Annotated in this window: 108 protein-coding genes (1 of these 108 only partly in view); 57 read left to right on the forward strand and 51 right to left on the reverse strand. The window is 70.4% G+C overall.

All coding sequences use genetic code 11. The features are described 5' to 3' along the window. The first annotated feature begins 713 nt into the window (after positions 1-713). The gene (locus tag ISU10_RS04905; RefSeq protein ID WP_194695261.1) at positions 714-1,859 is read left to right on the forward strand and encodes a hypothetical protein; all 1,146 of its coding nucleotides are present in this window, start codon (positions 714-716) and stop codon (positions 1,857-1,859) included. 125 nt (positions 1,860-1,984) lie between these two features. Here the strand turns inward: ISU10_RS04905 and ISU10_RS04910 are convergent, their stop codons facing one another. Continuing rightward, positions 1,985-2,122, reverse strand: a complete 138-nt coding sequence (locus ISU10_RS04910; protein WP_194695262.1) for a hypothetical protein — start codon at positions 2,120-2,122, stop codon at positions 1,985-1,987. 371 nt (positions 2,123-2,493) lie between these two features. Between ISU10_RS04910 and ISU10_RS04915 the strand changes: the two genes are divergently transcribed. The 6 genes from ISU10_RS04915 (at position 2,494) to ISU10_RS24035 (ending at position 6,223) form a co-directional block, all read left to right on the forward strand. Further along, the gene (locus tag ISU10_RS04915) at positions 2,494-2,769 is read left to right on the forward strand and encodes a hypothetical protein (RefSeq protein ID WP_228499613.1); all 276 of its coding nucleotides are present in this window, start codon (positions 2,494-2,496) and stop codon (positions 2,767-2,769) included. Beyond that, positions 2,763-3,470 carry a ZIP family metal transporter gene (locus ISU10_RS04920; RefSeq protein WP_194695263.1) on the forward strand — a complete coding sequence of 236 codons (708 nt, stop codon included), beginning with the start codon at positions 2,763-2,765 and terminating at the stop codon, positions 3,468-3,470. The genes ISU10_RS04915 and ISU10_RS04920 overlap by 7 nt, the downstream gene beginning before the upstream one ends. Positions 3,471-3,739: 269 nt before the next feature. Then, entirely contained in the window at positions 3,740-3,862 is a 123-nt protein-coding gene (locus ISU10_RS23470) for a hypothetical protein (RefSeq protein ID WP_267239115.1), read from the forward strand. A gap of 183 nt (positions 3,863-4,045) precedes the next feature. Beyond that, positions 4,046-4,267, forward strand: coding sequence for a hypothetical protein (locus tag ISU10_RS04925; protein ID WP_194695264.1), 222 nt, complete (start codon positions 4,046-4,048; stop codon positions 4,265-4,267). A 43-nt stretch (positions 4,268-4,310) separates the two neighbouring features. Next, on the forward strand, positions 4,311-5,546 hold the full coding sequence (locus tag ISU10_RS04930; protein WP_194695265.1) for a sensor histidine kinase: 1,236 nt from the start codon (positions 4,311-4,313) through the stop codon (positions 5,544-5,546). Then, positions 5,543-6,223, forward strand: coding sequence for a response regulator (locus ISU10_RS24035; RefSeq protein WP_194695266.1), 681 nt, complete (start codon positions 5,543-5,545; stop codon positions 6,221-6,223). The genes ISU10_RS04930 and ISU10_RS24035 overlap by 4 nt, the downstream gene beginning before the upstream one ends. 354 nt (positions 6,224-6,577) lie before the next feature. On the opposite strand, the gene ISU10_RS04940 is transcribed toward ISU10_RS24035, so the two are convergent. Both ISU10_RS04940 and ISU10_RS04945 read right to left on the reverse strand, forming a co-directional pair. Further along, positions 6,578-7,237 carry a response regulator gene (locus ISU10_RS04940; RefSeq protein ID WP_194695267.1) on the reverse strand — a complete coding sequence of 220 codons (660 nt, stop codon included), beginning with the start codon at positions 7,235-7,237 and terminating at the stop codon, positions 6,578-6,580. Continuing rightward, positions 7,234-9,093 (reverse strand): sensor histidine kinase, encoded by a 1,860-nt coding sequence (locus tag ISU10_RS04945; protein WP_194695268.1) that lies wholly within the window; start codon positions 9,091-9,093, stop codon positions 7,234-7,236. The genes ISU10_RS04940 and ISU10_RS04945 overlap by 4 nt, the downstream gene beginning before the upstream one ends. Before the next feature lie 146 nt (positions 9,094-9,239). Here ISU10_RS04945 and ISU10_RS04950 point away from each other — a divergent pair, with 146 nt between their 5' ends. The 8 genes from ISU10_RS04950 to ISU10_RS04985 all read left to right on the forward strand — a co-directional run bounded on the left by ISU10_RS04950 (position 9,240) and on the right by ISU10_RS04985 (position 17,905). Further along, positions 9,240-9,998 carry a hypothetical protein gene (locus tag ISU10_RS04950; protein ID WP_194695269.1) on the forward strand — a complete coding sequence of 253 codons (759 nt, stop codon included), beginning with the start codon at positions 9,240-9,242 and terminating at the stop codon, positions 9,996-9,998. 923 nt (positions 9,999-10,921) lie between these two features. Continuing rightward, the gene (locus tag ISU10_RS04955) at positions 10,922-12,139 is read left to right on the forward strand and encodes a cation:proton antiporter (protein ID WP_370864764.1); all 1,218 of its coding nucleotides are present in this window, start codon (positions 10,922-10,924) and stop codon (positions 12,137-12,139) included. A gap of 109 nt (positions 12,140-12,248) precedes the next feature. Further along, the gene (locus ISU10_RS04960) at positions 12,249-13,598 is read left to right on the forward strand and encodes a DUF2254 domain-containing protein (protein WP_194695270.1); all 1,350 of its coding nucleotides are present in this window, start codon (positions 12,249-12,251) and stop codon (positions 13,596-13,598) included. 269 nt (positions 13,599-13,867) lie between these two features. After that, a complete protein-coding gene (locus ISU10_RS04965; RefSeq protein WP_306442087.1) occupies positions 13,868-14,053 on the forward strand; it encodes a hypothetical protein in 186 nt (61 codons plus the stop codon). 76 nt (positions 14,054-14,129) lie between these two features. Continuing rightward, positions 14,130-14,522, forward strand: coding sequence for a CBS domain-containing protein (locus ISU10_RS04970; protein WP_194695272.1), 393 nt, complete (start codon positions 14,130-14,132; stop codon positions 14,520-14,522). 187 nt (positions 14,523-14,709) lie between these two features. Continuing rightward, entirely contained in the window at positions 14,710-15,354 is a 645-nt protein-coding gene (locus ISU10_RS23765) for a TetR/AcrR family transcriptional regulator (protein ID WP_194695273.1), read from the forward strand. A gap of 17 nt (positions 15,355-15,371) precedes the next feature. After that, positions 15,372-16,334 carry an ABC transporter ATP-binding protein gene (locus ISU10_RS04980; protein WP_228499616.1) on the forward strand — a complete coding sequence of 321 codons (963 nt, stop codon included), beginning with the start codon at positions 15,372-15,374 and terminating at the stop codon, positions 16,332-16,334. Beyond that, positions 16,331-17,905 (forward strand): ABC transporter permease, encoded by a 1,575-nt coding sequence (locus tag ISU10_RS04985; protein ID WP_194695274.1) that lies wholly within the window; start codon positions 16,331-16,333, stop codon positions 17,903-17,905. The genes ISU10_RS04980 and ISU10_RS04985 overlap by 4 nt, the downstream gene beginning before the upstream one ends. Before the next feature lie 236 nt (positions 17,906-18,141). Here the strand turns inward: ISU10_RS04985 and ISU10_RS04990 are convergent, their stop codons facing one another. From ISU10_RS04990 to ISU10_RS05050, 13 genes are all read right to left on the reverse strand, one after another. Then, the gene (locus ISU10_RS04990) at positions 18,142-18,486 is read right to left on the reverse strand and encodes a hypothetical protein (protein ID WP_194695275.1); all 345 of its coding nucleotides are present in this window, start codon (positions 18,484-18,486) and stop codon (positions 18,142-18,144) included. A gap of 48 nt (positions 18,487-18,534) precedes the next feature. Next, complete coding sequence (locus ISU10_RS04995; protein WP_194695276.1) at positions 18,535-18,756, reverse strand: hypothetical protein; 222 nt, start codon at positions 18,754-18,756, stop codon at positions 18,535-18,537. Positions 18,757-18,904: 148 nt separating this feature from the next. Further along, on the reverse strand, positions 18,905-20,437 hold the full coding sequence (locus tag ISU10_RS05000) for an HD domain-containing phosphohydrolase (protein ID WP_194695277.1): 1,533 nt from the start codon (positions 20,435-20,437) through the stop codon (positions 18,905-18,907). 145 nt (positions 20,438-20,582) lie between these two features. After that, positions 20,583-20,999 carry an ester cyclase gene (locus ISU10_RS05005; protein ID WP_194695278.1) on the reverse strand — a complete coding sequence of 139 codons (417 nt, stop codon included), beginning with the start codon at positions 20,997-20,999 and terminating at the stop codon, positions 20,583-20,585. Positions 21,000-21,310: 311 nt separating this feature from the next. Beyond that, positions 21,311-22,075, reverse strand: coding sequence for an ABC transporter permease (locus ISU10_RS05010; protein WP_194695279.1), 765 nt, complete (start codon positions 22,073-22,075; stop codon positions 21,311-21,313). Then, a complete protein-coding gene (locus ISU10_RS05015) occupies positions 22,072-22,809 on the reverse strand; it encodes an ABC transporter ATP-binding protein (protein WP_194695280.1) in 738 nt (245 codons plus the stop codon). The genes ISU10_RS05010 and ISU10_RS05015 overlap by 4 nt, the downstream gene beginning before the upstream one ends. Next, entirely contained in the window at positions 22,806-23,378 is a 573-nt protein-coding gene (locus ISU10_RS05020) for a TetR/AcrR family transcriptional regulator (RefSeq protein WP_194695281.1), read from the reverse strand. Before ISU10_RS05020 ends, ISU10_RS05015 begins: the two co-directional genes overlap by 4 nt. A 680-nt stretch (positions 23,379-24,058) precedes the next feature. After that, entirely contained in the window at positions 24,059-25,135 is a 1,077-nt protein-coding gene (locus tag ISU10_RS05025) for a class I SAM-dependent methyltransferase (RefSeq protein ID WP_194695282.1), read from the reverse strand. Positions 25,136-25,485: 350 nt separating this feature from the next. Then, a complete protein-coding gene (locus ISU10_RS05030) occupies positions 25,486-28,341 on the reverse strand; it encodes an ATP-binding protein (RefSeq protein ID WP_194695283.1) in 2,856 nt (951 codons plus the stop codon). A gap of 153 nt (positions 28,342-28,494) precedes the next feature. Further along, positions 28,495-29,412: an SMP-30/gluconolactonase/LRE family protein gene (locus tag ISU10_RS05035; RefSeq protein ID WP_194695284.1), complete on the reverse strand. Its 918-nt coding sequence runs from the start codon at positions 29,410-29,412 to the stop codon at positions 28,495-28,497. Between the two features lie 566 nt (positions 29,413-29,978). Next, on the reverse strand, positions 29,979-30,404 hold the full coding sequence (locus ISU10_RS05040; protein WP_194695285.1) for an SRPBCC family protein: 426 nt from the start codon (positions 30,402-30,404) through the stop codon (positions 29,979-29,981). Between the two features lie 87 nt (positions 30,405-30,491). Beyond that, positions 30,492-31,076, reverse strand: coding sequence for a GNAT family N-acetyltransferase (locus tag ISU10_RS05045; RefSeq protein WP_194695286.1), 585 nt, complete (start codon positions 31,074-31,076; stop codon positions 30,492-30,494). Positions 31,077-31,368: 292 nt separating this feature from the next. Next, positions 31,369-32,229 carry a GNAT family N-acetyltransferase gene (locus ISU10_RS05050; RefSeq protein ID WP_228499622.1) on the reverse strand — a complete coding sequence of 287 codons (861 nt, stop codon included), beginning with the start codon at positions 32,227-32,229 and terminating at the stop codon, positions 31,369-31,371. A gap of 263 nt (positions 32,230-32,492) precedes the next feature. Here ISU10_RS05050 and ISU10_RS05055 point away from each other — a divergent pair, with 263 nt between their 5' ends. From ISU10_RS05055 to ISU10_RS22865, 3 genes are all read left to right on the forward strand, one after another. Next, positions 32,493-33,671, forward strand: a complete 1,179-nt coding sequence (locus ISU10_RS05055; RefSeq protein WP_194695288.1) for a lactonase family protein — start codon at positions 32,493-32,495, stop codon at positions 33,669-33,671. 149 nt (positions 33,672-33,820) lie between these two features. Beyond that, positions 33,821-34,354 carry an NADPH-dependent FMN reductase gene (locus tag ISU10_RS05060; protein WP_194695289.1) on the forward strand — a complete coding sequence of 178 codons (534 nt, stop codon included), beginning with the start codon at positions 33,821-33,823 and terminating at the stop codon, positions 34,352-34,354. After that, the gene (locus ISU10_RS22865; protein ID WP_228499625.1) at positions 34,351-35,301 is read left to right on the forward strand and encodes a GNAT family N-acetyltransferase; all 951 of its coding nucleotides are present in this window, start codon (positions 34,351-34,353) and stop codon (positions 35,299-35,301) included. Before ISU10_RS05060 ends, ISU10_RS22865 begins: the two co-directional genes overlap by 4 nt. Positions 35,302-35,368: 67 nt before the next feature. Here the strand turns inward: ISU10_RS22865 and ISU10_RS23770 are convergent, their stop codons facing one another. Beyond that, positions 35,369-35,656 (reverse strand): anti-sigma factor family protein, encoded by a 288-nt coding sequence (locus ISU10_RS23770; protein WP_194695290.1) that lies wholly within the window; start codon positions 35,654-35,656, stop codon positions 35,369-35,371. After that, the gene (locus ISU10_RS05080) at positions 35,653-36,306 is read right to left on the reverse strand and encodes an RNA polymerase sigma factor (RefSeq protein ID WP_370864766.1); all 654 of its coding nucleotides are present in this window, start codon (positions 36,304-36,306) and stop codon (positions 35,653-35,655) included. The genes ISU10_RS23770 and ISU10_RS05080 overlap by 4 nt, the downstream gene beginning before the upstream one ends. A 184-nt stretch (positions 36,307-36,490) precedes the next feature. On the opposite strand from ISU10_RS05080, the gene ISU10_RS05085 reads away from it, so the two are divergent. Beyond that, positions 36,491-37,045, forward strand: coding sequence for a carboxymuconolactone decarboxylase family protein (locus ISU10_RS05085; protein WP_194695292.1), 555 nt, complete (start codon positions 36,491-36,493; stop codon positions 37,043-37,045). Between the two features lie 160 nt (positions 37,046-37,205). Here ISU10_RS05085 and ISU10_RS05090 read toward each other — a convergent pair whose 3' ends face one another. The 9 genes from ISU10_RS05090 to ISU10_RS05130 all read right to left on the reverse strand — a co-directional run bounded on the left by ISU10_RS05090 (position 37,206) and on the right by ISU10_RS05130 (position 51,860). Next, positions 37,206-38,261 carry a zinc-dependent alcohol dehydrogenase family protein gene (locus ISU10_RS05090; protein ID WP_194695293.1) on the reverse strand — a complete coding sequence of 352 codons (1,056 nt, stop codon included), beginning with the start codon at positions 38,259-38,261 and terminating at the stop codon, positions 37,206-37,208. A gap of 165 nt (positions 38,262-38,426) precedes the next feature. Continuing rightward, entirely contained in the window at positions 38,427-41,732 is a 3,306-nt protein-coding gene (cydD, locus tag ISU10_RS05095) for a thiol reductant ABC exporter subunit CydD (protein ID WP_194695294.1), read from the reverse strand. After that, positions 41,729-42,754, reverse strand: coding sequence for a cytochrome d ubiquinol oxidase subunit II (cydB, locus tag ISU10_RS05100; RefSeq protein WP_194695295.1), 1,026 nt, complete (start codon positions 42,752-42,754; stop codon positions 41,729-41,731). Before cydB ends, cydD begins: the two co-directional genes overlap by 4 nt. 15 nt (positions 42,755-42,769) lie before the next feature. After that, positions 42,770-44,203, reverse strand: coding sequence for a cytochrome ubiquinol oxidase subunit I (locus tag ISU10_RS05105; protein ID WP_194695296.1), 1,434 nt, complete (start codon positions 44,201-44,203; stop codon positions 42,770-42,772). A 133-nt stretch (positions 44,204-44,336) separates the two neighbouring features. Beyond that, positions 44,337-45,707, reverse strand: a complete 1,371-nt coding sequence (locus ISU10_RS05110; RefSeq protein WP_194695297.1) for a putative nucleotidyltransferase substrate binding domain-containing protein — start codon at positions 45,705-45,707, stop codon at positions 44,337-44,339. A 38-nt stretch (positions 45,708-45,745) separates the two neighbouring features. Further along, entirely contained in the window at positions 45,746-48,181 is a 2,436-nt protein-coding gene (locus ISU10_RS05115; protein WP_194695298.1) for a phosphoketolase family protein, read from the reverse strand. Between the two features lie 86 nt (positions 48,182-48,267). Further along, complete coding sequence (locus tag ISU10_RS05120) at positions 48,268-49,695, reverse strand: DUF4389 domain-containing protein (protein ID WP_228499627.1); 1,428 nt, start codon at positions 49,693-49,695, stop codon at positions 48,268-48,270. A gap of 103 nt (positions 49,696-49,798) precedes the next feature. After that, positions 49,799-50,236 carry a pyridoxamine 5'-phosphate oxidase family protein gene (locus ISU10_RS05125; RefSeq protein WP_194695299.1) on the reverse strand — a complete coding sequence of 146 codons (438 nt, stop codon included), beginning with the start codon at positions 50,234-50,236 and terminating at the stop codon, positions 49,799-49,801. Between the two features lie 88 nt (positions 50,237-50,324). After that, complete coding sequence (locus ISU10_RS05130; protein ID WP_194695300.1) at positions 50,325-51,860, reverse strand: YfcC family protein; 1,536 nt, start codon at positions 51,858-51,860, stop codon at positions 50,325-50,327. A gap of 161 nt (positions 51,861-52,021) precedes the next feature. Here ISU10_RS05130 and ISU10_RS05135 point away from each other — a divergent pair, with 161 nt between their 5' ends. Genes ISU10_RS05135 through arcC form a run of 3 tightly spaced genes read left to right on the forward strand, consistent with a single transcriptional unit; the run spans position 52,022 to position 55,235 of the window. Further along, a complete protein-coding gene (locus tag ISU10_RS05135) occupies positions 52,022-53,263 on the forward strand; it encodes an arginine deiminase (protein ID WP_194695301.1) in 1,242 nt (413 codons plus the stop codon). Positions 53,264-53,268: 5 nt separating this feature from the next. Continuing rightward, positions 53,269-54,270 (forward strand): ornithine carbamoyltransferase, encoded by a 1,002-nt coding sequence (argF, locus tag ISU10_RS05140; protein WP_194695302.1) that lies wholly within the window; start codon positions 53,269-53,271, stop codon positions 54,268-54,270. 14 nt (positions 54,271-54,284) lie between these two features. Beyond that, entirely contained in the window at positions 54,285-55,235 is a 951-nt protein-coding gene (gene arcC / locus ISU10_RS05145) for a carbamate kinase (RefSeq protein ID WP_194695303.1), read from the forward strand. Between the two features lie 11 nt (positions 55,236-55,246). Here the strand turns inward: arcC and ISU10_RS05150 are convergent, their stop codons facing one another. The 5 genes from ISU10_RS05150 to trxA form a co-directional block, all read right to left on the reverse strand. Then, on the reverse strand, positions 55,247-56,311 hold the full coding sequence (locus ISU10_RS05150; protein ID WP_194695304.1) for a potassium channel family protein: 1,065 nt from the start codon (positions 56,309-56,311) through the stop codon (positions 55,247-55,249). Between the two features lie 111 nt (positions 56,312-56,422). Beyond that, the gene (locus tag ISU10_RS05155) at positions 56,423-56,806 is read right to left on the reverse strand and encodes a carboxymuconolactone decarboxylase family protein (protein ID WP_194695305.1); all 384 of its coding nucleotides are present in this window, start codon (positions 56,804-56,806) and stop codon (positions 56,423-56,425) included. Positions 56,807-56,849: 43 nt separating this feature from the next. After that, a complete protein-coding gene (locus ISU10_RS05160) occupies positions 56,850-57,113 on the reverse strand; it encodes a metal-sensitive transcriptional regulator (protein ID WP_194695306.1) in 264 nt (87 codons plus the stop codon). Position 57,114: 1 nt separating this feature from the next. After that, entirely contained in the window at positions 57,115-57,522 is a 408-nt protein-coding gene (locus ISU10_RS05165; protein ID WP_194695307.1) for a DUF302 domain-containing protein, read from the reverse strand. Beyond that, positions 57,519-57,872, reverse strand: a complete 354-nt coding sequence (gene trxA / locus ISU10_RS05170; protein WP_194695308.1) for a thioredoxin — start codon at positions 57,870-57,872, stop codon at positions 57,519-57,521. Before trxA ends, ISU10_RS05165 begins: the two co-directional genes overlap by 4 nt. Before the next feature lie 94 nt (positions 57,873-57,966). Here trxA and ISU10_RS24350 point away from each other — a divergent pair, with 94 nt between their 5' ends. Further along, entirely contained in the window at positions 57,967-58,128 is a 162-nt protein-coding gene (locus ISU10_RS24350) for a DUF8730 family Cys-rich protein (protein WP_503128329.1), read from the forward strand. 7 nt (positions 58,129-58,135) lie between these two features. Here the strand turns inward: ISU10_RS24350 and ISU10_RS05175 are convergent, their stop codons facing one another. The 11 genes from ISU10_RS05175 to ISU10_RS05225 form a co-directional block, all read right to left on the reverse strand. Next, positions 58,136-58,660 carry a DsrE/DsrF/DrsH-like family protein gene (locus ISU10_RS05175; RefSeq protein ID WP_194695309.1) on the reverse strand — a complete coding sequence of 175 codons (525 nt, stop codon included), beginning with the start codon at positions 58,658-58,660 and terminating at the stop codon, positions 58,136-58,138. Between the two features lie 13 nt (positions 58,661-58,673). Next, positions 58,674-58,988: a TusE/DsrC/DsvC family sulfur relay protein gene (locus ISU10_RS05180; protein ID WP_194695310.1), complete on the reverse strand. Its 315-nt coding sequence runs from the start codon at positions 58,986-58,988 to the stop codon at positions 58,674-58,676. Positions 58,989-58,992: 4 nt separating this feature from the next. Next, positions 58,993-60,237 (reverse strand): type III sulfide quinone reductase, selenoprotein subtype, encoded by a 1,245-nt coding sequence (gene sqr / locus ISU10_RS05185; RefSeq protein WP_194695311.1) that lies wholly within the window; start codon positions 60,235-60,237, stop codon positions 58,993-58,995. Positions 60,238-60,271: 34 nt separating this feature from the next. Beyond that, entirely contained in the window at positions 60,272-61,009 is a 738-nt protein-coding gene (locus ISU10_RS05190; protein ID WP_194695312.1) for an SRPBCC family protein, read from the reverse strand. After that, entirely contained in the window at positions 61,009-62,061 is a 1,053-nt protein-coding gene (locus tag ISU10_RS22870; protein WP_228499630.1) for an SRPBCC family protein, read from the reverse strand. Before ISU10_RS22870 ends, ISU10_RS05190 begins: the two co-directional genes overlap by 1 nt. Positions 62,062-62,067: 6 nt before the next feature. Beyond that, complete coding sequence (locus ISU10_RS05200; RefSeq protein WP_194695313.1) at positions 62,068-62,484, reverse strand: pyridoxamine 5'-phosphate oxidase family protein; 417 nt, start codon at positions 62,482-62,484, stop codon at positions 62,068-62,070. A 9-nt stretch (positions 62,485-62,493) separates the two neighbouring features. Next, positions 62,494-63,381 (reverse strand): hypothetical protein, encoded by an 888-nt coding sequence (locus ISU10_RS05205; RefSeq protein ID WP_194695314.1) that lies wholly within the window; start codon positions 63,379-63,381, stop codon positions 62,494-62,496. A 146-nt stretch (positions 63,382-63,527) separates the two neighbouring features. After that, on the reverse strand, positions 63,528-64,109 hold the full coding sequence (locus tag ISU10_RS05210) for a DoxX family membrane protein (RefSeq protein ID WP_194695315.1): 582 nt from the start codon (positions 64,107-64,109) through the stop codon (positions 63,528-63,530). Between the two features lie 115 nt (positions 64,110-64,224). Beyond that, the gene (locus ISU10_RS05215) at positions 64,225-65,172 is read right to left on the reverse strand and encodes a universal stress protein (RefSeq protein WP_194695316.1); all 948 of its coding nucleotides are present in this window, start codon (positions 65,170-65,172) and stop codon (positions 64,225-64,227) included. 175 nt (positions 65,173-65,347) lie between these two features. Next, positions 65,348-66,385, reverse strand: a complete 1,038-nt coding sequence (locus ISU10_RS05220; RefSeq protein ID WP_194695317.1) for an Acg family FMN-binding oxidoreductase — start codon at positions 66,383-66,385, stop codon at positions 65,348-65,350. Positions 66,386-66,498: 113 nt separating this feature from the next. Continuing rightward, positions 66,499-67,083 (reverse strand): CBS domain-containing protein, encoded by a 585-nt coding sequence (locus ISU10_RS05225; RefSeq protein ID WP_194695318.1) that lies wholly within the window; start codon positions 67,081-67,083, stop codon positions 66,499-66,501. A gap of 129 nt (positions 67,084-67,212) precedes the next feature. On the opposite strand from ISU10_RS05225, the gene ISU10_RS05230 reads away from it, so the two are divergent. Further along, positions 67,213-67,887 (forward strand): response regulator, encoded by a 675-nt coding sequence (locus ISU10_RS05230; RefSeq protein WP_370864774.1) that lies wholly within the window; start codon positions 67,213-67,215, stop codon positions 67,885-67,887. A gap of 7 nt (positions 67,888-67,894) precedes the next feature. Here ISU10_RS05230 and ISU10_RS05235 read toward each other — a convergent pair whose 3' ends face one another. After that, positions 67,895-68,446 carry a flavodoxin family protein gene (locus ISU10_RS05235; protein ID WP_194695319.1) on the reverse strand — a complete coding sequence of 184 codons (552 nt, stop codon included), beginning with the start codon at positions 68,444-68,446 and terminating at the stop codon, positions 67,895-67,897. A gap of 112 nt (positions 68,447-68,558) precedes the next feature. Then, positions 68,559-71,132 (reverse strand): cation-translocating P-type ATPase, encoded by a 2,574-nt coding sequence (locus ISU10_RS05240; protein ID WP_194695320.1) that lies wholly within the window; start codon positions 71,130-71,132, stop codon positions 68,559-68,561. A gap of 145 nt (positions 71,133-71,277) precedes the next feature. On the opposite strand from ISU10_RS05240, the gene ISU10_RS05245 reads away from it, so the two are divergent. Further along, positions 71,278-72,738 carry an MBL fold metallo-hydrolase RNA specificity domain-containing protein gene (locus tag ISU10_RS05245; protein WP_194695321.1) on the forward strand — a complete coding sequence of 487 codons (1,461 nt, stop codon included), beginning with the start codon at positions 71,278-71,280 and terminating at the stop codon, positions 72,736-72,738. 12 nt (positions 72,739-72,750) lie between these two features. Here the strand turns inward: ISU10_RS05245 and ISU10_RS05250 are convergent, their stop codons facing one another. After that, complete coding sequence (locus ISU10_RS05250) at positions 72,751-73,662, reverse strand: universal stress protein (protein WP_194695322.1); 912 nt, start codon at positions 73,660-73,662, stop codon at positions 72,751-72,753. 107 nt (positions 73,663-73,769) lie between these two features. On the opposite strand from ISU10_RS05250, the gene ISU10_RS05255 reads away from it, so the two are divergent. From ISU10_RS05255 to ISU10_RS05300, 10 genes are all read left to right on the forward strand, one after another. Next, positions 73,770-76,493 carry a bifunctional acetate--CoA ligase family protein/GNAT family N-acetyltransferase gene (locus ISU10_RS05255; RefSeq protein WP_194695323.1) on the forward strand — a complete coding sequence of 908 codons (2,724 nt, stop codon included), beginning with the start codon at positions 73,770-73,772 and terminating at the stop codon, positions 76,491-76,493. Between the two features lie 114 nt (positions 76,494-76,607). Next, the gene (locus ISU10_RS05260; protein ID WP_194695324.1) at positions 76,608-77,564 is read left to right on the forward strand and encodes a universal stress protein; all 957 of its coding nucleotides are present in this window, start codon (positions 76,608-76,610) and stop codon (positions 77,562-77,564) included. A 110-nt stretch (positions 77,565-77,674) separates the two neighbouring features. Continuing rightward, entirely contained in the window at positions 77,675-78,571 is an 897-nt protein-coding gene (locus ISU10_RS05265) for a universal stress protein (RefSeq protein WP_194695325.1), read from the forward strand. Then, positions 78,568-79,221, forward strand: a complete 654-nt coding sequence (locus ISU10_RS05270; RefSeq protein WP_194695326.1) for a response regulator — start codon at positions 78,568-78,570, stop codon at positions 79,219-79,221. Before ISU10_RS05265 ends, ISU10_RS05270 begins: the two co-directional genes overlap by 4 nt. Positions 79,222-79,294: 73 nt before the next feature. Further along, positions 79,295-81,019 (forward strand): GAF domain-containing sensor histidine kinase, encoded by a 1,725-nt coding sequence (locus tag ISU10_RS23775; RefSeq protein ID WP_194695327.1) that lies wholly within the window; start codon positions 79,295-79,297, stop codon positions 81,017-81,019. 240 nt (positions 81,020-81,259) lie between these two features. Further along, complete coding sequence (locus ISU10_RS05280) at positions 81,260-82,153, forward strand: lysylphosphatidylglycerol synthase domain-containing protein (protein WP_194695328.1); 894 nt, start codon at positions 81,260-81,262, stop codon at positions 82,151-82,153. 118 nt (positions 82,154-82,271) lie between these two features. Further along, positions 82,272-83,027, forward strand: coding sequence for a phosphatase PAP2 family protein (locus ISU10_RS05285; RefSeq protein WP_194695329.1), 756 nt, complete (start codon positions 82,272-82,274; stop codon positions 83,025-83,027). After that, complete coding sequence (locus ISU10_RS05290; RefSeq protein WP_194695330.1) at positions 83,024-83,677, forward strand: glycerophosphodiester phosphodiesterase; 654 nt, start codon at positions 83,024-83,026, stop codon at positions 83,675-83,677. Before ISU10_RS05285 ends, ISU10_RS05290 begins: the two co-directional genes overlap by 4 nt. Positions 83,678-83,772: 95 nt before the next feature. Further along, positions 83,773-84,672: an ABC transporter ATP-binding protein gene (locus tag ISU10_RS05295; RefSeq protein WP_194695331.1), complete on the forward strand. Its 900-nt coding sequence runs from the start codon at positions 83,773-83,775 to the stop codon at positions 84,670-84,672. Next, entirely contained in the window at positions 84,669-85,463 is a 795-nt protein-coding gene (locus ISU10_RS05300) for an ABC transporter permease (protein WP_194695332.1), read from the forward strand. The genes ISU10_RS05295 and ISU10_RS05300 overlap by 4 nt, the downstream gene beginning before the upstream one ends. On the opposite strand, the gene ISU10_RS05305 is transcribed toward ISU10_RS05300, so the two are convergent. Then, the gene (locus tag ISU10_RS05305; RefSeq protein WP_194695333.1) at positions 85,344-86,822 is read right to left on the reverse strand and encodes a wax ester/triacylglycerol synthase domain-containing protein; all 1,479 of its coding nucleotides are present in this window, start codon (positions 86,820-86,822) and stop codon (positions 85,344-85,346) included. The two genes, ISU10_RS05300 and ISU10_RS05305, sit on opposite strands and share 120 nt — an antisense overlap. Before the next feature lie 320 nt (positions 86,823-87,142). Here ISU10_RS05305 and ISU10_RS05310 point away from each other — a divergent pair, with 320 nt between their 5' ends. From ISU10_RS05310 to ISU10_RS05320, 3 genes are read left to right on the forward strand one after another with little or no spacing between them, the layout of a single operon-like run. After that, entirely contained in the window at positions 87,143-87,343 is a 201-nt protein-coding gene (locus ISU10_RS05310; RefSeq protein WP_228499636.1) for a hypothetical protein, read from the forward strand. Beyond that, complete coding sequence (locus ISU10_RS05315) at positions 87,340-88,104, forward strand: dienelactone hydrolase family protein (protein WP_194695334.1); 765 nt, start codon at positions 87,340-87,342, stop codon at positions 88,102-88,104. Before ISU10_RS05310 ends, ISU10_RS05315 begins: the two co-directional genes overlap by 4 nt. A gap of 36 nt (positions 88,105-88,140) precedes the next feature. Continuing rightward, positions 88,141-88,341 carry a DUF1918 domain-containing protein gene (locus ISU10_RS05320; protein WP_194695335.1) on the forward strand — a complete coding sequence of 67 codons (201 nt, stop codon included), beginning with the start codon at positions 88,141-88,143 and terminating at the stop codon, positions 88,339-88,341. A gap of 3 nt (positions 88,342-88,344) precedes the next feature. On the opposite strand, the gene ISU10_RS05325 is transcribed toward ISU10_RS05320, so the two are convergent. Beyond that, entirely contained in the window at positions 88,345-88,833 is a 489-nt protein-coding gene (locus ISU10_RS05325) for a hypothetical protein (RefSeq protein ID WP_194695336.1), read from the reverse strand. A 152-nt stretch (positions 88,834-88,985) separates the two neighbouring features. On the opposite strand from ISU10_RS05325, the gene ISU10_RS05330 reads away from it, so the two are divergent. Then, positions 88,986-89,921: a universal stress protein gene (locus ISU10_RS05330; RefSeq protein ID WP_194695337.1), complete on the forward strand. Its 936-nt coding sequence runs from the start codon at positions 88,986-88,988 to the stop codon at positions 89,919-89,921. Between the two features lie 83 nt (positions 89,922-90,004). Here the strand turns inward: ISU10_RS05330 and ISU10_RS05335 are convergent, their stop codons facing one another. Beyond that, positions 90,005-90,928, reverse strand: coding sequence for a universal stress protein (locus ISU10_RS05335; protein ID WP_194695338.1), 924 nt, complete (start codon positions 90,926-90,928; stop codon positions 90,005-90,007). Between the two features lie 199 nt (positions 90,929-91,127). Here ISU10_RS05335 and ISU10_RS05340 point away from each other — a divergent pair, with 199 nt between their 5' ends. From ISU10_RS05340 to ISU10_RS05410, 15 genes are all read left to right on the forward strand, one after another. Beyond that, positions 91,128-91,544: an Hsp20/alpha crystallin family protein gene (locus tag ISU10_RS05340; protein WP_194695339.1), complete on the forward strand. Its 417-nt coding sequence runs from the start codon at positions 91,128-91,130 to the stop codon at positions 91,542-91,544. 120 nt (positions 91,545-91,664) lie between these two features. Continuing rightward, positions 91,665-92,534 (forward strand): SPFH domain-containing protein, encoded by an 870-nt coding sequence (locus ISU10_RS05345; protein WP_194695340.1) that lies wholly within the window; start codon positions 91,665-91,667, stop codon positions 92,532-92,534. A 43-nt stretch (positions 92,535-92,577) separates the two neighbouring features. Then, positions 92,578-93,132 carry a universal stress protein gene (locus ISU10_RS05350; RefSeq protein WP_194695341.1) on the forward strand — a complete coding sequence of 185 codons (555 nt, stop codon included), beginning with the start codon at positions 92,578-92,580 and terminating at the stop codon, positions 93,130-93,132. A gap of 178 nt (positions 93,133-93,310) precedes the next feature. Continuing rightward, on the forward strand, positions 93,311-93,601 hold the full coding sequence (locus tag ISU10_RS05355; RefSeq protein ID WP_194695342.1) for a hypothetical protein: 291 nt from the start codon (positions 93,311-93,313) through the stop codon (positions 93,599-93,601). Between the two features lie 130 nt (positions 93,602-93,731). Continuing rightward, positions 93,732-94,643 carry a universal stress protein gene (locus ISU10_RS05360; RefSeq protein WP_194695343.1) on the forward strand — a complete coding sequence of 304 codons (912 nt, stop codon included), beginning with the start codon at positions 93,732-93,734 and terminating at the stop codon, positions 94,641-94,643. 120 nt (positions 94,644-94,763) lie between these two features. Then, positions 94,764-95,021: a dsRBD fold-containing protein gene (locus ISU10_RS05365; protein WP_228499639.1), complete on the forward strand. Its 258-nt coding sequence runs from the start codon at positions 94,764-94,766 to the stop codon at positions 95,019-95,021. 60 nt (positions 95,022-95,081) lie between these two features. Beyond that, on the forward strand, positions 95,082-97,601 hold the full coding sequence (locus ISU10_RS05370; protein WP_370864781.1) for a cation-translocating P-type ATPase: 2,520 nt from the start codon (positions 95,082-95,084) through the stop codon (positions 97,599-97,601). Next, positions 97,601-98,737, forward strand: a complete 1,137-nt coding sequence (locus ISU10_RS05375) for a lysylphosphatidylglycerol synthase transmembrane domain-containing protein (protein ID WP_194695344.1) — start codon at positions 97,601-97,603, stop codon at positions 98,735-98,737. Before ISU10_RS05370 ends, ISU10_RS05375 begins: the two co-directional genes overlap by 1 nt. Positions 98,738-99,054: 317 nt before the next feature. After that, on the forward strand, positions 99,055-100,074 hold the full coding sequence (gene gap / locus ISU10_RS05380; protein ID WP_194695345.1) for a type I glyceraldehyde-3-phosphate dehydrogenase: 1,020 nt from the start codon (positions 99,055-99,057) through the stop codon (positions 100,072-100,074). Further along, a complete protein-coding gene (locus ISU10_RS05385; protein ID WP_194695346.1) occupies positions 100,071-100,664 on the forward strand; it encodes a 2-oxoacid:acceptor oxidoreductase family protein in 594 nt (197 codons plus the stop codon). Before gap ends, ISU10_RS05385 begins: the two co-directional genes overlap by 4 nt. Beyond that, positions 100,658-101,872 carry a pyruvate ferredoxin oxidoreductase gene (porA, locus tag ISU10_RS05390; RefSeq protein ID WP_194695347.1) on the forward strand — a complete coding sequence of 405 codons (1,215 nt, stop codon included), beginning with the start codon at positions 100,658-100,660 and terminating at the stop codon, positions 101,870-101,872. The genes ISU10_RS05385 and porA overlap by 7 nt, the downstream gene beginning before the upstream one ends. Continuing rightward, the gene (locus ISU10_RS05395) at positions 101,869-102,870 is read left to right on the forward strand and encodes a thiamine pyrophosphate-dependent enzyme (RefSeq protein ID WP_194695348.1); all 1,002 of its coding nucleotides are present in this window, start codon (positions 101,869-101,871) and stop codon (positions 102,868-102,870) included. Before porA ends, ISU10_RS05395 begins: the two co-directional genes overlap by 4 nt. Next, positions 102,867-104,498, forward strand: coding sequence for an NAD(P)-binding protein (locus tag ISU10_RS05400; protein WP_194695349.1), 1,632 nt, complete (start codon positions 102,867-102,869; stop codon positions 104,496-104,498). The genes ISU10_RS05395 and ISU10_RS05400 overlap by 4 nt, the downstream gene beginning before the upstream one ends. Positions 104,499-104,629: 131 nt before the next feature. Beyond that, on the forward strand, positions 104,630-105,529 hold the full coding sequence (locus tag ISU10_RS05405) for a universal stress protein (RefSeq protein ID WP_194695350.1): 900 nt from the start codon (positions 104,630-104,632) through the stop codon (positions 105,527-105,529). Between the two features lie 206 nt (positions 105,530-105,735). Continuing rightward, complete coding sequence (locus ISU10_RS05410) at positions 105,736-106,110, forward strand: hypothetical protein (RefSeq protein WP_194695351.1); 375 nt, start codon at positions 105,736-105,738, stop codon at positions 106,108-106,110. Positions 106,111-106,137: 27 nt separating this feature from the next. Here ISU10_RS05410 and ISU10_RS05415 read toward each other — a convergent pair whose 3' ends face one another. Next, positions 106,138-107,166, reverse strand: a complete 1,029-nt coding sequence (locus ISU10_RS05415) for a class I fructose-bisphosphate aldolase (protein ID WP_194695352.1) — start codon at positions 107,164-107,166, stop codon at positions 106,138-106,140. Positions 107,167-107,366: 200 nt separating this feature from the next. Here ISU10_RS05415 and ISU10_RS05420 point away from each other — a divergent pair, with 200 nt between their 5' ends. Beyond that, on the forward strand, positions 107,367-108,152 hold the full coding sequence (locus ISU10_RS05420; RefSeq protein WP_194695353.1) for an ABC transporter ATP-binding protein: 786 nt from the start codon (positions 107,367-107,369) through the stop codon (positions 108,150-108,152). Between the two features lie 2 nt (positions 108,153-108,154). Further along, complete coding sequence (locus tag ISU10_RS05425; RefSeq protein WP_194695354.1) at positions 108,155-110,686, forward strand: ABC transporter permease; 2,532 nt, start codon at positions 108,155-108,157, stop codon at positions 110,684-110,686. 28 nt (positions 110,687-110,714) lie between these two features. Here ISU10_RS05425 and ISU10_RS05430 read toward each other — a convergent pair whose 3' ends face one another. Further along, positions 110,715-111,131 carry a universal stress protein gene (locus tag ISU10_RS05430; RefSeq protein ID WP_194695355.1) on the reverse strand — a complete coding sequence of 139 codons (417 nt, stop codon included), beginning with the start codon at positions 111,129-111,131 and terminating at the stop codon, positions 110,715-110,717. 177 nt (positions 111,132-111,308) lie between these two features. Here ISU10_RS05430 and ppsA point away from each other — a divergent pair, with 177 nt between their 5' ends. After that, positions 111,309-111,363 carry the start of a phosphoenolpyruvate synthase gene (ppsA, locus tag ISU10_RS05435; RefSeq protein ID WP_194695356.1) on the forward strand. Its footprint extends 2,336 nt past the window's final position, so only the first 55 of its 2,391 coding nucleotides appear in the window; the start codon lies at positions 111,309-111,311; its stop codon lies off the right edge, out of view.

The following is a 111,363-nucleotide window of genomic DNA, read 5'->3' on the forward strand; positions in this document are numbered from 1 at the left end:
TTCTCGATGGTGATGGCGGTGATGACCAGGCGTGCCTTCGACATGGCCGGAGGCTGACGGAGTGTCGCCTATGTCTTGAGACATGCCGTCCGGGATGTCGTGAGACATGTGTCCGAGATGTCCTGAACCAGCACACTGTCAGCCCGACCGCTACGAATTTCAGGCGCGGAACCTACGGGTTCCGTGCCTGAAAGCTTGTGGGACTTGATCAAGTGTCCACTTAGGGCCGGGATATCCGGGATATCCGGACTCTGCCGCCACCGCCGTCACGGCCAATCTCCGGGTTGGGCGTCATGAGGGTGACCTGCATGGCGGTCGTCACTGCGCTCATCGCGTTCGAGAGGTCATGTCGGTGCAGCGTGGTGATCTCTGGAGCGGCACTCATCCTCAGCGGCAGATGCCCGCTGGGACACCGATGGAATCCCGAGGAGGCATCTGGGGGTCGTCGAAGCGACTCACGGCCACGATGTCGGGGGAGCGCCAATGGTGCCGCCATGGCCGTCGCCGATGGTCGGTCCGGGTGGGTCTGGACTCTGCCGGGAACCGGCCCCGGCAACGCTGGTGAAGCTCGGCGCACCTGGGGTCATTCCGCCGCCTCGGCCTCGACCAGGAGCTCATGCGGGCAGACCGCCGAGAGATCGCCATCGGCGACCTCCGCCCAACACGTTGAAAGTCCCACCGTCGGTGCGGTACCGCGCCTAGAGTCTGGGCCCGTGACCCAGCAGCGCCCACGGGGGGCGCTCCTGATCGCCGTAGCGTGTGTGCTCGCCATCCTCGGGGCGTCGGCAGGAGCGTTTGCCTACTACCGCGACCTGACGACCGTGCCGACCCCATCGTCCGCACGCTGGTTCAGCGACGGTCCACACTGGACGGTCAGCACCGCGGACGGCAAGACCCAGGCGTTGACGTCGCAGGTCTCCACCACCGGGACCGAGCCCCTCGCCACGCTGGGCCTCTCGGCGAACAACGCCGTCATCGCGGAGATGGACGACCACCGGGAATCCCTGATGTGGACCACCGTCACAGCGCTGCTGTTTCCCAACGGCAACCACCTGACCCTGCCGGAGGTCTACGTGGCCTCGGACGACGGCGTGACCCAGATGGTCGGGTTCGCCGGCGTCCTGCTGCCTGCGGTGTTCGAGCCGGGCCTCCCGGTCCTGCCCGCCGAGGCCGACCGTGGCGACACCTGGTCGGAGCGCGGCATCGCGACCTGGCACAGCCAGCGGATGGCGTCCTACCGGCTCGATGCGAGCATCGAGGCCGTCGGCGCCGGTGGCTGCGTCGACGTGCGCACCCGGCTCCGGCTGACGATGACCAAGGTCGGCGCCTCGATCGGCGGCACAGACAGCGACGACACGTCCACCTCGACGTACTGCCCGGGACGGTGGCTCACCGCCGTGGACGGGGATCTCGACTCTCAGAGCGTGACTGTGCAGGTGGCCGAGCGGACCCTGGCCGGATTCACCGCACCTGTGGTCGCGGACCTCGACGCGAGCCCGGAGGTTGAGACGGTGCTGTTCCCCCGAGCCTTCGGCTCGAGCGCCAGCGCCGATCTCCTCGTCCTCCCCGAGGCCGGCGTCGTCGTCGACGCCGACGAGGACTCCAGCTCCGTCAGCGGCTACATCATGGACGCGGCGTACCCCACGCCGCAGTGGACGGTGCTCGGCCGCGGCCCGTTCCTCGCCAACCCGGTGGGTGCCGACCGGCATCATCGACGTGATGGCGGAGAAGGGGAAGATCGTGCTCGGCACGGCGCTGCTCCTGTCGCGAATGGCGGTGTGGATCCCGATCCTCTTCGGCCGCGCCCAGCGGGCGGCGCGCGAGGAGCCCACAGTTCCCGAGGAGGCGCCCTTGCGTAGCCGGGAGGCACCTGCAAAGCGGCCTTCGGTGTAGCGGGCGCGTCCATCCCCGCGGTGTGACGCACGACTACGAGCACGCGCAGCGGCGAGACGCCCACGAGTGCGCGAGTGCGCGAAGGTCCGCGTCAGCCCGGGCAGGGACCCGGGAAGATCTGCGTCTGGCCGTGGTAGCCGACGAAGCTCGTGCCGTACTCGTCGAACGGCGGATTCGGCGTTTCGGGAACCAGGTCGAGCTGGCTCTTGGCATCGGCTGGACCGATCATCGGTGCGTCCTTGAAGGAGCCCACCTGCTGACAGGAGCCGCCAGGCAGCCAGAAGTGGTCGGCATTGTGCGCTGAAGCCGGTGTGCAGCCAACGCGACGAGCCCAGCAACCACTGCTGCCAGGGCTCCCGACTCGCGGATCATCATGATCTCTCATCGTGTCGAGTATCCCGAGAAGAAACATTCGCAATACATTGAGTATTACGATGTCTCGCAAGTAAGACCCCCGGACCGGCGGTGTCAAGAGGCGGTACGACGCCCCACGCCGGCGCGCGAAGGCCGCCGAGACCAGACGGCGCGTCCTTCAGGTAGCCACCGAGTTGTTCCTCGAACGCGGGTACGCCGTGGTCACCGCAGACGAGATCGCCGTCCGTGCCTCAGTCAGTCGCCCCACCGTCTTCGTGGCCGTGGGGGGGCAAGCCCGAGCTCCTCAAACAGGCTCGGGACGTCGCGCTCGTCGGCGACGACGAGCCGGTCCCGATGCCGGAGCGACCCATGTTTCTCCAACTGTGGCAGCAGCCCGACGCGTTCCGCGCCGTTCATCTCTATGCCCGCAACATGCGGATCGTGTACGGCCGGGCTGCCGGGATCGAGATCCTGCTGCAGCAAGCCGCTGCGCGGACCGCATGTAATGTCCCGGCATGCTGAGCGCACTGGTCTGGGGCGTCATCGCTGCGTCCTCCCTGACCGCAGGCGCGCTGCTCGCGCTGCTTCGAGACTGGCGCGCCGGGCTCGTGGGCGGTGTGTTGTCCTTCGGCGCCGGGGCGCTCATCTCCAGCGTGGCGTTCGAGCTTGCCCAGCACGGCCTGAAGCTCGGCGGCCCAAGACCGGTCGCCATCGGCCTGGCGCTCGGGGCACTCGCCTTCTTCGTCGCGGACCGAGCGGTGAGCAAGATCGGCGGCCGGTCCGAGGGCGGCTCTGGGGGGCTTCCGTTGGCACTGGGGGCTCTGCTGGACGGCATACCGGAGCAGGCGGTGCTCGGCATCGGACTGGCCACTGGCAAGGGCGTCAGCGTCGCGCTGCTGGTCGCCATCTTCATCTCCAACCTCCCCGAGGCGATCGGGTCGGCCAGCGACATGCGCAAGTCGGGCAAGCCGAGCAAGGACGTCATGTCGCTGTGGGCGCTCGTGACGTTCGTCTGCGCCCTGGCCACCCTCGGTGGGTACGCCATCGCACAGGCCGTGGGCAGCCACGTGAAGGCCGGCATCGACGGTTTCGCCGCCGGGGCCCTGCTGGTGATGCTGGTCGACTCGATGATCCCGGAGGCCAAGAAGAAGGCGGGCAACGTCGCCGGGCTGGTCACGGTCCTCGGCTTCGCAGTGGCCGCCGGCCTCTCCAACCTGAACTAGGGGTTCCCAGATCCTCACTGAGCGATCGGCTTCCGGGGCGCACACCTCAAACCACCGTCGGCCAACGAAGGCCAACTCGTCGTAGTCCGCTAGTGGGTTTGAGACGCCGCCCTCAACAAGCACGAGCGTGCGATTGGCGGCGCAGCCTTCCGACGCGTAGCGGCGAGCCCCGGTCCTCCGTGTACCGGCCGCCGGGCCTAGATCCTGCGTCCGAGTTCGGGGTCCGTTTGCCGGATCCGGCGTTCCGTCGGCACGCCGAGCCTGGCGCTGTGGGCGGCGGCGGCGACCTCGACCTCGACCTCGACCTGAAGGGCTTGAGCGCGTCGTGTCTCGATGAACTGCAGGGCTCGTCCGATGGGGAGGGATTCGATGCGGGCGAGGTCGGCCCGTGAGGCGTCGGCGTACCGCTGCCAGCGTTGCGCCCGACCTTGGGCGCTGCGCTCTCCGTTGAACCTCCCCCTTTCGGGCGCACAATAGGACTTAGATGGGAGTTCCGGTCCCATGCATCCGGGACGGGCGAACCGACACGCTGATGGCAGCCGCGGCACCGGGCCGGGGCACCGAGAGGAGTCACCATGCTTCGTCAGCACCCCTTCCGCGTACTGTCCGTCGTCGCCGTATTGGCAGTGGCACTCCTGTTCCTGTCCGCGCCCGGCGCCGAGGACACCAGCGGGGCCTGGTACTACATCAGTGCCTTCGGTTGGTTCGGATTCCTGCTGAGCACCCTGCTGTTCCTCGTGCTCCTGGCGATCGTCGTCGTGCAGCGACTCCGCGGCCGGCACAGCCTGCGAGCCTAGACGGCAGCACTGTCGTGGGAGTGCCGTGAGTGTGACGCCCGACATGAGGTCCACCGCCGCGGGACCGGTGACGCGAGCGCGCCTTGGCCGGGTTCGCCGGCTGTGGGAGCGCTCGCTCCACCGGGTTCTCTACACCTTGCTCTTCGCACTGGTGGCCGTGGGCATCGCCACCCTCGTCGTGCCCCCGATGAGGCTCTATTCGGGGGCGCACGAGCAGATCATCGCGCTGACCCTGGTCATGCTGGTGGTGATCGAACTTGCCAGCGCCCGACTTCACCGCTTCGTGGACTGGCTGCTCTACGGGCAGCGGCACGACCCCGCCACGGCGTCGGCTCGGCTAGCGCGGCCACTGAGCGACACCGACGATCAACACATCCTCGAGGCGTTGCTCGGAGCACTTGCAGACACGCTGCGGCTGACGTATGTCGCGGTCACCGTTCACGACGAGCGGACCATCGATGTCGGCACCGATGCGAGCGTGCGGGCGGTCACCTTCCCGATCCGCCGGGCCGGACACTCGCTCGGTGAGCTGCGGGCCGCCCGGCGGGGCCAGCCCCTCGACGAACGCGACGAGCGGCTGTTGGAGGCGGCGGCCGCCCAGGTCGGCTTGGTGCTTTATTCGCGCGGCCTCACAGACGAGATCCGGGCCGCTCGGGAGGAGCTGGTGCTCGGGATCGAGGAGGAACGACGCCGTCTACGCCGTGAGATCCACGACGGGATCGGGCCTACGCTGGCCGGGATCGCCCTCGGCGTGGAGTCCGCCACGAGGGCCGTTGACCGCGACCCTGTCCGGGCCCGGCAGTTGCTCACCGACGTGGGCAGCGACGTGACCGAGCTCGTCTCCGAGGTCCGCCAGGTCGTCGGCGGGCTGCGGCCGGCGTTGCTCGATGAGCTCGGGATCGCCGATGCCCTGCGCAGCCTGGCACGCACCTTCGAGACGCGAAGCGGCTGCGCGGTCGACGTCGAGGCGGCGGTGCCAGAGTCGCTGCCCGCCGCGGTAGAGGTGGCGGCGTACAGGATCGGCTCGGAGGCGCTGACCAACGTCGCCCGGCACGCCGAGGCCGGTCAGGCCCGAGTCACGGTCGGGGTGGAGGGGGAGTCCCTCGTGGTGGTCGTCATCGACGACGGCCGAGGCGGGGCGGCCGACCACCCCGGCGGAACCGGGATGGGCTCGATGCGGCAGCGGGCCGTTGAGGTCGGCGGCACCCTCGAGGTGGACAGCACTGCCGCCGGCACCCGGCTCACCGCCCGGCTGCCGCTGGAGGCGAGCCGCTCGTGACCTCGCCGTCGCTCCGGGTCGTAGCAGTCGACGACCATCCGGTCTACCTCCGCGGTCTGGTGGCCTGCCTCGAGGACGCCGCCGGCGTGGAGGTAGCCGGCCTCGCCACGAGCGGCGTCGAGGCGGTCGCGCTGGTGGCTGGCGCCGACCCCGACGTGGTGCTGCTCGACCTGAACCTTCCTGACATGAGCGGCGTCGAGGTGGTGCATCGTCTGCGGTCAGCGGGCCACGGATGCCCCGTGGTGATGCTGACCATGTATGAGGACGAGCGGGCGCTCAGGGCCGCCTTCGAGGCAGGCGCTGCGGGCTACCTGGTCAAGGGCTCAGACCAGGAGGCCATCGTGGCCGCGCTTCGGACCGTCGCCGCGGGCGGTCTGGTGGTTGGTCCCGAGCTCGCCGGCCGGCTCACCACGCTGGTCGTGGGTCGTGCGACGCCGCTCCCCACGCGGGTGGCAGGGCTGAGCGAGCGCGAGACCGAGGTGTTGCGGCTGATGGCTGCGGGGCGGTCGAACACCGAGATCACTCGCGAGTTGGTAGTCAGCTCCAAAACCGTGCGCAACCACATTACCCACATCTTCACCAAGCTCGGGGTCAGTGAGCGTGAATCCGCGATCGCGAGAGCGCTCGAGCTTGGGCTGGCCGGCGTCGAGCCGGCGCAGCCGCGCTGGGACACCTGATTCGCTCAGCCGACGAAGACCGCGGCCTCCCCGAACTCATCGTGGCTGAGACACGGTTCATCGGGGCCTTGGGCGTCAACAGTTGCTCGAACTGCGATGAACTCGCAACGAAGGTGCTCGCCCAGCGCGGCGCGCTGCGTCCGGGGTCCGGATAGCGATCCGCGTACAAGCGACAAACACGCCCGGCGCGTCTCCCCGGGCGGCGGCACGGACCTGCTCGCGCAGGAGCGTCGCTGCCAGGCCTCGCTTCGGACGCCCATCGGATCAGCAGGCGGGGGTTGGTGGGGTCATACGGGTCCAGCACCGTCTCGGCGGGGCGCCGCCGCGGTCGCCGCCGATCGGTCTTTGCACCGGTTAGTCCGGTCCCGTGACCACGCCGGACTCGTGCGCGATGATCACGGCCTGGACCCGGTCGCGGACGTCGAGCTTGGTGAAGATCCTCGCCACGTGGGTCTTGACCGTGGTCTCGCCGATGTAGAGGCGCGCCGCGATCTCGTGGTTGGCGAGCCCCGTGGCCATCAGTCGGAGCACCTCGAGCTCCCGGTCCGTTAGCCGCGCGAGTCCGGGGTGGATGGTGGGCGACCTGGCGCCGGGTCGGGCGAACCTCTCCACCAGGCGACGCGTGACTGCCGGAGCGAGCAGGACATCGGCGCCCCTGGCGGCCTGCCGGACCGCCGCGCAGATCTCTTCGCCGGGCATGTCCTTGAGCAGGAATCCGGACGCGCCGGCTGTGAGCGCGTCGTACACGTACTCATCGAGGTCGAATGTCGTCAGGACCAGGATGCGGGCGCGGACGTCGTCCTGGACCAGTCGACGGGTGGCGGTGAGGCCGTCCTCGCCGGGCATCTGCACGTCCATGAGGACGACGTCGGGATCGAGTGCGGTGATCAGCTCGCGTTCGGCCCGGCCGTCGGTCGCCTCACCGACGACCTCGAGGTCCGGCTCGGACCCGATGATGAGGCGCAGCCCGTTGCGGACCAGGTCCTGGTCGTCGACGATCACCACGCTGGTCATCGCATTGCCTCCGCAGACGGGAAGCCAGCGGTGACCTCGAAGCCACCGGTGACGGGTCCCGCCTCCACCGTCCCGCCCAGCTCCTCGACGCGGGCCCGCATCCCGGACAGGCCTCGGCTGGCACTCGGGTATGCCGGTGCGACGGGGACGTGGGAGACCGGTTCGGAGTTGCGAACGGTGCAGGTGTACGCGGTCGATCCGGCCCCGCCGCCGAGCCGGATCTCGACCTGGGTGCCGGGAGCGTGTCGCAACACGTTGGTCAGCGCCTCCTGCACGACCCGGTAGACCGCCGGCGCGAGCTCGACGGGTGGAGATGGGCCCGCAACCTCCACCTCGAGGCCGGCATCCCTCGCCGTGTCGACCAGCTCGAAGATTGCGCTCGGAGCGGTCTCGAAACCGCGGCGTAGGTCCTTCAGCGCCTGGCGTGCGGTGCGGTCGATCGCGTCGCGGGCACCCGCCGCGGCCGCCGGGTCGGTCTCGCGTAGGCGGCGGGCCGCCCCGGCCTGCAGCGCCACCACGGTGAGCGCGTGGCCGATGGAGTCGTGCAGCTCGCGGCCGAGGGCCGCGCGTCGTTCCAGTGCGGCGACTCTGAGCTCGTCGCCGCGTCGCTCCACTGCGTCGGCGCGGGCGGCGCGCAGCTCGGTCAGCAGTGCGGTGCGGTCGTGCAGGATGCTCCCGGCGACGGCCGCGAGCGCGGTGAGGACGGTGGCGCCGAACGGGTCGTCCATGCCGAGGCCGGCGACGGCTCCGGCGAGCCCCGCGAGTATCGCCAGGATGCCTCGTCGGCGATCGCCCAGCCAGGTGGCGAGGAACGGCAGTGCGACCGTGAGGCCGATCCCGGAGAAGGTGCCGCCGAGGTCCACCTCGGTCCGGGAGTAGAGCGTTGCCGCCACCCACGACAGGAGCACGCCCGCGAGGGGTCGGCGGATGATCGCCACGATGCCGCCGAGCACGAGAGCGGTCAGCGCCAGGGCGGCGACAGGGTGGGGCCAGTCGGCGCTGGTCTCGGTGGTCAGCCCGGCGCCGATCGCCGCAGCCACGACCAAGGTCCAGGTCGCAGCGGGCGCCTCGGTGCCGGAGTACGTCGGTAGCCGCTTCGCGTGGCCCGTGGGCGCAGAGACTGCCTCGGGCACGTCGTCGCTGGCGTGGTCACGGGCGAGCCCGACGACGGTGTCGCGGGTGGTGGTCAGCAGCTCGCGCGCCCGGCGCTCGACGTCCTCGATGTCGTCGGCGGCGAGCAGACCCTCCAGCTCGGTCTCGAGGGTCTGGTGGAGCATCGTGGTGACGCTCAACGACTCCTCGGCGTCGACGACCCGCAGCCGTCGTCGGTGCTCCAGTGCAGCCGCCCGCTCCAGGCTCCGCAGTTCGGCGACCATCCTGCGCCGAGACCGGACCAGGCGGCCGGCCACGACCGGCAGGACCACCACGAAGAGCGTGACGAAGACGAGAGCGGCGACCACGCTGCCCTGATCCGGCTCGAGCAGGTCGACGAGGGCCACGAGAGCGATCGGCTGCGCCGCGCCGAGGCCGAGGTCACGCGGCGTGCCGTGGGCGCCGAGCGCGAAGCTGAGCACGATCAACGTGAGGATAGGAACGAACGCCGGGTCAGGGGAGTCCAGCATGCGGGCCTGCACCCAGGTTGCGCCGGCGCCGGAGACGCAGAACGCCGTCATGGCGGCGGCTGGATGGTATCGGCGCACCAGGAGCACGGCCATCGCGGCGGCGCCACCAAGGCCCACGGCGAGCGAGCCGGCGTCGCCGCTCGAACGCACTGCCGCCTCCACCGTGGCCGCGACGGCGAAACCGCCGGCAAGGAGCACGTCGGTGGTGCGGCAGGGGCCGATGGTGCGCCGCATCTGCGGACCGTAACACCGCGGACGCGACCCGCGGGTCCTCCTGCAGGAGGAGGCCCGCAGGCCGACCCGATCCGCCCTGCGGCATGACGACCGGTCCACTCGCCGACACCTAGCGTCAACGGACCGCAACCCGAGAGGAGTCAACGATGGACCACCCCGACCACACCAACCACCCCGACCACACCAGCCACATCGACCGCGCCGACACGAAGACGCCCAGACGCGTCTCGCGAGCGACAGGCGCCGCCGGCCTCGTCTTCCTGGTCTTGGTCTTCCTGAGCCAGAACCCGCCCTTCTACACCGGCGCCGGGAACGGCACGGTCCTGCACTGGGTGCAGGCACACCCCACCGCGTTGTACGTCGAGGGCGCGCGGACGGCGTACATGATGATCCTGATGGTCGGCTTCCTCGCCGCCCTGGTCTGGAGGATCGGCCTGCGTGGCCCGGTGCGCTCGGGCGTCTGGGCGCTCCTCGGCGCAAGCCTGGCGATCGACATGGTGTGGTCGGGCGTCTACTACGCCGTGGCCTACGCCGGACGCCACGACATCGGCGACAGCGGCGTGCTCGCCCTGGCCTACCTCACCGAGCAGCTGACCTTCACCGACGGCCTCCTCTGGGGGATCGCGGTGTTCGTGATCTGCGTGGCCGGCCTCCGCGGCCGCAGCCTGCCCGCGCCGATTGCCTGGCTGGGCATCGTGACCGGGGTGGTCAAGCTGGCGGGACCGGCGGTGCAGGTCGCGCTGAGCCACACCTCCGAAGGCCTCACCGGCCCCCTGGGCACGGTGCTGCTGGTGTTCTGGATGCTGGCCGCCTCGTTGACGCTGCTGATCCGACCGGGGAACCCGAGAGCAGCCGTTGAGGAGGAGCAAACGCGACAGGACGCCTCAGCCAACCCGACGCGGTGAGGTTGGGCCATGTTGCACCGCCGTCGTATCCCGCGGCATTCACGACCTCTTCGACCAACCGACTACGTGGTTGCGCACCGCGATGGCCGCGATGGCCGCGATGGCCGCGATGGCCGCGATGGCCGCGATGGCCGCGATGGAGGGCCCGACAGCATCCACGCAGCCTTCACCACGCCGCCGGAACCCCGGGTCTCCTGTTTCCGCGCCGAGGTCCTGACCGAGATCGCTGTCCAGGGCCCGCCTCGGTCGTGGAGTACGACGTGACCGAGACCGGCATCCCCTCAGAAGAAGTTCCGCGAAGGGCTCGGCGCTCTCGCGGGAATCGCCGAACGCCGTCTCCATGAGCCCGGTTCAGGAAATGGCCAAGTTGGCGCGAGGCGAGCTCGGACGTCGATGCTTCGGAGATCAGGGTCGCCACGGTCTTGCGGAACGTGTGGGGGGTCACCCATTCGTAGCCGGTGTCCTTGCGGATCTGACGCCACCGCCGCTCGACGTTGACGACCTGGTGCCAGGTGCCGTTGCGGGTGGCAAAGACAGCGTCGTTCTCATTGGGCGTCGCGAACTCCCGGCGCACGCGGAGCAGGTCGGCAGCGAACCGAGGGACTGAGAAGGCCGGCAAGACTGTCGAAGCTCGGGTCCACCATCACGGCTCCTGGTTGTCAGCTGACTCGTCCACCTGCTCGGACAGCGCTCGTTCACCGTACGGGCCGCACGCACGGGCAGGCCCGAGGAGGGGGCGGCCGGGCGATGCGCGCAGCTGGCGGCGTCGGCCAGGCCGGTCGACCCGGCCGGTGACGTCCAGAGACGAGGCACCGCCGTAGTGTGCAGTGACGGCTGGCGACCGGGGAGGACACCGGTTGCGTCCTGGCTCGGCGGCATGCTCGTGGCGTGGCCGGCAAGCCCCACCGAGGAAGGACAATGTCGTGGACATCCCGGTGCTCCTGGTGTGCTTCTCCGCGTTGCTCGTGGCCGCGGTGCTGCTGTCCGAGCTCGCCAACCGGACGGTGCTGTCGACGGCGGTGCTGTTCCTCGTCGGAGGATTCCTGCTTGGTCCCGGGGTGTTCGACGTCCTGGAGGTGCGGTCCGGGGACCCGGCCGTGTCGGTGCTGGCCGAGCTCGCGTTGTTCTCGGTGCTCTACAGCGACGGCATGCGGGTCGGACTGAGAGACCTGCGCCAGGCCTGGCGACTTCCGGGCCGGGCGCTGGTGCTCGGACTGCCGCTCACGCTGGTCATCACCGCCGCGCTGGCGCACTGGGTGGCTGGACTGCCGTGGCTCGAGTCGCTGCTGCTGGGAGCTGTGCTGTCACCCACCGACCCGGTGTTCGCGGCCGCGATCGTCGGTCGCAAGGAGGTGCCTCCGCGGCTGCGGAGCCTCCTCAACGTCGAGTCCGGCGTCAACGACGGCCTGGCGTTGCCCATCGTCCTGGTCGTGCTTGCCTCCGCAGGCGGGACGGACGCAAGCGGGTGGGGCCTGACCTGGGAGCTCGTCCTGGGGCTGGCCATCGGCATCGTGGTGCCCTGGGTGGTGCTGCGGCTCGAACGGCTGAGCTTTCTTGCCAGCGTCCGCCACCTGCAGCCTCTGTTGCCGGCCGCTCTCGGCCTGCTGGTGTTGGGCCTGTGCTTGACGACGCACGCCAACCTCTTCCTGGCTGCATTCGCCGCGGGCGCCACCGTCGCCACCCTGTCGGAGGAGTTCCGCCATGAGTTCGAGCAGCTGGGCGAGCTCATCGCCGAGCAGCTCAAGCTGGTGGCGGTCATGGTGTTCGCCGCCCTGATGACTCCGACTTTCCTCATCGAGGAGATCTCCTGGACCGGGTGGGTCTTCGCCGCGCTGGCCCTGGTCCTGGCGCGTCCGGCCGCGCTCTGGCTGGCGTTCTTGGGCTCGGGCCTCGGCCGCCGCGAGCAGGCGGCCGCGATGTGGTTCGGGCCCAAGGGCTTCGCGTCGGTGGTCTACGGGCTGATCGTGCTGGAGTCAGGGATCGACCTCGCGGACGAGCTCTTCCACCTGACGGCGCTGACCGTCAGTCTCTCGATCTTGGCGCACTCCTCGACGGACGTGCTCGTCGCCCGCCAGTTCGTGACCGAAGACATCGTCGACCACCCACCAGACAGTGGATCGCCGAGACCTGCACCGGACTGACCTGGGGTCCGAGGGCTCACGTGGCGAAAGTCGCCATCGGAGTACGTCGTCCGCGAACGGACCGCTACGCATACGCGATGTGACGACATCGGATGAGAGGCTCGCAGCCATGAGCACGTGGTTCGTCAACCTCCGTGACGCGTTCAGAACCCGCCTATGGCCGATCCCCACCATCGCGGTGGTGTGCGCGTTGCTGCTCGGGTTGCTGGTGCCGGAGCGGGATGCGGTGATCGACCAGGACCTGTCGGGTCGGGTCAGTGGGTGGCTCTTCGGTGGAGACGCGGATGCGGCACGGTCGTTGTTGGGTGCGATCGCCTCTTCGATGATCACCGTGACTGCGTTGACCTTCTCCTTGACGGTGGTGACGTTGCAGCTTGCCAGCAGCCAGTTCTCTCCACGGTTGCTGCGAACGTTCACCCGGGACTGGTTTGTGCAGGTGACACTGGCCCTGTTCCTGGCGACCTTCACGTATGCGCTGACCGTGCTGCGCGCGGTCCGCGGCGACGGGGACGGGGGCGGTGGCCTCGTGCCCAAGGTCGCGGTGACCCTGGGATTCGCATTGGCGGTGGCCAGCGTGGTGGGGCTGGTGTTGTTCCTGGCGCACCTGACCGAGCAGATCCGCGTGGAGACCATGTTGCGCAACGTTCATCGCGACGCGGTGGCCACGATACGAACAGTGCTCACGGCGCGTGGTTCGGCGAGCGTGCCTCGAGACGCCGTTCCGAGCCCGCCTCCGGACGCCCAAACCCTGCTCGCCGACGACGACGGCTTCCTGACCGTGGTCGACGAGGAAGAGCTGCTCTCGATCGCCGTGGAGGAGGACGTGGTGCTGAGGGTCACGGTGCACGCCGGTGTCTTCCTCGTGCGAGGAACGCCCTGGGGGAGTGCGTGGCCGGCGGGCACCGGTCGCCTGTCGGACGAGGACCGGGAGCGGATCTCCGCTCGAGTCGCCGCGTGCGTGCACGTCGGTTTCGAGCGGACCTCGACCCAGGACGTCGGCTACGGACTGCGCCAGCTGACCGACGTGGCTAACAAGGCGCTTTCGCCCGGTATCAACGACCCCACGACGGCCATCCACGCCCTGGGTCACATCTCGGCGTTCCTGTGCGATCTTGCCGATCGCGATCTCGGCCCCGCGACGCAGTCTGACGACGACGAGAGGATCCGGGTCGTGATGGACCGTCCTGACTTCGCCGACTACGTGGACCTCGGCCTCTCCCAGCCGCGACGCTACGGCGCCGGGGACCCGCAGGTGCTGCAGAGGATCCTGCAGGTCCTGCTCGACCTCAGCCACCGGGTCACACCTGATCTGCGACCGGTGGTCTCGGGCGAGCTCGCGCGGTTGCGCGCCACGGCCGCTGCCGAACCGTTCGATGCCACCGAACGTGCTGCGCTCGACAGTCTCGGACGCCAGGTAGAGCTGCACCTCGCGCGCCCGTGGTCCGCCGAGAGGGCATGATGAATCCGTTGGCGGGAGCCGTGGTGGTTCCGATGGAAGGGGCCTCATTCTTCGGAGTGACCCTGGTCGGCGTGAGCAGCAACGTCGGCGTGAAGCTGCTGTTGACTCTCGCGCTGTTGGTTGTGGTCCGGGCGCTGAGGTGGGTGTCGGTCGCAGCGGCTGGGAAGCTTTTGTGAGGCGATGTCGGGGATCCGCGTCGGTTCTGGGCCCGACAAGGCATCCAGGTCGTCACCACGGTGATTCTCGTACTGGGACTAGTCTCGATCTGGGTGACTCCCGAGACCGACGTCACGACCGGAATCGGACTGATCAGCGCCGGTCTCGCCTTCGCGCTGCAGCAGGTGATCATCTCCCTGGCGGGGTACATCGTGATTCTGCGCGGCGACACCTTCACGTCGGAGACCGCATCACCCTCGGCGGCGTGCGCGGCGACGTGGTGCGGCTGCGGTTCTTGAAGACCACCATCATGGAGATGGGACCAGGCGGGCTTTCGACATGACCGAGCCTCGGCCCGCTGCGAGGGTGTCGCCGATGACCTGCGACTCGTGTCGCCTATGTCGTGAGACACCCGTCCGGGATGTCCTGAGCCAGGACACTGCCCCCGATGCCACGATCTCGTTGGCGGCCGAGCGCCTGCGGAGATCGCCGTACGGCGTGCTGCCGCTCGTGGACCACGACGGCACCTATCGCGGCGTCCTCACCGTGCAAGCCGTCAGCGATGCTCTCGCCGAGGGGACCGACGCCGCCACGACCGTGGAGTCGCTGGCAGAGGTCCCGAGCATCCTGCGCGAGGACGAACACGTAGACGACGGGATCCGGGCTCTCGACCTCAGCAGTTGCGGAGTTGTTCCCGTGCTGGCGTCCGATGGTGAGCGGGTGGTCGGCTGGTTCGACTACCGATCCGCACTGGCTACGTTCCGGTAGCCGAATCGGCGGCCCCGGCGATCCGGCTGTGGTGGCGGGCTGCACGCCGGCTTCCCCTTCGAGCACGGCGTGGTGTGCGTAGGAACGTAGCTGGCCGTAGGGAGTGTCAGTTCCAGTCCAAGGGTGGCGGACCTGCGGCCGGCCCGCGACTTGCGTCCTACCTGAACGTATGTTTAGCATGCTGAACATGCGATCAGCGGACCATGGGGACCTCACCGCGAAGGCGGGGATTCGGAATGCAGCGCTGCGGCTATTCGCCGAGCACGGCCACCAGGCGGTCAGCGTGCGGCAGATCGCCGAGGCCGCAGGGGTTTCTCCGGCGCTGGTGCTTCATCACTTCGGCAGCAAGGACGGGCTGCGGGAGGCGGTGGACCGGTACGCCGCGGCGCAGTTCGATGCGTTTCTCGAGGCACCGGAGGAGGTGGGCGACGTGCTCACCTCGGGCTCGAATGCGTCGATGGCCGAGCTGATCGCCAAGGTGCTCCCCCCGGGCTCGCCGCTGCCCGCCTACCTGCGTCGACTGCTGCTCGAGGGCGACCCGGCCGGGCGGGCGTTGTTCCGTCGCTGGTACGAGGTGTCGCGGTCCCTGGTGGAGCAGTTGATCGCAGCCGGGTTCGCGACACCGACCGAGGACCCGGACGTCATGGCGGCGTTCATGCTCACCGCCGACCTCGCGCTGCTGGTGCTGCGCGACCCCCTCACCGACGCCCTCGGGTTCGACCCGGTCTCTCCCGACGGGCTGACCCGCTGGGCGGCCGAGGTCGCCCGGATCTACCGCGACGGCGCATTCGTGGTGCCCGAGAACACAACCGACCAACCGGCAGACCGATGAACACGATGGAGGATGAGATGTCGCAGACGACCATGACCGCTGCTCGAGGGGCGGCCGCCGGGGATCCCCCGAGCGGAGAGCTCGTCGTGCGGGCATCCGGGCTGGTCAAGCGGTACGGCCGCTTCACCGCCCTCGACGGGCTAGACCTGGAGGTTCGAGCCGGCGAGGTGCACGGGTTCCTCGGGCCCAACGGCGCCGGCAAGTCCACGACGATCCGGATCCTGCTTGGGCTCGTTCGGAAGTCCGGGGGGGACGTCAGCCTGTTCGGCCACGACCCGTGGCACCACGCCGCACCGTTGCACCGCCGGCTGGCCTACGTTCCCGGCGACGTGGCGCTGTGGCCGGGGCTCAGCGGCGGCCAGTGCATCGACGTGCTCGCCCAGGTGCACGGCGGGATCCGCGCCGACCGGCGCCAGGAGCTGATCGACCGCTTCGACCTAGACCCGTCCAAGAGGGCCCGGGACTACTCCAAAGGCAACCGGCAGAAGGTGTCCCTGATCGCCGCCTTGGGCGCCGAGGTCGAGCTGCTGGTTCTCGACGAGCCAACCTCGGGGTTGGACCCGCTGATGGAGCAGGCGTTCCAGGAGACCATCCGCGAACGTGCCGCTGAGGGCGTCACAGTGCTGCTCTCCAGCCATATCCTCGGCGAGGTCGAGGCGCTGGCCAGCCGGGTCAGCATCATCCGGCAGGGCAAGCGGGTGACCACCGGCACCCTGGCCGAGCTGAGGCGGCACACCCGGACCAGCATCCACGCAAGCACCCGGACCGCCCCACAGCTCGACGGACTGTCCGGGGTGGGCAACCTCGACCTGGAGGAGTCCGACGGCACCACGCAGGTTCGCCTCAGCGTCGATCCGACCGCGTTGGAGGAGGTCGTCGGCCGGCTGCACGCCGCGGGCCTGGACACCCTGACCGTCACCCCGCCCAGCCTTGACGAGCTGTTCCTGCACGCCTACGCAGACGGCGGAGATCAGGCATGAACGGCTCGCTGCTGACGATGGTCCGGGTGCACCTACGCACCGGATGGCTCACCCTGACGATCTGGGTGATAGCCCTGGGCGGGACGATGGCGTTCACCGTCTCGGCGATCCAGGGCCTGTACAACACCCCCGCGAAGGTGGACTCCTACGCCGCCGCCGTCAAGGGCAACGCCCTGATGATGATCAACGGCAAGATCGCCGGCATCGACTCGCTCGGCGGCATCATCGCCAACGAGTTCGGGTTCATCGCCTCCTTCGCGATCCCGTTCATGGCCGTCGGCCTGATCGCCAAGATGACCAGGAAGGACGAGGAGACCGGCCGGCTCGAGCTCGTCCTCGCCGGACGCATCGCCCGCGCGGACCCGCTGCTCGCCGGGGTCCTCGTGACTGTGGTCGCCGAGGTCTTGGTCACTGCGGCGCTGTTCGCCAGCCTGGCCGGCGCTGGGGTCCCCACCGGTGACGCAACGCTCTACGCGCTCTCGCTGGGAGCACTCGGGCTGGTGTTTGCCGGCGCGGCGGCCGTCGCCGCCCAGCTGGTGGAGCACGCCCGCGGTGTCTACGCGATCGGCCTCGGCGCGATCCTTGCCGCCTACTTGCTGCGCGGGCTGGGAGACGTCCAGTTCTCCCCGCTGACGTGGCTGTCCCCGCTGGGCTGGCAGGAGCAGACCCGCGCGTTCGGCGACCAGCGGTGGTGGCCGCTTCTGGTTCCTGTCGCAGCCTTCGTACTGCTTGTTGCGGTCGCCCTGGGCGTCGTCACACGACGCGACGTGGGCAGCGCACTGCTTGGTGTCGGAGCCACCACCCCTCATGCCTCTGCGTTCCTCCGGACGCCGCTGGGGATCGCGCTGCGCTCACACCGCGGATCCCTGATCGGCTGGAGCGCCGCGACCGTGGTCGTCTCTGCGACCTTCGGGTCGGTGGCGAAACCACTCGTGGATGCGATCAACGGCAACCCGTCCCTGGCTTCGGCCATCGGCTCGTCCGGTGCGACTGGCCTGGACTCCGTCCTCGCGATGAACGCCTTGATCCTCGCCCTCCTTGCCGCCGGGTACGCCGTCCAGGCCGTCGGCGTCTTGCGCGCAGAGGAGACCGCCGGGCGTCTGGAGTCGCGCCTGTCGGGAGAGCGGAGCCGCTGGGCATGGCTGAGCGTGCAGCTCGCCCTGGTCGTCGTCGGGATCGTCGCGGTGTCCGTCCTCGGAGGAGCGGTGCTGGCCCTCAGCACCTCGTGGTCAGTGGGCCAGAACGTCGCCGGACAGGTGGTCGGGGCGGTCGTCGACTTCCTGCCGGCCGTCGCGTTCTTCGGCGGTCTGGCGGTGCTGGCCTTCGGAGTCGTGCCGCGCTGGGTGCCGGTGGTGTGGTTGGCCTACGCGGCCGGGGCCGTGATCGCCTACCTCGGCGACTCGCTGAACCTGGCCGGCGTGGTCCGGGCCCTCTCGCCGTTCCACTTCATCGGGAACCCTCCGATCGAGCCCGTCCACGCCTCGCACGCCGCGCTGCTGGTCCTGCTCACGGTGGGATGCCTGGTCTGGGGCTATGTCGGCTTCCGTCGCCGCGGCATTCCGCAAAACTGATGCCATTTGGCCGCGACGATCGAGCAGCTCCCGACGTCGATCGGACCATCGTCTCCAAGGGGCTGGAGCTGCGCACATTGGAACGACGCTCACGACCACAGTGTCGGCGAGCAGAGTCGACCACCGCGGCGCGAGCGCACGTTCGATTCCAGGGCTGCCACCGGCTCAGTTGATGGCTTCGGTCATCCGGGGGTCCGCCACGCGCTGCCGGTTTGAGATGACGATCGCGGCCGCAATCAGCCACAGGGGGAGCACGATCTGTCCAGGTCGCCCGAGAGTGCTCCGGACATCGAGCCGTCGAGGAGCGGGAGTCCCTCGGCAACGCGTCCTTGGTCTACCAGCGCCGCACCGAGCTCGCTCCGGGCGCAGACATCGAGGTCGCGGGCGCGCCCGCCTCGCCGGCCGCCTTCAGCCGCCTCGCGGGCCCACTTCTCCGCGGCGATCGGGTCGCCATCGTCGTGTTCGGTGACCGCGCGGCAGAGTTGGATCCACCCGACGAGGCGGGACAAACCGTGGTCCGCGACCAAGCGGGTGCTCTCCTCGAGCCATCCCCGAGCCGCTGCCGTGTTGCCGAACGTCATGTTCTGTCCCAGGCAGAGGTAGACGATTGCGTTGAGGGCCTGCTCCAGCTAGCCGGCGACGCGGAACGCCCGGTACGCGCGCTCCTCCAGCACCAGGGCCTCGGCTGGTTCCGTGAGCCACCAGCGCGCGATGGCCAGCCCCCTCAACGCCTCCCCAGACTCCTCATCGGCGAGCGCGGACGCGAAGAGCTGACGGGCCGTTGTCCATCGACCCGCGGCCAGCGCGGCGGCACCCTGCTCGAGAACGCTGGCACCCGCGGCGGACGACATGCGACGAGTGTCCACCTGATGCCGCGGCCACGATCCAAGACGATCCGACTGACGACGCTCTATCAGGTCGGCTCGCACACGCGACACACGGCGAACTGACTCGCTTCGATGTCGAGATCGGACGACGAGCTGCTCGGACACCGCGCCTTCACATGAGTCCGTTCTCCAGGGCGTACACGGCCGCGCCGGCTCGGGACGAGACGCCGATCTTCTGGTAGATGTGCGTGACGTGTCGCTCGACGGTCTTGCCGGAGATGCCCAGTGTTTGGGCGATGACGGGGTTCGTCTGTTCCCGAGCCACCAGGCGCAACACCTCGGCCTCGCGCTCGGTCAACGCGATGCTCGGGGCGCGCCGGGTCCAGCTCCCGCGCTGCCCGACCGAGGTGGTGACCGCCTCGACGGCGTTTCGATCCAGCAGCCCCTGGTCCGCCTGTGTCCTGAGGGCATTGCTGGCTTCCGGCTCGGTGAGTGCCTTTCGGTGAGGTCGGGTCTCGGTCAGCGAGCACCACGAGTTCGCTGCCGCGAGGAGCCGGGCGGGTGCGGCCAGTCCCGACGACCGGAGCCCGCGGTGGTAGCCGGACCCGTCGAGATGCTCGTGGTGTGCGGCGCCGAGTGCGCCGACCCGCGCCAGTACGGGGTTGTCGGCGAAGATCCGCTCGGTGAAGTAGCTGTGCAACCTGATCCGCTCGTGTTCGGCCCGGGACAGCGGGCCGGCCTTGGCCAGCAGGCTGGACTGGAGGCCGACCCGGCCGACGTCGTGGACCAACCCAGCGCGCGTGACCAGATCGACGTCGTCTGGCGTCATGCTCGCGGCCCGGGCGGCCCGCTGCGCCACGTCGGCCACGCGTCGGGAGTGGCCGACCATGTGGGGGGACTTGAGGTCGCCGAAGTCGGCGATGCAGGTCAGCGCCCGATCCACCTGTGGACCGGATAGAAGGAAGGGATCTCCTGGTTCGGCGTCCAGCAGCAGGGGCCCGAGGTCGCCCTGGTCGAGGTCCGAGAGCAGATCGCCGAGGTCGTCTGCGGCGAGGGCCGCCAGGGTGGGGTCGAGGGACCGGCCCGCCCGGAGTCGAAGACGGCGTGCGATCTCAGCCGCGTCCCGGGTGGTGCTCTCCTGACCGACGACCCAGGCCACGTGCACCACCCGCATCGGCAGGCTGATCGCCTCGGCGGCGGCGAGGCGCTGGGTGCTCATGCCGTCCCACCGCTCATAGACGTGGGCCAGCCCGTCCACCACGCGCGGTCCGAGCTCCAGGCGCTTCGCCATCAGCTCCGCCGCCTCGCAGTGGTTGCGATGGTGGGGTCCCATCTCGGGACCCGCGAACCACTGCGCCATCGACTGTGCGGCGGCGTGTGCCTCGGGTGCCGGCAAGGTCGCCGCCAACGCCCGCTCCAGCTCGGGCACCAACTCCTCGTCGGTGGCGACCAGGAGGTGCCCCAGCCCGAGCTCGTCGACAGCCTTGGACGTCTCGTGCGAGGTCGTGGTGCAGCCTACGTAGCACAGGAGCGCGAGGTAGTACGCCGCGACCACGTCCCGCTCGTCGATGCCCGCTCCGTGGCCGAGCCGTGCCGAGATCACCGCCGTCCGGTGGATCGTCTGAGCGGGCACTCCCAGGCCCAGCTCGATCGCCAGGGCCAGCGAGTCCAAGACGTGCGCCAGGCGCACCGGCGAAGCGTCCATCGGGAATCCGTTCGGTTCGGATCGCAAGTCCACCTAAGAACGCCGATCGGGTCAAGCAGTTGGCGGCACCATCGTGGTCGTGGCGGACCGACCCTGCGGTGCGCGAAGCGCGACGCGGCCCGCAACGTCGTTCGGTAGCGGGTGGTCAGGCGGGGACCGGCACGGCGCCGATCTGCACCATCAGGCCCATCAGGTCGAACTGCGCGTGGTGCTCGACGAGCCTGCCGTCCTCGATGCGGTCGAAGGCATCGCCGCAGACCCGGACCGGACGGTTGCTGGCCGGCACCCCGTTGAACTCGCCGGTGTGCAGCGCGGTCCAGGTGAGCCGGGTGGCGACCAGGTCGCCCTCGGCCACCTGGGACTCGACGATGTGTCGGCCGTTGGAGAAGCCTCCAAGGATGCCGCGTGCCATCTCCTCGAACTGGTCACGGTTCACGGAGTCACCCCCGTTGGCGCTCGCAACGAGGTCGGGCGACGCGATCGCGCGCCAGGCCTCGAAGTCGAGGTCGTCGGCGCTCTGCAGGAAGGATCGGGCGATCTGCTTGTTCGTCTCCGCGTTCATGGTGGTCTCCGTTCGTGAGTGATCGGTAGTGGACCTGTGCAGCATGTCGGCCCCCCGAGCGCACCACATCCGGCGAACCCCCCACGAACCAGAGCAGCTGCTTCGTGGGCCATCCGGCGCGACAGTCGGGAAGCCCGCCCGTCGGGAGCGCCCACAGCGGGCGGTGTGCAAGCACCCGCTCCGGGCGTTCGGGTACCTGCAATTGGCTACGCGTCCAGATGAGCGATCCCCAAGAGGTACGCCGCCTGACCGAGGTCCCAGGCGATGTGGGTGATGACAGAGAAGGGGTGCATCGTGTGGCCCGCTGCCGGTCAGACCACCTCGGCGCGCCGCCACCATGCCACCGTCGCGGCCGCACCCAGCGCGGCGACCAACGGCACCACGGTCAGCCAGACCGGAGCTACCGGTTCCATCCCCGCGTCGGTGCCCATGGCCCACACTGCCGCCACGGACCAGGGCCACCAGGTGCCAGCGCCGGCCACCATGGCGACTTGGGCGGCGACGACGAGCACCATCAGGCCACCGACGGCAGGGAGATAGCCGCGCCCGATGCTGGCAGGCAGCGCGACGGGAAGCGCGAGGAGTCCGGACAGGACCGCCAGAGCCGCGAGCCGCCCGAGGACGCCCCCGTCGGCCGTGTCGGGAAGCCCGAGGCCGGAGGCTGTCCCGATCAGCGCGGCGGCCACGGCCACGCCGATGCCCACCGCGACAGACCACGCCGCCAGGAGCACCAGCTTGGCCCGGGCGACGGAGGTGCGGGGGGTCGCGGAGGCGTAGAGCGAGACGACCGTACGGTCGGCGTACTCCCGTCCGAAGCACCAGCCGACCACGATGCCGGAGCCGACCACGCCGGCGGTGGCGTAGATCTGGAGCAAGCCGCCGAGGTAGCCGGACCAGCCGAGACCGGGCAGCAGCAGGGAGGCTTTGGCGCTCATCGGGTCGTCGCCGCCGCGTTCGGCGGCGATCAGGAAGGCCCGGGCGAGCAGTGCCGGCACCAGGAGCAGGGCCACGGTCGCCACGGCGACCACGCGGGAGCGGCGCAGCTTGAGCGCCTCGACGGCGTACGCCGCGGTCATCGGACCGGCTCCACGCGCCGGGCCGCCTCGTCGGCGGCGTGCACCATCGCGAAGAACGCCCGCTCCAGGTCGACGCCGTGCGGGTCCAGCTGGCCCACGATGGTGCCGGCATGGATGACACTGACTCTGTCCGCGATCCGAGCCACCTCGTCCAGGTGGTGACTGGAGACCAGCGCTGCAACCCCGGCGGCGGCTCGGGCCAGCAGCAGCTCGCGCAGCAGCAGCACCCCGGCCGGGTCGAGGGCGTTGGTGGGTTCGTCCAGGACGAGCAGCCGCGGCTCGTGCACGAACGCGCTGCCCAGGCCGACGCGCTGCCGGTTGCCCTGGGAGAGCGCCGAGGCACGACGGTCCGCCCACGCCCCGAGCTCGAGGTCGGCCAGCGTGCGGTCGGCCCGGGCCCGGGCCGCGTAGGCGGGCACGCCGTGCAGCCGCGCCGCCGCCCAGAGGTTCTCCCGGACCGTCAGCTCGGGGTAGACGAACGGCGTGTCGATCAGGTGTCCCACCCGGCCCCACCCAGCGCCGTTGAGGTGCGCAACCTCGACGCCGTCGATGCGGACGACACCACCCTTGGGCCGGATCATCCCCAGCGCGGCGCGCATCAGGGTCGACTTCCCGGCCCCGTTGAACCCGACCAGCGCGTGCACCTCCCCGGGAGCAACGCTGAGGTCGACGTCGTGCAGCACCGTGGTGTCGCCGTAGCGGTGCGCCAGGCGGCTGATCTGCAGCGCGCTCATCGCCTCGCCGTCCCGTCGAGCACGTCGAGTGCGGCGCCGAGCCGGCTCGACATCGGGACGTCTTGGTCGCTGAGGCACCACTCGAGCAGGGCGACGGTGAGTGCGGCCAGCGCAGCAGCCGAGGCGATCCGGGCCTCGAACGGACTGACACCGTCCGCGACCAGGACCTCAGCGATCGCCTCCTGGGTGGCCTCGGTCGCGGCGAAGGTCCCCGCGCGGAGCACCGGATGCCCTGCGGCGATCCTGACCCGGACACGGACCTCCTCCTGTCCCGGCAGGTCCACGTGCGTGAGCGCGGCGCGGAGTCCCGCGCAGACGCGCGTTAGAGGCGGAAGGCCGGTCGGTGCGGCGGCCACCGCAGCCGCGATGGCCGGATCGAAGCCGTCATCGAGCACCACGGCATCCTTAGTCGGGAAGTGCCGGAAGAACGTCATGTGACTGACGCCGGCCTCCCGCGCGATCTGCTCCACGGTCGTCGCGTCGTACCCCTGCTCGGAAAACAGCCTGAGTGCCGCCGCCTGTAGCCCGGCACGGGTGCGTTCGGTCCTACTGGTGCTCGTGACCATCATGCCCCAATGTTAGTGGCTAACATTTGGTGGAGCAACCCCTCCGAGTGGAGACCTTTCGGCCGGGCACCGCCTTCCCGTTCGCCGAAAGCATGCGGCGACCGCCGATCGGCAGGAGCGGAGTCCCGGCGAACTCCGTAAGCGGATCCGCACGCGGGACGAGAACCGCCCACGCGCCCTGAGGGTCGGTCGTACTTGCGCCAACGAGTCCGTGAACTGCCCACCGACTCGCAAGAGGAGTGGGGACCTCGAAGACCTCGGTAGACGTCCTTGACTCGCCCCGGGGTGTCCTGAGTCAGGACACTGTCAACTCGACCATGTGATGTCTCAAGACATCGTGGACGGCCGAACCCAATAGATGTGGGTTCGGCCGTCCTTTGTTTAGCTGGTGGGTCCGGGTGGGCGTCCGGTGCCTTGGAAGCGCTCGGATGTGTCGAGGACGAGTTCGCGTGAGCAGTTCGTCGGTCACGGCGTCGATGACGCCGCGCAGAAAGTTGTCCGTTGAGCGCGACGTGGCGTTTCACAGGGACGGATCGATGGGGTTCGGTCGGCGTGACGAGCCTCACGTCGGCCGGAGCCGCTGTCTCAGCATGGCGTTGTTCGGCTGGGAGGGGACAGACGGTGGTCGGCCGGGGCCGTGGCGATCAGTCGCCGCGGCTCCGGCCACCTGGACCGGCTGGCAGCTACGGCCGCGCCTCGATGATGAGGTTGAACGGTGTCTGGGTGGCCACGCGCACGGTCGAGAAGCCGGCCTCACGCAGCACTTCCGCCATTCGGCGGGGTCCGGCCTGCGCACCGAGCCCGAGCCCGACCTCCTGCGCGAGGGACGACGGGGTGCAGATCACCGTCGAGAGTCCGTAGTACATCCGCCCGACCGGGTTGAGGTTGTCCGTGAGCCCGTCTCCGGCGGCCGGCTCGACCAGGAGCAGGGTGCCGTCCGGTGCCAGGGACTGACGGAGCCGGCGCGCCACGCCCACCGGGTCGCCCATGTCGTGTAGGCAGTCGAACATCGTGACCAGGTCGTAGCCGGTGCCCGGCACGTCGGAGGCGGGCGCCACCTCGAAGCGCGTACGCCGCTCGACGCCTGCCTCCCTAGCGGCGGCGCGGGCGCCCTCGATCGACGGTGCGTGATTGTCGACCCCGAGGAACGTCGAGTGCTCGAACGCACGCGCCATGATCACCGTCGAAGCGCCGAAGCCGCAGCCGACGTCGGCCACACTGGCGCCTGAGCGCAACTTGTCGACCACGCCGTCCAGGGCGGGCAGCCACGACTGCACCAGGTAGGCCTCATATCCCGTCCGGAACAGTCGCAGGGCGCCGGTGTAGAGCCGATCGTCGTGCGCACCCCAGTCGATGCCCTCACCCGTGGTGAACGCACGAGCGAACGTCTCGTGGTCGGTGTAGCAGGACGCGACGGTCTCGAAGGCGCCGCCGAGGAACACCGGGCTCGCCTCGTTGGCCAGGACGAGCGCATGCTCGGCGCTGAGCTCGAAGGTGTCCGCCTGCGGGTCGAAGCTGACGTAGCCCCCCGCGGCCTGGTTGCTCAGCCACTCGCGGACGTACCGCTCGTGCGTCCCGGTGCGCTCGGCGAGCGCGGCGGCCGTCAGCGGCCCGGCGCCTGCCATCGCACGGTAGAGACCGAGGCGGTCGCCGAGGTGCATCATCAGCCCCGAGATGGCGGCGGCCAGGTCACCGACAGCCTGGTGTACGAACTGCTCGAGGGCGGCCTCGTCGAGCGGAGGCGAGTCGGTCATGGTCATGGTGTGTCTCTCCTTGAGGTTGGTTCACCGGGTGAGGGAGGGGATACCCGGGCCACCGAGGTCGGTGGCGTCCCCACGATCGGCGCCGGACGGGGCCGCCCACATCCGTGTGGAGCACGGAATCGGGCACGGTGCCGCCACGGATGCCGGGAATCAGTGGAGGGCACCGATGTGCGAGCCCGGCGTGCGGCGTGACGCTGGCTCAGGTCCGGCGACGTGCTGGCTCATCGACGAGCACTGGTGCAGAACGCTGACGGCCACGGCCTGGCCCCAGGCCGACTCTCTTGCCGACCGCTAGGCGAGGGGTCGCGACAACGGCAGAGACCCCCGCGGTGTCGAGACTCCGGCCTTCACACTGGTGGCCAGGTCATCTCCGCGGCTCCCATGGCGGTGAGGGTGGCGCGGCCATCCTCCGCGTCCTCACCACCGAGCATCACCAGGGTCCGCGCGTGCTGGTAGCTGGCGCCCAGGGAGTGCAGGGTGGCGGCTGCGGCGGTCAGTACTTCGTGGCCGCCGCCTGGGCCGTCGGCGCGCTCCTTCAGCAGTCCCGAGGCCCGCTGGACGACCGCCTGGGCGATGGGGTTGCCGAGCGTGGCCAGTTCTGCGCGCCGCACCCACTCGCCGGCCTCGGGGTGGTCGGCGAGGGCGGCTGCCTCCGCCCACGCCGAGGCGTACCAGGCGCGCCAGAGTCCTCCGGCGTCACCGCTGAGGCCTTCTGGCGGCTCGGCGAGCAGGTCGAGCGTCTCGTCGATGCGGCCGCGGTGCAATAGCACCAGCGCGTCGAAGAACCTGCCGAAGGGTGCGCCAGGATCCCTGCCCAGGCGCCCGGGCACCGGGCCCAGCCGTACGGGTGTCTCAAGGGCGGATACCACCGACATCCAGTCGGTCCGTCCGGCGTCATCGCCCCGAAGCCCGCAGATCGCGGCCGCGGCGTACGGCGCGGTGCGCACATTGCCCTGCAGCGGTCGCCCGGCCCGCTCCCAGCCGGTCCGGAACTGTGTCGCCTGCTGCATTGCCTCATCCCAGGTGCCGGCGACCAGTCCCACCACGATCAACCGGGACGTGGCTAGGTGGTACTCCTCGCGGTAGAAGGGAAGGGTCAGTAGTCCTTCACCGACCCGCCGCGCCCGGGGCAGGTCGCCCGCTGCGAGTGCGCACTGGGAAGCCATCTGGTAGGTGTCGAAGAACTCCAGCGCTGAGTCGGCGTTGATCGGGACCGTGCGCAGCAGCTCAGTCCTTCGCACCGCACTCTGCAGCGCCTCGCCGAGTTCGCCCGCAGCCAGCTGCGCCGCGGTCAAGAGGTCGAGTGCTGCACTCTCGGCGAGCAGGTCACCGGCGCGACGGGCCAGTTCGAGCGCACGCTGGGCGTGGCTGCGCACCTGTGGGTCCTCGACGTCACGGGCGAAGGCGTCTGCCGTAAGGATCCGGCTCTCGGCTGTGAGGTTCCCATCAGCCAGTGGCCGGGCCCGGCCGAGCAGCCGCTCGACCTCGCTGGGCGGCGGGGGTACCGCCATGATGCCCGGCCCGCGCCCGACGAGCTCGGCTGCCCGGGCCAAGTCGATGCAGGCGCCAGTCCGGTCACCCGCACGGAGCGCCGCGTCGGCAGCGAGCTCGCGCAGGCGGATCGCCTCGTTGCCGAACTGACGCGCGTCAGCGGCTCCAGCAGCCTCGCGGTAGGCCGCCGCGGACGCTGCGTCGTCGGGAGCGAGCGTGGCGGCCAGTTCGTAGCGTCGTTGCGACTCCCCGGGCCGGCCCCGGGTCAGACTCAGTCGTGCCATCAGCAACGACAGACGGTATGACGCGTCCCTCTCGTCCGCCCGGCGGCAGGCCCACGGGAGCGTGTGGCGCGCCTCGACCGACACCTCGTCGTAGGCGAGTCGCCACCACACGCCCTCGTCACCGTCCATGACCGGCTCGCCGAGCCGTTCGGCCGCCGCAACGCACCACTGCAGATGCCGCGACCGAGCGAGGTCGACCTCGTCCGCCGCCTCGAGCTGTGCGGCTCCGTATTGCCGGATGGTCTCGAGCACGCCGTAACGAGTGCCAAGAGGTGTCGTCGTCGGGACCAGGAGACTCTCGTCGGCCAGCCGCGCCAGCAGCGCGGGTACGCCGTCGGACTCGACCGGTGCCCAGTCCATGAGCATCTCTGCTGCTGCCTGCGCCGAGAAGGGACCCGCCACCACCGAGATCCGGCGCAGCAGGGCACGTTCCGGTTCGCTGAGCAGCGCGTGGCTCCAGTCCAGGGCGGAGCGCAGCGACCGGTGCCGGTCGTTGACCCGTCGACCACCCTCCAGGAGCGCCAATCGGTCGGCCAGCCCGGCCTCCAATCCATCCAGACCGACCGCCGGGAGTCGCGCGGCCGCCAACTCGATGGCGAGCGCCATCCCGTCAAGGCCCTGGCAGAGTGCTGCCACCCGGTCGAGGTCAGCGGGTGCCACGACCGCCCCCGCTCCCGCAGCACGGCTGACGAAGAGCTCGACGGCGTCCGGCAGCCGCCCTTCGGCCGCCTCGAGCGAGAGCCCGGGCACGGCGTAGGTCTGCTCGAAGGGCAGCAGCAGTCGTGACCGGCTGGTCGCCAACACCCGCACGCTGGGACAGGTCGTGAGCACCTGCTCGAGCAGCACACCCACTGCGTCCAACAGGTGCTCGCAGTTGTCGAGCACCAGCAGCATGGTGCGGTTGCTCAGCCACCCGGCGATGACCTGCTCGGCAGTCCGGTCCTGGCTCTCGCCGAGCCGCAGAGCCGACGCGACTGCCGCCGGCACCGCTGCCGACTCGGTCACGGTGACGAGGTCGACGAAGGCGACGCCGTCCTCGAAGCGCTCGCGAAGCTCATGAGCGACGCGGAGTGCCAACCGGGTCTTGCCGATGCCACCTGGGCCGACCACGGTGACCAGCCGGTGCCCGGCGACGGCCTGCGCCAGCGCGAGCGCCTCGCTGTCGCGGCCCACGAACGAGGTGAGCGGGCTCGGCAGTGCGGATACTGCCTCGCTGGCTGCCGACGCCGATGCTGGCGGGGTCGACGACGTCAGGACGGCCGGTGCGAGGGCGATCAGCTCCCGCCGGTGCTCGACCTGCAGCTTGCGCAGGAGCGAGGACACGTGGCTCTCCACCGTGCGTACGGAGATGAACAGCCGCCCGGCGATCTCCGCATTGTTGAGGTGCTCCGCGACCGCCGCCAGTACCTCGGCCTCCCGTGCGGACACCGCTGCCCCATCGGAGACACCAGCCCTCACCACAGTGCGATTGTGCAGCACCCTGCCGACCTCCGGCGACGGCGTCTCCTGGCAACCGGCCAAGCCATACTGACGTGGTCGGTTGACGTCTCTCGCAAGCGACGCGCGGTCTGGGAGCCGCGATCAGTTGCTGCCAGGTCGACTGCCGATGGTGGCGAGCATGATGGAGTAGAGCGCGTTGGTCGCGCAGATATAGAGAATGTTGCGCTTCGGACCGCCGAAGACGACATTGGCGGCGGCGTCGGGCGTACGGATGGTGCCGAGGTGCGTGCCGTCGGTCGGGTCGTAGCAGCGGACACCGTCGCTGCACCCGATCCAGATGCGGCCCTCGGCATCAGTACGCATGGAGTCGAGGCTTGGCGCGCTGCCGCTGACGAAGATGTCGCCGCCCGTGAGCTTGCGCGGACTGCCGGCGTCATCGTTGACGACCTCGAAGCGGCGAATGGTGTTGGCTCTGCTGTCGGCGACGTACAGGATGCTTCCGTCGGGTGAGAAGGTCAGCCCCGTGGGACGCCGGAAGCCGTCGGCCACGATCTGGCACAGACCGGTGCCCGGATCGCTCCGAAACAGGTAGCACTCGTCGAGCTCCGAAGCGGCTCGGGTCCCTTCGTAGTCGCTGTCGATTCCGTAGCTGGCGTCGGTGAACCAGAGGGCCCCGTCGCCGGCGACGACGACATCGTTGGGGCTGTTCAGGCGGCGACCCTGGTAGTGGTCGGCGAGGACGGTGAGGGTGCCGTCGTGCTCGGTGCGGGTGACCCGACGGTTGCCGTGCTCGCAGGTGATGAGCCGGCCAAGGGCGTCGACGGTGTTGCCGTTGGGGTAGCCGGCCGGCTGACGCAGGACGCCGACGGTACCGGTGGTCTCGTCGAGACGCAGGAGGCGGTCGTTGGGGATGTCGCTCCAGACGACGGCGCGGTGCGCCGGGAAGTAGGCGGGTCCCTCGGCCCAGCGGCAACCGGTGTAATGGGTGGTCACGATGGCGTCACCGCGGACGGCGTTGAACCGATCGTCGAGGACCTGGTAGACGTCGAGTTCGGACATCACCGGACAACCTGAACGTGTGCGCTGTGACCCCGGGACTTGGCCGGGGCCGTGACGGGTCGTGGAGCGTTGGTCATCGTGTTCCCATCCAGAGTGAGGAGTCGAGGCACTGGACTCGGCGAAGGATCTCGCCGACAGGTCGCAACGATCCGGCACGGCGAGGTCTGTGACATCCGTGCCGCACACCGATCCGAGGGTCCGTGCTCTCCACGGATGCCGGTGCACGCCGATGCCCGGCAACATCCTTCGGGAATCGGTGGGGCTCGCGTCGCGGAGCGCAAGGCAGTGAACCGGAACACGGCACTGGGTTTGTTCGCCGAGCACTGACATGAGGGGGTCAGCTACGTCGGCTTCCGCCGGGCGGGATCCCCGGGACGCCCACCGCGTGCCCTACGCGGGGTTCACGGGCCCTGCTCGTGGCCGAGTGGTCGAGCAGGCATCCGGTCCACCTTCGTGCGGGAGTAGCGCTGCATCGCGGCATCAACGCGTCGACGGTCACCGGTGAGCAGCAGGTCGTGAAAGCGCCCGGGCCAGCAGCTGGTCGCGGCCGGTCTGGGAGCCGGTTGTCACGCGACCTTGACGGCCGCAGCTGCGAGACGCGCGGCCTCGATGTCAAGGTACGCCCGCACCTTGCGGCCGTAGAACAAGCGGACAAGACCGGAGAGGGGCCCCGACGCCTCGAAGCTGAGCATCACCCGGCTCCCTCCTGAGGGCTCCGCAGCGACCGCGTGCCGTCCGACGAACCGGACGCCAGGCTTGACGTTCTCCCATGAGAAGACGCTGCCCTCATCGAACTCCGTGACGGTCCAGTCGCCTCCGGCCAGACCCTTCTGCTTGACGTGCGCGGTGTGGCCGGGCCTGAGCGGACCAGGTTGGTTCCGACGTACGGACTCGTAGGTCTCCATCCACTCCGGCCATCGTTCTACGTCGATCACGGCGGCCCAGAGCCGCTGCACCGGGGCAGAGGTGGTCGCTGTCTGTGCGTAGCGCATGTTTCCTCCTTGAGTGTGCATGGTGCCTCCACCGGCACGACCGGTGGAGGCGGGTCAGCATGGGCGGTCGTCCCATGGCTGGGGACATCACTGATGCTGGCGCATGGTCGAGAGCGCACGATGTGCGCCAGGTCGCGGCACGTCCTCGAGTGCGAGGGTGTATTCCATGGTCCAGCCATCCGAGTGGACGAGGGGGACGGGTGCTGGCGTGCGGGTCAGCATGTGACGGACGACGTCGTTGTCGGGGGAGATGACGACTCTCAGACGCCGTACGCCGACCTCGGCGGCTCGCCCGCAGAGCGTGCGCATCAGCAGCGTGCCGACGCCCTTGCGCTGCCAGGCGTCCACCACGGCTAGCGCCACCTCGGCCGTTTCGGGCTCGTGCTGGTCACGGACGAAGCGGCCGATGCCGATGGGCAGATGCTCGGGTGGTACCGAGGCAACGACAGCAACGTGGTCGCGATGGTCCACCGCCGTGAGCATGCGGAGGTCCCGGTCACTGAGCCGCGGCCTCGCCGACAAGAAGCGCAGCTCGCGTGATCGCGGGCTCATGCTGGCGAAGACGGCGAGCACGACGGCGGACTCACCCGGCTCCAGCAAGCGCAGCCGCACGCCGGGCGTGGAGGCGCCGGCAACGGTCCTCGTGGACTGAGCGGTTGCGCCGCTGCTCATCACGCTGACTCTTCTGACCGTGGGCCACGCGGCAGACGGCCCACGCCCGGCCCGGTGCCCGCGTTGATGACGACTCGCCGACGACGCGCTCGCGTTCTGAACTGCTGCTCCCACGTGGCGATGGACTTGATGGCGACATGGGCGTTGAACATGCGGGTCCTCCTCGATGCGCGGCTGGTCGCCGCTGGTAGAACGGTGGGACCCGACACGTGCCAGGCACATCGGTGCCAAGCACTGAAGGCGGGAATCCGTGGTGGCCACGGATGGGGACGCAGTTCGTACCGTGCGACCTTCAGTTCGGTGCGAGGCCCGAGGCTGGCTTGACCAGGATCGCCCTGGTGTAGAGCAAGTGGAACCCGCGGCGCTGCGCGTTCTGGTGCGACTTCGATCCGGGTTGGGTGACGATCACGGCAAGGTCGCATCCCTCGGCTGCGGCATCGGCCAGGCGCACGGCCATGAGGGCGTTCTGGATTCCGTGACGCCGATGTGCGGGCGCTGTCGCGGCACCGGCGAACTGCGCGATCCCGTCGACCAGGCGCAGTTCTGCTCCGCCGGCGAGGACGCCGCCGCGGTCGGCCCGGTAGCGCCGCACCTCCGGTCCCGCAGAGTCCCTCATGGCTTGCAGGTAGATCGCGCGGGGGAACTCCTCGTGCCAGGGGACGCCCTCGGTGTCAGGGTGGGCTGCGGCGTCCGCCATGACGCCCAGCCAGGTCTCGTGGTCATCGTCCTGGCTACGACGGATGTCGACGTCGTGGAGCGGCAAGGGCGCCTCGGACCCGTCCAGGGGGCGGCCGAGGACGTTCTCGAACGACTCGAGCCGGTAGCCGCGGGCGGTGAGCTGCGCAGCGATCGCGGGATCGGCGAGGTGGGCCAACTCGACCTGAGTCGGTTCGTCGTAGGTGGCGAAGGCGCGCTCCACCCTGTCGAGCTCCTCGCCGTTCGGGACGCCGTCGAAGCCGAGGCCGGTCACCTTGTTGTACGGCGACCCGTGGTCGGCGAAGCTCGCGACCCCACCGGCGACCGGGATCAGGAAGCCCGGAGCGTTGCGCAGCCGCGCCGCTGAGTTGGCCGAAGCGATGAGGTCGACCTCGGCCTGCTCGATCCTTCGAGCGAGGTTCGTGTCGCAGAACAGGGGTTGCGTGTCGCTGCTCACGTTCGCTGTCTCTTCCTTGCTCATCGCGGGGGGTCCCGGCCGGCTCGGATCCGTGGTCGTCCGGCCTTCTCGTGAGAGTCGCCGGGAGGAGGCGAGACGTTACGCAGTCGCAGACAGAACCGCCTGAGTTCGCGCGGCCTCGGTAACGGGCCCCGACATGCGAGGACCCACTAGGGAGTTCGCGTCACCCAGTCGCGATCGTCGCCTCTTCGAGGCGACAAGGAAACGTGCCGGTAGGCGCCGGCAGGAAGGATCCACCCATCATGAACAGACTCCTCTCGAGGGCGCTGGTGATGCTCCCCGTCGGAGCCGTTGGGATCACAGTCGCGGCCGTGGCTCCGCCGTCGTTCGCTGCTACTGCGACGTCGACACCCGTGCAGACCGAAGGTGCCGTCTTCGTCCAGACCGACGACCTCCAGCACAATGCGATCGTGGCGTTCGCGCGCGACGCAGACGGGCACCTGACCCGCACCGGCGAGGTCGCCACCGGAGGCAGGGGAGGGGTCGAGCAGGACGTTCCGCTGGACTCGCTCGCCTCGCAGGACTCGTTGACCTATGACGCCCCTCATCGTCTGTTGTTCGCGGTGAACGCCGGCAGCGACACCGTCACCAGCTTCCGAGTCGCCGGCACCCACCTGAGCCGCCTCCAGACCGTGGCGTCCGGTGGTGTCTTCCCGGTGAGCGTGTCAGCCGGGCATGACCGGCTCTACGTCCTGAATGCCGGCGGCTCGGGCAACGTCACCGGCTACCGGATCACCCCGGTAGGACTGCTGACGCCCATCCCCGGCGCCTCGCGCGATCTCGGACTTGCGAACGACGCGCGCCCCGAGTTCATTACCGCTCCCGCCGATATCGCGCAGACGGGCGACGGTGAGCACGTCGTGGTGACGACCAAGGCCAACAACACCATCGACGTCTTCAACGTCAACAACGGTCGGCTCTCCGCCCCGGTGGAGAACCCGGCGGCGTCGGCCGTGCCGTTCGCCGTGTCGTTCGACTCCCACGCCCGGCTCGCCGTCGCCAACGCCGGCAGCTCGAGCGTCAGTACCTATCGGATCCGGTCCGACGGGACGCTCGAGACGATCACCGCCGGCATCCAGGACGGCCAGGCCGCGCTGTGCTGGCTGGTCGGCACCGGTGACACGTTCTTCGGTGGCAACGCCGGAAGCTCCACGATCAGCGCCTTCGCCGTCGATGAGGCCGGCACGGCGTCGTTGACGGGTACCCCTGACGGCGTCGTGGCGCACACCGGTGGCGGAACCGGAGGCACGATCGATCTCGCGATCACCCGCGACCGGAGGTTCCTGTACGCCGAGAACGCGTTCGCGGGCACGGTCGAGGGATACCGGATCGAGCCCGACCACACCCTCACGCTCGTCGACACCGCGGCTGGACTGCCGCAGTTCGACGGACACGGCATGGAGGGTCTGGTCGCGCTCTAGCCCGAGCCTTCGACACCCGGGTGGTGGCCGCTGCGACGCGACACGCGGCCACCGCCCTCCTCACTACCCTCAACCCACGCGTGAGATGCCTTCGACCCGGCGGCGGCCGGCCGTGGGACGGTGCCGCCCATCAGTCAGGAGTGGACAGCATGGAGCAGGTCAGAGTCCTACTGATCTCCGGCAGCACCCGGCCGGGGTCCTCGAACACCCGAGCGCTGCAGGCGCTGCACGGGCGAGCGTGGCCGGGGGTCACCACCGACCTGTACGACGGTCTGCTGGACCTGCCGGCCTTCGTGCCGGGCACGGAGCCGGAGCCGAGGGCGGTGCGCGATCTGCTCGACCGGATCGCGGCCGCTGACGCCGTCTTGTTCTCGACGCCCGAGTACGCAGGCGGGCTTCCCGGGAGCCTGAAGAACCTCCTCGACTGGACAGTCGGCGGTGGCCAGCTCTACGAGAAGCCCGTGGCCTGGCTGGACGTGGCCAATCCGGGCCGCGGCGGCGGGGCGCGTGCCCAGCTCCGGACCGTCCTCGGGTACGTCGGCGCACGCGTTCTCGAATCTGCCTGTGTCCACCTGACGCCGGCCTCCGACCCGGGCGACGCAGCCGCTGTCGCCGCCCAAGACGCACAGCTCGTCACCGCGATGGCGCAGACAGCGGCAGCCATCAGGAAGGAACCGACATGAAGACCACCGCCCGATGGCCGGCCCACCTGGCCCCCGGCGCGCTGCGCTGGGCTCGCGCCAGCAACCGCTACCACGAGACCGTCGCCTTCTACCGCGATCTGGTCGGGCTTCCCGTGGTCGGCGAGTTCACCTCCAGCTACGGCGAGGACGGCACGATCTTCGGACTGCCGGACACCACCGTGCAGATGGAGATCGTCCGCGCGCACCCCGGCAACGTCCCCATCATGAGCACGGACCAGCTCGTTCTCTACCTGGAGGACCAGGACGCCCTGGCCAGCGCGTCGAGGCAGCTCCTGGATGCCGGACTTATCCCGGACCCAGGGCAACACGCCTACTGGAAGGCGAACGGAGCCATCACGTTCCTGGATCCCGACGGCCGGGGCCTCGTCCTCGCCCCCTGGGTCTACGGCCGCGTCCCCGACCCTGTCGATCGCTCTGCGGACCGCGTGAACGCGGACTCCACCGGGCGCCCGGTGCCCGTGGTCCGGATCGACTCGTACGGCGGTGACCGGGCTGGTTTGCGACCACTCTTCGAGGAAGCCGAGGATTCGCCCGCCCAGCTCGACGCCTATCTCGACGAGGGCATGGTTCTGGTCGCCCGGCTCGGTGACGACATCGTCGGACACCTGCAGCTCGTCGACGCCCAGAAGGAGGGAGAGGTCGAGCTGAAGAACATGGCCGTGGCGGAAGCGATGCGAGGAACCGGGATCGGACGCCGGCTGGTCGAGCACGCGGTGGCCGCGTCACGCGCAGGAGGGCACGCTCGCCTGACCGTGGCAACGGCCGCCGCTGACGTGGGCAACCTGCGCTTCTACCAGCGATGTGGCTTCCGCTTCAGCAGCATCGAACCAGACGCGTTCGGCGCCGACACGGGCTACGCGGACGACCTGGTGATCGACGGGATCCCCTTGCGCGACCGGGTCTGGTTCGGGCTGGACCTGCGATAGCCGTACCTTCCGGACTGCTGACCCCTCGTCAGCCTGCCTCTCGCCTGCCTGTTGGGCCGGCATCGGTTCAGCTGCGGTCGCGCTCGCTGCGCCAGCGGCGGTAGAGGTCCAACAGGTCCTCACGGGCCAACGGATCGAGGTGCTCGGCTCGTACCTCTCCGGTGAGGAGGATCGTCGCCTCGATCTGCTTGAGGTGTTCCGAACAGTGAGGGCACTCGTCGAGGTGTTGCTCGAGGAGGTCGTGCTCGCGCACCTCGAGGGCGCCGTCGAGGTAGGCCGTCACCAGAGCGACGGCCTCGCGGCAGGTCATGTCGTGTCGAGCAGCACGGCGGGCCCACGGCCAACGGACGTTCACGGGATGACCTCCTGCTCGAGCGCGGCGCGGATCCGGGTGCGGGCCCGGTGCAGCAGTACGCGCTGGTTGCCTTCGCTGATGTCGAGGATGGCGCATACCTCGGCGCTGGTGAGTCCCTCCACGTCACGCAGCGTTACCACCGCCCGCTGCCCTGGGGGGAGCTCCGCGATGGCCTCGTGCACGCGCCCGGCCAGCGCAGGTGCGGTGATCCGGTCGATGACCTCGTCGGCCCAGTGCGTCGGCGGCGTGACCCACCACCCATCCTGGCTGAACCTGCCGTCCCGGTGCTCTAGTTCCCCATCCTCGACCGGTAGGTGCGCCCGCTCCTTCAGGCCGGTGCTGATGGCCCGGTTCGTGACGATTCGGAACAGCCAGCTGCGCAGTGACGACCGGCCCTCGAACGTCTCGATGCCGCGCAGCAATCCGAGCCAGGCGTCCTGGGCCACCTCCTCGGCGACTGCTCGGCTGCGGACCCGGGTCAGCGCGAGTCGAACCATCGCCGGATGGAGGCGCTCAACGAGCTCGGAGAACGCGGTCTCGTCGCCGGCACGAAGACGCTCGACCAGCTCGCTCTCCGCAAAGGGGGTCGAGCCGGGCGCACGCGTGTCGTCCGGCGGGTCCTCGGACCCGGGGCGCGTGCCGGACGCCACTGTTCTCCTCGTCACCTCTGGCCCCACCCCAACTCGTCCGCGAGCACCGATCTCCCAAGGGGAGCGGCCGCCTCGGAACGCGACGCTGCTCCTCCCCATCTGATTGGTCTCTCGAGAGCCCTTGGCGTAACACTCGTTCTGGATGGCGGACTCCTTGGGGCGACCACAACCCAAGGAGGAACCCATGAGCTCATTGCCCGCGATCGACCCGAACACCGCACCTCCGAGTGCCGCAGCCGCACTGGCGAGGGCGAAGAAGGCGTTCGGCGGCAGCGTCCCGAACCTGACCCGGGCGATGGCCAACAGCCCGGTCACACTCGACGGCTACCTCGAGTTCTCCCAGGCACTCAGTGGCGGCCTCCTCGGCCCCGACGTCAGCGAGCGGATCGCACTCCTGGTTGCCGAGGAGAACGGTTGCGGGTACTGCCTCTCAGCGCACTCCTACGTCGCCGAGCACGCGCTGCACCTGTCCTCTGAGGAGATCGGTGCGGCTCGCGTGGGCGAGAGTGCGGACCCGCGCATCCGTGCGGTGCTCCAGCTGGCGTCGGCCATCAACAGCGGCCGGGGCGATGTTCCCGACGACGTCGTGGAGGCCGCTCGCGAGGTCGGCGTCTCCGACAGTGAGATCGCCGAGGTGATCGGCCACGTCGCTGCCAACGCCTTCTCCAACTACTTCGCGAAGATGGCTCGCATCGACATCGACTTCCCGCCCGTCACACCGCGGCGGGACATCGCATGAGCGCATCCGACGCTGTCGGATGCAGACGGAGCAACCGCTCGCGCGACCACAACGGTCCACTTCAGGAGGTCGCCTCGAGTCACGGCTGCGCCGAGCAGATGTCCACGACACCTGCTCGGCGCTCGTCCGGAGCATGTCGACAACTCCGCACGTCTCTGGATCAGCGCTTGATGACGACCTTCAGGGCCTTCGTCTCGGCTGCGCGACCGAAGGTGTCGTAGGCGTCGAGCATCTGCTCGAAGGTGAAGTGGTGGGTCGCGAACGAGGCCGCCGCGAGCTTGTCCTGGGCCACGAGCTTGAGGAGCATCGGCGTGGTGTTGGTGCTGACCAGTCCGGTGGTGATGGACAGATCCATGATCCAGAGGTCCTGGAGAGCCAGCTCGACGGGAGCGCCGTGCACGCCCACGTTGGCGATCGATCCACCGGGGCGGACGATCTTGGTGCAGGCATCGAAGGTCGCCGGCAGGCCGACCGCCTCGATGGCCACGTCGACACCGAAGCCGTCGGTCATCGCCTTGACCTGGTCGACCCAGTCCTCGTCGGCACTGTTGACCACGTCGGTGGCGCCGAAGGTCCTGGCCTTCTCGAGCCGGTTGGCATCGAGGTCCAGGGCGACGACGCGAGCGGCTCCGTAGAGGCTCGCGGTCATGATGGCTGCCAGCCCGACCGGACCGGCTCCGACGACGGCGACCACGTCGCCGGGCTTCACCCGTCCGTACCTCACGCCGATCTCGAAGCCGGTCGGGAGGATGTCCGAGAGCATCACCGCGGCATCGTCGCTGACGCCGGCAGGAAGCTTGTAGAGCGAGTTGTCGCCGAACGGCACCCGGACGTACTCCGCCTGCGTCCCGTCGATGAGGTGTCCGAGGATCCAGCCGATTCCGGAGGCTCCCTCGTCGGCCAGGCAGTGGGCGTAGAGCCCCTGGTGGCAGTAGGAGCAGCTGCCGCACGAGTTGATGCAGGAGATCAGGACCCGGTCGCCGACCTCGATCGTCGTGACGGCCGAGCCGATCTCGGTGACGGTGCCGACGCCCTCGTGCCCGAGGATGCGTCCGTCAGTGACAGCCGGCACGTCGCCCTTGAGGATGTGCAGGTCCGTCCCGCAGATCGTGGTGGTGTCGACGTGCACGATCACGTCGGTCGGCTGCAGGATCTTGGGGTCAGGAACCTCCTCCCACGCCTTCTTGCCGGGACCGTGGTAGACGAGCGCCTTCATGATGACTCCTTCTGTCGACGGCCGCGGTGCGCTGGTCGCCAGCCTTCTGGCCACCCCCAGTCTTCGCCGCTCCTGCCTCGCCCATCAGGGCCGAAGGTCCCCTGTGTGCCGTACGCACGTCCCCGTACCGATCGCCGAAGAGGCGGCTTGTCGAGGGAGCGCGGATCACGGACCCTGGTGCCGGCCTGGCCAGTCGGAGCCCTGCGTCACGATGCGGTCCACATGGTCGAGGCCCGCGGAGCCATGGGTGATCCACAGGACCGCGCGGTCTCGCGGGCCGCTCAGCACCTCGGCTGCCAGGGCCTGCGCCGTCGGGTGGTCGAGATGGGCGGTGGGCTCGTCGAGCACCAGTACCGGTTGGTCGGCCAGCAGGGACCTGGCCACGCCCAGCCGGGCGCGCTCACCGCCGGACACCCCGGCGTGCCCTTCCCCGATCCAGGCGTCGAGACCATCGGGCAGGGAGTCCAGCCAAGTGCCGAGGTGCGCCCGCCGCAGTGCGTCCGCGACGTCGTCGTCGCTGGCACCCGGCCGGGCGAACCTGATGTTCTCGGCGACCGTCGTGGCGAACACGTGCGGATCGTCGTCCACCAGGCCGACGCGGCGGCGAAGATCGTCCAGGGACATCGAGCGGGCGGGCGCGCCGCCGACAGCGAGGGAGCCCTCCGCTGGGTCCAGGAAGCGGAGCAGCAGTGCTGCCACGGTGCTCTTACCCGAGCCGGACGGGCCGATCAACGCCACCCGCTCACCGCGGGACAACGACAACGAGGCCGGGGTGGTCAGAGGTGCGTGCGGCGCCCAACGGGCTCGTGCGGAGTCGAGCACCAGGTCGGAGGAAGCCGGGCTCGTCGTCGCCACGGTGTCGCGCACCGCTGGCGCCGCGGTGGCCAGGCGGTGGAGCCGGGCGGCGGCCGCGGCGGTGCGGACCGAGAGGGCGCCCGCGTCGGGAACGCCCACGGCGACATCGACCAGAGCGAGTGGGACGAGTACGACGAGCGCGAGCATGGGGGCAGACACCTCGCCGGTTCGCGACGCGGCGGCAGCGACTGCGGCCGTGACTGCCATCGCGGCACCGGTCGCGACGAGGACGAGGCCGCGCCCCGCACCGAGCCACGTGGCCGCGCGGCGCCCGCAGCTCCCGATGCGGCCGGCGATGTCCCCGACCCTGTCGGTCGCACGGTCGGTCGCCTGCCACATCCTCAGCTCGCTCGCCACCTGGACGCTGTCGAGGACGGCGGCACTGAGCTCGGCCCTGGCCGTCACCAGCTCGCGCTCGGGCCGTCGGGCGCCGAACCGGGCCAGGAGCCAGCCACCGCCTCCCGCGACCAGCGAACCGAGGGCGATCGGCACCGCCGCCGCGGGCAGGACGAGGGCCGAGACAGCAACGGCGAGTCCCGCGACGATCGCGTAGGTGCGCACCGGCATCCGGACCCGCAGCTCTCGGTCCACGACGCTGTCGACGTCATCGACGACCGAGGCCAAGACGTCGCCCCGACGCCGGCCCAGACGTCCGGGCACGAGGGGGACGACTGCCTCGTAGACCTGGACCCGCCGCTCGGCAAGCAGCCTCAGGGCCGAGTCGTGGGACCGCAGCCGCTCGACGTACCTCAGCACCGGTCGGGCCAGTCCGAAGGTGCGGACTCCGACGATCGCTACCAGCAAGGTCAGTACTCCGGGTCGGGTGGAGGCCTGGACGATCAGCCAGCCGGCCGTGGCCGTCAAGGCGACACCGGAAGCGGAGGCCGCCGCGCCCACCAGCGTGGCTGCCCACAGCGGCCAGGGATCCTTGGCGCGTATCGACGGCGCGGCCGCCGGTTGCGGGGCTGCCTGGTGAGCCGGAGCGGATGGGGACGGCTTCGTCGCGGGGGATGACGGCGGTTCGAGCTGCAGCGTCCGGTCCGCCAGCGCGACGATCGCGTCCCGGTGGGCCACCACGACGACGGCCGACTCGCGGCCGAGCTCCATGATGGTGTCCGCGATGACCTGCTCGGTGAGATCGTCGAGGTGCGCGGTGGGCTCGTCGAGCAGCACCCAGGGTCGCTGCGCGACCACCACGCGGGCCAGGGCCAGGCGGGCCCGCTCTCCGGCCGAGAGAGTGGCACCGTCCTCGCCGAGCACGGTGTCGAGACCCTCGGGCAGAGCCCGGACGCGCTCCTCGAGGGCGACCCGCCGCAGCGCCGCCCAGAGGCGCTGGTCCTCGGCGAGCGGCGCGGCCAGCCGGAGGTTGTCGGCGATCGAGCCGGCGACGAAGACGGGGCGCTGCGGCAGCCAGGCGACCTGCTCCTGCCACGGTGAGCCACCCACCGGGTGCCCAGCCGCAAGGACCTGGCCGGCGCTCGGCTCGACCAGTCCCGCCAGCGCCGCCAGCAGGGTCGACTTCCCGCACCCGGATCCTCCGGTGACTACGGTGACACCTCGCGCCGGCAGCACCGTGTCCAGCCGGGCGAGCGCCGGTGTGACGCGGCCGGGGTAGGTGACCTCGAGACCGGAGACGATCAGGTCCGTGCCCGGCGCGGCCGCACCGCGCCCGGCCTGGCCCGGCTGACCAGCCTCGAGGAGGGCATGCGCAGCCTCGAACGTCGCCACCCCCTCGGCGGCGGCATGGAACTCCGCGCCGACGCGGCGCAGCGGCCAGTAGGCCTCCGGCGCGAGCAGCAGGACCACGAGTGCGCTGGGCAGCTCCATCGACCCAGAGGCGAGGCGGACGCCGACCGTCACTGCGACCAGCGCCACCGACAGGGTCGCGACGAGCTCCAGCACGGCGGAGGAGGCGAAGGCGATGCGCAACGTACGCATCGACGCGGCCCGGTAGCGCTCGGTGACCTCGCGGATGCGGTCGGACTGGGCGCGGGCCCGGCGATGGGCGACCAGCGTCGGCAGCCCCTTCATCACGTCGACGAAGTGCCCGGACAGTGCGCCCATCTCCGCCCACTGCTCCCGGGCCCGGTCGCGGGTGGCCAGACCGACGAGCACTCCGAAGACCGGTACGAGCGGCAGGGTGGACAGGACGATGACCGCGCTCAGCAGGTCTTGTGTGGCGATCGCCACGATCGTCAGGGCAGGCAGCACGGCGGCCAGCACGAGTGCCGGCAGGTAGCGCGTGAGGTAGGGCTCGATCGCCGTCACGCCTCGGGTGACCAGGACCGTGAGCTCGCCGCTGCGTCCGCCCGTCGCGGGGTCGGCGGCAGCCGCCACCAGTCGCCGACGCAGGTCGGTGCCGACGCTCGCGGCTGCTCTCGCTGAGAAGATGTCACCGGCCCACGTCACCGCCCCACGGAGCGCGAGCACCACGACGATCGACCAGGCCGCCGTACGCACGTCCCGGCCCTCGACCGCGCGGACGACCAGGTCAGTCACGACCCAGGCCTGGAGGAGGACGAGGAGGCAGGTGGCGAGTCCGCTGCCCAGGACACCGGCCAACGGGCGGGCCCCGGGTCGGAGCAGACGTCGCAGCCGCGGGTCCGAGGGTCTCACGACATCGTGGAGGTGGTGGAGCTCGCGGGCTGCGGGATGTGGTGCACCGAGATCCGCTTGCGGAAGACCCAGTAGGTCCAGCCCTGGTAGGCGAGCACGACGGGCGTGAAGATCACCGCGACCACCGTCATGATCTTCAGGGTGTACGCCGTCGCGGAGGCGTTGGTGGTCGTCAGGCTCAAGCCGTCGTCCAGGCTGGTCGGCATCACGTCGGGGAACAGGGCCAGGAACAGGCCAGCCACTCCGATGGCGATGGCCACGAAGGTGCCCAGGAACGCCCAGCCCTCACGCCCGGCTCTCACGGCCACCAGTCCGGCGACCAGTGCGCCGGCCGCGACCACGAACGCGACAGCCGAGCCGACGGTGCCGGTGTCGAGCTGGGTCCAGAGCAGGAAGGCGACGGCGACGACGGCGGCCGCGACACCGACCTTCTGGGCCAGGTCGCGTGCCGCGTGACGGATCCGCCCGTCGGTCTTGAGGCTGATGAAGATCGCGCCGTGGGTGAGGAACAGCAGCAGCGTCATCGCGCCGCCCAGCAACGCGTAGGGGTTGAGCAGGTTGAAGAACCCGCCGACGTACTCCTTGTCGGCGTTGATCGGGACGCCGCGCAGGATGTTGGCGAAGGCGACCCCCCACAGCAGCGCAGGCAGGAAGGAGCCGATCACGATCGCGAGGTCCCAGCGCGCCCGCCAGGTGGCGTCCTCGCGCTTGGCGCGGTACTCGAAGGCCAGTCCTCGGACGATGAGCGCGATCAGGATCAGCAGCAGCGGGAGGTAGAAGCCGCTGAACAGCGTGGCGTACCACTCGGGGAAGGCCGCGAACGTCGCGCCGCCGGCAACCAGCAGCCAGACCTCGTTTCCGTCCCAGACCGGGCCGATGGTGTTGATGAGCACGCGTCGCTCGGTGTCGTCCTTGGCCAGGACGGGCAGCAGCATGCCCACCCCGAAGTCGAAGCCCTCCAGGGCGAAGTAGCCCATCCAGAGCACGGCGATGAGCGAGAACCAGACGGTGGTGAGCTCCATGGGAATGTCGGCCTCTCAGTAGGCGAAGGCGAGCGGACGGTCGGCGTCGCCGCTGTCGTCGTCGGTCGGGACGGGTGCTGGGTCGGCTCCTCGGGCGATGTAGGTGAACATCAGCTTGACCTCGATGACCGCGAGCACCGCGTAGAGAAGGGTCAGCAGGGTCAGCGAGGTGGTGACCTCGAAGGTGCTGACGCCGGGCGAGACGCCGGAGGCGGTCGTCATCAGTCCGAACACCGCCCACGGCTGGCGGCCGGCCTCGGTGAAGATCCAGCCGAAGGAGTTGGCCAGCAGGGGCAAGAAGGGCAGGCAGAGCGCGGCCCACATGATGGTCCGTCCGCGCGGACGCCTGCCCCGGCGGGTCGCCAGCAGCAGCCATCCGGCGATCAGTGCCCCCAGCACGCCGAGGCCGATCATCAACCGGAACGTCCAGTACGACAGCGGGATGTTCGGGACGTAGCCGCTGGGGGAGTAGTACGTCGCGCCGGGGTCCTGCCCGTAGGTCTGCTGGTACTCCTCGCGCAGCTGGTTGACTCCCTTGACCTCGCTGTCGAAGTCCCCGGTGGCCAGGAACGAGAGGAGACCGGGCACCTTGACGGAGAACTTCTCCTCCCTCCCGTCGAGGCTGCCGACGGTCAGCAGCGAGAAACCGGCGTTCGTCTCGGTCTCGTAGAGCGCCTCGGCGGCCGCCATCTTCATCGGCTGGACCTCGGTCATGATCTTGCCCTGGATGTCGCCCGTGACCGCTACGCCGACCGCGGCGATCAGCGCGACGGCAGCTCCGGTGCGCAACGCCTTGCGGTAGAGGTCGGTGTCCTCCCGCTTGCCGCGGACCAGCTGCCAGAAGGCGATGGCGACGACGAACGCAGCGCCCGTGAGGTACGCCGAGAGCACCACGTGCGGGAAGGTCACCAGCTGCACCTTGTTGAACATCACCGCGGCGAAGTCCTCCATCTCCGCGCGGCCGGTGTCGGGGTTGAACCGGTAGCCGACCGGGTTCTGCATCCAGGAGTTGGCGGCCAGGATGAAGTAGGCCGAGAACAGCGTGCCGACGTGGACCAGCCAGATGCACGCGGTGTGCACCTTCTCGGGCAGGCGGTCCCAGCCGAAGATCCACAGGCCCAGGAACGTCGACTCCAGGAAGAAGGCCAGCAGGCCCTCGACCGCCAAGGGCGCGCCGAAGATGTCACCGACGAAGCGGGAGTAGTCGCTCCAGTTCATGCCGAACTGGAACTCCTGCACGATCCCGGTCACCACGCCGATGGCGAAGTTGATCAGGAACAGCTTGCCGAAGAACTTGGTCAGCCGCAGCCACTGCTCGTTGCGCGTGCGGATCCAGGCCGTCTGGTAGCCCGCCACGATCGCCGAGAGCCCGATCGTGATGGGCACGAAGAGGAAGTGGTAGACGGTGAGGATGGCGAACTGCCATCGGGCGATGTCGGTCGGGTCCACGGGGACTCCTGTCACGGGCGCGGTCGAGGCTGGCTGGTCCAACGTAGGAAGCGGCCAGTGGGCCCGCCCACGGCGGAACGTCCCCTGGCGCCGGGACGTTGGTCCCGCCGACGGGTCGGGCACGCGCCGCGGCCTACGGCCCCCTCGAGGCCCAGGCCTTGCGGATGGATGTCTGGATGCGCGAGACCGCGTGGAGGCTGTCGCGCAGGAAGCGCCGCTGGAGGGGCTCGAGTGACGCGGGCGCGATGTGGCTGTCCGCGGAACCGCCCGACCTGATGGCGGCGAGCTCCCGGTCGAAGCGCAGCTGGAAGATCAGCTCGAAGGCGGCGACGAGATCGTCCCCTTCGTCGCTGGTGAGGAGCCCGGCCTGGGTGCCGCGGATGATCCGGTCGACGGTCGAGCCGGTCGGCACGCCCGCCGCGAGAGCCAGCCACCGGCCGAGCAGCACGATGGGCCACAGGCCACCGTGCTTGATGTCGAGGCGGCCCCTGTGGGCGCTGGCGTGGTCGACCGCGAAGTCGCGCAGGATGCCTCGGGCAGGCTTCACCGCCACGGTGAAGCCGAGCAGGGCGCTGAGGAAGGCCCGGCTCCTGGCCGCGTCGAGCATCGACCGCATCAGGTCGCTGCCGAGGTCGACGGACGTCAGCGCGCGGTTGTCGGCCACGATCGAGGCAAGCAGCAGCGCGCTCTGCGACTCCGGGTGGTGGGTCCAGCGGCGGGTGACCTCCCGCCACTCCCCGACGGAATGGCTGAACAAGGGCTCCGTCGCGTTCGCGCCGTCCGGGCACCTGGACAGCCCGCATCGCTCGAGGCCCGACAACACCAGATCGGCATCCTCGCGTAGGTCCGACTCACGTCCGGCCAGGGAGTCGGGCCAGGTCAGAGCCGTGTCCACGTCGGAGCGGGGAAGCGCCTCGCGACGGGCTGCCGAACCCAGCACGAGCCAGGACACCTCGTCTGCCGGGGCGGCGGTCGGGGTCAGCTCCACCACACGCTGGACGACCAGGTCCCGCACGGCGGACAGGACGCCGCTGACCTGGAGCGCCGGCGTGCCGAGCTCGGCCATCTCGAGCACGGTCTCGCCCAGCGCTGAGGTCGCCGGGCCGAGCTCCTCGATCGACCGCGCTCGTCGTACCGACGCCCGGACGAGCAGCGGGTCGCGTACGTCGGCCGACGCGAGATCCACGAGCCTGAGCACTCCGGCCGGGTCGCCGGTGTCGGTCGTGACGACGAGGTGGTGGATGCCGTGCTCGATCATCTGGAGCAGGGCTGCGGGGGCGTCGGCGTGCTCGTTGACCGTGACCACGGGTGCCGAGCAGATCGCACCCAGGGCCGTCTCCCGCGACACCGAGTCGTCGGCCAAGGACGCGCGGAAGTCGTGGTCGGTGGCGATCCCGAATCCGCCGGGCAGGCGCACGAGCACGCACGAGTCGTCGCCCCCGTCCAGCAGACGCGCCGCCGTGCCGATGCTGGCCCCCGCATCGGCCCACAGCAGGGGCCGCATCCTCCTCCGCACCGGAGACGCGGCAGCCCAGGCAGGCATCACACCTCGGCTGCGCGCCAGGTCCAGCCCGCGATGTCGGGCAGGTCCTCGAGGTGTTCGCGGATGTAGCGCTCGTGCTCCGCGAGCCGGTGGGCGCACAGCCGACGCAGCTCGTCCCAGCCGTCGGGCCTGCGGCTGGCCCGCCGCAGCACCTCCTGCGCCAGGTGGTACCTCGACATCCGGTTCAGCACGACCATGTCGAACGGCGTCGTGGTGGTGCCCTGCTCGCTGAAGCCCCTGACGTGGAAGCGGCCGGGGTTGCTGCGGCCGTGGATGAGCTGGTGGACGGCACGCGGGTAGCCGTGGAAGGCGAACACCACGTGCTTGTCGGGGGTGAAGAGGTCGTCGAACTGGCTGTCCGCGTAGCCGTGCGGGTGGTCGTTCTCCGGCAGCAGTGCCATCAGGTCGACCACGTTGACGAACCGGACCTTCAGGTCGGGCACGTGGTCGCGCAGCAGCTCTGCGGCTGCCAGCGCCTCCTGGGTCGGCACGTCTCCCGCGCAGGCCAGCACGATGTCGGGCTGCTCGTCCTCCGGGCAGTTGCCCGCCCACTCCCAGACCCCGGCGCCGGTGGCGCAGTGGCGGTGAGCCTCCTCGAGCGTGAGGTACTGCAGGTGCTGCTGCTTGTCGACCACGATCAGGTTGACGTGGTCGGTGCTGCGCAGGCAGTGGTCCATGATCGAGAGCGTCGAGTTGGCGTCCGGTGGCAGCCACACGCGGACCACACCGGGCGACAGAGGCAGCATCGCGTCGATCAGGCCGGGTCCCTGGTGGGAGAAGCCGTTGTGGTCGTTGCGCCAGCAGGTCGAGGTGAGCAGCACGTTGAGTGACGACACGGACTCGCGCCAGGGCAGCTCCTGAGCGTGCTGCAGCCACTTCACGTGCTGGACGGCCATCGAGGCGGACACCATCGCGAACGCCTCGTAGGTCGCGAAGACGCCGTGCCGGCCGGTCAGCGTGTAGCCCTCCAGCCAGCCCTGGCACAGGTGCTCGCTGAGCACCTCCATCACGCGACCGTCGTGGCCCAGGTGGTCGTCGGTGTCGAGCACCTGCCCGACGAAGCACCGGTCCGTCACGTCGAAGACGGCCTGGAGCCGGTTGCTGGCGGTCTCGTCGGGCGAGAACAGCCGGAACGTGCCGCCGCCGTCGGGCTTGGTGGTCGCGGCGTAGAGGTCGCGCATCAGCTCACCGGACGAGAAGGTGTTGCTGACGCGCAGGCGCCCCGGCGCCTCGATCGCCACCTCGTAGGTCGCCAGGTCGATGGCCGGCAGGTCCTCGCGAACCCGGCCACCGTTGGCGTGTGGAGTGGCCGACATCCGCTTGTCGCCCTCGGGAGCCAGCGCCCGGAGCTCCGGCACCAGTCGACCGTGCTCGTCGAAGAGGGTCTCGGGTGCGTAGGAACGCAGCCACTCCTCGAGCATGCGCAGGTGCTCGGGGTTCTCAGCGAGTCCGGCCAGCGGTACCTGGTGTGCTCGGAAGGTGCCTTGGACCTGGACTCCGTCGACGACGTCCGGACCCGTCCAGCCCTTCGGGGTGCGCAGCACGATGGCGGGCCATGGTGCCTGGGCTGTCGGCGAACCGCCGGAGCGGGCCTCGTGCCGCATCGACTCGATCCGGGCCTGCGCACCGCGGAGGGCGCCGTACAAGGCGGGGAAGACCTCGCGCGGGTCGTCGCCAGCGACGATGGTCGGGTCCCAGCCCTGGCCCCGCAGGTAGGACACGATGTTGTCGTCGGAGCTTCGTCCCAGCAGCGTCGGTCCGGCGATCTTGTAGCCGTTGACGTGCAGGATCGGCAGCACGGCACCGTCACGGCGGGCGTTGAGGAAGGCGGGCAGTCGCCAGGAGCCCGAGAGCGGTCCGGTCTCGGCCTCGCCGTCGCCGACCACGCAGGCGACCGTGAGCTCCGGGTTGTCGAAGGCAGCACCCGCAGCGTGGACGAGCGCGTAGCCGAGCTCACCACCCTCGTGGATGCTGCCCGGTGTCTGGACGCTCACGTGGCTGGGAACCCCGCCGGGCGAGGAGAACTGCCGGAACAGGGTGCGCACACCGGCCGCGTCGTCGCCGACGTGGGGATAGATCTCCGAGTAGGTGCCTTCGAGCCATCCGGCCGCGACCAGCGCCGGCCCGCCGTGCCCCGGCCCGGTGACGTAGAGCCAGTCGGTGTGGGTCTCGCGGATCACCCGGTTGATCAGCGCGTAGATCATCGACAGCCCGGGGCTGGTGCCCCAGTGACCGAGCAGCCGCGGCTTGATGTGCTCGAGCCGCAGCGGCTCGCGCAGGAGCGCGTTCTCGCGCAGGTAGATCTGGCCGACGGTCAGGTAGTTGGCGGCAGCCCACCAGCGCAGGTCGAGGTCGAGGGCGTGGTCCTCGTAGGACCAGACGTCGAGTGGCGCGGGCGCGGGCGGTGTCGTCTCGGAGATGGGCACGACGTTCATGACACCACCTGCGCCCGGGCCGAGCCAGTGACCTTGGTCCCTGCTGGGACGGGCCGACCGGCACGGACGGGTTCCCGCCGCTCACCTCATCGGTCAACATCCATCCGGGACACGCCGCGGAGCGGGACCACGATGAGGACGACGGCGCCGGCGAGGCTGAGGGCGGCCAGTGCGAGCAGGACGGCCACGATCCAGTGGAGTGCAGGTACCTCGGCGCCGGCCGTCACGGTGACGTCGACCGCCCTGCTGGCATCGGCGTTCATGACCAGCGCGGACCACTCGCCCGATGCCGGCGTCCAGGTGACCTCCTGGGTGCCCGGGCCGGAGGCGCTCGCGGCCCAGAAGTTCTGCGACTGCGGCGTCGCTGTGGGCGCCAGGCCAGGGGTCGTCCTGTAGACGGGCTCGCCGTCCCTCAGGTCGACCAACGTGACGTGCCGCACGCCGGCGAGGTACGACTCGACGGCGGCCTTGGGTCCGATGCCGATGAAGACGGCGGTGGGGTCGTTCGCCACAGCCGTGATCTTGAGGTCACCCAAGAAGGCGGCGGGGGTCACCTCAGCGGGCGCGTCGACCTGCATCTGCTCAGCCGAGGTGATGGCGTACGTCGTGGTGCGCAGGCTCTGCTCCGGACTCATCAGGAAGCCGTCGTGGTCACGGGCCGCCTGGTCTGCCACCAGGAGCGCCGCGCCTGGCACCGCGAGCCCCAAGGTGACGAAGACGAGAACGCAGCCGGCGAGCAGCGACACGATGCGGCGCGTCGTCCAACGAGAAACGGTCGACTGGGGCGGAGGTCCTGCCGGCGGTGGGGGAGGCGCCGGGGAGGTCGGTCCTGGCTCCAGGGTGAGGGTTCCCCTGCCGTCCTCGTGGCCGCCCTGGTCGAGGCGGAAGGGCGGGTAGGTGTCGGTCATCAGAGCTGCGTAGCCCGCGACGCGGAGCACCCAGCGGTTGAGACCCAGCAGGAAGTCGAACAGGGGCTGCGGGTAGCGGCCGGTGAAGAGCAGGACGACGCCGGCCACGAACGCGAGCAGCGGGATCAGGCCGGTCGCCGCCAGGTGGGAGCGGTCGTCGGCGTTCCCGATGTAGTAGCCCGTGCCACCCACGAGCAGCCCCACGATCAGGTAGTGCGGGATGGCCAGCAGCCACCACTTGACGAGCACCAGCCCACGCGAGAGGCGTTGGGGATAGTCCACCTCCAGGTGGGCGGGGTAGTCCGGGTCGTCGCGCAAGGTGAACGGCGGGTAGCGGTCGGTGCCGAGCGCGCCGTAGGCGTAGTACGAGACGCGCCACTGCCAGCGGAGAACGCCCACGTTGAAGTCGAAGATCGCGCGGGGGTAGCGCCCGGTGAACAGGATCGCGAAGAACGCCACCACGCTCAGCACCACGAAGGCCACCCACAAGAAGGCCAGCACCACGTAGTGCGGGATCGCCAGCAACCACTTGAGCAACCACAGCCAGCGACTGACCTCGGAGTCGAGGCGGGCATCCACGTGGACCGGGTACGTCACGGCGCTCATCGAGAACATCTCCTTAGGACTTGTTCTCATCCTCGCGAGTCCGACGGCACCCACCCAGGGGCCCAGGTCGAGCAGGACCAGGACCTAGGTCACCGGTTCCTGATCAGGCCCTCGGCACGGGAAGCTCGGACATCGGGTCCCAGCCGGAGCCGAGCCGCCTGCCGCTCAGCTCTGTCAAGGGCAGCTTGAGGAGCAGCGAACGGCTACCGCTGGCCCAGGGGCGGGGAGCCCACGTGGCACGGATCCGGGCGATCTCGGTCGCATCGTCGAGGACGGCGAGGGTGCCGCGCACCATCACGCTCCACCCGTGCTCGTAGCCGTGGTCGACATGGTCGGCCTCGAAGGCGACCCTGGTTCCAGGGCCGTGACGAGCCAGCAGCCCGTCCGGGGTGGTGGCGATGATGACGGCGTCATTGGTCACGGAGTAGTTGACGGGCACCACGTGGGGCCCGTCGGGTGCGACGACGGCGAGGCGTCCGAGGATGCCTGCGCGCAGGAGCGCCTGGCACTCCGAGTACCTCAGCTCGTGCAATGCGGCCATGTCGCAGCTCCGTGGAGATGGATCGCGGCCCGGACCCCCGTGGGGCCCGGGCCGCCGTTGTCGGTCGTCGGCGCGAGACACGGCCTTCTCAGAGGGCCGCGCCGATGCCGATGATCACGACGCACAGCACCAGCAAGATGCCCACCAGAGGGAGCACGAAGCGCAGGTACTGGTCGTAGCGGACCTTGGCCAGGGCGAGTCCACCCATCACCACCGCCGAGGTCGGGGTGATCAGGTTGATGATCCCGGAGGCCGACTGGTAGGCCGTGACCACCATGGCCCGGGACACGCCGGCGAAGTCGGCCAGCGGGGCCAGGATCGGCATCGCCAGGGCGGCGTGCCCGGACGTCGACGGGACCAGGAACGCCAGCGGCAGGTTGATCAGGAACATCACCGCGCCGAAGACGCCGGAGTCGGTGTTGCTGACCAGGTCCTCCATCGAGTGCAGGATCGTCCCGGTGATCTCGGAGTTGTTCATGATCACGGTGACGCCGCGCGCCAAGACGATGATCAGCCCGACCCCGATGAAGTCGCCGGCACCCTTGACGATGGTGTCGGTCAGGCCCTTCTCGCCCAGGCCGCCGATGAGGCCGACGACCAGAGACATCACGATGAACAGCGCCGCCAGCTCGGGGAAGTACCAGTCGAGCTGCCAGCCGTAGCTGGCCGCGTCGGGGCCGTTGATGACCTGTGCCCACGGCACGATCGCGAAGATCATGAACGCGAAGGTCAGCCCGACGATGCCCAGCACGCTCTTCTCGCGGCCGGTCAGGACAGGGACGTCGCGCAGGCCCTGGGCCCGCAGCTCGTCGTCACCGTCGACGTGGCCGACCATCGAGGTGGCCGGGTCCTTCTTGACCTTCCGCGCGTAACGCAGGACCCACCACACGCCGACGGGGACCAGCAGCACGTACATCAGGAACCGGAAGCCGATGCCGTCGCCGATCGAGATGTCCGCGGCGTCGGAGGCGACTCCGGTGGCGAACGGGTTCACCGTCGAGGCGAGCACGCCGATGCCGGCGCCGATGAGGATCGTGGCGGCCGCGACGAGGCGGTCGTAGCCCAGCGCCAGCATCAAGGGGATCAGCAGGGCGTAGAAGCCCAGCGTCTCCTCGGCCATCCCCTCGGTCGTGCCACCGATGGAGAACAGCACCATCAGCACCGCGATCAGGACGGCGCCCCGGGTCTTGGTGCGCTGCGCGATGCGCGCCACTCCGTTGTCGATCGCCCCGGTCCGCATGGCCATCGTGATGAAGACTCCGATGGCCAGGACGAACAGGAAGACGCCAGCGGCGCCGTACAGCTCACCGCTCTCGTAGGGACCGATGTAGCCGTCGGGGTTGATGACACCGTAGAGACCGTTGATCGGAGCCAGGAACAGCTCCATCAGCCGGTCGCCGAACGAGAGTCCGGCCTGCGTGGCCTCGTAGCTGCCGGGGATGGGGCGACCCGAGTCGGCATCGGTCGCGTAGGTGCCGGTGGGGACGATGAAGGCCAGCAGCCAGACCGCGATCGTGACGCCGAACAGCACCGTGAAGGCGCTGGGGAAGTGGAAGGACCTCGGCTCCTTCGCCGGAGCGGTGGTCTTGTGGGCCGCCCTCGGCGGCGCTTGCTTGGTGGCCATGGTTCGTCCTTTCGCGAAGCGCATCTGCGCCGACTCCACGCAACCACTGCTGAGGTTTTCCTGAGAGGTGTCCACGGACCCGTTGCCGGGGGACCTTCGACCCCTCCGCCCGGGGGGCGCCGCGCTGGAAGGTGAGGAGGTCCAGAGAGGAGTGCCATGCCATGAACCGGAACCTGCACGTCGACTCGGAGGTCGGCCGCCTGCGACAGGTGATCCTGCACCGGCCAGACCTCGAGCTGAAGAGGCTGACCCCGACCAACCACGACGAGTACCTCTTCGACGACGTGCTCTGGGTCAAGCGCGCCAAGCAGGAGCACGACGCCTTCGCCGAGACCCTGCGGGACCTCGGCGTCGAGGTGCACATGCTCGACCAGCTGCTGACCGAGACCCTGGCCATCCCGGAGGCCCGCAAGTACGTGCTGGAGGAGGCCCTCGACGAGCGCGTCTACGGCCCGATGGCTCTCGACAGCCTGCACCAGGTCTTCGGCTCCATGAGCGACAGCGAGCTCACCGAGTACCTCATCGGCGGCATGACCAAGCGCGAGCTTCTCGAGCGCACCGACGAGCCGTCCTCGGTCGTCGTCCAGGCGCTCGGCCTCGACGACCTGCTGCTGCCTCCGCTGCCCAACCACCTGTTCACGCGCGACACGTCCGCCTGGATCTTCGACGGGGTGTCGATCAACGCGATGCGCAAGCGGGCCAGGATCCGCGAGACGATCCACTACGAGGCGATCTACCGCTGGCATCCGTTCTTCGCGGACGCCAGGTTCCACGTCTGGTCCGAGGGCACGGTCAACGGGCAGGCCACCACCGAGGGCGGCGACATCCTCGTGCTCGGCCGCGGCGCCGTCCTCATCGGCATGAGCGAGCGGACCACCCCTCAGGGCGTCGAACGCCTGGCCAGGCGACTCTTCCGGGCAGGCAGCGCCACCAAGATCGTGGCCCTGTCCATGCCGCAGAAGCGGGCCTTCATGCACCTCGACACGGTCATGACGATGGTCGACGAGCACACCTTCACCAAGTACGTCGGGCTCGGGATGCTGCCGTCCTACACGATCGAGCCCGGCAACGCCGGTGACGAGCCGGGACACGAGCTGAAGGTGACGCCGCACCCGGCCGAGGAGATGCACGGCACCATCGCGCGCGCGCTGGGCATCGAGCAGATCCGCGTCCTCTCCGCGACCCAGGACGTCCAGGCCGCCGAGCGCGAGCAATGGGACGACGGCTGCAACGTACTCGCCGTCAGTCCCGGACTCGTCGTCGCCTACGAGCGCAACGTCACCACCAACACCTACCTGCGCAAGAAGGGCATCGAGGTCGTGACCATCCAAGGCAGCGAGCTCGGACGCGGCCGCGGCGGGCCTCGCTGCATGACCTGCCCCATCGAACGAGAAGGGATCTGAGCACCGTGGCCTTCAACCTCCGCAACCGCAGCTTCGTCAAGGAGGTCGACTTCACTCCCCAGGAGTGGAAGTTCCTCCTCGACCTCGCCGCCGAGCTCAAGCGGGCGAAGTACGCCGGCACCGAGCGTCCGCGGCTGACCGGCAAGAACATCGCCCTCATCTTCGAGAAGACCTCCACCCGGACCCGGTGCGCGTTCGAGGTCGCTGCCTTCGACCAGGGGGCCCGGGTGACCTACCTCGACCCGACCGGCTCCCAGATCGGGCACAAGGAGTCGATGGCGGACACCGCTCGCGTGCTCGGCCGCATGTACGACGGCATCGAGTACCGCGGCTCTGCGCAGACCAACGTGGAGACGCTGGCCGCGCAGGCAGGAGTGCCCGTCTGGAACGGCTTGACCGACGAGTGGCACCCCACGCAGACGCTGTGCGACATGCTCACCATGCGCGAGCACTGTGACCGCCACGACCAGGAGATCGCGTTCGCCTACCTGGGGGATGCCCGCAACAACGTGGGCAACTCGCTGCTGGTCGCCGGCGCCATGATGGGGATGGACGTGCGGATCGTGGCGCCCAGGGCCCTGTGGAACCCCGAGAACGTCATCGACCAGGCGCTCGGGATCGCCGAGACGACCGGCGCCCGCATCACGCACACCGAGGACGTTGCCGAGGGCGTCGCGGGCGTCGACTACCTCTACACCGACGTGTGGGTCTCGATGGGCGAGCCCCGGGAGGTGTGGGCCGAGCGGATCGACCTGCTGCGGCCCTACCAGGTCAACATCGCCACGGTGAAGGCGACCGGCAACCCCGACGTCAAGTTCATGCACTGCCTGCCGGCGTTCCACGACCGCCACACCAAGGTGGGGGAGGAGCTGTTCCAGCAGACCGGCATGGACGCGCTCGAGGTGACCGACGACGTCTTCGAGTCGGAGCACTCGATCGTCTTCGACCAGGCCGAGAACCGGATGCACACCATCAAGGCCGTGCTCGTGGCCACCCTGGGCGCCTGAGATGGACTCGTGAGATGCGCATCGTCGTCGCCCTCGGTGGGAACGCGCTGCTCCAGCGCGGACAGAAGCCCGACGCCGAGGTGCAGGAGGCCAACGTACGACGTGCTGTCGAGTCGCTGGCCCCGCTCGCGGCCGAGCACGAGCTCGTGGTCACCCACGGCAACGGCCCACAGGTCGGGGTGCTGGCGCTGCAGAGCGCGTCGGACCCGCACCTGACCACGCCGTACCCGTTCGACGTCCTGGGCGCCCAGACCCAAGGGATGATCGGCTACTGGCTGCTCCAGGCGATGCAGAACCGCCTGCCCGGTCGTCAGGTCGCCGCGATCATCAACCAGACGCTGGTCGAGGCGGCCGACCCCGCATTCGCCGACCCCACCAAGTTCGTCGGCGAGATGTACACCCGTGAGCAGGCGGCCCGCCTGGCCTCCGACCGCGGCTGGGTGGTCAAGCCGGACGGCGACGGCTGGCGCCGGGTCGTCGGGTCACCCCGCCCGCAGCGGGTCGTGGAGACCCGGCTGATCCGCCTGCTTCTGGAGAGCGGCGCGGTCGTGGTCTGCGCTGGTGGCGGGGGAGTGCCGGTCATCCGCGACGAGCGGGGCGACCTGCAGGGCGTCGAGGCGGTCGTGGACAAGGACCTGACCAGTGCGGTGCTCGCCGAGGCGCTCGACGCCGACGTGCTCCTGGTCGTCACCGACGTCGAGCACGTCCTGCGTGACTTCGGCACGCCCGACGCGGCGCCCATCCTGCGCGAGACCCCGGCCGGCCTGCGCAGCCTCGACTTCGCGGCCGGATCGATGGGGCCCAAGGTGGACGCCGTCTGTCGGTTCGTCGAGCTCACTGGTGGCATGGCCGCCATCGGCTCGCTCGACGACGCGGTGGCGATCCTCGCCGGCGAGTCGGGCACCATCGTGACCCCCAACGGACGGTACGACGCAGCGACGACCGCAGGTCCTCGCAAGCGCTGACCCGAGGGTGACTACAGGCTCGACAGCTGTGCGAGCGAGTCGAGCTCGGACTCCGTCCCCAAGGCGATCAGCACCGAACCGGCGGGCAGGACCAGATCGTCAGGCGGATGCGGCTCGAAGGGCAGCCCGGTGCCCCGCCGCACGGCCAGCACCAGGGCGCCGGTGCGCTGCTGGAGCTCGAGCTCGCCCACCGACCTGCCGACCATCGAGGAACCGCGCTCGATGTGCACCTCCTGGACCTGGAAGTCCATCTCGTCGTCGTGCATGACGACGTCGAGGAACTCCGCTACGTCCGGCTGCAGGGCGAAGACCGCCATCCGGCGACCGCCGATGCGCTGGGGGTTGACCGCCCGGTCGGCTCCGGCCAGCACGAGCTTGGCCTTCGAGCCGGTGGTCCGGGCGCGGGCGATGATCACCAGGTCCGGCCTGATCGCGCGCGCGGACAGCGTGACGTAGACGGTGTCGGCGTCGGTGTCGAGGGCCGCGATCACTGCGCGGGCACGGTCGATCCCGGCCTCACACAGCACGGTGTCGTCGGTGACGTCGCCGCACAGGTGGGCAGTGCCGGTGGGCACCTGCTCCAGACGGGCCGGGTCGTTGTCGACGACGACCAGGCGATGACCGTGCGCGGCGAGGAACTCCGCCGCCGAGCGTCCCACCCGGCCGTATCCGCAGATGATGACGTGGTCGTGCATGGCCGCGATGTCCCTGTCCATGTGGCGCCTCTCCAGGTGTTCGCGGAGGTGGCCCTCGGTGACCGCCTCGAGGATGACACTGAGGTTGTAGAGAACGGTCCCGACGCCGAGCAGGATCAGCACGATCGTGAAGACCTGTCCCGCGGGGGTCAGCGGCCTGACCTCGCGGAAGCCGACCGTGGCCACCGTGGTGACCGTCTGGTAGACCGCCTCGAGGAGCGTGAAGCCCAGCAGCACGTACCCCGTCGTACCGAGGATCGTCACCGCGGCGAGGCCGACCAGCGCCTGACGGATCCGCTTCAGGCTCCTGCCGCCTCCGGCGCGCACGGCGCTCACCGGACCGGTCGTGCCGCGGTCGGGCCGGTGGACGGTCAGCACCATGGGACGCCTCCTCAGCTCGACTCTGCTGGGCGGTCGGTCCCGTCGAACCGGGTCGAAGGCCCCGACGTCACGGGCCCCGCGACCGGACGAGGCGCGGTCGGTACGTGGGGGTCAGGACAGCTCGTCGGGGTCCGCGGGGGCGAACTCGCAGAACGCGTCGTAGGCCCGGGGGCCGTGAATGGTGGCGGGGCCGCCGTGCATCAGGAAGGTGACACCGATGGCCTCGGCTGCCTCCTGCCTCGAGGCGCCGGCCTGGGCAGCGGCCTGCGCGTGGGAGGCGATGCACCCGTCGCAGCCCTCGACCACGGCGATGGCCAGCGCGATCAGCTCCTTGGTGCGCACGTCCAGCGACCCTGCGGCGAACGCGGCGCGGTGCAGCTCCCCGAAGCCCCGGTAGACGTCGGGGACGGCGCGACGCAGCTGGCGGTGCAGGGGCGAGAGGTCGTCGAGGATGCGGCGGCCGTGGACCGAGTGGTCGGTCTCGAGGGTGGTCATCGGATGCTCCGTCTGTTGCGGGGTCGGGTGGGTGGTGGAGCTTTCACGCGAGGCCGAGGAAGAGCTTCTCCATCTTCTTCACGTCCACGCTGTCTGGCCCGTCGCCGGCCGCCATGCACTGCTGCAGGCCGGTGGCGACGATGGCGAAGCCGGTGCGTTCGAGCGCCTTCAAGACTGCGGCCAGCTGGGTCAGCACGTCCTCGCAGTCCGCGCCGTCGTCCATCATCGAGATGACCTTCCCCAGGTGGCCATGGGCTCGTTTGGCGCGGTTGACGATGGCGCGCATCTCGGTGGGCTCGATCTCCATGTCAGGCTGCCTTCGTGGTGGTTGCCAGCGCCCGCAGGGCTGCCGACAGCCGGGAGCGCGCCTCGGCCGCGACCGCGTTGATCTCGGCGCCGTCTTCGAGGCGGCTCATCACTGCCGGGTCGACGGCCTCGACCACGGTGCCCGCGTCGGTGGTGCGCACCGTGACGTTGCAGGGGAGCAGGGCGGCGATGGACGGGGCCGCGCCCAGGGCGCGGTGAGCGAGCTCGGGACGGCAGGCGCCCAGGATCACCTGGTCGGGCACGTCGATGCCGAGCTTGGCGCGCATCGTGGCGCGCACGTCGATCTCGGTCAGCACGCCGAAACCCTGGTCGGCCAAGGCGGCCCTCACCTGGGGGACCACCTCGTCGTAGGGCCGCTCGAGGGTCACCGCCATGGTGTAGCCGGTCATGATGCGCGCTCGCTGGACGCGGCCTCGAGGTCCAGCCGCCGGATCGCCTCGATCAGTTGTTCCAGGGCAGCAGCCGGCAGTGCGCCTGGTTGCGAGAACACCAACTGGCCACCCTTGAAGGCCATCAGCGTCGGGATCGAGGTGATGCGGGCCTGTGCGGCCAGCTGACTCTCCGCCTCGGTGTCGACCTTGGCGAACACGACATCAGGGTGGGCGGCGGAGGCCGCCTCGAAGATCGGCGCGAACATCCGGCACGGCCCGCACCAGGAGGCCCAGAAGTCGACGAGGACGATCTCGTTCTCGTCGACGGTGCTGGTGAAGTCGGCAGCGGTGAGGTCGATGGTGCCCACGGGGGCGCTCCTTTGCTGAGGTTGGGTTATGCTGTCATCGTATCCCCCCGGGGGGTTACGATCCAAGTCGTCGACACGAGCAGAGGGAATCGATATGTGTCATGCAGTGCGCTGCCGCACCTGCGGTCTGGTGACCTGGAGAGGGTGTGGGCGACATGTCGACCAGGTCCTGGCCGGCTATCCCGAGGAGGCCCGTTGCGAGGGCCACGAGGCTGCGCCCCGCGCCGGTCTTCTCGGCTGGCTCACTCGCCGGTAGCCGGGTCTCAGATGAACAGCAGCTGCGCGCCGGCGGTCTTCTCGATGAAGTCCGATGCGCTGATGATCGCCTCGACCTCGTCGTAGAGGTCGTCCAGCTCCAGGTGCTGCATGTCGGCCGACATCCGGCACGCCCACAGGTGACCGCCCGAGTCGACGATCTGCTGCAGGAACTCCGGTACGTCGGGCACGCCGAGGTCGGCGATCGTCCTGCGCAGCTGGTGGGTCGCCATCGCGGTCATACCGGGCAGGCCGCCGAGGCCCTGCGGCAGGTGTGTTGCGGTGTTGCCCAGCATCGTGAACTTGAGGTCGCCCATGGTCTTCTTGTTGATCATGTCGAAGCCCCAGAACGTGAAGAACAGGTGCGTCTCGATGCCCTCGCCGAGGGCGGCGTTGGCCAGGATCAGCCCGGGGTAGGCCATGTCGAGGTTGCCCTTGGAGCAGATGATCGCGAGCTTGCGGCCCGAGTCGACGTCGCCGAACGACGGCACGAGCGGCGACTCGACGGTCTCGGGAGCGGGCGTGGTGGTCATGGTCCTTCTCCTCTCACACGCAGCCGTGGGGCTTCGGCAGCCCCGCGACGTACGCGAGCTTCTTGGCGGGCTTCTGCGGGAACAGGGCGAAGAGCTCCTTGGTGGGGATCCCGCCCACGACGCTGATCCGGCGCAGCGTCGCGGTCTCGCCCTGCTCGCGGTAGTCGCTGCGCAGGAAGCGGATCGCCTTCCAGTGCTCGTCGGTGAGCTCGAGGCCGATCTGGTGGGCCAGCGACTTCGCCAGCGGCTCGGACCACTCCTCGAGTTCGGTCATGAACCCCTCGGCGTCGACCTGGATCTCGTGGCCGTCGATGATGGTGGTGGGCATGGTGTCACTCCTCCTCGGATGGGACGTGCTTGCCGGCCATCGACATGTGGGCCGGAAGCGGGATGGGACGCCCGGGAAGCAGCACGTTCCAGTAGACGTGGCGGAAGGCGAGCTTCCCGAGGTGGTTGGCGTGCGTCTCCTTGAGCAGGGACAGCGGCCCGACGTGCGGCACCGGGTACTTGCCCGGCAAGGGCTGGGTGTCGTAGTTGAAGTCGATCAGGAGCGCGTGGCCGTCTCCTGACTCCACGAAGCAGTTGGCGTGGCCGTCGAAGGATCCCGTCATCGGCAGCCCCTCGACGTGCTGCAGGAAGTTCTCGACGAACACCTCGCACGCGAAGTGGGCGACCGAACCGGCCTTGGATGCCGGGATGTCGGAGGCGTCGCCGAGGGCGAAGATGTTGGCGTACTTCGTCGAGAGCAGGGTGTGCTTGTCGACCTGCACGTAGTTGAGCTCGTCGCCGAGTCCCGAGCGCGCGACGTAGTCGGCGCCCATGTTGAGCGGCACGGTGACGAGCAGGTCGAAGGGGACCTCGCGCTCGTCGTACGACACCAGCTTCCGGTTCTCGGCGTCGATCCGCTCGATCATGAAGTCCGGCTCGACCACGATGTTGCGTTCGGCGAGCATGGTGCCCAGGTGTGCAGCCGCGACGGGCTGGGTGAACGCGCCGTCCAGTGGCGTCACGAACACCAGCTCCACGCGCTCACGAAGGCCGCGCTCACTGAGCCAGGCGTCGGCGAGGAACGTGAACTCCAACGGGGCCACCGGGCACTTGATGGGCATCTCGGTGATGTGCACGACCAGCCGTCCGTGGTCCAGCCTCAGGAGGGCCTGAGCGAGCGCCTCGGCACCTTCGAGGGTGTAGAAGTCGAAGATGCTCTGCCGCCACTCGGGTCCGAGCATCCCGGGGGTCTGGTCCGGACGGGGTGTGGTGCCGGTCGCGATGACCAGGTAGTCGTAGGGCAGCGTCCTGCCGTCGGAGAGGTCGACGACGCAGGCCTCCGGCTCGACCCGGTCGATCTCGCCGAGCACCAGGTCGATCCCGTCGGCCAGGAAGTGGTGACGGGACCGGATGACGTCGTCCCTGTCGTAGGTGCCGAACGGGATGAACAGGTAGCCGGGCTGGTAGTGGTGCTCGTCGTCCTGGTCGACGACGGTGATCGTCCACTCGTGCGGGTCCAGGCGGTGCCGCAGCTTGTTGGCGGTCATGGTGCCGGCTGTTCCGCCACCGAGCACGAGAAGCCTTCTCATCGTTGCCTCCACGTCAGTTCTCTTGTTCCCCACGCTAGGAGCGGGGGTGGGTTGGGGCAGGAGTCGAGAGACCTGCGCCAGCGGGTCCTTGTGCCCCCGGCGCGCCGAGGCAGGAGGCCGACGAGCGGCCCTGGGTCTGCGGCATGCGCTCGACGCGTCGAGCGATGCCGCGCAGCATGCTCCGCGACATCACGAAGTCGGCCGGGAGCAAGAAGGCGTGCGCGCCGAGTGTCAGCCACCAGGGCCGCGTGTGCGCACGCCAGCGGAACAGCAGCCGGGTGCCGCCAGGCACCGGAGTGAGGACGAAGGCCCACGTCCAGTCCACGCCGGCTATCCCGCGTCGGCGCCAGGACAGGGGCAGGTGGCTCGTCGAGCGCAGGACGAGGTGCTGCTGTGGTATCTCGTCGACGACCACGAATCCGCACAGGGTGTCGAAGGCGCCATCCGGCACGAAGTCGCCCACCTCGAGATGCTGGAGCTCGGGAACGATGCTCTGGGCGCTGGGCAGGTTGTCGGGGAACAACACCTTGTCCACCCACCGAGCGGTGTACCAGCCGGCCCGGTGCCAGCCCACCTGCACCAGCCAGGGCCAGACCTCCTCGGGTGGCGCGGCCAAGGTGACGGCGTGGGTCGCCACCACCTGGGCGTCCTCGACGTAGACGTCACCCGCCAGGGCATGCAGCCGCTCGTGCCTGGTGGCACCGTAGGTCCGGCCGAGGCGGTGCAAGGTCAGCCAGGTCGCGGCACCCGTGACGAGGACCAGGCGTCTCATCACAAGCCTTCCAGGGAGGCATCTGCTGTCTGCTGCCGTTCGGCGCGATCGCGCAGATGCAGCAGCATCCGCCGCTGCATCGCGTAGTCACCGAGCTCCAGCAGGACGAGGCTGGACAGCCAGGAGCCCAGGTTCCGTCGGTCGTAGCGGGCGCGGATCCGGGTGACCAGGCGAGTGCCACCGCCCTCGGTGGGCGCCAGCCGCCACGACCAGGTGCTGTCGGGCTTGCTCCACAGCAGCTCGTACGGCGGCAGCGCGGCGGCGACCCGGAACGCCGTACGCGGGGTGATCCTCTCCGCCATCGGGACCCACTGGCCGATCTCCAGCTGCTGCCAACCCTGCTCGATGTGCTGGGCACTGGGCAGTGCGCCGTTGTCGAGCAGGTCGTCGCTGTAGAACCCCGCACGGCCGCGGCCGACCTGGACGAGCCAGGGCCAGACGCACTCGGGCGGCGCGGCGATCGCGATGGCGCGGGTGGACACGTAGTCGGCGTGGGCGACGCGGTCGTCGCCTGGCAGGTCGGCGGCCACCTCGTCGTCCGTGGCTCCCCACCGGAGGTGGCGGCGACGCGCCAGGGGAGCCCCGAGGAACCGCGGCACGTCGGCCAGCACGTCACGCAGCTCCTGGGCCAGCGACGTCGCCGTCACGCCGAGGTCGAGCCGCACCACCGCGGCTCCGGCCCACACCATGACCGCGCCGACGCACACGTAGAGCGGGTGGAAGAGGCTGAGCTCGCGGATGAAGGCGAGCTCGACGACGATCCACACCACCATCGCCGTGCCGACGATGATGCCCACGAGCCCGGTCTGCCGTCCCCGACGCAGCGCGACCGCGGCGAGCACGGCGTTGGGGGCAGCGACGAGCACGGCCAGGGCGATCCCGGCGAAGACCGGGCTGTGCCAGGGCAGGCGAGGGGTGACAACGGGCCCGAGGTCCAACACTCCGCTCGCCAGTCCGATGGCGCCGGCCAGGGCGGCGAGGGCGTTGAGCAGAGCCAGGAAGGTGAGCACCCTGCGCGGCCGGCGGTCGCGGTTGCGTACGTCGGAGGCCATGACCAATCACGCCTCGAGCAGCCGTCGGCCGCTCACCGTGTCGACGACGAGCCGCAGGTAGAGGCTGCGCAAGCCCTCGGGCCAGGGCGTGGGCCGGTCTTGCTCAGGCGGTAGCGCGTCGCTGTCGACGGACTCGACACGGCCACGTAGCAGCACGCTCCAGCCCGTTCGGGTGAAGTAGTCGAAGTCGTCGACCTCGAGTGCCGCATCTGCACCGGGCAGGTGCCGGGCGAGCTGTGAGTACGCGGAGACCCGGAACAGGACCGAGCCGTCGCTCGCGCGGAACGTGACGGGCAGAGCGAGAGGGCCGTGGTCATCGACATAGGCGATGCGGCCCACCTCGCTCGCGGCGAGCAGCTCCCAGCACTCGGCCGGGTCAAGGTCCTTGAGGTGTCCCTGGAACCATCGGTCGTCGTTGTTCATGGCAGTTCCTCACTTTCGTGGGCCAGGTGCAAGGGGGAGCGTGCGGCCGGGGACCGCCTTCAGCAGTCGGACAGCGGGCAGCAGGCCCACCACGGCCAGGACCAGGAACATCGGGACCGCGCCGGAGGACGCCCACGACGACATCGGGTCCGCGTGGTGACCCCACCACTGGTCCACGGCGACTCCGACGGCCTCGACCACCCAGAACACCAGGCCGGCCGAGGCCAGCGTGGCCGCGGGTGCGCGCCCTTTCCAGACGCCCCAGCCCAGCCACGCCATCGCCGGAAGCCAGAGGGCCAGGTCCTGGGCGATCACCGGGTTGGTCGGCAGCCCGGTGCCGGCGAGCCAGCCCGTGGGGTCCTCGTCGTACGTCGCGGGGATGACGCGCGCCAGCCACGCGGCGCCGTTGAGCAAGACGACCAGCCACGCGTACGTCGGGACCCACCAGGGCACGTCGCTCACCAGCTCGTCCACCCGGCTCCACAGGGTGAAGCCCAGCCCGACCAGGCTGGCCACTGCCAACCCCAGCATCGCGACGTAGGCCAAGAAGGCCTGGTTGAACGGGGTCGCGAACACGAACAGCACGCTGTTGTAGACGAGGTAGGCGGCGACACCGGCCGTGACGGCGAGCGCACGCGCCGAGCCCGACCAGGCCCGCTGCACCGAGAGGACGAGGAGCGGCACCGCGACGAGGAGCGCGACAAGCGAGGTGCCCTTCGCAGATCCGTTCATCACTGACGTCCCGCTCAGCAGGTCGGGGACGAGCAGGTTCGCCGAGCAGGTCACGATGGTGACCGCCGCGAGCACGCTGGCCAGGTGTAGCGGCAGCGACGGGAACGGGTCGGACGCCTGCGGTCGGCGGACCGTCCTGGTGATGGTTTGCTGCGCCGAGTTCATGCTCCCAGGCTCGTTTGCCGGTTGGCGTGCAGACAGGGGCGAAGGTCTCGTCCGCCCAGGGACGATGTCCCGCTTCATGGGCGTGCTGACGACGCAGGACCCCCGGATCGCCAGAGCGTCCGGGGGTCGCGGGTGTCGTCCGGTGACTACCGGAGGACAGGGTTGTTCTTGACCAGATGGGTCTTGGTCCAGAGCTTGCCGAGGCCCCAGGTGTCGCCGGCGGAGAAGGCTGCCAGGACGACGAGGCTGATCGCGCCGAGGATGTGCTCGTCGAGGACCGGGTTGTTCTCGGGAGGCAGGACGACCGACCACATCAGCACGTAGAGCAGGACCCCGGCGGAGGCTGCGAGCCGCATGCCGATGCCCAGCGTGAGAGCCAGGCCGATGCCGAGCAGGCCGAGCATGAAGAGCCAGTCGGCCCAGGCAGCGCCGGCGATGTTGTTGTAGAAGCCCTTGAACGGGCCGTCGGCGCCGAACTTGAGGAAGCCCTCGGTTGGGCTTCCGCCGTTGATCCAGGCGGCGTCGCCGAAGCGGTCCAGGGTGCCGTCTTGGCCGTAGCCGGTGTGGTAGCCGAGGGCCAGCAGCTTGTCGACGAAGGCCCACAGGAACGTCAGACCGAAGGCGATGCGCAAGACCGCCAAGGCCTGACGGCCGAAGTTCGTGACGGTGTGGTTGTCGGTAACGGGCGACGCGGTGAAGGTGGCCGCGTGCCGGTGGGTGACGGTCATGGCAATGACCTCGCTTTCTGTGTTCGTGCATTGCCTTCCTGCCTTCCAGGCTCGCGCCACTGGCGCGCCGGGGTCAGGGGCGATCGTCACCGCTCCACCGGGTCGTAGGTCCCGGCTACCAGGCAGGCTGCGCGGTGAGGGGAGCCGTCGCCGCGTCATCCACCGCGACGGAGACCTCACGCGGGCTCTCCGGGTTGAGCAGGACAGGTGCCTCACTGTGCTGGAGCACGGCGCGGGCCACGGGTCCGAGGTGGCTGCCCAGCGGGAGGAGGTGGTGGCGACGGCCGATCACGAGGAGCTGCGACGACCGGCCACCGGCCAGCAGGGCCTCGACGGGCAGGTCGTGCTCGATCCTCAACCGCGCGGGTACGTCGGGTACCTCGCGGCACGCGGCCGCGAGCGCGGGCGCCAGCACGTGGCTCATGCGGCTCTCCCGCTCGGAGCGGAACGTCTGGTCAGCGACCACTGAGTCGTAGCCGCCCTCGAGGTGCCAGGCGCTCAGCACCTCGACCCGGCCGTCACGGGCGCGGGCCTCGAGAAGGCCTCGGCGGATGAGAGGCCCGGCCTCCTCGATGTCTTGGACGCCGACGGTGACCACGGCGTCCGCGGTGCCTGGTTGCCAGCCTTCGGGCACCGAGACGACGGGGACGGGGCACCGCCCCGCGACGCCGGCGACGATCGACCCCGTCACCGCACGACGGAGCGGGCTCTGACGACGGTGCTGCAGCACCAGCATCGAGCCCCGGGTCGCGCGGTCGACGAGGTCCGCGACGAGCCAGCCGTCGTCGACCCGCTCGCCGGTGACGGGAACCTGTCCGTCGACGAGCTCGCGAGCCCTCGTCAGCCCCTGTGCCAGGGTCGCATCGGCTGCCTCGTAGGCACCGAGCAGGACGCCGGCGAACGCCTCGGCTCCGGAGATCTGGAGGACGTGCACCACATGCAAGGGACGGTGGGTGCGGCAGGCCTCGTCCGCGGCGAAGGTCAGCGCCGCGTCGGATCCGTCGGGGGCGATGCCCACGACGACCGCACCGGTAGGAGGACCTTGGTGGGTCTGGCTGTTCATGACTGCTCCCTCGATCGGGACCTGACGCGCTAGCGCCCCGGGAGTTGACCCTCGGGCCGGTCGGGTCCGCCTGCCCCCAATGTGTCGTCGGCGCGGGTGCGGCCGGTACGGGCCGAGGGCCTGTGGGTGAGTGACCAAGTGCCCCATCGGGCAGGACGTCGAGGAAGGGTCCTGCTCATGCCATCAGTACGTCGTCCAGGGGACGGCGAGGGGTGGGTGCCAGCTGGCCTCGGCTGATGGGCTGCCAGCCGATCCGCACGAGCAGCAACGCGACCGCGAGGTCGCCGAGCACTTGGTGCTGCAAGGCCTCACGGGTCTCGGGCACCTCGATCACCTGGCTCAGCGGTACGACCGAGAGGCCGTCCTTCACGGCGGTCAGCCACAGGGCGCTGAGCGACTCCCCGGCGCGCAGCCAGGAGGCCCTCGAGTCGTCGTCGCCGCAGATCACGATCACGCCGTCGCCGCTCTCCACCTCCTGACCGTCGTCAGGCAGCAGGCCCTCGTCGAACCGGCTGGGGATCTTGTCCGGCACCGGGGCACGCGCGGGAAGGTGGTCGGCCGGTAGCCCGTCATAGGCGTTGCGGTGGGTCCACTGCTGGACCTCGGCGGTGATCGCGGCGTCGCGCTCCTGCAACCGGTGTGCCCGTGCGGCCAGGAGGTCGACCCGGAAGCGGTCGGTCACGTCGCTGATCGGGACGGCGTAACCGCCGTCTCGCTCCACCGCCTGCGCCAGGAGGTTCAGGCGTCCATGGGGCACGGGCCACGAGGTGAAGCGGCGTCGGTCCGTGCAGCGCTCCTGGACGGCGCGCAGGTCGGCCGCCGCAGTGCGGGGTGGCGGCGCGGGCGTGAACCGCACCCGGGCCAGGAGCGTGGGGTCGTCGGGATCGGCAAAGCGATCGACGTCGGCGAGCAGGCCGGAGGCGTGGGCCACGACCCGGAGGTGGTGCAGCGCTGCCCCACAGCTGATGACGAGGTTGCGACCCGTCGGGTCGGCGGCGGTGAGCCGGCGCGACTCGTCGGCGTGGAGGTCGAGGCCGTCCGGGTGGATCCGCCACAGCCACGGCTGGGTGTTGTGCACGCTGGGTGCTCGGATGGCGAGCGACACGAGACGACGCAGCATCTGGGCCGGGACGCGGATGCCGGCCAGGTCGATGACGTCCGCATCGCCTTCGGCGCCGGGCGACGCGTAGGGCCTGATGACGCGCTCGTTCATGGGTGTCGTCTCGTCTCTGTAGGTTCCTCGGATTTCCCGATGTGGTTCAGGGTGCGGGTCATCCCATGGATGTCCGTAGGGGCAGAAGTCCCGAGTTGTGAGGTCTGCGACACTCAACCGGCCGAGGAGATGTGGACCCGCACCACCCCAGGAACCGTGCCAGCGGCGGCACGGGCCAGGCCGCGGTCATCGACCGCCCGGGCCGGGGCCACGAGCTCGACGACGCCGTCGTCGACCTCGACGAGCCAGTCGCGCAGACCCACGGAGGCCAAGGCGGCGTCGACGTCCCGCTCGAGGTCGTGGTCGGCGCGCGCCAGCATGTGGACCACGTCGCTGCGGCTGACCACGCCCAGCACCCTGCCGTTGGCCGTCACCACGGGCAGGCTCTTGACGCCGGTGGAGGTCATCAGCTCGACCGCCTCGGCGAGGTCGCTGTCGGGGCCGACCGTGAGGACGTGCGTCGTCATGACGTCGTCGACGTACTGGTGCCGGTCGATCAGGACGGTCTCCCGCGGGATCTCGTGCAGCCGTGCGTCGGTGCTCACTGCGTCGCGGATGAGGTCTGCCTCGCTGACGATGCCGCGCAGCTTGCCGCTGGCGCTCACGACCGGCATCGAGGTGATCCCGGCACTCGCCAGCACGGACAGGGCGGACTTCACCGTGCTGCCGAGCTGCACCGTGATGGCTTGGTTGCTCATGACCTCTCGTACCAACATCGGAGGCTCCTCTCATCGTCGTTGGCATCACGCTGCCCGGCTCGATGGCAGCGGCGGCAGGGCCCAAGGTCCTTGCGGCGGGGGTCGATCTTCCGGGGTTAGGCTGACGCCGTGACCGACGACAGCACGGAGCCCTCGACGCCCTCGGCTGATGATCGGATCCGGGTCTTCCTGCTCGACGACCACGAGATCGTGCGCCGTGGCATCAAGGAGCTGCTGGAGGGCGAGCCCGACATCGTCGTGGTGGGCGAGTCGGGGCTGGCCGACGAGGCTGCCAGGCGGATCCCGGCCCTGCGACCGGACGTCGCCATCCTCGACGCGAGGCTGCCGGACGGGTCGGGCATCGACGTCTGCCGCGAGATCCGCTCACGCGACCCACAGATCAAGGCGCTGATCCTGACGTCCTACGACGACGACGAGGCGCTCTTCGCAGCGATCATGGCGGGCGCCGCCGGCTACACGTTGAAGCAGGTGCGTGGCAACGACCTCGTCGACACCGTGCGCCGGGTGGCTGCCGGCCAGTCGACGCTGGACCCGTCGGTCACCGCGGCCGTCCTCGACCGGGTCCGCAACGGTCCTCCGGTCGACAAGGAGCTCGAGCGGCTCACCGCCCAGGAGCAGCGGATCCTCGACCTGATCGGTGAGGGCATGACCAACCGCCAGATAGGCGAGCACATGTACCTCGCCGAGAAGACGGTGAAGAACTACGTCTCCTCGATGCTGGCCAAGCTCGGCCTGAGCAGCCGCACCCAGGCAGCGATCTTCGCCACCAAGCACCAGAAGTAGGCACGCCTCAGCGTGAGAGCGTGCCCAGCCGGGCCACCAGGGTCTCGCCCCACGAGGTGGCGCGGTCGATCTCGCCTTCGGCGAGTGGTCCCTGCAGGTCGTCGACCAGGAACGCGACCGGCCGCTCGACCGGGGAGAACCCACGATGCCGGGCCAGGCGTGCCGCGCTCGGTCCAGCGGCGGCGGGCAGTCGACGTACCTTCTTGGCGCGCGTGTCGTACACCGCGACGTGTACCGACCGGTCCGCAGGCGGGCACACGGTCTCCAGCCACTCGCGCATCCCGATCGAGACCTTGGAGTCGTCGGCGCCCTGTCGCACGGCCTCGATCCTGGTCTTCGGCCTGCTCAGCGAGAAGGCGTGCGTGGGCGCGCCCACGACGAGCAGCTCGACCGAGGAGGGGAGCTCGGCGGGCGTCGCCGAGACCTCGCTGACCCGGGTGGGGACGCCAGCAGCCTCCAGGGCACGGGCGACGGCCCGGGCCACGCGCTCGGTGTTGCCGAACATCGACTCGAACACGACCATCGCGCGCGGTTCCTGCAGCGATTCCGGGGCAGTCATGACACTGGCACCTCCTGTGCGTACGACGACCGGCGCTCGCCGATCGGTGCCAGCGTGCTGCCGAATCGACGTGGTGGTGAGAGGCAGCCGTCATCACCGACCAGGACCTTGGTCATCGCCTCGTCCGGCGCTTGGAGATGCTGTCCACGGCGATCACTGCGACGGGTGAGGCCAGCGCGGCCAGCCAGCCGAGGGTGCTCGGCCAGGACCCTCCGAGAAGGTCGGCCAGCCAGGGGATCCCCACGAACGCGAGGAGCAGGACCAGCTCGGCTGCGACGGCGGCCAGGACCCACAGGTTGTCCCGCACAGGGATGTTCCAGACGAACCTGCTGGTGCTCCGGCAGGCGAAGGCGTTGGCCATCTGACCCAGGGCGATGGCGGCGAAGGCCGTGCCGGACGCAACGGCGAGCAGGCCCGGCTCGGGGGTCGTGCCCCAGTGCCAGCCCCCGTGCAGCAGGACGACGGCGAACGCACCCAAGGACATGGCCGCCTCGGTCGCGCCGAGCAGACCGAACGAGCGCGCGAGCAGAGCACGGTCGACCAGGACCCGGCGACGCAACCCGTCCATGAGACCGCGCCGGGGCGGCTCTCGACCCAGGGCCAGCGCGGGCAGCATGTCGGTGCCGATGTCGAGGGCCAGCACCTGGAGCACACCGATCGCGAGAGGGAAGGAGCCGCCCGTGAGGGCCCACAGGGCGAAGGGCGCAAGCTCGGCGACGTTGTCGGTGAGGTGGTAGGTCAAGAAGCGCCGGACGTTCTGGAAGGTCGCCCTGCCCTGCTCGATGGCGCGCACGATGGTGGCGAAGTGGTCGTCGAGGAGGACGAGGTCGGCCGACTCCCGGGCCACGTCGCTGCCGCTCGCGCCCATCGCGACCCCCACGTCGGACTCCCGCAGAGCAGGTGCGTCGTTCACGCCGTCGCCCGTCATCGCCACCACGTAGCCCCTCGCGCGCAGTTCCCGGGCGATGCGGAGCTTGCCGGCGGGAGTCACCCGGGCCACGACCGCGCCGTGGTCGTTGTCCAGGAGGTCGGCCAGCGTGGCGTCGTCGTCCGGGAGCGAGCCGCCGTCGAGCACCTGGCCGAGCGGGCCCAGCAGGCCGACCTCCTCGGCGATGGCCTTGGCCGTGCGAGGGTGGTCACCGGTGAGCATCGCCACGCGGATGCCCGCCTTGCGGCACAGGTGGAGGGACTTCGAGACATCGGGGCGCGGAGGATCCTGCAGGGCCAGCAGGCCGAGGAACTCCAGGTCGTGCTCCATCTCCTCGCCCGCCGGTCCCGACCAGGTCCGCGTGGCGACGGCGAGCACCCGCCGTCCCGTGTCGGTGAGGGCCAGCAGCCGGTCGTGGACCAACGGTGTCGTGGGGGCACAGCGCGCCAGCACCGCCTCGGGAGCACCGAGGACGGCGACCCGGTCGCCGACGAGAGCGCTGCTCATCAGGCGTTCGGCGGTGTAGGGGACCCGCTCCGGTCGGGTCCTGGGTGCCGGCACGCCGAGTCGCAGTGAGAGACAGTGCACGGCGGCGTCCATCGGGTCCCCGTCGACGGTCCAGCCGTCAGGACGCTGCACGGTGCGCCCGGAGACGCACGCCAGGGCGGTCGCGGCGACGTGGGGAGCCAGGAGCCGGGCCTCCGGGTCGCCGGCCACGGTGCCGACGGGGTCGTAGCCCCGTCCGTGCACCGTCACGATCCCTGAAGGCGTCACGACCTCGACCACGCTCATCCGGTTCTGCGTGAGGGTGCCCGTCTTGTCCGTGCAGATGAAGGTGGTCGCCCCGAGCGTCTCGACGGCGTCGAGCCGGCGCACGAGGGCGTGCTGCCTGGCCATCAGCTGCGCTCCGTGCGCCAGCGACAGGGTCACGGTCGGCAGCAGCCCCTCCGGCACCAGCGCGACCGAGACGCCCACCCCGAAGAGGAAGGACTCGGCCGGGGGCAGACCGAGCAGGAGCGAGGCGATGCCGAGCATCACGCCGGTCAGGGCCGCGATCAGCGCGATCACCCGCACCACCCTGTTGAGCTGCAGGGTCAGCGGGCTGGTGTGACGCTCGGCGTGCGAGGTCATCGACGCGATCGAGGCGATGGTCGTCCGCGGTCCCGTCGCCGACACCACGGCGCGGGCCTCGCCCGACATCACGAACGTGCCCGCGAGCACCGGCTGGCCGACTCCGCGGGCGACCGCCCCGCTCTCGCCCGTGACCATCGACTCGTCCACGGCGAACCTGCCCGCCTCCACGAGCAGCATGTCAGCGGCGATGCGGTCGCCGCCGGTCAGCAGCACCACGTCGTCCACGACCAGGTCCGCAACGGGTACGTCGGACTCCGCGCCGTTGCGCACCACGCGGGTCATCGCCGGCAGCAAGGCCCGAAGCTCCTGTGTCGAGCGGTCGGCGCGGTAGTCCTGGGCGAACGCGAACAGGGCGTTGAGCAGGACGATGACGACGATGGCAGCGGACAGCTCGGGCATCCCGGCCAGCAGAGCCAGACCCGCACCGACCCACAGCAAGAGCGCCAGCAGGTGGGTCAGCTGCCGGGCGAACATCGCCCAGGCACTCTCGTGAGCGGGCTCGGGGAGGGAGTTGGGACCGTCGCGCTCCAGGCGCAGGTGCACGTCAGTGGTGGTCAGCCCGGGGGAGTCCGTGGTCGACCCCGTCGTCCCCGGCGCGCCCGCGGACGCTGACGTGGTCGTCATGTCACCACGGTCGCCTCCCGTTGCCGACCGGGCCAGAGGGCGAAGGTCGGGGCCGGCAGGGACCTACGGCCCTGCTGCCGCGGCGCCGGGTGGATCACGGTGGAGGCGGGCCACACCTGCTGACGACTCGTGACGGGATGGCGACATGGCGAGCGACACCTACCCCGACGTGCAGACCGACGTGGACGGGCACACGCACGGGGACATCGAGCGCGACCACATCACCCCGGCTCCGACACTGACCTTCCTCGGCGCTGCCGGGACCGTGACGGGCAGCCGCTTCCTCGTCGAGTCGGGCGCGAGCCGTGTCCTGGTCGACGCCGGGCTCTACCAGGGCGTCGCCTCCCTGCGCCGCCGGAACTGGACGCCGTTCCCGGTCTCGCCCGCCGGCTTGGACGCGGTCGTGCTGACCCATGCCCACCTCGACCACTGTGGCTTCCTGCCACGACTCGTCAAGGAGGGCTTCACCGGGCGCATCGTCAGCACCCGGGACACCGCAGACCTCGCCGCGATCGTGCTGCGCGACAGTGCGCACATCCAGGAGGAGGACGCCAGGTGGGCCAACGAGGGTGGCTGGTCGAAGCACCGTCCGGCGCTGCCCTTGTACGACAGCGGTGACGTCGAGGCGACCCTGGGACTGTTCGAACCGGTCGAGTTCGGGGACCGGGTGTCCCTCGGCGATGGCGTGGCGGCGACGTTGCTGCCTGCGGGCCACATTCTCGGCTCGGCCGTCGCCCTGCTCGAGTCCGGTTCGCGGCGAGTGGCGTTCAGCGGAGACCTGGGCCGCCCCGGGCATCCCCTCCTCCTACCGCCCGCGCCACCGCCTCCTGTGGGCTCCTTGGTCGTCGAGTCCACCTACGGCGACCGCACGCACCCGGTGCCGGACCCCGACGTGCTGGCCGGCGCCGTACGCCGCACGATCGCCCGGGGCGGCACGGTGCTGGTGCCGGCGTTCGCGGTGGACCGCACCGAGCTGGTGTTGCTCGAGCTCCAGCGACTCTCGGATCTAGGACAGATACCGCGCGTCCCCGTCTACGTCGACAGCCCCATGGCACTGGCGACCCTCGACGTGTACCGGCGAGCAGCCCGCCGCCCGTCGCCACAGCTGCGAGGCGAGTCCACCGAGGTGCTGGACGCCATCGACCACCTCGACCTCCACGCCGTCCGAGACGCGACCGCGTCACGAGAGCTGAACGAGCCGGAGTACCCGTGCATCATCGTGTCGGCATCGGGCATGGCCACCGGAGGCCGCATCGTGCACCACCTGGCCCACCAGGTGGCCGACCATCGCAACAGCGTGGTCCTCACTGGGTACCAGGCCGAGGGCACGCGCGGTCGTCAGCTCCTCGACGGGGCGCGGCACCTGAAGATGTACGGACGCTACGTGCCGGTGCGGGCGGAGGTCGTGCAGGTACCGGACTTCTCCGTGCATGCCGACGCCGACGAGCTCGTCGCCTGGGTCGCCTCGGCCCAGCGACCTCCGCACACCGTCTACGTCGTGCACGGTGAGGCCACGGCCGGCGCGGCGCTGGCCCGGCGCCTCGAGGCGGAGCTCGGACTGTGCGCGATCGTGCCGCGCGAGGGCGAGCGCGTCCTTCTCGACTGAGGCCATGCGGACTCAGTACTCGGCCTCGGGGACCACGGCGACGGTGCCGGCGGAACGCTCGAGTACGGCGGCTGCCATCGAGGCGTGCAAGAACCTGGCGACGGCGTTCTTGTGCCGCCGGCCGACCACCAGGAGGTCTGCGGTGGGGGCGGCGTCGACCAGCACCTGGTCGATGAGCCCGCTCGCCAGCTCGAGGTGGACCTCCACGTCGGGGTAGGACTCCCTGAACCCGGCCACGGACTCGGCCAGCAGCAGGCGCTCGTCGGCGGACGCCTCACTTGCGGTGGAGGGCGACTGCGTTGCGACGATGTCCCAGAAGCAGTGCATGACGGTCAGCGGGACACCTCGGCGGGAGGCTTCTGCGAAGGCGAACTCGATCACCGGCCTCGAGGCCGGTGAGCCGTCGGCGCCGACGACCACTCGGTGGGTGTCGGGGTCCTCGCGCCGTGGACGACACACGATCGTCGGGCACGCCGCGAGCTGGGAGACCGCCACGCTGACCGAGCCCAGCAACATCCCGCGCAGCGGACCGCGTCCGCGTGAGCCCAGGACCAGCAGATGAGCGGTCCTGGACGCGTCGACGAGCGCCTGACGCGGATCGGCTTCGACCAGCTCGTGGTGCACCTCGAGGTCGGGCCCGATCCTCTGCACGAGCTCGACGGCCTCGTCCAAGATGATCCTCGCGGCCCTCCGCAAGGCGTGGACGAGCTCGCTGCGGTTGTCGCCCTCGAGTTCCAAGGCGCCCACGAACAACCTGCCGACGGGGTCGAACGCGTGCATCAGCGTCAGCGGCCGGTGCTCGAGCGCGGCCTGTGCGGCGGCCCACACCAGGGCTCGGTCGGCGTGCTCGGACCCGTCGACGCCGACGACGATGCTTCCGGATCGATGTGCGGTCGTCACGATGCCCTCGACGTGTGAGTCCATCTCTCGAGGATCGTCCTGGGCCGAGGGACGAGCAACGGTCTCCGGTCCCAGCGGCGCCGGGACCTATGACCCTGCTGGGCCACGCGAGGTCGGCCGAGCATCGGACCATGTCGACCTCAGCCCCTGCGCCAGCGGACGACTCGCCCTCCCGGATGCTCCCGTTGCCGGGACCGGCGGACGTCGTGCTCGCCGACGGCAGGCTCGGTGTGATCCGGCGCCTGACACCGGATGACGGGCCGGCCCTGCACACCCTGCACGACGAGGCTTCCGAGGAGGCCCTGCGGATGCGCTTCTTCAACGTGTCGAGGCCCGCCGCCCACAGCTACGTCAACCACGTGCTGGCAGACCCTGAGACGCTCGCCCTCGTCGCCGAGACCGAGGGCCGCCTGGTGGGCCTCGCGACCGCCGAGCCGGTCAGTGAGGACGCGGTCGAGATCGCGCTTCTGGTCTCCGATGCCCACCACGGGCAAGGTCTCGGGACGCTGCTCCTGGAGCACCTGTTCGCACTCGTTCGCGACCGGGGCCTGCATCGGGTGGAGGCCGAGGTGCTCGTGGAGAACCACCCGATGCTGGAAGTCCTGCAGAACGCCGGGTACGAGCTGACACAGCACCCCGATCGCGGCGTGATGTCGGTGAACCTGCGGGTGACGACGACTCCCGAGGTCCAGGACGCGGCCGACCGCAGGGAGTTCCAGGCAGAGTCGAAGTCCCTGGCTCCCTTGCTCGGCCCGCGATCGGTCGCCGTGGCAGGGGTGCGCAGCGACGGGAGTGGTGTCGGTGCGGCCATCCTCAGGTCCATTACTGCCAACGGCTACGCCGGGCAGGTGGCCGTCGTGCATCCTCGGCTGACCCAGGTGTCCGGGGTGGATGCCTACCCGACGTTCGGCGACCTGCCCGACCCGGTCGACCTAGCGGTCATCGCCGTGCCGGCCGAGGCCTCGGCATCGGCTCTTGAGGACGCTGCCAGTGCTGGCGTACGCGCGGCGGTGGTGATCAGCTCGGGGTTCGGGGAGCTGGGCCAACGGGGCAGGGCGCTCCAGCGCGAGCTCTCGGTGCTGGCTCGGACCCACGGGATCAGGCTGGTGGGGCCCAACTGCCTGGGGGTGCTGGCCAACGACCCTGACGTCCGGCTCAACGCCACCTTCAATGCCCAGCAGCCGCCGCCCCCGGGTGGTCTGGCGATCGCCAGTCAGTCAGGTGGTGTCGGCATCGTGCTCCTGGACCGCGCCCGTGAGCTGGGCCTCGGCGTCCGCAGCTTCGTGTCCCTCGGCAACACCGCCGACGTCTCGAGCAACGACCTGCTCGCGGCCTGGTACGACGATCCCGGGGTCACCGCGGCGGCGCTCTACCTCGAGTCGTTCGGCAATGCCCGCAAGTTCGCCCGGTTCGCTCGCCGTTTCTCCGAGCGCAAGCCGGTGCTCGCCGCCGTCGGCGGACGCTCCGCGTCGGGACGACGCGGCGGCGCGTCGCACACGGCGGCGGCAGCCTCATCGGATGTGGCGGTGCGGGCGTTGTTCGCCCAGGCTGGCGTCATCGCATGCGTCGACGCCGACGACCTGGCCGAGGCGGCACTGATGTTGACCCAGCAACCGCTGCCGGCAGGGCCGCGCCTCGGGGTGCTGAGCAACGCAGGCGGGATGGGGATCCTCGTCTCCGACGCCGCCGAAGGCTTCGACCTGGTGGTGCCCGAGCTCTCCGGTGCGGTGTGCGATCGGCTGGCCGGTCTGGTCCACGGCACCTCCGCCACCACGAACCCGATCGATGCCGGGGCAGCGGTGACACCAGACCAGATGGGGGAGATCCTCGGTGCCGTGCTGTCCTCGGGCGAGGTCGACGTCCTCGTCGCCGTGGTGGTCGCCACCGGAGTGACCGACAGCGACGCCATCGTCGAGCGGCTGGCCGAGGTCCGGTCCCGCTACCCGGCCATCCCCGTGGTGCTGGTGGCGTTGGGGGGCCTGGACGTCGGGCACCCCGCCGGCCTGACGACGTACGGCTCGACGGGCGCCGCGGTCCGCGCCATCGGCCGGGCAGTCAGCTACGCGGCGTGGCGTGAGGTTCCTGCAGCCGCGCCGCCGGAGAGCGACCACAGCCAGGCGCTGGCGGCCCGGCAGTGGTCCCGCTCGATGCTCCGGGCCGCACCCCCGGAGGGCCGCTGGCTCCCGGTGTCGGAGGCCACGCGGCTCCTCGAGGGCTACGGACTGCGGGTGGTCGGGCGCGTCGTGACCGGCGCCGAAGCAGCGGCGCAGGAGGCAGCGCGGATCGGCTTCCCCGTGGCGGTCAAGGTCGCCGGGGCCGGCGGGGAGCACAAGACCGAACGGCGTCTGGTCCGGACCGGCCTCGGCTCGACGAGTGCCGTCGTGCTGGCTGTGCGGTCCTTCGAGGACCAGATGGAGGGGCCCGGTCGGCCGGACGTGCTCGTGCAGCCCATGCGGGTCGGTGTCGAGGTCGCCATGGGCGTCGTCCGGGACCCCAGCATGGGACCGTTGCTCATGGTGGCAGCCGGCGGAGTGGCCACCGATGTGTGGGACGACAGGGTCTTCCTGCTCCCTCCTGTCTCCCTGGCTGACGCTCGGCGCGCGCTGCGAGGTCTGCGGCTGTGGCCGCTGCTGCAGGGCTTCAGGGGAGCCCCGGTCGCTGACGTGGCACACCTCGAACAGCTCGTGGTGGACCTCGGCCGGTTGGCCGTGGACGTTCCCGAGATCGCCGAGCTCGACCTCAACCCGGTGATCGTGGGTCCAGACGGCTGTTCCCTCGTCGACGTCCGGCTCAGGCTCGCGGCCACCGACGAACCTGGTCCCGGGACCCCCCGTCAACTCCGGCGGATCGAGTAGCTTCGCGGCTCGCCGGGCCCAAGGTCCCAGCACGGGAAGCCGTCGTGCCCTGTCGCCGTAGGCCCTGTCGCCGCAGCCTGGAGGCTCGCGGCACTCTCAGAACGGACCAGCGCCATGACGATGACACGACCACCACCCGCCCCTGTCGTCCTCGCCGCCGACGGCACCGCTTCCAGTGCCGGCGCGCTCCGCTACGCCGTGCAGGAGGCCGTCGCCCGGCGGACCGGGCTGAGGATCGTCCACGTGTGTCCGATGGTCACTGCGACGGTCCCGATCCGCCCGACCCCCGGAGTCCTCCCGTCGATCCCGTCGGAGCTCAGCGCCCACGGCGGACATGTTCTCGAGCGCACCGTCGAAGAGGCCCGGTCCCTTGCACCCGGGCTGGTCCTCAGCACGCTGCTCGCCCACGGAGCCCGGGTCGGTGCCATCACGGACGCTGCAAGCGATGCGCAGCTGGTCGTGGTGGGACGCGAGACCCGGACAGGAGCAGAGCGCGTGCTGACCGGAACCACCACGGCAGGGGTGGCCTCGCGCGCCCGGTGCCCGGTGGTGGTCGTGCCGGGCAGCTGGGAGGCCAAGGACGGCACGGAGCCCGGCGGCACCGTCCTCGTGGGGATCCGGACCGACGCAGACGCCGCGGACCTGATGACCGTGGCGCACGACTGGTGGGCGCTGCATGGTGCCGCGATCACGGTCGTGCACGCGTGGGAGCTTCCCGATCCTGTCATCGACGGCTTCGAGGGTGGCTCGCACGTCGAGAACGGGCAGGTTCGAGGCCAACGGCTGCTGGACCGCGCCCTCGCCGCCTGGCGCCACCAGCACAGTGACGTCCCCCTCGAGACGCGAGTGGTGCGTGGACACCCCGCGCCGGTGCTTGCCGCCGCCGCCGAGGCCGCTGACCTGGTGCTGGTGCGGCGGGCCCATGAGCACCGTCCGTTCGACCACCTCGGAGGCACGGTCCGCGCTCTGTTGCTGGCCTGCCGCGCCCCGGTGGAGGTCGTGCCCACGGACCTCGCCCGGCTGTCCGCGGGCGATCTCGTGCTCGAGGAGTCCGGTCACCTCGCGAGGTGACCGCAGGACGAAGGTCCTGCCTGCCCACGGCCGCATTGCTCTGCCGTCCCCTATCTCGTCGGCGCAGCCTGGAAGGGATCGACGAGCTCCCACACGAAAGCTGGAAGGCCATGACCGCGACCCCCACCACCGCTCCGGTCGTCCTCGCGACTGACGGCACGACGGCCAGCGACGGCGCTCTTCGCTACGCCGTCCAGCAGGCACAGATGCACGAGACCGGCCTGCGGGTGCTGCACGTCATGCCGGTGCCGATCCCCGTGCCGCCGCTGCGGCCCATGGAGTCGGTCGACCTCGAGCCCTACGCCCGAGCAGTCATCAGCCGGGCCGCCGACCAGGTGCGCGGCCTGGCCCCCGAGCTGATCGTCTCCACGTCGCTCGCCCACGGAGGACGCGTCCGCGCCATCGTGGCCGGCTCGGCCGATGCGCAGCTGGTCGTGGTGGGCCGGGAGACGGTCCACGGCTTGGAGCGACTGCTCACGGGTGCCACGACGGCAGGGGTCGCGGCGAACGCGCGCTGCGCCGTCGTCGTCGTACCGGGCGACTGGCAGCCACGGGAGAGGGCCGAGAGGGGCGGCAGCGTCGTGGTCGGCATCCGCCGGAAGGACGATGCGTCCCACGTGATGGCGGAGGCCCACCGGCAGGCGGTGGCGCTGGATGCGAGCATCACCGTCGTCCATGCCTGGCAGCTGCCCGATCCCTACTTCGATCGCATCGAGGCCCGGACCCACGGAGAGGAGTGGCAGGCGCTGGGGGAGAAGCTGCTCGAGGAGGCCTTGGGACCCTGGCACGACCAGTACCCCTATCTGGCGATCGAGACCCGCGTGGTGCACGGCCATCCGGCAACCGTGCTCGCGGCCGCGGCCAAGGGGGCCGACCTCGTGGTGGTGCGGCGCGCTCACGAGGGTCGTCCGTTCGACCACCTCGGGGCGACCGTCCGTGCGTTGCTGCTGGCCAGCCCGGCCCCGGTCGAGGTCGTGCCCGCACACGTCGGAGGCAGCGCGACATGACGCCCGAACAACCAGACCCGATCCGGGTCTACCTCCTCGACGACCACGAGATCGTGCGGCGCGGCATCAGGGAGCTCCTCGAGAGCGAGGGGGACATCCAGGTCGTGGGGGAGTCCGGGCTCGCCCAGGAGGCCGCCAAGCGCATTCCTGCGCTGAAGCCCCACGTCGCGATCCTCGACGGCAGGCTCCCCGACGGGTCGGGCATCGACGTGTGCCGGGAGATTCGCTCGGTCGACCCGTCGATCGCGGGCCTGATCCTCACGTCGTACGACGACGACGACGCGCTCTTCGCCGCGATCATGGCCGGGGCAGCCGGCTACATCCTTAAGCAGATCGGCGGCAGCGACTTGGTCGACACGGTGCGCCGGGTGGCCGCCGGCCAGTCCACCTTGGATCCCTCGGTCACCGCGAGAGTTCTGGACCGTCTCCGCAACGGACCGCGCGTGGACCCGGAGCTCCACGCGCTCAGTACGCAGGAACAACGCATCCTCGACCTCATCGGCGAGGGCCTGACCAACCGGGAGATCGCCGAGCGCATGTACCTCGCCGAGAAGACCGTCAAGAACTACGTCTCCTCCATGCTGGCCAAGCTCGGGCTCAGCAGCCGCACCCAGGCGGCAATCTTCGCGGCCAAGCATCCGCACTCCTGAGGGAGCTTCGCCCCCGTTCACGTCCGGGGACTAGCGTGAGCCTCGGTCGATACGCCGGTCGCGCGGGGGGGGCATGGACGAGAAGCTGGAGGAGTACGGCGGGTCCGCGAGGGTCCCCGCCCTGCGCGAGGCTGACTTCGACACGCTCCTGCGTGAGGTGCTCAACCGGATCCACTCCGCCATCGATGAGCAAGAACGCCTCCGTCTGCTCCTCGACGCGGTCGTCACGATGGCCGCCGACCTGTCACTCGACGGGGTGCTGGCGCGCATCGTGACCGTGGCCAGCAGCTTGGTCGACGCCCAGTACGCCGCGCTCGGAGTTCTCGACGTCGGCCATGACCGGCGGCTGCGCACGTTCGTCCACCACGGGATGACCCCCGTCCAGGTCTCCGAGATCGGTGACCTCCCGACCGGGCACGGCCTCCTGGGACTTCTCATCGACGACCCGCGCCCCATCCGGCTGCACGAGATCGCTGCCCATCCGGCCTCCTACGGCTTCCCGGCGAACCATCCACCCATGAATTCGTTCCTCGGCGTGCCGGTCCGCATCCGCGATCGCGTGTTCGGCAACCTCTATCTCACCGAGAAGCGGGGGCCGGGTGACTTCACCACCGAGGACGAGTCCATTGTCGTAGCTCTCGCGGCCGCCGCGGGTGTCGCGATCGAGAATGCCCGCCTCTACGAAGAAGCGGAGCGACGCCAGTTGTGGCTGTCGGCGACCGCTGAGATCACCTCACTGATCAACGATCCCGTGGCCGGGAGCGATGCACTCCAGACGGTCGCCGACCGAGCGCGCGAAGTGGCTCGGGCCGATGTGACCTGGGTCGTCGCCGGGGCGGACGCGGAAAGCCTGGTCTTCCGGGTGGTCTCGGGCGTCGACACCGACATCGATGCGATGCGCGCCCTGCCACTGGACCGGTCGCTGGCCAGCACGGTGGTCCGCACGCGAGAGCCGGTCTCGGTCCCCGACCTGGGCCAGGATCCGGGGGCGCTGAACCCGGCGCCGATTCTGGGCTGGCCCCAGCTGGGTCCGGCCATCTTCGTGCCGATGAGCAGCGGCTCGGGCATCGAGGGCGTGCTGGCCCTCGCGTGGTTTCCCGAGCACGCTAGTCGGTTCGCAGCCGTGGACCCGGCGATGCCGGCGAGCTTTGCCGAGCAGGCAGCCCTGTCCATCCAGGTGGCCACGGCGCGCGGGGACCAGCAGCGGCTGGCGGTCTTCGAGGACCGCGAACGGATCGGGCGAGACCTGCACGACCTGGTCATCCAGCGCCTCTTCGCTGTCGGCCTCAGCCTGCAGGGCGCCGGACGCCGGATCGCTGATCCCGACGTCGGGGCGCGGCTCAGCCAGGCGGTGGACGACCTGGACGACACGATCAAGGACATCCGCCGGACCATCTTCGCGCTGGGGTCCTTGGGGGACTCGGAGGACATCCAGGCGGAGGTGACCCGCCTGGTGGACCGGGCGGCCGCGACGATGAAGTTCCGGCCAGTCCTCCGGTTCGAGGGTCCGGTGCGCTCGCTCGTCCCGGCAGAGGTCGCTCCTGACCTCCTCGCCGTGCTCGGTGAGGCGCTGTCCAACGCCAGCCGGCATGCCGAGGCCACGAGTGTCGAGGTGCTCCTCTCCGCGGGAGACGCTGTCAGCCTGACCATCAGCGACAACGGCAGCGGGATCCCGGGTCGGGTCGTCGAGAGCGGTCTGGGCAACATGCGAGAGCGCGCCCACAAGCACGGTGGCCGGCTCGACGTCACCTCGGCTGCGGACGAGGGCACCACCCTCTCCTGGGTCGTGCCTCTCTGAGCTTCCCCACGGGGGCGATGTGCCCGACGGCGCGGGACCTTGTCCACTGTGCGGCCCGCTCGCCGTTGCGCAGGCTGGTGCTGTGAGTGGAGAGAGAGCCGGGCCGGCACCACCACCCAGGTCCGGCGGGTGACGACAGGGAACCCGCCGGACCGGCATCGGCCCTCCATCGCGGGACTGCTTGACTCGTAGGCGGAGCGGGGGCCGCGCCAACCAGCGAACCCGCGGGAGGAAGAGACGATGGGGCTGCGTGCACGCATCCGAGCCGTCGTGTACTCCAAGACGGTGCTGGTCGGCGGCGTCGCCGTCAGCGTTGCCGTACCCCTCGTCACGCTGCCCGCGATCCCCGCGGTCAGTGTGTGGCCGATGCTGCTCGGTCTGCTGCCGTGGGTGATCGGCAAGTACCTCCTGTGTCCGCTGCGTTGGCGGGTCCTGACGGGCGCGGGCCTGAGCCGGCGCTGGCACCTGCGTGCGTACGCCGAGTCCGAGCTGTTGGGACTGCTCACCCCTGGTCACCTCGGCGCGGACGTCTGGCGCGTGACGCGTCTGCACGGCACCGGGCTCAGCCACGCCGACGCAGTGCTGAGCGTCGGGGCCGACCGGTTCGTCGGGGCGTTGGGCCTGATCGCCTTCGTCGCCTTCGCCGGGACGACCCTGCCGACCAGGATGCTGCTCGTCGCCGCCGCGGTCGGCGCGGCGGCGGTCCTCACGGTCCTGGTCGTGCGCCGGTTCCGCCCGGGGTTGCTGCCGAGCCGTCCGCTTCCCGGGCCGCGACAGCTGGCCCAGGCACTCGTGCTCTCGCTCGGCTACCAGCTCACGATCGCGGGCCTGCTTCTCGGCACGGTGGCGGCGACCGGGAACAGCCTGTCGCCCTGGGCCGCGCTGGCTGCCTTCGGCGCCAGCCAGCTCGCCGGCGCCATCCCCGGGCCCAACGGGGCCAGCCCCCGTGACGCGGCTCTCGTGGTGGCGCTGGCCGCCCTCGGAGTGCCGTGGGACGCCGCGGCCGTGGCGGTCGCCCTGAAGGCGTCGCTGGCGTGGGTCCCGGCCCTGGCGCTCGGCGGCGTCAGCCTGGTGCTCTTCCGTCGGGCTCTGGGCCGGACCGCCGTCCGCGACGACGTACTCCCTGCTGCGTGAGGCGCGACCCGTCCTCGAAAGCTGAGCCCGATCGTCCCGTGACGTCGGGACCTCCGACCGCTGTGCCGCGCCGGCTTCGTCGGCACGATCGGTAGGGAGGACGACGCCGGGAGACGACATGGCACTGGCCACTGAGATCACCAGCCCCGTGACTGTGTCGCGCCTGCGCTGGGTGCTGGGCCAGGTGCTTCTCGTCGCCAGCGGGGTCTTCGTCTACTTCCGGATCCGGGGCATCACCGATGCGTCGGTCGAGGTCGCCCACGCCCATGCGAGTGAGATCGTCAGAGCGGAGCGGTGGCTCGGCCTGGACGTGGAGGCGACGGTCCAGGCACCTGTCGTGTCATCGCAGACGCTGGCCACCGCGGCGAACTGGGTCTACGTGTGGGGGCACTGGCCCGTCATCGTGGCGACCATGGCCTGGCTCGTGTGGCGGCACCGCGACGCCTTCCGGCGGCTGCGGGACGCCATGCTGGTGTCCGGGTTCCTGGGGATGATCGTGTTCGTCTCCTACCCCGTCGCCCCTCCACGGCTCTTCGACCGCGGCCTCGTCGACACCGTCACCGAGAGCTCAGAGGCCTACCGCTACCTCCAGCCACCGGCCTTCGTGAACCAGTACGCCGCGATGCCGAGCCTGCACGCGGGCTGGGACCTGCTCGTCGGGCTGGCCATCCTCGGCGCTGCCACCACGATCGGCGTCAAGACGATCGGTGCGCTCATGCCCGTGTTGATGACCTGGGCAGTCGTCGCGACCGCCAACCACTACATCCTCGACGTGGTTGCCGGCATCGCCCTGGCGCTGATCGGGCACGCGGTCGCGCTGTGGCTCGAGAGCAGACGCACCAGCCGGCGTGCGGGGTCGCCGGAGGCCACATGAGCGTCCTGGCGGTCGCCCACCGTGCGGGAAACTCCCTTGCCGGGCTGGTGACGGCCAACGAGCTGGGCGTCGACATCATCGAGTGCGACGTGCACCGACACCGAGGTGACCTCGAGGTTCGTCACCTCAAGACTGCGGGTCCGTTGCCGTTCTTGTGGGACCGGTGGGAGCTGGTGCCGGCCTCGGCACCGCGACTCGGCCTGGCCGAGCTGCTCGCAGCCGACCGTCACGGGACGACGTTCATGCTGGACCTCAAGGGTCGTGACCCGCGAACCAGCCGTGCGGTCGCCCGTCTTCTCCGCGAGGTCGGCCACGCCCGGCCACTGCTGGCCTGCGGTAGGTGGTGGCCGGCGGTGGATGCACTGGCCGAGGACCTCGACTACGTGCGCCCGGTCCTGTCCGCACGCAACCGCGGCGAGCTTCGGCGCCTGCTGCAACGCCTGGCGAGCGGACCGGTGCCCTATGGGGTCTCGGTGCACGTCTCCCTGCTCGACGCCGGCGTCGTCGCCGACCTGCACCGGCACGTCGAACGGGTGCTGACCTGGCCGGTCAACGACCCGCACGTCCTCGACGCCGTCACGAGCTATGGCGTCACCGGTGTCATCAGCGACGAGGCCGACGTACTCGCCGAGGTGTTGGCCCGTCGCTGAGGGCGAACGTCCCGTGCCCTCGTGGCCAAGGCCCCGTCCGCTCAGCAGGGTCGAGTACGACAGTGGAGCTGACGGCACCAAGGGAAGGTCGGACGATGCACCCAGTGGTGGAGACCCAGGGTCTGACCAAGCGGTTCGGGCCCCACCTGGCACTCGACGGGATCGACCTGTCCATCGCGGCTGGTGAGATCTTCGGCTACCTGGGTCCCAACGGCGCGGGAAAGACAACCACGATCAGGATCCTCGCCGGCCTGCTGCAGCCTTCCGCTGGCAGGGCGGCGGTCCTCGGCCTGGACGTGGTCCGCCAACGCGACCTCATGCAGGCCCGGCTGGGCTACCTCCCCGGCAACTTCGTCGGGTACGACGACCTGTCCGGTGAGCAGTACCTGCGCTACCTGGCGAACCTGCGCGGTGGCGTCGAGTGGCACGTCGTGGTGACGATGGCCAAGCGCCTGGACCTCGACCTGGGACGTCGCATCGGGGTGCTCTCGCACGGCAACCGGCAGAAGGTCGGCATCGTCCAGGCGCTGATGCACCACCCCGAGCTCGTCATCCTCGACGAGCCGACCACCGGCCTGGACCCGATCATCCAGCGGGAGTTCCTGGGACTGCTCGCAGACGTGCGGGACGCGGGGGGCACGGTGTTCTTGTCCTCCCACATCCTCTCGGAGGTCGAGGCGGTCGCCGACCGCGTGGGGATCATCCGCGACGGGCGTCTCGTGGTGGTCGAGTCCGTGGAGCGCCTCAAGCACAGGGCCGTGCGGCGGATGGACCTGACGTTCGTCGGCGCGCCTCCGCTGGAGGTGCTGTCCTCCGTCGCAGGCGTTCGAGAGGTCACCAGCTCCGGGTCGACCGCGCACCTGGCGGTGGAGGGATCGACGGCCAAGCTCCTGGCGGTGGCCGCCCCCCACGGGATCGAGCAGATCGTGACCCACGAGCCCGACCTCGAGGAGATCTTCCTCGCCTACTACGAGCGAACGGACCGACTCGCGTGACTGCCTACGTGTTCACCAAGACCTTGCGCGACCAGCGTCGCGCCTTGATCGCCTGGAGCATCGGCGTGACGGCACTGGTCGTCGTCGAGGGCGCCCTGTGGCCGTCGGTGCGCGACATGCCGAACCTCGACGAGTTCCTGGCCGGCTACCCCGACGCCCTCAAGGAGGCCTTCAACCTCGCGGCGATGACCACGGGAACGGGCTTCTTGAACGCCGAGCTCTACACCCTGGTCCTGCCCATCTTGTTCCTCGTGTTCGGGATCTCCCGCGGCGCGCGTCTCGTCGCGGGCGAGGAGGAGTCAGGCACGCTCGAGGTGGTGCTGGTGACACCGGTGTCCACGACTCGCCTGCTGCTGGAGAAGGCGGCCGGCCTGCTCACGGCCCTGTGCCTCCTCGGCGCGGTCGCGGGTGTGAGCACCCTGATCGCCTCAGCACTCTTCTCCATGGGGGTCTCGCCCGCTGGCGCTGCCGTCGGGGCCCTCTCGATGATGCTGCTCGGCCTCGAGTACGGCTTCCTGGCTCTGGCGGTCGGGGCCATGACGGGCAGGCGCTCCTTGGCCGTGGGGGTCCCCTCGGTCGCTGCCGTCGCCGCCTACGTCTTGTACGTCGGCGGGCTGATGGTCGACAGCCTGAGCGGCTGGCTGGCCTGGTCGCCGTTCCACCAGGCCTTGTCAGAGGGGCCGATCGCCAGCGGCCTGCCGTTCCGGTACGCGTGGATGGTGCTCGCCGCGGTCGTCGTCGTGGCCGTCGCAGCACCGGTGTTCGCCCGGCGCGACATCCGGGCCACCTGACTGGTGCCGCTGCCTCATCAGCCGGAACTGGTCGTCGAGTGCCGTACCCAGCTCGTCGCCGTCGGGAACGTGGTCAGGATCGAGGATCGCACTGACGCTCAGCGTCCCGTTGTAGGTCAGGACCTCGAAGGAGAGTGTCGAGTTCCCCGCCTCACCGACCCCCAGCGGCACGGCGGCTGCGATCCGCAGCCCGCCGAACCCCAGTGGCTGGTCGGGTCCGCGCAGGTGGCTGACGAGCGTGTGGAAGCGGTGCTGGTGGCTCATGTACCAGCGGAAGCCGCCCAGCCGGGCCAGCGGCCGGAACAGCCAGCCGAGAACGGCGATGGGCGGCGGTCCGGAAGCCGAGGCCTTGCCCGCCCGGACCGTCTCGGCGACGCGAGCCAGCCGCTCGCTGATCGCTCCCGCCGTGGGAACCGGCACGAGGAGCGGACTGACCATGTTGCCCAGGGCAGGAGCCTGCTCTGCGTTCCGGCCGGACACCGGCACGGTGATGACCACGGTGTCGAGGCGCTCACCTCGTCCTTCGAGCAGCTGGCGCAGAGCAGCGGCGACGGCGACCAGCACGGCGTCGTTGGTCGTCGCGCCGTACTGGTGTGCGAACGCCCGGACGTCGTCGCGCCGCGTGCGCACCACGATCACGCCACGCCTGGGGCCGGTGGGATGCATCAACGAGCACGGGGTGATCGGCACCGGGCGGAACCCGCCACCCGCACTCATGGCCGAGCGGAGGAGTCGCCACGAGGTGGCCACACCCGACGCCGCCTGGCACTTCCGGGCGAGTGCGTCCGCGAACAGGCTGCGGACACCCGGCGCGGCTTGCGGGAACGTGCGGTCCTCTGACCGACCTCCCGGGTCGGCCAGGCTGGCGAGGATGCTGAGCCCACCGACTCCATCGGCCAGGGCGTGGTGCACGACGACCAGCAGCGCGCTGCGGTCGTCTTGAAGCCCGGTGAACAGGACCACCGACCACAGCGGCGCCGCACGACCGAGCGGGCTCATGACCTCAGCCAGTGCTGCGTCCATCAGCTGCTGCTCGTCACCGGGCGGGGGACAGATGACCTCGCGCACGTGGTGGGCGATGTCGAACCCGGCATCGTCGATCCACAGGGGGCCGCCACACCCCAGGGGCGCGGAGACCAACCGTTGGCGCAGTCGCGGGACCGACCCGACCCGGCCGGCGATGACCTCTCTCGCCCGGGCGAGAGAGAGATGCCCGTCGAGCTCGAGCACGACCCCGAACTGAGCCGGCACGGGTCCGGTGTCCATCGCCATGAAGGCGCGGTCGGCCGCGCTCGCGCGTTGCACGGGCGGTCGCATCGCCGGAGGCAGGGCACGCGACGCCGGACGTCTGGTGCTCACGCCCCCAGACAACGCGCTCGTACGCCGACGCGGCAGGGTCGAACGTCCTCGATGCCCCCGAGGAGGCCCGACAGCCGCCGCCTCCGCCGTGCGCTCGGGACCAACTCCCCGCAGCCGAGGGCCGCTCGACCCTTCGCCGCACGAGCTCGCCGGGGTTTGCTGGCAGTGAGGCGACGAGGATCCGTCTTGAGGGCAAGAGTTGGCAGCACGCGCCGGCAGCACCCGGCACCGGCCAAGACTCCCACACCGTGTCAAACGGCTGAGGATCCTCGTCACCTCTCACCACGCTGTTCGAAAGCCGGCCTCAGGAGGTTGACGTCATGGGTGACATGTCGACGTACGAGAAGGCAGCAGCCGCCGGCGAGGCGCGCGACGCCGTGGCCTCGCGGCCCTCGGGATCATCCACCGCAGCGGTGGCTGCGGCCATGCGGCGCTACCTCAGTGCTGAGCAGTACCGCGAGCTCGATGAGGCGGACGGTCACGCTGCCAGCAAGGGCAGCTTGCCGGACGACCCCACGTGAGGGCCGCCAACGGCGGCCCAGCCGCCGTGGTGACGAGCGAGGTCGGGAGCGTCGACACCGAGGTCGACATCCCCCTCGCGGGTGGCGTGGTGCTGCGCGGTCATCTGCGCGTGCCCGCTGGTGCCCCCGGAGTCGTGGTGTTCGCTCACGGGGGCGGGAGCAGCGGGCACAGCTCCAGTGACGAGTACGTCGCGCACCAGCTGTGTCGTGCCGGTCTGGGCACCTTGCTGGTCGACCTGCTCGCGCCGGACGAGGAGACCGAGCCCCGCACCGCCTTCGAGACCGCGCTGCTGGGCGCCCGGCTGGACCAGGTCGGTCGTTGGCTCTCGGACCAGCCGGAGACAGGCTCGTGCGGGCGCGACCACTTCCTCGGCTACTTCGCAGCCGGGGCCGCCGCGGCCGCAGCGCTGTGGGCGGCCGCTGAGCCCGGAACCCGGGTCGGCGCCGTCGTGTCGCACGACGGATGCCCCGAGCGCGCCGGGGAGCGGCTGCCTCTGGTTGAGGCCCCGACGCTGCTCATCGTCGCAAGCGCCAACCCGGTCGCGCTGGACCTGAACGACCGGGCCAAGGCGAGCATGCGGTGTCCGTGTCGCCTGGTCGTCGTTCCCGATGCCCGGCACCGGCCCGACGAGGTCGGGACCGTCGAGGAGGTTGCCCGGCTTGCCTCGGCCTGGTTCGCCGGCCTCCTGGCCAGTGAGGGACCAAAGCCTCTGCCGGTCAGCACGACCGAAGCGGAGGCTGGACCCCGAGTCGGATCCTGAGCTGGATCCTGATCTGGACACGAAGGAGGCGTCACCATGCACGCACACCCTGGGGACCGCATCGTGGTCCGCAGCCAGACCGTCGATGGCCCGGTCCGAGACGGAGAGGTCCTGACCGTCGAGCACCCGGACGGCTCGCCGCCGTACCGGGTCCGTTGGTCCGACAACGGCCACGAGTCCCTGTTCTTCCCCGGCCCTGACGCCTACATCGACGACGGCGGTCAGCACCACGGCTGAGCCCTATCGGCCGCCCGGCTCCCGCAGCTGGTGAACGATCTCGTTGAAGCGACGGTCGAGCATGGCCTTGTCGAGCAGGACCCCCGGGGTGCGAGGAGCGGTCGGCTCGGCCGGGGTCTTGGTCCGGGCTCGTGCCTTGGCGACCAGGCCCAGGCTCGAAGGAGAGGTGAGGACGACCGCCAGCCCGACGATCGGCCCGTACTGCGGGTGGATCTCCGCCAGACCGAGCGCCACCACGACAGCCAGCGCCGACAACAGACCGCACCGCACGACCGCTGTGCGGTCCAGGCCGATCTCGAGGGACAGGCCCCACACCACGGTCACCGCGAACAGCGCCAGCGTCACGTAGGCCGCGCCCGTCGCCAGTACCCCGAGCAGGTTGCTGGCAGCGATGACCCCAACGGCCGTCACGGCTCCCGCGAGAGGCGGCCAGATCCTGTTGGACCACAGCTGCTGCTGTGTGCCGGTCCTCTGGTGGGCGCGGGTCCTCATGGGAGCACGTTCGGCGATTTCGCCCTGCAGCAGCAGGGTCGTAGAGACGGTCCCGCAGGGACAAAGGTCCTCTGTTGCGCAACCTGTCGACCCTGCCACGTCGGTCGCTGGCCGAGCACGGTGGTAGCAGGTCCGAACGAGGAGGTGCTGCGATGAGGGACATCGTGACCCGCGAGGTCGTGGTAGGGGTGTCGACAGCCATCTGCCTGCCGGCACTGCAAGCAGCGGCACAGGAGGCAACGCGGCGTCGTTGCGGAGTGCAGCTGCTGCACGTCATCGCACCGGTCTACGCCAGCCATCCGCGGATCGAGGAGCTCGACCAGATCGCTGGTGAGCTCCGTCAGGCCGGCATGGCCGTCCTCGTCGATGCCGCTCGCACGCTGGAGGAGCTCTTGTCGCCACGCCTGCCGTCCGGGGACGTGGTCGTCAGCACCCAGCTGTGCCACGGGGCTGTGGTGTCGTCGCTGGTCGAGGCCAGCACGCATGCGTGCCTGCTCGTGCTGCAGCAGCACGACGAGCGTCCTCGTCTGCTGTCCATCATCCAGGCGGTCACGGCCCGCGCGGACTGCCCGGTCCTGGTGGTGCCGGAGCGCTGGCACCCCGAGGAGCCTGCAGATCAGGCATGGATCGTCGCCGGCGTGGACAACGCGAGCAGCTCAGCACGGGTCATCAGGGCCGCACTCACCGAGGCGTCTCGACGGCACGCGAGGCTGCGGCTGGTGCACGGCGTCGACGACCATCCCAAAGGAGGCGACGCGCTGGACGCGTCGGCCCGTGACGCCTGGCTGCGGATGGAGCACCGTGCCCTCGAGGCCGACCTGAGCGACCTGTGCGGCACCAGGCCCGGCGTCGCGGTCACACCCGAGGTCGTGCCCCAGGCCCCCGCCGCGGCCGTCGTGACACGGTCCCAGGGAGCGGCCCTGGTGGTGGTGGGGCGAGGCCACAGCCGACTGCCCTTCGTGCACCGTCCCGGGCCCGTGACGACTGACGTGCTGCTCCACGCCGGCTGCCCCGTTCTCGTCGTGGACGACGAGCCGCCAGGCCCCGCTCCGCGCGTTCGCCGGCTCTCCGAGGTGGCCATTCCCTGAGTCGGGCACTGAGTCGGGCCCCTGAGTCGGGCCCCTGAGTCGGGCCCCTGAGTCGGGCCCCTGAGTCGGGCCCCTGTCGGTGGCTAGCTCGATCCGCCCGGTGAGAGTGCGTCTTCCGGGACCACTGCGACCACGCCGTGGGCGCGCTCGACCACCGAGATCGCGGTCACCCCGTCGAGGACCGTGGAGACCAGGTCGTGCGGCGGGCGACCGACGACCAGCAGGGCATCCTCGGGAGTCGCGCGCACCAGGCAGTCGTCGGGAAGGCCGCGCCGCAGCTCGAAGAGGACCATGACGTCGGGGTACTTCTCGCGCAGGCCGGCAACCGATTGCGCCAGCATCGCCCCGAGCCCCTCGGTGTCGTCGACCCTGGCGAGAGGCCGCTCGGCCAGGGACTCAGGGATGAGCCACATGGCGTGCAGCACCGTCAGGGGCACGCCGTAGCTCGAGGCCTGGCGGAAGGCGAACTCGACGACCCGCGACGACGAGGCCGTCCAGTCGGCACCGACCACGACGCGCTGGGGCCTCCTGCCCGCAGCCGCGCCACGGCAGACGACCACCGGGCACGCGGCGTGTGCGGCCACGTGGCGACTCACCGAGCCGAGCACCATGCTGGCGACCGGTCCGCGGCCGCGGGACCCGATCACGACGAGGTGCGCTCGGTGTGAGGCCTCGACGAGAGCCGTGCGCGCGTCGGTGTCCACGACGAGCACCTCGACAGTCAACTGCGGATCCACTGCCGTCACGGCGGCCGCGCTGTGCTTCATCAGGGCAAGGTCGGCCGTGCGCAGCCCGGCGTACAGCGCCTCGTGGTCGATGCCGTCGGCGTCCAGCAGCAAGGTGGCGCGCAGCAGCGACTCGCCGCCGCTGTGCAGCAGGGTCAACGGCCGGCGCTCGGCGCGGGCCTGCTCGACCGCCCAGGAGAGCGCCCGCGCGGCCCCCTCGGATCCGTCGACGCCCACCACGATCGATCCCGGGCGTGGGGTGGTCCTGTTCGTGTCGGCCATGCCGCCAGCCTCGGCCGCCCGAGGGCCACTCAGGTACGGGCCGGGGTCATGGGCCGCGGGACCAAAGGCCTTCGGTGCGGCGGCCCCGGACCAGGATTCAGGACCCTCGCGCGGCCGTCGGTGACCTTTTCCTCTGCGCCGAGCCGGACGCGTGGGCTGTGCTGGACAGGAGAGAACCATCGAGATGAAGGAGGTAGCAGTGACCACCACATCTGTCGTCCGTCGAGACGGCGCCTCGCTCATGGGCGAGTTGATGAGCTGGTTCGGCACGGTGCCGATGCAGCAGGAGATCAAGGTCGAGGAGTACCAGGAGGGCGAGCGCCGCATCGTCCGCGCGGACCTGCCCGGCGTCGACCCGGACAAGGACATCTCCGTGACCGTCGATGACGGTCTGCTGCGTCTGCACGGTGAGCGCCGGGCCGAGGAGCACGACCGCTACCGGACCGAGATCCGCTACGGCAGCTTCGACCGCGTGCTCACCCTGCCCTCGGGCACCCAGCCCGGGGACGTCACCGCCGAGTACGCCGACGGCGTGCTCACGGTGACGATGCCGGCCCCGGCCCCGGTGGAGCCGAAGGCCATCCCCGTCACGCACCGGGAAGCCCCGGTGGAGTGAACCCGCCCATCGCGAAGCCGACCCGTCCGGGCCCACGCCGAGCCCTGTGAGAGGCACGACAGCCAGGTCCGGGCGGGTCGTTCACGCTGACGCCGACCCGTCACCACCCAGGAGCTCATCATGTCCACCCTGCTCATCATCGCCATCTGCGCCGCGGGCCTGATCGCCCTGGTGCTGGCCCTGTCCATCCGCGTCGTGAAGCAGTACGAGAAGGGCGTCCTGCTTCGTCTGGGCCGCGTGCACGCCGTGCGTGAGCCCGGCCTGACCTTCATCATTCCCGTCGTCGACGTGCTGCGCAGGATCTCGCTGCGCACCGTCACCATGCCCATCCAGTCGCAGGGCATCATCACCAAGGACAACGTCAGCATCGACGTCGCGGGAGTCGCCTACTTCCACGTGGTCGACGCGGTGAAGTCGGTGGTCGTCATCGAGAACGTGGCCAGTGCCGTCAACCAGATCGCGCAGACCACGCTGCGCAACGTGGTCGGTCAGCACACCTTGGACCAGGCCTTGTCCGAGACCGATGCGATCAACAGGAGCATCCGCGAGATCCTCGACCGGACCACCACCGAGTGGGGCGTGCTGGTCACGCTCGTGGAGCTCAAGGACATCCAGCTGCCCGAGAGCATGAAGCGCGCCATGGCACGCCAGGCGGAAGCCGAGCGGGAGAAACGCGCCAAGATCATCGCCGCCGAGGGAGAGTCGGCCGCCGCCGCAGCCCTGGGCGAGGCTTCCGACACGATGATGAGGCATCCGCTCGCCCTCCAGCTGCGCAACCTGCAGAGCCTGGTGGAGATCGGCGTCGACAAGAACACCACTGTCGTCTTCCCCGCCCCGCTGATGAGCACCATCGCCGACCTGGGCGCGTTCCTGCGCCGCGAAGGCCAGGCGGCGACACCGGTGGACCAGGCAGTGGCGAGGCCGGAGCCCGAGACCTTCGACTGGCCGGAAGGACGCCGTGTCCGATCGGGCCTTTCGCCCCTGTCGTGACGAACGCGACGTACCTAGGCTGGTGGGTCAGCGAGGAGGAGTCATGTCCACCCACCACACGCCGCCCGAGGACATCAACAGCCGTAGGAGCCGGGTCGTGGTCGGGGTACACGGTTCTTCGTCCAGCCTCTGCGCCCTGCGGCACGCCGTCGACCTCGCTCGGGAGCGTGGCTGGGACCTGGAGATCGTCACTGCCTGGCCCGACGCGGACGATATCTTGATCCACGATGTCCCCGGCCGCTACATCGCGGCACGAGGGCACGCCCTCGAGAGCCAGCGGCAGGCCTTGGCCACCCTCGAGCCGCACCTCGCAGGCGACGTCGAGACCTACCTCGTCAATGCGCGGCCTGCAGAAGCGTTGATCGCGCGCTGTGGTGAAGCCGACCTGCTCGTCATCGGTTCCGGCCGGCCGGAAGAGGAGCGTCCCGGTCGTCGCAGCGTTGGTGCCGAGTGCCTGGAGGCCGCGCCGTGCCCGGTGACCGTCGTGCCGAATCACGGCCAGGAGCCTGAGCCCGAAAGCCCGACACGCGAGCAGCCCCGGCACCGCCGCCCCGTTCGGCGCAACGGGTCGCGGGCCGCCACGTCGTCGAGTGCCTGAGCCGGAGGAAGGAGATTGGTCATGACCACCCTCACGCCCGTGCGGGCGCCCGACACGCGGACAGGCCATCCGACGGCATCGCCGGTGCGGTCGAACCACGCGCGATCTCGCGTGCTCGGGCGGATCTTTCGAGCGTCGGTTCCTGACGCACCTGGCGCTCCTGGTCACGCTCGCACTGGTGGCCACTGCTCCCGAAGCCCTGCATCCCGAGGCTCCTCCGGCGAGTCCTGAGCACACCTACCCGGCCATGCCGTGGTCGACAACCGAGGCGTTGATCCTGCAGCACGGGTGCTGGACGGGGGAGGCCCCGGAAAACGACGCGGTGCCCAAGCATGCCGTGGTGACCCTGCCGGGCCGGCCCGTGGCGCTGGTGCCGGCGGCCGTGGGCTTCTCCATCTGGCTCGGCCCCGACGGCGTTCCAGAATCCGGGGACGAACGCGCGGGGACCCTGCACGCCTTCTGCCCGTGAGCCAGCTGCGCGTGCCACTGCTACGGGCGACCTGTCCGGAGAACGTCCCGTTGCCAGGGGACCTTGGGCCCTGGGCCGACGGGGGTGAGCGCGGTGTGGTGGGTGCAGGCACTCCTGGAGAGAGATGAGCATGACCAACACAGACCGCCCTCCCGTGGTCGTTGCCGTCGACGGGCAGCCTGGCAGCGCGGGAGCGCTCCGCTACGCCGTGGACGAGGCGGTCCGGGCCGGCGAGTCCCTGCACCTGGTCCACGTCCGGCCCGGCGGCCCGGCGCAGGATCTGGTGCCGACGGTCACCTGGGGAGAGCGCGAGGCAGCGGGACGCGCGGTGCTCGATCATGCGTACGCGTCGGCCCGCCGCCTGGCCCCGGGCCTCGACATCACCACCGAGCTGGCTGTCGGTCCCCGTGCGGCAGAGATCCTGTCAGCCGCGCGCGGCGGGCGACTCCTGCTGGTGGGGCGCACACCGCATCGGGTCGAGTCGCCCTTCGGTGGCACGCCGGCCGGCCTGGCGGCTCGGGCGTCGTGCCCGGTCGTCGTCGTGCCTGCCACGTGGCAGGCAGCCCCGACATCGGGTCTCGTCGTGGTCGGCATGAAGACGCGCACACACGCCCGGGAGCTGCTGTCGCACGCGTTCGCCGTCGCTGACTCGCGCGACGCTGCGCTCGTCGTCGTCACGGCCTGGGAGCTGTATGACCCTGCCATGGACAGGGAGGAGGCGGGGGAGCACGCCTCCGAGTGGGAGGCCGAGGGCCGGCAGGTGCTGCGAGGAATCGTCGGCGAATGGAGCGATCGCTGTCCCTCGGTGCCGGTCGACCTGCGCATCGTCCACGGTCGCGCCGCCTCCGTCCTCGAGCATGCCTCTGCCGAGGCCGACCTCCTGCTCCTGGCCAAGCATCAGCACCTGGTGCCGCCGTACGGCCGCCTGGGACGTACGGCGCACGCGTTGCTGCGCACCAGCAGGTGCCCGGTGGAGGTGGTGCCCGCTGGCGTCGTCGCCGAGCTGCACTCCCGGCGTCCGGCACTGGCGGTCCGGGCCTGACCTTGGTCCCGGGTCGCCGGGCCACACGACCCTCGCGACCACGCACGGTGCCGGGGTGTCCTGGAGGTGCACCACCACCGAGCCCCCGGCGTCCGCCGGGCCCGACGTCAGGAGGACGTCATGGAGATGACCACCACCCGCTGGGACGTGCAGGTGTTCTTGAGCGAGCAGGACGGGACCACGCACGCCGAGGCACGCCTGTTCAGCAGTCGTCGCGACCACCTGTCGGGCACGGGGACCGCGAGGCTCTCGCCCGAGGACCACATGGACGTGGCCGAGATCGGCTACGAGCTGGCCACCGCGCGCGCCCTGGTCGACCTCGGCGAGCGGCTCCAACGCGTAGCGCACGGCGACATCGAGGCACTGGCGCAGTTCTAGACCGACACCGGGCCCGGTCCGACCCGGGCTGACCCGGGCCGACCGGGAGGAGGCAGCGCCGTGACGCGACCAGCAGTCCGCGCCGACGCCGTGGACCGCACGCAGACCAAGGGGCTCACGACGGCGGCTGCTGCGGGCATCCTCGCGCGCCACGGACCCAACCGGCTACCGGTCGAGCATCGACCCCACCTCGCTGCCAGGGTCGGTCACCAGCTGCGCGATCCGATGATCATGATGCTGTGTGCGGCCTGGGTCGTCGTGCTGGCGATCGGCGACCGACAGGACGCGACGATCATCGCCGCGGTCGTCGTCCTCAACACGGTGATCGGTGTGGTGCAGGAGGTCCGCGCCCAACGCGCCGTCGATGCGCTGACCCGACTGGCCTCGCCGCGCGCCCACGTGCTTCGAGACGACGTCGTGGTGGAGGTGGAGGCGGTCGACGTCGTGCCGGGCGACCTGGTCCGCCTCGAGGCGGGCGATGTCGTACCGGCCGATCTGCTGGTCGTCGACTCGTCCGCACTCCAGGTCGACGAGTCGGCGATGACGGGTGAGTCCGTGCCGGTCGATCGCGCCGTGGCCGACGAGGTGCTGGCCGGCACCGTGGTGAGCCGCGGGCGCGGATGGGGTGTCGTCGTGCGGACCGGTCCCGACAGCGGACTCGGTCGGATCGCGGCACTGGTGGCCTCCGCCGCCCCCCGTCCGACTCCGTTGCAGCGGAGACTGTCCGTTCTGTCGCGCCAGCTCGTCGTGGTGACAGCCGTGCTGTGCGCCGTCGTGGCGGTACTCAGCGTCCTGCGCGGTTCGTCGTACGTCGACGCCGCCGTCCTCGCGGTGAGCCTGGGAGTCGCGGCCATCCCGGAGTCCCTGCCAGCCGTGGTGACCGTCGCCCTCGCCCTGGGGGCACACCGGATGGCCGGTCGCTCGGCAGTGGTGCGCTCGCTGCCGGCGGTGGAGACGCTCGGCTCGGTCACCGTGCTGGCCTCGGACAAGACCGGCACCCTGACCAAGGGGGTGCTCGTAGCGCGACGTCTGTGGACGCCCGAGGGGACCTGCACCGTCTCGGGCGACGCCCACAACGTCCACGGCGAGGTCGTCGGCTCTCCGCTCGCGGAGAAGGGCGCGGCGCGGCTGCTGCGCGACGCCGTGCTGTGCAACGACGCCACGTTGGGGGTGCGCGACCAGGGCGCCTGGCTGGCCGTCGGAGACCCCTTCGACGTCGCCCTGCTGGTCGCGGCCGCCAAGCAGGGCTTGACCGCCGAGGTGCTGGCCCGTCGCTGGACCCGGGTGGAGGGAGTTCCGTTCGACGAGGCGAGCCGCCTGATGCGGACCGTCCACCGCGACGAGCACGGCGTTCTCCTCGAGGTGTGGAAGGGAGCACCCGAGACGGTGCTGGACCTGCTTCCTCCAGGGCCCGACGTCGCGGCGGCGCGAGCCGAGGCGGAGTCCCTGGCGGCACAGGGCTATCGCGTCCTGGCCGTCGCCGAGAGCGGCACCTGGGTCGGCCTCGTCGGCGTGGTGGACCCGCCACACCCGGACGCCCGCGCGGTGGTGGACGCGTGCCGCGCTGCGGGGGTGCGGATCGTGATGATCACCGGCGACCATCCGGGGACGGCCCGCGCGATCGCCACGTCGGTAGGCATCCTCCGCGACGGGGGCGAGGTCTGTGACGGGGACGCAGTGGCTCGCGGCGAGCACGCGGCGCGCGTCGAGTCGGTCGACGTCTACGCGCGCACCCGACCGGAGCAGAAGGTCAGCATCGTCGAGGCCTGGCAGGCCCACGGTGACGTCGTCGCCATGACGGGCGACGGCGTCAACGACGCCCCGGCGCTCCGGCGCGCCGACATCGGCGTGGCCATGGGTGGACGTGGTACCGAGGTGGCCCGACAGTCCGCCGACCTGGTGCTCGTCGACGACAACCTCGAGACCCTCCTGGTGGCGATCGGCGAGGGTCGCCGCGTCCATGCCAACATCCGGACGTTCCTTCGCTACGGCCTCGCGGGTGGGCTCGCGGAGATGCTGGTGATCCTCCTCGCGCCGCTGCTCGGCATGCCGCTGCCGCTGACGCCGGCGATGATCCTGTGGGTCAACATGGTCACCCACGGGGTGCCCGGTGTGGCCTTCGGCGCCGAGCCGCTGGACCCCGATCTGATGCGTCGCCCCTCGCCCTCGCCCCTGCGCTCGATCCTCGACCGCACGTTGAGCAGGCAGATCGTCACGGCGGGCCTGATGACCGCAGCGGTCTCCCTGACCGTCGGCTGGCTGGCCTACCGCTCGGACGGACCGATCCAGACCGTCGTGTTCTTGACCCTGGGACTGGGCCAGCTCGGCGTCGCGCTCGCGCTGCGCGCCCCGCGTAGCAAGGGCTCCTGGCGCGAGCGGGGACTCGAGCTGGCGGTGTTGGGGGCGGGCGTCTGCCAGGTCGCGGGCGTCCTGGTGCCCTGGCTGCGCGACCTGCTCGGCACCGAGCCCCTCTCGGGCCGGTACTTGGTGGCGCTGCTGGCTGCGGCGAGTCTGCCCGGCCTGCTCGTGGCCGCGGGGCGTGTCGTCGGGCGACGACGGGGCGGCCGTGAGGTCCTCTGATGAGCGTCCGGCCGGACATCCGACATCGCACGTCGAGATCAGCGCGGTGGGCCAGCCTCGGGGTCGCTCCGCTGGCGCGCTGGGTCCGCACGGTCGGCGCCTTGGTGCTGACGATCGCAGCGGTCGAGTACGGCCTCGTCCCGCGGATCGTCCAGGCCAAGGCGGAGCTCTCCCTGCTCCATGACGTGTCTCCCGGGCTGCTCGTCGCCGCCCTGCTCCTCGAGGCCTGCTCGCTGCTCGCCTACACCGGGATGACGCAGCAGCTACTGAGCCCGGGACCGGCGCTGCCATGGGGCACCCAGCTGAGGATCGACCTCACCGGCTACGGCATGAGCCACGTGCTGCCCGGAGGCGGCGCGACCGCAGCGGCGCTGCGCTACCGGCTGATGGTGCTGCGCGGCATCCCGAGGGCGGCCACGCTCTCCCTCACCGCGGTGGAGGCCGTGATGGCGGCCCTGGGTCTGGTGGTCGTCTGGCTGCTCGGGAGCGTGGCCAGCCTGCCGCGGACCGGGATCACCGCGGCGACGGTCGGGCTGGTCGTGCTGTGTCTGCTCGCGGTCCTGGTCGTCCACCGGCTGGGCACCGGTGGTGCCGAGCTCGACGTGGTCGCGCGGTGGTTGCGACGCCTTCCGAGCGGCCTTCGCCAGCGCGTGACAACAACGCTGACCCGGTCTCGAGCCGCGGTGGCCGACACACCGTCGGTCTGGCGGGCCGTGACGTGGAGCACCGCCAACTGGCTGCTCGACGCTGTGTGTCTGTGGCTCTGCCTGTCGGCCTACGGCGCCGTGCTGCCGCTCGAGCTCGTCCTGCTGGCGTACGGCGTCGCGTCGGCGGTGGGCCTGCTGCCGGTGACACCGGGTGGCATCGGCGTGATCGAGGCGGTCCTGGTGCCCGGGCTCATCGCCGCCGGGGCACCTGCCGGCCCGGCCCTCCTGGGCGTGCTGACCTGGCGGCTGTGCCAGTTCTGGCTGCCGATACCGGTCGCTGCCGTCTGCTGGGCGAGCCTGGCGCACGTACGCAAGGCACCGGGGGAGTCAGGAAGGGGAGGTCAAGCGGCTGGTGAGCACAGCGCGCACCACCTGCTCGCAGACTTCGAGACGGCGCGGGGCGGGGATCCGGCCCACCGCCCCGATTGACCGCTCGGCGCGGAAGACCACGGCAAGCACCTGTCCGGGCGGCAACGAGCCGGCGTACTCGAAGGTCAGCCGGTCGGCCAGGTCGCGGACGCCGGCACGAGACGAAGCGGTCATCGCGCGCGCTCCTTCCGTGAGGTGCGACGAGACTGCCGGAGTCGGTCGTCCAGGGGTAGAGGAAAAGGTCCCGAGGGGATCCGGCGGGACGTTCGTCACCCCGTCGTGGGGACCTCCCGCCCTGCCGCTCGCCCGGCGACCTGCCCAGGGTGGAGGTAGGCCGTCCGCGACCGAGAGCGACGGCGGGAACAGGAGGCTGCACGATGATCAGGATCGGTATCAACGGGCTCGGGCGGGTCGGTCGGACGCTGCTGCGCCAGGCCGTGCTCAGCGACGATGTCCAGGTCGTGGGCGTCAACGACGTAGCGGACATCCGCATGCTGCGGACCCTCCTGCGCCGCGACAGCACCTTCGGACCGTTCCCCGTCGAGATCGAGATCGGCGACGACGCGCTGGTCATCGACGGGCACAAGATCCCGGTCTTCCGCGCCGCGACTCCGGCCGAGCTGCCCTGGGGCGAGCTCGCCGTCGACGTCGCCGTGGAGTGCACCGGCAAGTTCAAGTCGGCAGAGACGGCCGGCGGTCACCTCGAGGCCGGCGCCCGCAAGGTCGTCATCTCGGCTCCCGGCAAGGACGTCGACGCCACCTTCGTGATGGGTGTCAACGACGACGGCTACCAGCCCGGTCACCACGACGTCGTGTCCAACGCGTCGTGCACGACGAACTGCGTGGCGCCGATGGTCAAGGTCCTGCATGAGGCGTTCGGGGTCGAGCACGGCTTCATGAGCACGGTCCACGCCTATACCGGCGACCAGAACCTGCTCGACGCACCCCACAAGGACCCCCGGAGGGCGCGGTCCGCGGCTGTGAACATCGTGCCCACCACGACGGGCGCTGCGAAGGCCGTCGGCGAGGTGCTGCCGGCGCTCGCCGGTCGCCTCGACGGTGTCGCCCTCCGCGTGCCCGTCGTCGACGGCTCACTGGTCGACCTGGCCGTCCTGCTGGACCGCGAGGTGACCGTGGCCGAGGTCAACGCCGCCTTCGAGGCCGCGGCTGCCACGCCCCAGCTGCGCGGCCGGTTGCGCTACGAGGACGAACCCTTCGTCTCGGTGGACGTGATCGGCGACTCGGCCTCGTGCGTCTTCGACTCCTCGCTCACGCAGACCGCGGGTCGGTTCGTGAAGGTGTTCGGCTGGTACGACAACGAGTGGGGCTACACCGCCCGGCTCCTCGAGCTGACGCGCCTGGTGGGCACTCACCAGAGCACGCCGAGCGGGTCATGAAGCTGGACGTGCGGATCCACGGCCGTGGCGGCCAAGGCGTCGTCACGGCCGCCGAGCTGCTGTCGGTGGCCGCCTTCGAGCAAGGGCTGCACGCGCAGGCACTGCCCAGCTTCGGGTCGGAGCGCACGGGCGCACCGGTCACCGCCAGCTGCCGGATCTCAGACCTCCCGATCAGGTCGCACGACCCGATCAGCCAACCCGACCTCCTCGTGGTCCAGGACCTGACCCTCCTGCGCGACCCGGTCGTGATGGCCGGCCTGCCCGAAGACGGGACGGTGGTCGTGAACACCAACCGGGACCTGGCAGATCTCGTGCACGGGGGCCTGGTGGTCGGCCCGGCGCAGCGATGGGTGACCATCCCCGCCAACGACCTGTCGCGCCAGCTGCTCGGGCGTCCCGTGCCCAACACCGCGCTTGTCGGAGCGGTCGCGGGCATGACGGACCTGCTCTCCCCGGAGGCTGTCGCCACGGCGATCCGGCGGCGCTTCGCCGGCCTGGGCGAGGAGATCGCCGAGGCCAACGTGAGGTTGGCCGAGCAGGCGCGCGACCTCGTGATGACGACCACGGCAGGCGGGGACGTCCGATGCTGAGACAGGTCGAGGGATCGCGGGCCGTTGCCGAGACGGTGGCCCGCTGTCGCCCGCACGTCGTGGCGGCGTACCCGATCTCTCCTCAGACCCACATCGTGGAGGCGCTGTCCGAGCTCGTGGGCTCGGGCGACCTGACTGCGTGCGAGTACCTCACGGTCGAGTCGGAGTTCGGTGCGCTCTCGGCGTGCATCGGAGCATCCGCGGCCGGCGCACGCGCCTACACGGCGACCGCCAGCCAGGGCATCTTGTTCATGGCCGAGGCGTTGCCCAACGCGTCGGGGCTCGGGCTGCCCATGGTGATGACGGTCGCCAACCGGGCGTTGGGCGCCCCGATCAACATTTGGAACGACCACTCCGACGCCCTGTCCCAACGCGACGCCGGGTGGCTGATGCTCTTCGCCTCGTCCAACCAGGAGGCTGTCGATCTGCACGTGCAGGCCTTCGCCCTGGCCGAGCGGCTCTCGCTGCCGGTGATGGTGTGCATGGACGGCTTCGTCCTGACTCACGCGGTCGAGGAGATCGACGTGCCGGGCCAAGACGAGGTCGACGCGTTCCTCCCGCCGTTTCGGGCACGCCAGTGGCTCGATCCCGACGAACCCGTCACGATCGGCGCGATGGTGGGCCCGGAGGCTTTCACCGAGGTCAAGTACCTGATGGCACACCGCCAGCTGCGCGCCCTCGACGACGTGAGCCAGGTCGCCCGCGACTTCGCCGCGGCCTTCGGCCGCGACTCGGGCGGTCTCCTGCGTCCCTACCGCACCGCCGATGCCGACGTGGTCGTCGTCGCCCTCGGCTCGGTGCTCGGCTCGCTCGCCGATGTGGTCGACGAGCTGCGCGACGAGGGGTTGGCAGTCGGCGCCCTCGGAGTGACCTGCTATCGACCTTGGCCGCTCGACGAGGTGCGCCGCGCGCTGCGCGAGGTCCCCCGCGTGGTCGTCCTCAACCGCGCCTTCGCGGTGGGCTCGGGCAGCATCCTGGGCCAGGACGTACGCCTGTCGGTCCCGGCGGCGACGAAGGTCCACGACGTCGTCCTCGGGCTGGGAGGCCGGCCCCTGACCCACGACGTGCTCAGGCGCCTGGTACTCGACGTCGTCGCCGGCCAGGTGGGCAGCGACACGCTCACGTTCTACGACCTCGACCACCAGCGGGTCGCCACCGAGCTCGCACGCGAGCTCGCCGACGTACCCTCCGCCGGAGGCGCGTCATGAGCACCACTCCTCTCAAGCTCTACCAGGTCGGCACGTTCGCCGCCGGCAACCGTCTGCTGGACCCCGACGAGCGGACGGTGCAGTCATCGACGCAGCGCGCGAGCTCGATCACCTCCGGCCACCGGGCGTGCCGGGGCTGCGGGGAGGCCTTGGCCGCCCGCGTGGTGATGGACGCCGCGATGCGCGCTGCCGGGGGGCGCCTGGTGACGGTGAACGCCACCGGTTGCCTCGAGGTCTTCTCGACCCCCTTCCCCGAGTCCGCCTGGCAGGTCCCGTGGCTGCACTCGCTGTTCGGCAACGCGGCGGCCGTGGCATCGGGCGTCGCGGCCGCGATGCGGGCGACGGGCCGAGACGACGTCCGCGTGCTCGCGCAGGCAGGCGACGGCGGCACCGTCGACATCGGCCTGGGTTGCCTGTCGGGGATGTTCGAGCGCAACGACGACGTGCTCTTCGTCTGCTACGACAACCAGGGGTACATGAACACCGGCGTGCAGCGCTCGGGGGCCACGCCAGCAGGTGCCAGCACCGCCAACACCCGACCCATGGGGGCGGGCATCGGCAACGCGTTCGGCACCGGGAAGAGCCTGCCGCGCATCGCGATGGCTCACGAGATCCCCTACGTCGCCACGGCGACCATCGCCGACCTGCACGACCTCGAGGCCAAGGTGGAGGCCGCCATGGCGCTGCACGGTGCTCGCTACCTGCACGTCCTCGTCCCTTGTCCTCTCGGGTGGGGCTCCGACCCCAGCGACACCGTGAGGGTGGCCCGGTTGGCGACCCAGAGCGGCCTGTTCCCGGTCTTCGAGGCAGAGCACGGCACCGTCACTCGCGTGGCCCGAATCCGCCGCCGCGTGCCGGTGGAGGAGTACCTGCGCCTCCAGGCCCGATTCCGCCACCTGTTCGGCGAGCCCGGGCGTCCAGACGTCGTCGCAGCGCTGCAGGCACAGGCCGATCGCGACATCGCCCGGTTCGGCCTGGATCCTGAGGAGGAGTCATGAAGCTGCCGTTCGCCGTGACGTTGGGCCCGGGCTCGAGCCTCGCCGACCACACGGGTGCTTGGCGCACCGAGCGCGCCGTCTACGTGGAGCGCACGGCGCCCTGCGGCAATGCCTGTCCCGCTGGCGAGGACGTGCGTAGCTGGCTGTACGACGCAGAGAGCGGCGGCGCCGGGTACGAGACCGCGTGGCGCCGGATCATGGAGACCAACCCGTTCCCCGCCGTCTGTGGACGGGTCTGCTACCACCCGTGCGAGACGGCGTGCAACCGCGGCCACCTCGACGAGGCGGTCGGGATCAACTCCGTCGAGCGGTTCCTCGGTGACGAGGCGCTGGCCCACGGTTGGACGATCGACAGCGCGGCTGTCCCCACCGGCAGGCGTGTGCTCGTCGTCGGGTCCGGGCCGGCCGGGCTGTCCGCTGCCTACCACCTGGCCCGGCGGGGCCACGCTGTCACGGTGCGAGAGTCCGCGCCGGTCGTCGGCGGCATGATGCGCTACGGGATCCCGCGCTACCGGCTGCCCCGTGAGGTGCTCGATGCCGAGATCAAGCGCGTGCTCGACCTCGGCGTCACCGTCGAGGTGGACACACCCGTCACCGACCTCGACGCGGTGATGGCCGACGAGGGCTGGGATGCGGCCTTCCTCGCCGTCGGGGCCCAGCTCGGTCACCGCACGTACCTGCCGGCAGCCTCCGCCGCACGAGTGCTGGATGCCGTGTCGCTGTTGCACGGGCTCGAGGACGGCGAGCGGCCGCTGCTCGGCCGCAGGGTCGCGGTCTATGGCGGCGGCAACACCGCCATCGACGCCGCGCGGACCGCCCGGCGGCTGGGCGCCTCCGACGCGGTGGTCGTCTACCGGCGCACCCGCGAGCGGATGCCGGCCCATGCCGACGAGGTCGCGGACGCCGAGGAGGAAGGCGTGGTCTTCCACTGGCTCTCGACCATCGAGCGTGTCGAGCACGACGGTCTGGTCATCGAGCAGATGGAGCTGGACGAGGACGGCTTCCCGCAGCCCACCGGACGCACCGAGAGACTGTCGGCCGACAGCGTCGTGCTGGCCCTGGGCCAGGACACCGACCTGTCCTTCCTGGGGAAGGCATCCGCGCTCCAGGTCCACGGCGGCTCCATCGACACCGACCCCGCGTTCGCCACGACCCGCCCTGGCGTCTTCGCCGGCGGAGACGTGGTCGCGGGGGAGCGGTCGGTGACGATCGCCATCGGTCACGGCCGTCGCGCGGCTGAGAGCATCGACGACTGGCTGTCGGGCCGGCACCCCGCACCGGCTCCGGCGGTCGACCTGGCGCCGTACGAGGCTCTCAACACGTGGTACTTCGAGGACGCGGACCGCACCCACCGCGCGCGCCTGGAGCTCGCCCGACGCAGCTCCACCTTCGACGAGATCGTGCACGGGCTCGACGGCGACACGGCGCTGTACGAGGCTCGCCGCTGCCTGTCGTGCGGGAGCTGCTTCTCGTGCGACAACTGCTATGCGATGTGCCCGGACGATGCCGTCATCAAGCTGGGGCCGCCGGGGGAGTACGTCATCGACCTCGACTACTGCAAGGGGTGCGGCCTGTGTGTCCAGGAGTGCCCTGCAGGTGCGATCACCATGGTGCCCGAGGAGACCTGACCGGCGACCCGGGCCCGTCGGGAGACACGTGATGACCGGGCCGTTGGTCCTTCAAGGGGGACCCCTTCGGCTCTGCTCCCGTCGCGTGGCAACGGCGAGGCTGGAGGTGGAAGTCGAGAAGGGAGCACAAGATGAACATGCAGCCCGATGGCGCCATCGTCGTGGGCGTCGCCGAGTCCGTCTTCAACGGATGGGCCCTGCGCTGGGCGGCCGAGCAGGCACGTCTCGAGGGCCGTGCGCTCACTCTCGCGAACGCAGCCGGGCCGGTGGCGGGAACGTGGAGTGAGCACGGCATGGACGCGCTGCCCCATTCCTCCGAGATGCTGCGCGAGCACGGTGAGGCCCTGCTGGCCCGGGCCCGGGAGGTAGTCGAGAAGGCCGCGCCGGAAGTCGAGATCCGTGAGGTCTTCGAGATCATCGACCCCACGACCCTCCTCACCCAGCTCTCCACCACCGCCCACCTCCTGGTGCTCGGATCCCGGGGTCGTCGTCCGGTGCGCAGTCATCTGCTGGGCTCCGTGGGCCTGGCCGTCGTGCGCCACGCCTCCTGCCCCGTCGTCGTGCACCGCCCCGGCGACCAGCCGGGATCCGTGCACCGCGGCGTGGTCGTCGCAGCCGACGCCACCGAGCAGTCGAGGCCCGTCTTGGCCTTCGCGTTCCGCGAGGCCAGCCTGCGCAGGCTGCCGTTGAAGGCTGTGCACTACGTCTACGACGTGCGGTCCACGCTCGTGGGCGCGCCTTTGTCGAGCATCATGAGCGAGGACACCGAGCAACACGAGGTCGCGCTCTCCGAGTCCCTCGCGGGCTTGCGTGAGGACTTCCCGGATGTGCCCGTCAGCGTCGACATGCTGCCCGGCCTGCTTCCTGAGCAGGGTCTGACCGAGCTCAGCCAGAACGCCGACCTCCTCGTCGTGGGGACCCACCACCGCGGCATCCTGAGCCGGATGCTGGGCGGGTCGGTGTCGCAGGCGGTGCTGGAGCACGCTTCCGGTCCGGTCGCTGTCGTACCGACCTCGTGGGTGGGCGACTGAGCCCCTGAGCGAGAGTCGTGGCGCGGCCGCTGGTGGCGCGATCCACAGTGCGCTCGGCTGAGCCCGAAAGTGCCGCGGGCCCATGGTCCTCCGACGGGAGGGCCATGGGCCCTTACGCGTGCCCCGCGTGGCGCGGAGCCTGGGAGGGTCCGAAGAGTCGCCCGCAGGCCCATAGGGGGATCGGACCCGAGCCCCGAGGAGGAGCCATGATCGCCGCAGCATTTCTCATCGTCCTGATCGTGCTTGTCGCCACGGTCGCTGTCGCAGGCGGCTTGCGCCGCGTGGTGCGCGACGAGGCCGCTGTCGAGAGGCGACTGCTGGCACCTGGCACGCCCACCTTGCGCTATGCCGTCCCGGCGGGCGTCGACGCGGCCAACCTCCGGGCGGCAGTCGCGCGCGCCGGCTTCACGGCGATCGTGGGCACGACCGACACCCGGCAGTGCCTCCAGGTGGAGTGCTCGGAGGGAGATCGCGCGCGTCTTCGGCGTCAGATCGAGGATGCGCACGAGAGCGCGTACGACGGCACCGAGCTGGACCTGCGGCCCGTGGTCTTCGAGGACGAGAAGCCCTCTGCTGCCTGAGGCCGACCCGTTCGGGCCGGCGAGGCTTCAGGCCGAAGAGGCCTCCATCTCCGGCCGGTAGCTGCCGTACCTCGCGGCCCCGTTGAGCGCTGCCCGGTTGACCAGCGCTGCCTGCGCTGCGGCGCGGTTGGCGTCCTCGCCGGCCCACGCACGCAGTACCGGTCCCTGCAGCGCACGCCCGAACGAGAAGCTGAGCTCCCAGGGCTGCGGGGGGTGACGGTTGATGGCGTCCAGCCGCGAGGTGGCCTGCTCGTCGGTCTGGCCGCCGGAGAGGAAGACGATGCCGGGTACAGCGGCCGGCACCGCGCGCCGGAGCACCTCCAGGGTCCTGACCGCGACCGCCTCGTCGTCGGCCTGGTCGGGAGAGTCCGTGCCGGCGAGCACCATGTTGGGCTTGAGCAAGGTGGCCTCGAGCCGTACCCGGTGTCGCGCCAGGTGGTCGTAGACCGCCCGCAGCACGTCCGCCGTGACCTCCGCGCAGCGTTCGACGCTGTGGGTGCCGTCCATCAGCACCTCGGGCTCGACGATCGGGACCAGGCCCGCCTCCTGCGCGAGAGCGGCGTACCGGGCCAGCGCGTGCGCGTTCGCCTCGATGCAGGTGGCGGTCGGCCTGTTGTCCCCGATCCGGAGGACCGCGCGCCACTTGGCGAACCGGGCTCCGAGGGAGACGTACTCCTCCATCCGGCCACGCAGGCCGTCCAGACCGTCGGTGACCACCTCGTCGGCGAACCCCGCGAGGGGCTTGGTGCCGGCGTCGACCTTGATGCCCGGGACGATCCCCGCTGCGCTGAGGACCTCGGCGAAGGGCCGCCCGTCGTCGCAGCGCTGACGGATGGTCTCGTCGAAGAGGATGACGCCGCTGATGTAGTCCCCGAGTCCCTCGGTGGTGAACAGGAGCTCGCGGTAGGCCCGCCGCGTCGGCTCCGTCGACTCCACCCCGATGCCGGCCAGTCGCTTGGCCATCGTGGGCGTGCTCTCGTCCGCGGCGAGGATGCCCTTGCCGGACGCCACCAGAGCCTGTGCGGTGTGCTCCATCGAGTGCTGGGTCGTGGTCATGGTCGCTCCTCGGCGTCGTTGGGACACGTGAGGTGTCCCTCTCGCTGATCGTGCCCCGGTCTGGAGGCACCGCGCCCCGGCCGGAGGTCCCGACCGTTCGGGACGATCGACCGCCAGCGCGGCGAACCCATGTCGTTGGTCCGCCACCTCGGGCACTTCGTCCCTGTCGACGTCCGGGTGTCGTGACAAAGGCTGAGGTCATGACCACCTCACGTCGTGGGCTGCCGCCCGCCATCGAAGAGGCTCCCGTGCAGGTTGCGCCGGTGCTCGCGGCCAGCGCGCAGCACGCGGGCAAGGTCTACGGCAGCGGGGAGACCGCGGTCACTGCGCTCGACGACGTGTCCCTCGACCTGCCATCAGGCCAGTTCACGGCCATCATGGGGCCGTCGGGCTCGGGCAAGTCGACCCTCATGCACTGTCTGGCGGGCCTGGACACGCTCACGAGCGGTCAGGCACTGGTGGGTGGGACGGACCTGGCCACCTTGAGCGACAGGGAACGCACGATCCTGCGCCGGGACCGGCTGGGCTTCGTGTTCCAGGCCTTCAACCTGCTCCCGACCCTCACCGCCGAGGAGAACATCACCCTGCCCGTCGACCTGGCCGGCCGCAGCCCGGAGCAGGGATGGCTGGACATCGTCGTGGCGAAGCTGAACCTGGCCGACCGGCTCAGGCACCGCCCCGCGGAGCTCTCGGGAGGCCAGCAGCAGCGGGTCGCCGTGGCCCGGGCACTGATCACGCGTCCTGACGTGGTCTTCGCCGACGAGCCGACAGGGGCTCTGGACCGCAAGGCCGGGATCGAGCTGCTGCGCTTCCTGCGGTCCGTCGTGGACGACCTGGGCCAGACGGTCGTGATGGTCACCCACGACCCGGGTGCAGCGGCCTATGCCGACCGGGTGGTGTTCCTCGTCGACGGCCGGATCGTCGAGCAGATCGGTGACCCGACCCGCGAACGGATCCTCGAGATCATGGGTCGGCTGGGCGACTGACCATGCTCCGGCTCTCGATCCGCAACCTCCTGGCCGGCAAGCTACGGCTGTTCCTCACTGTGGCAGCCGTGACCGTCGGCGTGTCCTTCGTGTCTGGCACCTTCGTGCTCTCGGACACGATGGCCAAGGCGTTCGACGGGCTGTACGTCGGCCTCACCTCCGGCACCGATGTCGTGGTGAAGTCGAAGGCCGCCTTCGAGGCTGACGTCACGACCAACGGGGGACAGGTCCGGCCCATCGACGAGGCGATGGTCGACGAGGTGCGAGGCGTGCCCGGAGTCGCGTTGGCCCGAGGTGGGGTGACCGGCTTCGCGCTGATCCTGGACAGGCACGGCAAGCCGATCCAGCCCGGCGGTGCGCCGACGATCGGCGCGAGCGTGGGCGACATCCGGCTCGCGGGCGACTTCGTCTACCGACAAGGTGACCAGCCGACCCGGTCCGACCAGGTGGCGATCGATGCGCGCACCGCTGAGCAGGCCGGCTTCCGTCTCGGCGACCGGGTCGACGTGATCTTCCAGGGCGGTCGCCAGACCTTCACCCTGGTCGGCATCATCGGGTTCGGCGAGACCGACAGCCTCCTCGGCGCGACGATGGCCGGCTTCGACCTCACCACCGCCCAGCGGGTCCTCGACAAGGTGGGCCTGGTCGACGAGGTCGACGTGCAGGCCGAACCCGGAGTGAGCCCGGCGCAGCTGCGCGACCGGATCGCGGCGATCCTGCCGGACCACGTCGAGGCCCTCACCGGCGACCAGGTGGCCGCCGACGGGTCGGCCGCGGTTCGCGACGCCATGGGCGTCTTCACCACGGTGCTGCTGGTGTTCGCCGGCATCTCCGTGCTCGTGGGCTCCTTCGTCATCTGGAACACCTTCAACGTGCTCGTCGCCCAGCGCAGGCGCGAGGTGGCGCTGCTCCGCGCCGTGGGTGCGACCCGTCGCCAGGTCCTGGGTGGGGTCCTGCTCGAGGCGCTGCTCGTCGGGAGCTTCTCCGGCGCGCTGGGGCTGGTGCTGGGCGTCGCCCTGGCTGCGGGCATCCGCTCCCTCCTGACGCTCATCGGGGTCGAGATGCCGACGACCACACCGGCCGTGGAGATGCGCACGATCGTGGCAGCGCTGCTGGTGGGGATCGTGGTCACCATGGTCGCCGCGGTCGCGCCCGCCTGGGCCGCCACGCGGGTCTCCCCGATGGAGGCGCTGCGCGACGCCGTACCGACGCGGTACGCCGTAGGGCGCATGCGGTCGGTCGCTGGCTGGGTCCTGTTGGCGGCCGGTACGGCCGCTCTGGTCGTCTGCATCGTCGCCGGCAACCAGCGGTGGTGGACGGTGCTCGCCACGTCGGTCACGTTCGCGGGGCTGGTCGTGGCAGGGCCGACGCTCGCTCGAGCCACTGCCCGGCTCGCCGACCACGGACGCCGCGGAGGCGGCTGGCGGCTGGCCGCGCGCAACATCGCGCGCAACGCCCGGCGCTCGGCCGCAACGGCCCTGGCCCTCACGATCGGCCTGACCGTCGTGGTGGCGGTCGCGGTCTGCGCGGCCTCACTGCGAGAGTCCGTAGCGGATGCCGTGAGCGGCGGCAACCGGTCGGACCTCATCCTCGAGCCGGCGGGCGCTGGTCTCGGCGTGAGCCCGTCGGTCGCGGATCTGCTGCGCAGGCGCGACGACGTCGCCGACGTGGTCGAGCTGCGCGAGACGGGTGCTCGCGTCAACGGTCACGACAGCCTCGTCTCCGCGATGAGCGCGGAGGGACTCGACCGCGTCATCGACCTCGGTGTCGAGGAGGGCAGCCTGCAGGCGTTCGGGCCAGGCGGCATCCTGGTCAGCACCCAGGAGGCCGACGACCTCGGGGTCGGCCCGGGCGACGTGGTGACGGTGATGTTCCCGGAGACGGGTCCGACGACGCTGCGCGTCGCTGCCACCTTCAGCCGGGGCGCCCTGATCAACGCCTCCTACGTGCTGGCCCTGCCGGACTTCGCCGCCAACGTCACCTCCGAGCTGGACGCCGCGATCCTCGTCGACGCGGCACCGGGAGTCGACCCGGCGCAGGCGAAGACGGACATCGAGGCAGCCCTGGCCGCCTACCCGAACGTCACCGTCAACAGCCCCGAGGACATCACCGCGAAGGCCCAGGCCTCGGTCAACCAGCTGCTCGGCATCGTGACCGCGCTGCTGTTGCTGGCGGTCGTCGTCGCCGTGCTCGGCATCGTGAACACGCTCGTCCTCTCGGTCGTCGAGCGCACGCGGGAGCTCGGTCTGCTGCGTGCCGTCGGCGGCACCCGGCGGCAGGTGCGATCCGTCGTACGCCGGGAGTCGATCCTGATGTCCCTGCTCGGGGCCGTCACCGGAGTCGCGCTCGGGACGCTGGCTGGTGTGTCGCTCAGCCGTGCGCTGGTGGCGGAGGGCATCACCACCGTCTCGGTCCCGGTGGTCACCCTGGCGATCTACCTCGTCGTGGCCGCAGCGGTGGGCGTGCTGGCCGCCGTGGGGCCGGCGCGCCGCGCCAGCAGGGTCGACTTCCTGGGCGCCATCGCCTCCGAGTGATCGTCTCCGACCCGACTCGCGAAGGGGCTCAGCGAGGGGAGGGCACCACGACGACGGGACACGGTGCTTGGAGCAGGACCTTCTGGGTCACGCGGCTCAGCTGCTTGTCATGACTGTCGGGGACCGATCCCATCACGATGAGATCGGCATCCTCAGCCTCCCTCAGGAGCAGGGAGACCGTGTCCGACTCCTCCAGGACCACCTCGTGGGGCACGCCCGTGCAGGTCTGGCCCACCAGGTCGGCCAAGCGCCGCTCCAGCGTCGTCGACACGTCGTACTCGGCTCTGGCGGGACGGTGCCCCGGAAGGTCGGGCAACTGCCACGTGGTCACCACCTTGAGATCAGCGCCCACGGTCGCGGCATACGTCGCGGCCCAGTCCAGCAGGGCGATCGACCGGTCAGAACCGTCGACCGCGACGACGACGTGCGTATCGCGTTGGGACATGGCTCTCGCCTCCTCTCCTCACCACTGTCGTTCCTCGCGGCTTCCAGATGAAGTGCCGAAGGTCCCGTGCCAGCCGCGACCACGGAGTCGTTGGCCTCTACTCGCAAGCCGCTCGCCGACGGATCGTGGAAGGAGTGCCGCCGCGCCCGGCGTCGGCCTGCCGAGGAGGGAACCGCCATGACCGACCAGCGCTTCGTTCGCGACTTCTCCGAGATCGGCCTGCGCGACGTCG

Origin of the sequence: Nocardioides agariphilus (assembly GCF_015352445.1) — a bacterium.
Classification (GTDB): Bacteria; Actinomycetota; Actinomycetes; order Propionibacteriales; family Nocardioidaceae; genus Nocardioides; species Nocardioides agariphilus.

What these genes read in the sequence shown, in the direction of transcription:
- ISU10_RS05225 (WP_194695318.1), bottom strand. Translation starts at nt 67,083, where the DNA reads ATGAGCAACCAAGCCATCACGGTGCAGCTCGGCAGCACGGTGAAGTCC.
- ISU10_RS05120 (WP_228499627.1), bottom strand. Translation starts at nt 49,695, where the DNA reads ATGAGCGCCGTGACGTACCCGGTCCACGTGGATGCCCGCCTCGACTCC.
- ISU10_RS05410 (WP_194695351.1), top strand. Translation starts at nt 105,736, where the DNA reads ATGATCGCCGCAGCATTTCTCATCGTCCTGATCGTGCTTGTCGCCACG.
- ISU10_RS04920 (WP_194695263.1), top strand. Translation starts at nt 2,763, where the DNA reads ATGCTGAGCGCACTGGTCTGGGGCGTCATCGCTGCGTCCTCCCTGACC.
- ISU10_RS05090 (WP_194695293.1), bottom strand. Translation starts at nt 38,261, where the DNA reads ATGAAGGCGCTCGTCTACCACGGTCCCGGCAAGAAGGCGTGGGAGGAG.
- ISU10_RS22865 (WP_228499625.1), top strand. Translation starts at nt 34,351, where the DNA reads ATGAAGACCACCGCCCGATGGCCGGCCCACCTGGCCCCCGGCGCGCTG.
- ISU10_RS05175 (WP_194695309.1), bottom strand. Translation starts at nt 58,660, where the DNA reads ATGACCACCACGCCCGCTCCCGAGACCGTCGAGTCGCCGCTCGTGCCG.
- ISU10_RS23775 (WP_194695327.1), top strand. Translation starts at nt 79,295, where the DNA reads ATGGACGAGAAGCTGGAGGAGTACGGCGGGTCCGCGAGGGTCCCCGCC.
- ISU10_RS04930 (WP_194695265.1), top strand. Translation starts at nt 4,311, where the DNA reads ATGAGGTCCACCGCCGCGGGACCGGTGACGCGAGCGCGCCTTGGCCGG.
- ISU10_RS05165 (WP_194695307.1), bottom strand. Translation starts at nt 57,522, where the DNA reads ATGACCGGCTACACCATGGCGGTGACCCTCGAGCGGCCCTACGACGAG.
- ISU10_RS05135 (WP_194695301.1), top strand. Translation starts at nt 52,022, where the DNA reads ATGAACCGGAACCTGCACGTCGACTCGGAGGTCGGCCGCCTGCGACAG.
- ISU10_RS24350 (WP_503128329.1), top strand. Translation starts at nt 57,967, where the DNA reads ATGTGTCATGCAGTGCGCTGCCGCACCTGCGGTCTGGTGACCTGGAGA.
- ISU10_RS05110 (WP_194695297.1), bottom strand. Translation starts at nt 45,707, where the DNA reads ATGCGGCCCCTGCTGTGGGCCGATGCGGGGGCCAGCATCGGCACGGCG.
- ISU10_RS05405 (WP_194695350.1), top strand. Translation starts at nt 104,630, where the DNA reads ATGAACATGCAGCCCGATGGCGCCATCGTCGTGGGCGTCGCCGAGTCC.
- gap (WP_194695345.1), top strand. Translation starts at nt 99,055, where the DNA reads ATGATCAGGATCGGTATCAACGGGCTCGGGCGGGTCGGTCGGACGCTG.
- ISU10_RS05425 (WP_194695354.1), top strand. Translation starts at nt 108,155, where the DNA reads ATGCTCCGGCTCTCGATCCGCAACCTCCTGGCCGGCAAGCTACGGCTG.
- ISU10_RS05045 (WP_194695286.1), bottom strand. Translation starts at nt 31,076, where the DNA reads ATGAGCAGCGGCGCAACCGCTCAGTCCACGAGGACCGTTGCCGGCGCC.
- ISU10_RS05040 (WP_194695285.1), bottom strand. Translation starts at nt 30,404, where the DNA reads ATGCGCTACGCACAGACAGCGACCACCTCTGCCCCGGTGCAGCGGCTC.
- ISU10_RS05280 (WP_194695328.1), top strand. Translation starts at nt 81,260, where the DNA reads ATGGGGCTGCGTGCACGCATCCGAGCCGTCGTGTACTCCAAGACGGTG.
- ISU10_RS05265 (WP_194695325.1), top strand. Translation starts at nt 77,675, where the DNA reads ATGACCGCGACCCCCACCACCGCTCCGGTCGTCCTCGCGACTGACGGC.
- ISU10_RS05005 (WP_194695278.1), bottom strand. Translation starts at nt 20,999, where the DNA reads ATGAACGCGGAGACGAACAAGCAGATCGCCCGATCCTTCCTGCAGAGC.
- ISU10_RS04985 (WP_194695274.1), top strand. Translation starts at nt 16,331, where the DNA reads ATGAACGGCTCGCTGCTGACGATGGTCCGGGTGCACCTACGCACCGGA.
- ISU10_RS04940 (WP_194695267.1), bottom strand. Translation starts at nt 7,237, where the DNA reads ATGACCAGCGTGGTGATCGTCGACGACCAGGACCTGGTCCGCAACGGG.
- ISU10_RS05350 (WP_194695341.1), top strand. Translation starts at nt 92,578, where the DNA reads ATGTCCACCCACCACACGCCGCCCGAGGACATCAACAGCCGTAGGAGC.
- ISU10_RS05035 (WP_194695284.1), bottom strand. Translation starts at nt 29,412, where the DNA reads ATGTCCGAACTCGACGTCTACCAGGTCCTCGACGATCGGTTCAACGCC.
- ISU10_RS05330 (WP_194695337.1), top strand. Translation starts at nt 88,986, where the DNA reads ATGAGGGACATCGTGACCCGCGAGGTCGTGGTAGGGGTGTCGACAGCC.
- ISU10_RS05235 (WP_194695319.1), bottom strand. Translation starts at nt 68,446, where the DNA reads ATGACTGCCCCGGAATCGCTGCAGGAACCGCGCGCGATGGTCGTGTTC.
- ISU10_RS04910 (WP_194695262.1), bottom strand. Translation starts at nt 2,122, where the DNA reads ATGATCGGTCCAGCCGATGCCAAGAGCCAGCTCGACCTGGTTCCCGAA.
- ISU10_RS05155 (WP_194695305.1), bottom strand. Translation starts at nt 56,806, where the DNA reads ATGACCACCCTCGAGACCGACCACTCGGTCCACGGCCGCCGCATCCTC.
- ISU10_RS05190 (WP_194695312.1), bottom strand. Translation starts at nt 61,009, where the DNA reads ATGAGACGCCTGGTCCTCGTCACGGGTGCCGCGACCTGGCTGACCTTG.
- ISU10_RS05200 (WP_194695313.1), bottom strand. Translation starts at nt 62,484, where the DNA reads ATGAACAACGACGACCGATGGTTCCAGGGACACCTCAAGGACCTTGAC.
- ISU10_RS05255 (WP_194695323.1), top strand. Translation starts at nt 73,770, where the DNA reads ATGTCGACCTCAGCCCCTGCGCCAGCGGACGACTCGCCCTCCCGGATG.
- ISU10_RS05375 (WP_194695344.1), top strand. Translation starts at nt 97,601, where the DNA reads ATGAGCGTCCGGCCGGACATCCGACATCGCACGTCGAGATCAGCGCGG.
- ISU10_RS05025 (WP_194695282.1), bottom strand. Translation starts at nt 25,135, where the DNA reads ATGACCATGACCGACTCGCCTCCGCTCGACGAGGCCGCCCTCGAGCAG.
- ISU10_RS05010 (WP_194695279.1), bottom strand. Translation starts at nt 22,075, where the DNA reads ATGACCGCGGCGTACGCCGTCGAGGCGCTCAAGCTGCGCCGCTCCCGC.
- ISU10_RS04925 (WP_194695264.1), top strand. Translation starts at nt 4,046, where the DNA reads ATGCTTCGTCAGCACCCCTTCCGCGTACTGTCCGTCGTCGCCGTATTG.
- ISU10_RS05290 (WP_194695330.1), top strand. Translation starts at nt 83,024, where the DNA reads ATGAGCGTCCTGGCGGTCGCCCACCGTGCGGGAAACTCCCTTGCCGGG.
- ISU10_RS05055 (WP_194695288.1), top strand. Translation starts at nt 32,493, where the DNA reads ATGAACAGACTCCTCTCGAGGGCGCTGGTGATGCTCCCCGTCGGAGCC.
- ISU10_RS05270 (WP_194695326.1), top strand. Translation starts at nt 78,568, where the DNA reads ATGACGCCCGAACAACCAGACCCGATCCGGGTCTACCTCCTCGACGAC.
- ISU10_RS05285 (WP_194695329.1), top strand. Translation starts at nt 82,272, where the DNA reads ATGGCACTGGCCACTGAGATCACCAGCCCCGTGACTGTGTCGCGCCTG.
- ISU10_RS05260 (WP_194695324.1), top strand. Translation starts at nt 76,608, where the DNA reads ATGACGATGACACGACCACCACCCGCCCCTGTCGTCCTCGCCGCCGAC.
- ISU10_RS05245 (WP_194695321.1), top strand. Translation starts at nt 71,278, where the DNA reads ATGGCGAGCGACACCTACCCCGACGTGCAGACCGACGTGGACGGGCAC.
- cydB (WP_194695295.1), bottom strand. Translation starts at nt 42,754, where the DNA reads ATGGAGCTCACCACCGTCTGGTTCTCGCTCATCGCCGTGCTCTGGATG.
- ISU10_RS05210 (WP_194695315.1), bottom strand. Translation starts at nt 64,109, where the DNA reads ATGACCGTCACCCACCGGCACGCGGCCACCTTCACCGCGTCGCCCGTT.
- ISU10_RS05215 (WP_194695316.1), bottom strand. Translation starts at nt 65,172, where the DNA reads ATGAACAGCCAGACCCACCAAGGTCCTCCTACCGGTGCGGTCGTCGTG.
- ISU10_RS05365 (WP_228499639.1), top strand. Translation starts at nt 94,764, where the DNA reads ATGGAGATGACCACCACCCGCTGGGACGTGCAGGTGTTCTTGAGCGAG.
- ISU10_RS05395 (WP_194695348.1), top strand. Translation starts at nt 101,869, where the DNA reads ATGAGCACCACTCCTCTCAAGCTCTACCAGGTCGGCACGTTCGCCGCC.
- ISU10_RS05180 (WP_194695310.1), bottom strand. Translation starts at nt 58,988, where the DNA reads ATGCCCACCACCATCATCGACGGCCACGAGATCCAGGTCGACGCCGAG.
- ISU10_RS05060 (WP_194695289.1), top strand. Translation starts at nt 33,821, where the DNA reads ATGGAGCAGGTCAGAGTCCTACTGATCTCCGGCAGCACCCGGCCGGGG.
- ISU10_RS04960 (WP_194695270.1), top strand. Translation starts at nt 12,249, where the DNA reads ATGAGCACGTGGTTCGTCAACCTCCGTGACGCGTTCAGAACCCGCCTA.
- arcC (WP_194695303.1), top strand. Translation starts at nt 54,285, where the DNA reads ATGCGCATCGTCGTCGCCCTCGGTGGGAACGCGCTGCTCCAGCGCGGA.
- ISU10_RS05020 (WP_194695281.1), bottom strand. Translation starts at nt 23,378, where the DNA reads ATGATGGTCACGAGCACCAGTAGGACCGAACGCACCCGTGCCGGGCTA.
- ISU10_RS05000 (WP_194695277.1), bottom strand. Translation starts at nt 20,437, where the DNA reads ATGGACGCTTCGCCGGTGCGCCTGGCGCACGTCTTGGACTCGCTGGCC.
- ISU10_RS05345 (WP_194695340.1), top strand. Translation starts at nt 91,665, where the DNA reads ATGTCCACCCTGCTCATCATCGCCATCTGCGCCGCGGGCCTGATCGCC.
- ISU10_RS04995 (WP_194695276.1), bottom strand. Translation starts at nt 18,756, where the DNA reads ATGTCGTCCGCCGCGGGTGCCAGCGTTCTCGAGCAGGGTGCCGCCGCG.
- ISU10_RS05325 (WP_194695336.1), bottom strand. Translation starts at nt 88,833, where the DNA reads ATGAGGACCCGCGCCCACCAGAGGACCGGCACACAGCAGCAGCTGTGG.
- ISU10_RS05150 (WP_194695304.1), bottom strand. Translation starts at nt 56,311, where the DNA reads ATGGTGCTGACCGTCCACCGGCCCGACCGCGGCACGACCGGTCCGGTG.
- ISU10_RS05220 (WP_194695317.1), bottom strand. Translation starts at nt 66,385, where the DNA reads ATGAACGAGCGCGTCATCAGGCCCTACGCGTCGCCCGGCGCCGAAGGC.
- ISU10_RS04970 (WP_194695272.1), top strand. Translation starts at nt 14,130, where the DNA reads ATGACCTGCGACTCGTGTCGCCTATGTCGTGAGACACCCGTCCGGGAT.
- ISU10_RS05360 (WP_194695343.1), top strand. Translation starts at nt 93,732, where the DNA reads ATGACCAACACAGACCGCCCTCCCGTGGTCGTTGCCGTCGACGGGCAG.
- ISU10_RS05205 (WP_194695314.1), bottom strand. Translation starts at nt 63,381, where the DNA reads ATGAACTCGGCGCAGCAAACCATCACCAGGACGGTCCGCCGACCGCAG.
- ISU10_RS05385 (WP_194695346.1), top strand. Translation starts at nt 100,071, where the DNA reads ATGAAGCTGGACGTGCGGATCCACGGCCGTGGCGGCCAAGGCGTCGTC.
- ISU10_RS04980 (WP_228499616.1), top strand. Translation starts at nt 15,372, where the DNA reads ATGTCGCAGACGACCATGACCGCTGCTCGAGGGGCGGCCGCCGGGGAT.
- ISU10_RS04950 (WP_194695269.1), top strand. Translation starts at nt 9,240, where the DNA reads ATGGACCACCCCGACCACACCAACCACCCCGACCACACCAGCCACATC.
- ISU10_RS05310 (WP_228499636.1), top strand. Translation starts at nt 87,143, where the DNA reads ATGGGTGACATGTCGACGTACGAGAAGGCAGCAGCCGCCGGCGAGGCG.
- porA (WP_194695347.1), top strand. Translation starts at nt 100,658, where the DNA reads ATGCTGAGACAGGTCGAGGGATCGCGGGCCGTTGCCGAGACGGTGGCC.
- ISU10_RS05130 (WP_194695300.1), bottom strand. Translation starts at nt 51,860, where the DNA reads ATGGCCACCAAGCAAGCGCCGCCGAGGGCGGCCCACAAGACCACCGCT.
- ISU10_RS05420 (WP_194695353.1), top strand. Translation starts at nt 107,367, where the DNA reads ATGACCACCTCACGTCGTGGGCTGCCGCCCGCCATCGAAGAGGCTCCC.
- sqr (WP_194695311.1), bottom strand. Translation starts at nt 60,237, where the DNA reads ATGAGAAGGCTTCTCGTGCTCGGTGGCGGAACAGCCGGCACCATGACC.
- ISU10_RS05320 (WP_194695335.1), top strand. Translation starts at nt 88,141, where the DNA reads ATGCACGCACACCCTGGGGACCGCATCGTGGTCCGCAGCCAGACCGTC.
- ISU10_RS05335 (WP_194695338.1), bottom strand. Translation starts at nt 90,928, where the DNA reads ATGGCCGACACGAACAGGACCACCCCACGCCCGGGATCGATCGTGGTG.
- ISU10_RS05295 (WP_194695331.1), top strand. Translation starts at nt 83,773, where the DNA reads ATGCACCCAGTGGTGGAGACCCAGGGTCTGACCAAGCGGTTCGGGCCC.
- ISU10_RS05240 (WP_194695320.1), bottom strand. Translation starts at nt 71,132, where the DNA reads ATGACGACCACGTCAGCGTCCGCGGGCGCGCCGGGGACGACGGGGTCG.
- ISU10_RS05125 (WP_194695299.1), bottom strand. Translation starts at nt 50,236, where the DNA reads ATGGCCGCATTGCACGAGCTGAGGTACTCGGAGTGCCAGGCGCTCCTG.
- ISU10_RS05250 (WP_194695322.1), bottom strand. Translation starts at nt 73,662, where the DNA reads ATGGACTCACACGTCGAGGGCATCGTGACGACCGCACATCGATCCGGA.
- ISU10_RS04945 (WP_194695268.1), bottom strand. Translation starts at nt 9,093, where the DNA reads ATGCGGCGCACCATCGGCCCCTGCCGCACCACCGACGTGCTCCTTGCC.
- ISU10_RS05415 (WP_194695352.1), bottom strand. Translation starts at nt 107,166, where the DNA reads ATGACCACGACCCAGCACTCGATGGAGCACACCGCACAGGCTCTGGTG.
- ISU10_RS04990 (WP_194695275.1), bottom strand. Translation starts at nt 18,486, where the DNA reads ATGACGTTCGGCAACACGGCAGCGGCTCGGGGATGGCTCGAGGAGAGC.
- ISU10_RS05160 (WP_194695306.1), bottom strand. Translation starts at nt 57,113, where the DNA reads ATGGAGATCGAGCCCACCGAGATGCGCGCCATCGTCAACCGCGCCAAA.
- ISU10_RS23765 (WP_194695273.1), top strand. Translation starts at nt 14,710, where the DNA reads ATGCGATCAGCGGACCATGGGGACCTCACCGCGAAGGCGGGGATTCGG.
- ISU10_RS05015 (WP_194695280.1), bottom strand. Translation starts at nt 22,809, where the DNA reads ATGAGCGCGCTGCAGATCAGCCGCCTGGCGCACCGCTACGGCGACACC.
- ISU10_RS05430 (WP_194695355.1), bottom strand. Translation starts at nt 111,131, where the DNA reads ATGTCCCAACGCGATACGCACGTCGTCGTCGCGGTCGACGGTTCTGAC.
- ISU10_RS05085 (WP_194695292.1), top strand. Translation starts at nt 36,491, where the DNA reads ATGAGCTCATTGCCCGCGATCGACCCGAACACCGCACCTCCGAGTGCC.
- ISU10_RS05115 (WP_194695298.1), bottom strand. Translation starts at nt 48,181, where the DNA reads ATGAACGTCGTGCCCATCTCCGAGACGACACCGCCCGCGCCCGCGCCA.
- ISU10_RS05400 (WP_194695349.1), top strand. Translation starts at nt 102,867, where the DNA reads ATGAAGCTGCCGTTCGCCGTGACGTTGGGCCCGGGCTCGAGCCTCGCC.
- ISU10_RS22870 (WP_228499630.1), bottom strand. Translation starts at nt 62,061, where the DNA reads ATGGCCTCCGACGTACGCAACCGCGACCGCCGGCCGCGCAGGGTGCTC.